Origin of the sequence: Lysinibacillus pakistanensis (assembly GCF_030123245.1) — a bacterium.
GTDB lineage: Bacteria > Bacillota > Bacilli > Bacillales_A > Planococcaceae > Lysinibacillus > Lysinibacillus pakistanensis.
Window position 1 is genome coordinate 5136252 of record NZ_CP126101.1, and the last position, 113443, is coordinate 5249694.

Below are 113443 nucleotides of genomic sequence, written 5' to 3' on the forward strand. Positions count from 1 at the left end.
ATGTAAATGCTGTCGCCATTTAATAACCTGTTGCTTCAAAACGTCTGTTCCAACCATAGTATATTCCCTTCTCTCTATCAATTTTTATTCAATTTGTTAAAACGGTCCATAGTTCATGACATGTGCAATAACTAATAAAACAATCGCCAAACCTGTCTGAATAAGGAAATATGGGAAAACCCATTTAACCCATTGGGAGAATGGGATACCTGAAATAGCCAATCCTGCTAATAAAATACCACTTGTTGGAATAATCATATTGGAGATACCATCACCAAACTGGAAAGCCAATACGGCTGTTTGCCTTGTCACACCAATTAAATCTGCTAAGGGCGTCATAATAGGCATCGTTAAAGCTGCTTGTCCGCTTCCAGATGGTACTAAGAAGTTCAAACAAAGTTGAAGCAAAAACATCCCAACTGCGTTAATAGAAGCAGGTAATACACTTACTGCATTCGCTACAAAATAAAGAATTGTATCAATTAGTCCTCCTGCAGTTGTAATGACTAAAATCGTTTGAGCAAAGCCTATGATTAAAGCTCCCTCAACCATATCGCGTGCACCAGAAATAAATCCTTCAGCCATTTTATTTGGACTAATCCTACAAATCACAGACATAATAATACTGCTTAATAGAAAAATCCCGCCAATTTCACTAATGTACCATTGAAATTTTATAACCCCAACAATTAAAGCAATAAAGTTTCCTAATAGAACGAGTAACGCTAGTAAATGACTAGTACTCATCTTAAAGTCTAAATCTATTTTAATACTATCTTCTCGTTTAAATTTCCCATAAATCCCTTTAGACGGATCATTTTTTACTTTCTTTGCATGCCTATATATATAAAGAACTGTCAAAATATAAAAAACACAGAAAACGATAATCCGATAGGACATTCCCGAATACATTGGTAATTCAGCTATCGTTTGAGCAACGCCAATATTAAACGGATTCGTAATTCCTGATGTAAAGCCAGTAGCTAAAGTTCCTAGTATCACTATCGCAAACCCTGTAATAGCATCCATTCCTAATGCCATTGTTAATGGAATAACGATCGCAATATAAACAAGTGTATCTTCAGCCGAACCTATTAAAGTTCCTAAACTAGCAAAAATTAAAACAAGAATTGGTATTAATACATACTCCTGCTTCCCAAATTTACAAGCCATTACTTTAATAAATGAATCAATGGCTCCTGTTTTTTGCATTATCCCTAGCGCTCCACCAAATAAAAAAACAAATAAAATAATAGATGCACCTTCAAGCATTCCTAAATGAACACTATTAAACATTTCAAGAAAACCAACAGGATTTGACTCGATATAGTGAAATGATTCCGGATCTACAACCATTCTCCCGTTACTCTCTATCCGATCATACTGACCTGCTGGCAAAACGTATGTTAGTATTGTCATCGTGATAATGATGATAAACATTAAAACAAACGCATTAATCCCCTTTATTCGTGACACTTCTACCTCTTTTTCTTGGTGCTGGTTCGCCATGCACTTCACCCCTAACGAAAAAATGTAGTATAGAAAGCTTTCCAATTGCGTTTGAGACATTTACAATATATACCCTAATTCAAACTATTTATTGTAGCTATCACCACCTGATTTTCCACCAAACGGAAAAGTATTCTGTTTAATGGAAACTTTATAAACAAGAATAAAAAACAAAAATTAAAATGTCAATATTTTTAGATAATTCTGTACAATAAAATTATTATTCTTCTACTAAGTTGGCTTCTCCCCATAGAAAAACCACTTCAAGGGTTATAGGGCAATAAAAATTTAAAAAAGTCGATTTGCATCACATTTTTTGTGGCAAATCGACTTTATCAGTACCTCCAAGTTTATAAGGAGACCTTTTAATAACACGTTAACATTTTATTAAGTGAGGATAACAGGAATCGAACCCGTAACCCCTTTTCTATAGGGATATGCAGCCCTTGCATTCTTCCTCATAATATATAATTTTTGATTGATTGATGTAGTATTACATTTTTCTCAGTCCCTTTTTACTAGTTTGAAATCACATTTCTCCTACATAAGGTTTTATTTTAAACGATTAGGAATGACTTCTTCTTGTAACCAATGCTCGCTTGTTTGAACATGATCCATTCTGACAAATTTCCCCAAATTGGATTGGAAATCATCGTAATGGAATGAACCAGCATTTCTAATGACATACCCCTCTTGTTCACCATCAAACAGTGATATACCCGTAAATGTACGTTTTATTTTTTCTTCATCGAAAATCCCTCGATATAAAACAGGTACCGTTTCAATACCTAACTCAGCGGCAAAGGCAATCGTCTCATCCCAGCTCAAACAAATATTATCTTCATTCCAAATACTAAACAAATAAAAGTAGCTTGTTAACGCTTGATAATAAATGGAATGCTTGGCGTAAACATTTTCTCCACATAATCGCCAATCATTTGGAATCCTATACGCAAAACTCGCGTGAAATGTTTTTACCCAATGTCTAGAGGGATGGTTGGCTGAATTGATACTTCTAGCATGCATATAGTCTCTGTATAGGGTTGTGCCTTCCCCATCTAATTTTTCAGTGACAACCACTTCTTTTCCTAAAAAGTGATTCACGTTTTTAGCAACTTTATCATCATGGGTATAGCCCCTGCTCCAAGGTAAATGAAAGCTTCTTGGGTATTTTTTTAATTTCGACATATCATCACTTCCTTTCCCTATTATTTATTTAGCAAATTGATCTGCCTCACGGAAAAAGTAAAGCCTCGTTAATAAATCACCATCTAATAGATGATAAATTTCACTGCCACCTCTATCGCCCCCATACTGTATTAACATATGGAATTGCACTAAATAAACGACCTTTAAAACAAAGTTCTCCTCAAAGCCCAACTCTAATAAAAAATGACAAACCAGTTGAGCAGATACATTTTCATGTCCAAAATAGCCATATCGTTGTTGCAATGGTTTATATTTTTTACAAAATGGCTTACCGACATCATGAAACAATGCAGCTATTTGTAATGCCAATTTGTCGCTTTCCATATAGTATTCATTGATATAGGCAAATACGAAATACGTATGCTGACATAGTAAAAATTGATGGAATGGGTTTTCTTGATCGAATTGATAAATTTCTTTAAAAAGTGGGATTGATCGAAGTGTTTGAAAAAGCTCTTCATAAGTGGGCTGGCTCTGAATGAGTGCAATAAATTGCTGTTGAGAAATTTCATAGGGACTTGAATCATGTACAATATGCACTACATCAAATCCTTCTCCTACTGTTGGGAATTCTAAATGCTTTCTCATTTTTTCCATCACCAATAATGGTACATGCCGCTTCCGTTGTTGGTTTCTAGCTACACAAATTGAATAAGGTGTATCAAAGTAATAGCATTCCTTCTTAATATTGCTTGGTAATTTACGAAGTGCAAACACCCTGCGGTCCCTTTCAATATTTGTGGCATCAACTATGACAGAAAAACCTTTTGCCACTAAATTATTTAAACGCTCATATAATGTACGAAAGACTACACGTGATTTTTGCTTCGTTGCATCGCCAAACAATTCCTGACGTATTGCATCACTCGAAAGAATGACTGCATTTTCGCTTATTGCTAGCTGTTTCACAAATGTACTTTTTCCACTCCCAGGCAACCCCACTGTAAAGATTACCTTCATCCTTTTCACCTCCCTTCAAGATTCTATATCGTGTATCGTGTCAAATTCTTTAGGTATGGATACTATTAATTTTAACAATAATTTATTGTAATCAGTCATATTGTGTCAGGATAGTACATATAAAAAAGACTGCTCCACCTTTTTGTAGAGCAGTCTATGTGTATTAATATTTTATTACCTTACACTGTTATTGTATCATAAATTTACAAAAATTACTAGACTATACTTCTTTGCGAAGTAGATGTATGATAAATTTCCTGATTCAATCACCCTACTATTCCCCTTGGGATAAAGGTGTTTGGACAACCATTTATAGAGAATCACAATTACCTTCATTTTCACCATCTTTATAGGTGAGGATTACTGCCGCAGGAAGAGAAAAATATGGAGAGGAATGTGAGTAAACGTTGGAAAATCAAAATGAATGGCTAGAAGAAAAGCATTACCTTGAGCATAGTTTAAATCTCATTGATTACAAAAAAAGCGAATTACTTCGTAAAGAAAAAGGCTTCAAAGAAAATGCTGTCGCCCTGAAGAAATCTTTTTGGAACGATGTCAGGGTTAATTTAGATACTGCTGAAGATGTTGACGAAACCTTTTTTGCGATTAAGCAACAGGTAGAGCTTCTATCTGACTCAGAGCTTGCACAGCAACGTGCAATTCGTAACGTAAAGGTATACGAACGTTTACAACAATCACCCTATTTTGCTCGTATTGACTTTTTACAAAATGGGCACCAAGATCCTTTAAAAATTTATATAGGTGTAGCCACATTATTGGACGAACAGGATGACAATATAGTTATTTATGATTGGCGTGCACCTATATCGAGTATGTACTATGATTACACACCTGGCGATGCAACCTACGAAACATTAGGTGAAGAAATTCATGGTGAAATGTTACTAAAACGACAATTTATAATTAAAAATGGGCAGCTACAATCCATGTTTAATACTGGTCTTACCATTGGTGATGACTTATTACTTGATATTCTTGCGCAAAATGCAAACGAACATATTCGTAGTATCGTTGCAACGATTCAAGCTGAACAAAATAAGATTATTCGACATGTTCACTCACGCTATCTCATCGTAGAGGGTGTTGCGGGTAGTGGTAAAACAGCTGTTGCTTTACAACGAGTAGCCTATCTATTGTATCGTTATCGCAATGAAATGACTGCAGATCAAATTTTACTGATTACACCTAATCAACTTTTTAATCAATATGTCCATACGGTCTTACCTGATTTAGGTGAGGACAACATGCAGCAATTAACGTTCATTGAGTATGCTGAGAAACGTTTAGGTCGACAGTTCCAATTAGAATATCCTTATGAGCAGCTTGAAGATCTTTTAACAGAAAAGAATGACACTCATTATCGAACAAAATTAAGCGCTATTTCTTTTAAAGCGAGTCTTCACTACAAACAATTAATGGATCAATATGTAAGCTATTTATCGAGCAAAGGTTTATTATTTAAAAATATTGTTTTTCGTGGAGAACGAATTATTCCAGCCCAAGCAATTACAGAATACTTCTATTCTTTCCCTTTCTCAATGTCAATACCTGATCGCCTACAATTAGTGAAAGAATGGTTATTGCAGCAATTAACGAAATTTGAAAGGGATGAACGTAGAAAGGAATGGGTAGAACAAGAGGCTGAACTATTAGACAAGGAGGACTACTCCCAGTCTTACAAGGAGCTTTTATATGAGGGACGCTATACAGAAAACTCTTTCGATGATTTTGATCAAGAACGCAAAAAATTAGCAAGACAAATTGTCAAAAAACACTTTAAACCATTACGCAGCTCCGTTAATCAGTTAAGGTTTGTCCATATATTAGGCATGTATCGACAACTCTTTGATCTGAATAGTCCCATTCATAAAGAATTACAGCACCTTATGCCAGACAATTGGGAGGATATTTGCCAGCAAACACTCCCTAATTTAGCAAAACGTCTGATTGCCTATGAGGATGTAGCACCATTTTTATATTTACAGGACAAAATCGAGGGGCAACAGACAAATACGATGATCCGTCATGTATTGATTGACGAAGCCCAAGATTATTCGCCATTTCAATTAACGGTTTTACAGCAGTTATTTCCAAAGGCACATATGACCATTTTAGGAGATGGACATCAAACGATTCATCCGCATACCTTTAGTAATCCTTCACTGCTTGACCCTCAATTATATGGGGAACAGGCAGAAAAAATGATTTTAACGAAAAGCTATCGTTCGACAAAGCAAATCATTCAACTCACTGCCAAGATTTTAAACGATGGTAGTGAAGTAGAGGCATTTAACCGAAATGGTCCAGAACCATCGATTACTATTGTGCCGAATGAATTGGCATTAACTGAGCAAATTATCCAAAGCATCAACGATCTATCTACCAAATTTGAAACCATTGCTGTTATTTGTAAAACTGCAGCTGAATGCTCTGCTGTTTATGAGCAATTAAGCACTCAAGTAGATATTCAACTGATTAACCACAATACCAAGCAATTTAAAAAGGGTATATTATTACTGCCAGCATATATGGCAAAAGGTATCGAATTTGATGCAGTTCTTATCTATAATGCATCTTCAGCTAATTACTCAAGAGAAAACGAACGTAACTATTTCTATACGGCCTGCACGAGAGCTATGCATGAGTTACACATTTATGCCATCAACAAATTAACGTATTTTCTACAATAATAGGACACAGGAGAATCTGTAAAGAACAGATTCTCCTCATAGTGTTGAAAAACTAAATGGTCAAGGGACTCTTTGTGAATATTTAGTCAAAATGAAGGTGTTTTCCATTCCAGGCTACTCGCTTTCCAGTGGGCGAGCGACGAGCCGCTTCCTGCGCTGACGCTCCGTGCAGGGTCTCGTCTGTCTCGCTATCCCACGGGAGTCGAGTAGCCTTCCACTCCAATCAGCAATAGTGTAGAACTTTAAATATTTTCTTCCCTTAAAAGTAAAGTAAAAGCATATTACTTACTATCATTAAATAGATAGAATAGTGGTACAATCCTATAGTTGTCAACCTACATTTTGTGCATAAAAATACTTTATAACTAAACATAAAGCCTCTTACTGCTGTCGTACTGCTTTCGCATAGAAAAATGTTATCAGCTTCATTTTTTACGAAAAATAGTGATGGTTAAGACTTAAATTTATCACTATACATTTATGTGAAATGTCAACGAAAATACTATGAGCAGTGGTTGATTGGAGTGTAGACTGAGTGATTCCTCGGGGATTCAGCGTCACAGATGAGACCCTGGAACGCGAGTGAAGCGGCTCATCGGACGCCCCCAGGAAGCTCTGCTCTGCGCGAAAGCGAAGCGTCAGCGGCAAATGTTTTCTGTAGCGAAAGCAAAGCGACAGCTACAAAGCACTCAGTCAGAACGGAAATCAACCCCTCGTCTTGAAAAAGGGTTATATTTTTAATTTGTCACCTTGATTTCATTGACATAATAGTATTTCAACAACATGAGGAGAATCTGTAAAGAACAGATTCTCCTATTATTTTTATATATAGAATGTGTAGTCTTCTGGAATAACACGTTTAAGGAATTTTTTGGTCCGCTCTTCTTTTGGATTCACAAATATATCATGTGGACTTCCTTCCTCTACAACGACTCCACCATCCATAAATATTACTCGATTGGCTACATCCTTTGCAAAGCCCATTTCATGTGTGACAACAAGCATCGTTGTACCCTCAGCTGCTATGTTTTTCATGACCTGTAGTACCTCACCGACTAACTCTGGATCGAGTGCAGAGGTTGGTTCATCAAATAAAATAATATCTGGATTTAACGCCACTGCTCGTGCGATCCCAACTCGTTGCTGTTGACCTCCAGACAACTGACTTGGATAGGCATCATACTTTTCCGAAAGCCCTACTTTATCAAGTGCCTTCTTACCAATCTCAATTGCCTGTGCTTTCGGTACCTTTCGACCAATGATAAGGCCCTCTGTCACGTTTTCTAAGGCCGTTTTATTAGTGAAGAGATTGTAGTTTTGAAAGACAAATGCTACACGCTGACGAATTGCATGTACGTCTTTTTTCTTTACATGTTGAAAATCGACTTGAATATCTCCAAATGTTGCATGTCCTTGATCAGCATTTTCTAAAAAGTTAATGCATCGTAATAAGGTTGTTTTCCCTGAACCACTGGGACCTAAAATAACAACAACATCACCTTTATCAATGGCTAAATCGACGCCCTTTAAAATTTCATTATTACCAAATGATTTATGGATATTTTTAATCTCTAACATGCTTCATCACCCCTCAGGCATTTGCTGCTTTAAATTTACTTAAATGCTTCTCATATCGTTTAAAGAGAAATTCAACGGTACTACATAAAATTAAGTAGACAATGAAAATATCAATATATGCTTCTACATAATTGTAACCAACATTGGCAGCTACCTTAGCCTTCAATGTGATTTCAGGTAAGGACATAGCATAGCCTAAAGATGTCGCTTTAATAAGATTAACAGTAGCTGTACAAATATTTGGCATAGCCACCACTAAGGCTTGTGGAATAATTATTCGGCGATAGGCCTGAAATGTCGTTAAGCCTGTTGCATGCGCTGCCTCCAACTGGCCTTTTTCAATCGTACTTAAAGCAGAACGAAATACCTCAATTAAAATAGCCGTTGTACTAAAGGCAAAGACAATAAATGCATACCAAATAGGATTGATTTTATAAATATCATAGCTTATATTGTATTTTTCAAAAATAATTTTTAGCATTAACGGAATGCTACTATACATAATAAAAATTTGAATAATTATGGGTGTTCCTCTGACAAAGGAAACATAAATCTTTGCTAAATGATGAATAACTGGAATTTTATTAATCCGTGTTAATGCCAGTAAAAAACCAAGTGGCAAAGCAACAAGCAACGCAACAACGGTTACAAGGAGTGCAATAGGAACACCTGATAATGCTACAAAAAAGGTTTCAAGTAAAAATTGATAATTCATGGCTTCCCCTCCCTATGTTGTTTCTAATGTCTTTTTCCCTTTGCCAAAAAACTTTTCCAGCATAGCAAAGAATTTTTCAATAATAATTGAAAGCACCCAATAAACAATGGCTAAAGCAATATATATCTCTAATGCATGTGCATTTATATTACTAGCGATAATTAAATTTGCCTTCCCAACAATGTCAATTAAGCCAATCGTATAAGCAAGTGCCCCCTCCTGTAATAACGCAATCATACCGTTCCCAAAGTTTGGTAAGGCAACAACAAGTGCTTGGGGGAAAATAATACGTCGATAGGCTTGAATTGGCGTTAATCCTACACTAACAGCTGCTTCAAATTGACCTTTAGGAATTGCTAAATATGCGGAACGTATCACTTCTGACATAATTGCAGCGAACTGCAACGTAAATGTCACAACAACAAAAATAGCCGTTTCAATCGAATGCAGATTTATGCCAACATTTTCTGCTAATGCTGGTACACCATAATAGACAAGAAATAATAGGACAATTGATGGTGTACAACGCATAATTGTTGTATATAGATTCGCTAATTTTTGTAATGATTTTACTGAGCTTAACTTTGCAGCCGCTAATAGTAAGCCTAATATTGTGCCTAATACAATGGAAGATCCTGCAACTAAAAATGTCACTTTTAAAAAGGGCAATAATACAGGGATTGAATTCCAAATGTATGATGCATCAAAATACTTCTCCATTTCCTCACCAACTTTTATAAATATCTAATTATAGCGTAGTAAATTTTTCTTTGTATGAATAAAGACTGCTGAGTATACTGACTCAACAGCCTTTTATTGATAGTAGCAGCTGCTAACACCTTCTCTTCCGAAGAGAATTCATTAATTACCGCCTATTAACGGTTCACTTTTTCTAACACTTCAAATAAATCTCGTCCGTAAAATTTTGTGCTTAATTCATTTGTTTTCTTCTGCTCTTTAATCTGTGCGATAGCTTTATCATATGCATCTGCAAATTCTTGTTCCTTTTTATTAAACAATGGCCATGTTTTGATAACAGCAAATTCATTGTAAACAACATCATCTTTTAAGTTATGGTAAGGACCATCCTCTGCTAAAACTTGTTGCTTAAACGGACCTTCAATCATAACACCGCCATCCACACGTTTTTCATTTACCCATTGCACAACATCAACCGTAAACGCATCTCCAGCCTGTAATTTTACTTTATTGTCAGGATGAGCTGTGTTGTACTCATCAATAATTGTATACTGGGCATTATTCGCAGCAATCGGTGCCAATGCATAGCCCTTTTTCGCGAAGTCTTCTAATGTTTTTATACCTTCATCTTCTTTTCGTAATACTAAACCAGCGCTACTTAATCCTAAAAATTCTTTCGGGAAAATAAACTTTTCTGTACGTTCCTGTGTAAAGAATGCATTTTTAACCCCTACTTGATATTTCCCTTGCTCAACACCAATCAATAAATCATCACTTGTTGTCCCTACATACTCAAACTTATATTCAGGTAATAATTCATCCACCAGCTTCATCACTTCAACATCATAGCCTGTCGGATTTCCTTTATCATCTATATAACTAATTGGCTTAGTAGCCTGATCAAAAGCAACCTTCACTGTACGTACTTTTACGCCATCAGCATCCGTTCCTTTATCTGATGAGGACTCTTCTGAATTACAGCCTACTAAAATGGCAAGTGAAGCCAATCCTATTGCAGCGAATTTGAAAATCTTGTTCTTTTGTTTAAACATATGTCATTTCTCCTTATTTTCAATGGTTTTTCCATTAATTTTCCTTCATTTTTTGCTGTTCAATTGCCGCCGTTGCAAGCTTAATAATAGTCATATCATCCATTGGCGGATTATGCAGACCAGCACGAACATTTCGATAATAGCGTTGCAATGGATTTGTTAACTGCAAGCTCTTTGCCCCCACCACTCGCATTGCTTTGTCTACAACGTCAATCGCTAAATTCGTTACGGTATGTTTAGCCACAGCCATTTCATTTGTTAAAAATTCGCGTCTTGCTGGATCATCATAAGCCTCTGCTACACCGTATAGTACAAAGCGTGCCTGATGTAGCTTTAATTCAATATCGCCTAGTAGCTGCTGGACATTGGGTAAAGTACTTATTGGAGCATTTAGGCTATTCGGTTGATGATGATTGGCAAAATGCAGTGCATAGTCACGGGCTGCCTGCGCAATACCTAAGTAAGTTGCAGGAATATGTAGAATCCACCCATTTATTTTGCCACCGCTAGGATGACTAGGTAATTCTACTAAGTAATTACTAGGAACAACTACATCAGTTAGTACTAAATCATGGCTACTTGTTCCTCGCATTGCAGACATCTCCCAGTTTTCTTCAATGGAGAGACCTTTCACATCTTTATGAATCAAGAAGAAGCCAATTTGATTTTTTTCCTCAATCCATGCTGATGTTAAGAAATAATCGAGCACTGGAGAGGCCGTTGTAAAAATTTTACGCCCGTTCAATAGCCATCCTTGTTTCGTTGAAATAGCATTTGTTCCAGGTCGCCCTCCACGTGTTGGACTCCCTGTTGCTGCTTCACTAACAGCTCGATTGATAATAGCACCATTTTTTATTTCTGGCGCAAGTAAATGCAGTGCATCTTCTGCCCATAATTTTGTCTCATATATTTCACCTACAACACCAAGTGTCCAACCTAATGAGAGGGAAGCATTCTCGTCATAGCTTGCTAATGTTTCTTGAATGAGTACCATATCATAAACTGATAAACCTTCACCGCCAAATTCCTTCGGTAAAGTTAGTCTCGGATAGCCGATTTGCAGAAGTAGTCTATGTGCTTCGAATGGAAAGCGAGATTGTTCATCTACCTCTTTAGCCTCTGTTCTAATCGGCTCTGCAATAGAAGCCAATTGATCGAGCCAATACTTTTGTTGCGCTGTTTTAATAAATAAATCCTTCAAGAAAATCTCCTTCTTCCCAAATTATATAAAACATATATATTTACTAAGAATTAACTTTTTAAAAAAATCTCTAACTACTTTTTTAGTAGTGAGATTTAAATTGGTACTGAATTTTCTGATTCGTTGACATTTATGATACTTTTCACAATAAAAAATGTCAATGGGTTAAATATAAGTTTTTTTGTAAGCTTTATTGGCTTTATCTAAATTTTATTCACCAAGCTGTTTTTATAACATATGCTAGATGGTAGAAAGAGGTGTATGTATGACGAATAATATGAATCCATCATTAGGTAATATCGCCATGGCACATCTAACTCCTGAGGTTATTCAAACAAAATTTGGCGATATAAATGGAGATGGCATTTTAGAGACAGTCCTTTTAATAGGAACTAAAACCCCAGATAGCCCCCTGTGGAAAAATCTAACTTTGGGGATTTTTTATGGGCAAACACAAAAATTTGAAAAAGTAATACTAAAGCAAAATATTGGTTATAATCCAACTATTTTTCTAGGTGATTTCACTGGCAATCATCAAGATGATATTTTAGCTATTTCTGACACTGGAGGTAGTGGAGGAATTATCAATGGTGAAATCTTTGCCTCGATAAACGGGCAAGTTCGTTCTATTTTTGATACAGAATCTTTCACTAATAAATATACAGTCAATTATCAAGATCAGTACAAAGTAGCTGTTCGTAGCGCGAATCCTAAAAAGCAATATATTATTGATTTACAGTACAAGGGACCTGAATATTTAGCAGAAATCTATAATCAAGATGGGACGCTAAAACAGCCTATAGAGGGATGGGTTGATCCAATTAGTGGGTTGTATCCTGTTGATTATGAACGGGATGGAATATACGAAATTTTGGCGTATCAGGCTATTGCGGGGAGATATCATGCTGATGGATTAGGTTATGTAGAGAACATACTAAAATGGAACGGTAACAAATTTATAGTGGACCGCCAAACGGTATCGATTTATGGAGAGGACCTAAAATGAATTTTCTACTATAACTTAAAACGAGAATTTGCTCAAAAAAATTCTCGTTTTAGAGGTAGTAGTCGAAACTGTTATTTATTTTTCAACCAATGCGAAATAATTATCTTCATGATCAGCAAAATTAAATACTCTCCCCATTGGCATCATTATTAAATCCCCTACTATAACACCCTTTTCCTGAAAATCCTGATACAGATCTTCTATATGATCAGCGTAAAACATAATCGACGGTGTCCCTAAATTCAATTCAGGCTGCATTTTTGCAATAATTTCTTTGTTGTGGAGAACAAAAGTCGTTTGAGCTTCTTTCGTTGGAGCAATTTCAATTGTTCGTATTCCTTCCTCTTCCCGTTCATCAACTACCACAAAGCCGATTTTTTCTGTCCAAAACTTAACGGCTGCATCCTGGTCGTTTACATATAACATGACTTGTCCAATTTGTTTAATCATGAACAATCCCCTCCTCTTTTGAACATTAGTATACAACAATTGTAAGCTTTCTATGTTCACTCATGAGTAATATTACTGCAAACATTCTGATAAAAAAGCATTTATGGAAAAACGCTTAACATTTAATTTATTTTTGATAAAATAAGCTAGTTAGTCTATTCTTTACCTATTGCGGAAAAGTATACAACTATAATATAAGAGTGAGGATAATTTAAGTGAAACAACTAAGTATAAGGAAAAAGCTCATTTTTTCATTTTTAGCAATGCTTCTCGTCCCAACACTATTAATTGGCATTATTTCTTACCAGAGTGCCGAGCAACAAATTTTAAAAGAACAACAAGCAAGCACAGCCGAGAGTATACGCATGCTTAATACGAATATTACAAACACCATTGATCCAAAAATAAAAGATATCCAATACTTCTCCAAAAAGCTGAATAAATCCTATACACAAGTAGATAAAGAACCAGAACTAAAGACGCTTTTCCGAGAATATATCAATATGCACCCCGAGGTAGAGCTCATCTATCTAGGAACGGCAGATGGTCGGTTATTAGATGAACCTACGCAAGTATATCCAGATGACTTTGATTTACTTACCAGACCATGGTACAAGCAAGCTCTAGAAAATAATGACCAGGTGTCCATCACTGCACCATACATTTCTCAAGCTACAGGCGACATTGTCATAACAATTACACAAGCTTTACCAGACAGCTCTGGCGTAATTGGATTAGATTTAAACATTTCCACCCTTAGTACCATCACAAATGATATACGCATTGGGAAAACTGGTTTTGCCTCCCTTTTAGATAGCTATCAGGTATATATTGCTGACCAGAAGAACGAAAGTGGCTCAGAGGCAACTGAAAGCTATATCAAAAAAATATATGAACAAGATAGTGGAACAGTAAGAGAATCAAATAAGCAACTACAATTTGTTACTAATAAGCTAACAGGATGGAAGATTGTTGGCACAATGTTTACTGCCGAGGCCTCTAAGGCTGCCGCCTCCACCTTTAATATGAACTTAATAATCACTGCTGTTTCAATAATTGTTGGTATTATCTTTATGCTTTATATGATTAAATCCATAGTTAATCCAATTAATCGACTGAAACAAAGTGCTGTAACAATTAGTGAAGGCGATTTAACAGAGTTTATTGATATTCATTCTAAGGATGAAATTGGTCAACTGGCTGAAGCCTTTGTCTCTATGAAAGTTAGTTTAAAATCTTTAATACGTAATGTTGATCAAAGCTCTCAGCATGTACAAGTTGCTGCACAAGGTTTATCCGCCAATGCAGAGCAAAATATTGCTGCTTCTGAGCAGGTGACAGAAGCGATGCAACAGGTGGCTATCAGTTCAGAGAAACAAACAACGGGAATTGACCAGAACGCAATATCAGTTGAGGAAATTGCTAAGGGAGTGGTTGAGGTCGCAGATAGCTCTATGCAAGTTTCAGATCTCACTAGCTATGCTATTCAATTGGCAGAGGAAGGTGGTCATTCTGTAGATCAAACGGTTCAGCAAATGCATTCCATTCACGAATCTGTAGCTCTATCAGATAGGATGATAAAATCACTCTATGACCAAACTAAAGAAATTGGCTCTATATTAGAAATTATTAGTGCAATTTCCGATCAAACAAATCTTCTTGCCTTAAATGCTGCTATCGAAGCTGCCCGAGCAGGAGAGCACGGAAAAGGCTTTGCCGTAGTTGCAGATGAAGTTCGAAAATTAGCAGAACAATCACAGCATTCAGCAAAACAAATTTCTGAGCTAATTACAGGTATTCAGCAAGAGACTGCCAAATCAGTACAAACAATGATAAAGGCTTCTACAGATGTGCAGGATGGCTTACAGCTCACAGAAGATACAAGTAAAAAGTTTGCGCATATTATGACAAGCTTACGGGAAATGGCTCCGAAGATGGAGGACATATCTGCCTCTGCACAGGAAATGTCTGCAGTTGTTGAAGAAGTCTCTGCAACAGCTATTGAGCTAACAGACCATGCTAAATTAAATGCTGCTGCATCTGAAGAAGTGGCTGCATCTACAGAGCAAACATTATCCTCCATGCAAGAAATGGCTAACGCTGCTAAAGTACTACTTGATATGGCTGATGAATTACAGGGCTATGTAGGCCGTTTTAAATATTGATGATTCATACGTCTGAGCTCAACATACGATTGAGCTCAGATTTTTATTTTTGTATAGCTTAAATTTATCTACACAGAAGTTTAAATTTTCTGATATTTTAGATAATTTAATTGATTTAAATTCATTTTACTTTTAGAATCAGATTAAAACATTTGAACTATCAGTGAAGCAGTTTATGAGTGGAAAAACATTAACAAATTCCAATATATTACATACAATTATACGTTTTTCTGATAAAATAAGACAAATAACATTTTGGTAGTTCAATTTATTCATATATAAAAATATTGTTATAAGGGGGAATTTATCTATGAAACGAATCAGCTTACGAAAAAAATTAATTTTTGCATTTTTAGCCATACTTCTCGTTCCAACTCTATTAATCGGATACACCTCCTTCAAAAGTACAAAAAGCCAAATTCTAAAGGAGCAACAAGCAAGTGCTACAGAAAGCGTACGCATGCTAAATACCAATATTACAAATACCATTTCTCCTAAAGTATTGGATATCGAATACTTTGCAAAAAAAGTAGATCAAACTTATCTATCGGGAGAAAAAAACAATGAACTAAAGGGTCTTTTCCAAGAATATATAAATACACACCCAGAGGTTGAATTACTTTATATAGGTACTGCGGATGGCAGAATAATAGATGAGCCTGTTCATGAGTATGAAAGTGATTATGATCCACGTGAACGATCTTGGTATAAAGAAGCAGTCGCTAACAAAGGACAAGTTACCATTACTTCTCCCTATATATCAAAATCAACAAATAACATGGTTATTTCAGTTATGCAGACTCTTCCGGATGGATCCGGGGTAATTGCCTTAGATTTTAATATCTCTGTGCTAGGTGCAATTACAGAGGACGCTCGTATTGGAGAAACAGGATTTGCTTCCCTAATAGATAAGGATAAGCTATATGTTTCTCAGCGAGATAAAGAGAGCGGTTCTGAAGCAACAGAGAGCTATATTTCGAAGGTTTATGAGCAGGAGAAAGGAACAATAGTTGAAAATGACCGCCACTTACAGTTTGTCACAAATAAACTAACGGGCTGGAAGGTTATTGGTACGATGTTTACGGCTGAGGCTACAAATGCCGCTACTTCAACTTTTAAAATTACTTTAACTATAACTTTCTTTTCAATTATTATAGGTTTAGTATTCATGCTTTACATGATCAAGTCTATTGTTAAACCGCTTAAACTCCTTCAAAATAGCGCATTAAAAATTAGTGATGGCAATTTAACAGAGTATATTGAAGTACACACGAAAGATGAGATTGGTCAATTAGGTGAAGCCTTCATATCCATGAAGGTGAACTTAAAAAAATTAATCCGCAATGTCAATCAGAGTGCCGAGCATGTTCAAAAGTCAGCACAAGATCTATCTGCTAATGCGGAACAAAATATTGCTGCTTCAGAGCAGGTGACGGAAGCGATGCAACAAGTGGCTATTAGTACAGAAAAACAAACATCGAGTATTGATCAAAATGCAATTTCTATCGAGGAGATAGCTAAAGGAGTGGTCGAGGTTGCCGATAGCTCTATGCAGGTTCTAGACCTATCTAGCCACGCTATCAATTTGGCTGAAGAAGGCGGTCAATCAGTACAGCAAACGGTTAACCAAATGGTTTCTATTCACGAATCTGTTGCACAATCAGATGCTATGATTAAAACACTTTATGATCGAACAAAGGAAATTGGCTCTATTATTGAAATTATTAGTGCAATTTCAGACCAAACCAACCTACTTGCATTGAACGCAGCTATAGAAGCAGCACGTGCAGGTGAACACGGAAAAGGCTTTGCGGTAGTTGCTGATGAGGTTCGAAAACTAGCAGAGCAATCCCATCAATCGGCAGAGCAAATTTCTACGCTAATTACTGGTATTCAACAGGACACAGCGAATTCTGTTCAAACCATGACAAAGGCATCCGTAGACGTTCAGGATGGTCTAAAACTTTCCGAAGACACAAGTACGAAATTCGAGAGTATTATCGCAAGCCTAAGAAGTATTGCACCAAAAATGGAGGATATCTCTGCATCAACACAGCAAATGTCTGCAGTGGTCGAAGAAGTTTCCGCTACTGCAATTGAGCTTTCTGATCATGCTAAGCTAAATGCAGCCGCGTCTGAGGAAGTCGCTGCATCTACCGAGCAAACATTATCCTCCATGCAGGATATCGCCTCTGCTGCAAAAACACTACTCGATATGGCCGATGAGCTCCAAGGCTTTGTAAACCAATTTAAATATTAAAAAATAGAGGCTGGGACATAACTAGCTGCTCATATCTAAGAAAAGAGAAATCGATGTCATCCGATTTCTCTTTTTTCTTGGTGATTCTATTTTTATAACATAAGGACACAGTTATTGTGTGGTGACTTTAATTTTATCAGAAGGTGTCCCTTCTTTTCATCTAAATTAAAGCACAGAAAATTTTACTGTATTGAGGTTTTGTCCCAGCCTCTATCCTAGCTTGATTAGTGAGGTATTCATGGTTTGTAATACTGATACATATTATTATTTGAATTTTAGACTACTGAAGAACTATCAACCTCTATACATTAATTCAGTTATTTTATGTAAATCCTAATTCCTCTAATGGTTGTAATTCAATCAATTTCGGCAGCATTTTCCACAAGGCTACTGCAACTAAAAACTAAAAATAATGCAAAAATAAACTAAGTAATTTGTTACTAGTTAACGATATCACGTTTGACAACTTACCCCATATTTATAAGTGCATACTCCAGCGTATAGTAAATTACATTATTTGTATATAATGGTTTTATTTATTGTATAATTGTTTGAAGTAACCAAGAAAGAAGGTGAATTAAAGTGGTGAAAAAGAGGTCCATTTTTTGGGTGTTAATTGGATTATTGTTTACGCAAACAGCTTGTAGCAACGGTGTAAGTATTCAACACGAAGAGAGAAACCCTGAAATTGTTATTTCAGAAAAAACGAAATTTGAAAATTTAAGAGTACTAGAACTGGATGTTAATCACGAAGATAATAAAAAGGTTCTTAACGTCTTTGGAGATGAGTTAAAAGAGGGTATTTATGCTTACGATAATAAGAATAAAACTTATATTCTGATAAATTCAAACACTAAGAATTACACTGATTACTCATTTAAATATGATATGAAAAAGAAAATCCTAACCCTTTCTTATACAACTACAGAAGGAAGTATTACCAATAAAAAAACGCTATTCCTTATAGAAAGTAAAAAAAAGAATCAATTTGAGGAATTAAAACTGGTTAATAACGGAAATGATGATGGTTTTGTAGGAGTGTTTACTAATTAAAAAGGCCAATTATTTCTGTAGAGTTTGACATAATTGTCCATTTTTATAGAAGTTTTAAGGGACAGTTATTATTTTTAGAAAATAGAGGTTGTGAACTGAATAACGTTCTGGAAATATTTCTATAATCAACTGGGACATAACAGGTCAAAATCTTAAAAAGCACGAGAAATCAATTTAAAAAACGTTGATTTCTCGCGTTTTTCTGGTTTGAAATATTGAAAGTTTACTTATGTCCCAGCCTCTAATACTTTTTTTACTATTTATTTTCCTCATGACTAAATTGCCATTCAATTCCGAATTTATCTGTAAGCGAGCCATAGCACTTACTCCAAAAAGTTTCTTGTAGCTCCATACTTACCTTGCCGCCATCCTTCAGATTTTCAAAGGCTTTACGCATCTTCTCTTCATCACTAGAAACAATAGCTAATGTAACATTGTTTCCACGTGTGAATGGCGATCCTGGGAATGTATCCGAGAACATTACTGTACTATCAAAAATCGAAAGTCGTGTATGCATGACAAGATCTTTGGCTTCCTCTGGTAATTGATAATTGGGATTTTGAGGTGAATCTCCAAAGGTCATAATTTCAGGCTTGTCCGTATTAAAAGCCTTCTCATAAAACGTTACAGCCTCCCGACAATTTCCATTAAAAATTAAATACACTTCTACTGCCATCTCCAACACTCCTTTGTCATTTTCTGAAACAATTCTATTGTACATGGATATCAAATAGTATGACAAATTTTAAATAAAATTGCTTATATAATAAACATCCATCCACCAATATTACTTAAGTTATAGTATCGCTTTTATCACTTATTCTGCTGTTTTTCTATTTATTATGATAAAAGCTTTGACATTTACTCAAAAATCATGTAAATTACCAAATGACGAACAATTTAAAACAATTATTTAAAAATATTCGTATTTTAGGAGTGTATAGAATGGATAACGTATTTGACTATGAGGATATTCAATTAATTCCCGCAAAATGTATTGTAGAAAGTCGCTCTGAATGTGATACATCAATTACTTTAGGTGGACATACATTCAAACTTCCTGTTGTTCCTGCAAACATGCAAACAATTATCGACGAAAGTCTTGCTGTGAAGCTTGCTGAAAACGGTTACTTTTATATCATGCATCGTTTCAACCCTGAAACTCGAGCGGATTTCATTAAAGATATGCAAGCACGTGGACTTATCGCGTCCATTAGTGTTGGAGTAAAAGATGAAGAGTATTCATTTATAGAGGAGTTAGCTGCTGTTAATCTAGTTCCCGATTTTATTACAATTGACATTGCTCACGGTCATTCTAATGCTGTCATTCGTATGATTCAACACATCAAAAAATACTTACCCAATAGTTTTGTCATTGCTGGTAATGTTGGTACACCTGAAGCTGTACGTGAATTAGAAAATGCTGGCGCAGATGCTACAAAAGTTGGTATAGGACCAGGTAAAGTATGTATTACTAAAATTAAAACAGGCTTTGGTACAGGTGGCTGGCAGTTAGCTGCATTACGCTGGTGCGCGAAGGCTGCTACAAAACCAATTATTGCGGATGGAGGAATCCGCACACATGGTGATATTGCAAAATCAGTTCGCTTCGGCGCATCCATGGTTATGATTGGATCTTTATTTGCTGGCCATGAAGAATCACCTGGTGAAACAATCGAAATTGACGGTAAAATTGTCAAAGAATACTTCGGTTCTGCCTCTGAATTCCAAAAAGGCGAACGCAAAAATGTGGAAGGCAAAAAAATGTACGTTGAACACAAGGGCAGCATCAAGGATACATTAATTGAAATGCAGCAAGACCTTCAATCCTCTATTTCCTATGCAGGTGGCAACAAGCTAGATGCCATTCGAAATGTAGACTATGTTATTGTGAAAAACTCTATTTTTAACGGCGATAAAGTATATTAATATTGCTAAAACCCAAACACTCTTGTTTGGGTTTTCGTCATTATAAAGCCTTTAGCCAGGCTGAATTTCCATTATTGCCTGAGCAATAATAGAGGCTACCAGAGCAGTTCCTTGAAGAACCTGAGCAGTTTTTTTGGGGAACCGAGCAAGTTTGGGGCCTACCTGAGCGCTTCTTTTGGGGAGCCGAGCAAATTTGGGTCCTACCTGAGCGCTTCTTCTGGGGAACCGAGCTGTTTTGGGCACTACCTGAGCGCTTCTTCTGGCGAGCCGAGCAAGTTTAAGCACTACCTGAGCGCTTCTTCTGGGGAGCCGAGCAAGTTTGAGCACTACCTGAGCGCTTCTTCTGGGGAACCGAGCTTTTTTCAGCCTTACCTGAGCGATTGATCTAGGGAGCCGAGCTTTTTTCAGCCTTACCAGAGTGCTTCTTCTAGGGGAACCAAGTAGTTTTTCGCCTCACACGAGTTGTTCTTCCTTAAACAGAGCAGTTTGTACCTCACCAATTATTTTTGACACTCAACTAAGCAATTTTCAGGGTCACCAATCCCCCAGTCATCATAAAAGAATATAACATTGCCCTTATTTTAAAATATTATCATTTAATTTTCGGAATTTTCTATTTTATTGAAATCCTTTGTATTATAATTAAATTAAGGAATTGTAAAACTTTGTATAAGTAGACAGGAACGGAGGTTGTGCCCATGATGAAGTCAGTCCGTAACAAACTTGTCACATTAGCCATTATCGTCATTTTGATTCCTACAACTTTAGTTGGTACGGTAAATTACTTTGTGGCAAAAAGCGAAATTGATGAGGTAGGTAGACAAAGTCTAAAGAATGGGACGTTGGGGATACTTGAAGTAATAGCTCAATTAGATGAGCAAGTTCAGCAAGGGAAGCTTACATTAACCGAGGCTCAGGAGCGTGCTAGGACACAAATAGTAGGCAAAAAAACAGAGGATAATAAAAGATCTATAGATAACCCCATTAAATACGGTGAAAATTTCTATTTTTATGCCTTTAAAGCTGATGGAACAGTTGAAACTCACCCATCCCTTGAAGGGCAAAATATCTCAGACCTACAGACAACGGATGGTCGCTATTTTGTACGTGAAATGATAGATGAGGCTAAAGCAGGTGGGGGGTATGTCCGTTATGACTGGGCATTGCCATCAAACCCAGATGTTGTTGCTCCTAAAATTACTTATGTAGCTACGGACAAGCATTGGGGATGGATTATCGCTGCTGGTACTTATGAAATGGATTTTAATGCAGGTACTAAAAATGTCCTTTACTACACAGTTGTTATGACTTTCCTTGCAACAATCATTGGCGTTGCCCTATATTGGTTCTTCTCTGGCAGAATGACTTCGTACATACGCCGAATTATGGTGATGACCTCTGATATTGCTAAAGGGAAATTAACAGGCGAGGATATTCCTATAACTACAAAAGATGAATTAGGAATACTGGCTAGCAATGTAAATAATATGAAACACAGCTTAAATGAAATGGTTGATAACACGAAAGACAGTGCAGGCAAAATGAGAATTTCATCAGAAATGCTTAGCGCTATTACTGAAGAAACAACCGCTTCTGCCGATGAAATCCATCAGGCTATTACTGAAATATCGAAAGGAGCTGTCATTCAGGCAGAAGAAGCCGAAATGGCCATAAGCAAGGTTGAAAAATTGTCTTCTCTTATTTCAAATGCAACTGAAAAATATGCTGAAATTACGGAGGATATGAATAACATTAATAACTCACAGGAAAATGGTAGACAAAAGGTCGAAATATTACAGCAAAATTCACATGAATTTACACAAGTCATTGAAGAACTGAGATCAAACTTCTCGAGCTTAACAGGACAAATGGAGGAAATTCATAATGTTGTACAAACGATCACCTCCATCTCTGAACAGACTAATCTTTTAGCCTTAAATGCAAGTATAGAAGCAGCACGAGCAGGTGAACATGGAAAAGGTTTTGCCGTTGTAGCAGAAGAAGTTCGCAATTTATCAGAGGATACGAATGAGGCAACTAATCGTGTAAGAAATTTATTAAAACGTATCGAAATAGATACTGCTAGTTCAGACTCTAAGATGATGCACACCCTTCAGCTTTCACAGGGACAAGCCACTTCCATAAGTGAGGTAAAAAATGCTTTTACATTGTTAGCTGATTCCATCCAGGGCATTACTGCACATCTTGTGTCCCTTGATCAGGGTATGAGTGAAATGGCCGAAAATCGTTTAATTGTCATTAATGCCATTAATGAAATAGCAAGTGTGGCTACTGAATCTGCAGCAGCTACCGAGCAAATCAATGCTTCCATTGATGAACAGAAATCAGCGGTCACTTCTATTATGCATTCCTCAGTCGAGCTTCACTCAGAAGCAGAACGTATGCACGAATTAGTAGATCGTTTTACATGATATTAAAATCCCCTACAGTCTAAGCTATAGGGGATTTTATAATTACATTTAAGCATAATTATATAAATCTTAGAGAATTACAGTTTATTAATTACACCGTGTAAAGTTTCCTTTAATTCTGCATCATGGTCAGAAAGTTCTACAAGGTTTCCTAAACGTTCACGTAGCACAGGGCGTTCAATTACTAGCTTTTCATCAAGTACTTGTACTAGTAACTCAATAATAAGACGATCGCGAACATTTAACGCTTCTTCTAAACGTTCTGGTGTAATTTTTGCATTTGAATTTGCAGCTTTTGCCATTTTAAAAACCCCTTTTATAATTTATATTCATGCACATCTATTTTAGCATACCGCTAAATTAATTTGAAAACATTCTTTCAATAAAATATACCAAAACTTTACAAAAATGTATAAAGACATTAACGATTAAATGTTATATTCAAATCATAATCGCCAGACGATCAACCATATAATTATGTTATATCGTCTCTTATAATGATTGGAGGAATTAGATGGATCAAAACAACTCAACCTATCAACAACTAATTAAGGCTGTGCCAAAGTCTTTACAATTGTTTCTTAATGTTTGTCTCATACTTCTTGCGCTTATATTATCCTTCCTACTTTTTAAAGAACTGATCGAATTCCTTAAAATTATCATTTTCTCTAAGGATAAAGGCGACTATAAGCTTTTCCTCGCAAATATTCTTCTATTCTTTTTATATTTTGAATTCATCACAATGATTGTTAAATATTTTAAGGAGGACTATCATTTCCCTCTCCGATACTTTATATATATTGGTATTACAGCCATGATTCGATTAATTATTGTTGAGCATGACCACCCCATCAATACCTTAATTTATTCACTTATTATTTTAATATTAATTATAAGCTATTTTATTATTAACATTACACCACTGGAACGACCAGTACGTTCTACCCTCTTTATGAAAAAAGAAAAATAGTACGCATGGGGATGCCCACCTATGGCTTCCCTAAAATGCTGTAATACACATCGGTTTATCATAAACATAGAAGAGTTGATGTAATTTCTGAATATATTGCTCATTACTAATCTTCACCTTACTGAGCATAAATAGCTCTTGTACTGTAACAACTCCCATAGCTAGAGAGGAAAGTTCTGCAATATCTATTATCATCTCCACGTCGCATTTATGATTGTCTACTATTGTCATATTGCCATCAACTGTTTTCATAACGATTTGCTGATTATTTTCTGGGAGTAAAGAATCCTCTACAGTAAGCTTAAATGTTAAAGTTTGATTATTGAAATTATGTGTTTTTAACTCCTCAAAAAAGCCTCTGGCATTGATAATACGATACATCAAGCCAACTCCTGACACAGTGCTTGCATGATAGACACTTGGGATTAAATGATTCGATCCATTTCTTACATCTCCTAAAAAGAAATGAATATTTTCTTCTTGGGTGTTCCATTCAATTCGAGCAACCTGATCGGCTTGGCTATTTAAAAATGTGCTAAGTTCTAATAATGCCTCTGGTGTTTCATAAATCAACTCTTTAATAACTAAATTGTTAAGCAGGAAATTCGTATCACTTTGTTTAGTAAAGGAAAATACTATATAACCTTGAATGGTATCTCCTTTTTCAACAGCAATCACATAATTTTGAGGATTTTTAAATATTGCTGCGAGCTCCGATTCGGTTTTTAAAAACATACCATGCCTTTTCATTGTAACTCTTTTATAGCAATCTGCTAATTTATGCTGATCCTGCACTGTTAAATACTTAAGATGCTTTTTGGTTGGACCTTTCGGAAAGCTGGAAGGCTCTACTAAGTATTGATGTACTTTAGGTCCATAGCCAAAGCCCATTTTTTTATAAAAATCAGGTCTAAAAGGATATAATGCTACAAAGTGTACTTGTTTTTCTAAAAATACTTTAAAAAAGTGTTCTATTAATTCCTTAGCAATCCTCTCTTTTTTGCGAAGTAAATCGACCGCAACTAAACCAACCCCTCCAACTGGAATTATTTTAGAAAGTAGATTCATTTCAAAATCATGAAGTCTCATACCACCAACCAGTTTATTTTCTTCCCATAATCCATAATAATGAATAGCTTCATCATTGTTTTGATTATGGATAAAAAGTGCCTTTAATTGTTCTTTTGTTGGCTGTGAGCAGTCCAGCATTCCCGGATAAGCACCAATTACAATGTCGACAAATTGCAAAAAATCTTCTTCATCCCATAATTTATCTACCACTCGCATATTCATCCCCCTTTTCATTTATTGCAATTTAAAAAATTGTTCATAATCATATTTTTCACATTAATTTTAACTTTCGATAATAACATATATTACCACGAGTTAAAATAATACTGTATGATGACAGTGAGATGATCTAAGCTGGGCATCCTGCCGGGATCATTTCTCCATTATTCACCTTCCTGAAAAAGTCAATGCGTCCGGATTTTGAATTGTGCCTGCACAATTCATTCCTTCTAAAATCTGTTGAATGAGATAAATAATTTATTGAAGGGAGACACTTAGAATGGATTTAATTGATGTCTATATTCATGAAGTTACAAAAAGGATAAGCAAAACGAAACGGGATGAAATTAGTTCTAAGCTAAAATCTACCATCGAGAAAATGTTACCTGAAGATTATACAGAATCAGATGTAAAGGAAGTTCTTATAAAGCTAGGAAATCCTATTGAGGTCGCAGCAAGTTACAGGGATTCACCAAACTTTTTAATTGGCCCACAAATATTTGACACGTATATTCGGACAATAAAATTAATCGTCCCTTGGGCCATACTTATTACTGTAATCGTTCATGTGGTAGAAAATATTGTACGCTACAGCGGAGAAGATGCCCTTTTATCTACTGTGATTAATGCTTTTTCTATCACTATGGTAAATGTTATCACAGTGATATTACACGTGCTGTTCTGGATTACAGTTTCTTTTATTATAATTGAACGCTCAGGTAGTGATGTTCCAATACCTTTTATAAAAAAACAAAAGCCTTGGACTCCAGATGATTTATTAAATAGTAAAGTTATCCCAAAAGATAAAACTATATCACTTCCTGATATTATTTTTAGCTTAATAGGTATTACCGTTTTTTCGTTTATCTATTTTAATGCAAATCACCTTTTAGGAATCTACTCTTCGCACGATAGAGGTGGATTGAAATTTGTTATGCCTATATTCAACCAAAATGTGTTACTGTCCTTTGCGCCGGTCGTTTTGATATGTATAGCTTTAAGCATAGCTTTAGCATTATTTAAATTAAAAGCGGGTCAATGGACTTTTCTAATTGCTGTCCTAAATGCTGTCCTTCAATGTTTAGGGACCATTGTCTTTATTCTTATGGTTAATCGACCTGATTTCATACACAGTGCAGCTTTACCCTATATAGCTGCAATTACAGATACAACCTCTGCTAAGGTTTTGTTTGCTATAGATCGCATATTACTAGTCACTGTTGCTATTACCATCATAGCCAATGTAGTTGATATTTATGGCGGCTTTAAAAAGGCACGAATTCAGCAGGATTAGACATATTGCTATTTGAAGTACATGAACTATACACCTATTTATTCACTAAAGGCGGCTTTTTTTAGTACGCTCCTTTCATTGTTTCTCTTACAATATTTTATGAATAACCAAGACTTAATACCTAGTAAAATACTCCTTCTAAAACACAAAAATACCATTATTCTCTATTGTTTTGTATAATAATGTAGTTGAGAGTTTTTAAATACACATATATTAATAATCTGCGCAACAGTACAGAATAAGGGGAAATAGTTATGACCATTCTTCTTGTAGATGATAATCAAGTAAATCTATTTGTAATTGAAAAAATTTTAAAAAATGCAGGTTATGATAACTGTGTTTCATTAGCATCTGCTTATGAGCTTTTTGACTATTTACAGCTTGATGTCCAAGATTCGACAGGAAATTCTGTAGATTTAATTTTATTAGATATTATGATGCCAGAGATAGATGGTATTGAAGCCTGTAAACGTATTAAGAAAAATGAAAGATTCAAGGACATTCAAATTATCTTTGTCACCGCTCTAGAAGATAAAAACAAACTTGCTGAGGCCCTGGATATCGGTGGGGTGGATTATATTACAAAGCCGATAAATAAAACGGAGCTTCTTGCTAGAATTCGTGTGGCCCTACGATTGAAGGCTGAATTAGATTGGCATACACAGCAGGAAAAGAAAATACAATACGAATTAGATTTAGCAACGCATGTCCAAAGAAGTCTACTGAGTCCACCATTAAATGAGAATAATATTCAAATAGCGGTATCCTACCTACCCTCCTCTAATTTGGCAGGGGATATGTATTATTGGCACAAAATAAATGATCACCGCTATGCTGTTATTTTACTTGATATGATGGGACATGGGATTTCGGCAGCACTTGTCTGTATGTTCATCTCTTCGGTTCTTAGAGAAGCTGTCAAACAATTGATAGAGCCTGAATTAGTCATAAAAGAATTGAACCGCTATATGACACTTTTAAGAAATGGGAAGGAAGACAATCTTTATTACTTTACGGCGATTTATTTAGTGATGGATACAGAACAAAAAACAATCGAATATGTAAATGCCGGCCATCCTTCTGGCTATGCCCTTATTGATGAAAAGACACTTGTTCCATTAAATCAAGGTAGCTGTGCAGTCGGCTTTTTTGATGAAATTGAAGTAAAAAAACAAAGAATACAATACGAGCATGATATACAAATAATTCTCTTTACAGATGGTGTATTAGAGGCGATGGGACCTTGTGAGATAGAGTCTGAGAAACATCTGCAAACGCTAACATCTGCAAAGTGGGATTATACACAATGTCTGATTGATAATTTATTACCTAAAGAGAAGCAAGACAATCAGCCTGATGATATGTGTGTATTAATTATTCAAGCACATGCTTAAAAAAATAATCCGCCTATCTTTCTGTGAATCTAGAAAGATAGGCGGATTTTCATTAATTGATCTTTTGATATATTCTTTCATTGCCTACAAATTCTTTATATTTTTCCATAATATCATCAAAGCGCAGTGTCTCCTTATCACCTAAGCATAAAAAACCCTTTTCACTAAGACTTTCATAAAATAACTGATGAACCTTGCTTTGTAGCGCCTGTGAAAAATAGATTAAAACATTTCTGCACAAAATAATATGGAATTCATTAAATGATTGATCCGTAACTAAATTATGCTGTGCAAAAATAATATTTTTTAATAGGGAAGGATGGAAATACGCAAACTGATAATCTGTTTTATAGTACTCAGAAAATGCATCATTACCACCTGCAAGCATATAATTTTTAGTATATGCTTGCATTTTGTGTATAGGGAAAGCACCTTTTTTTGCTTTTTCTAATACTTGTTCATTCATATCTGTTGCGTAAATAACCGCCTTATCAATGAGCTGCTCTTCCTTTAGCAAAATTGCCATAGAGTATACTTCCTCACCCGTTGCACATCCTGCATGCCATATGCGTATTTCAGGATAATTATGTAAATATGGAATAACCTCCTGACGAAATACTTTAAAAAAACTTGGATTACGGAACATCTCAGTGACATTGATGGAAAAATCATTTAATAGCTGCTCTAGAAACTGTTGGTCGTGTATCACCTTTTCAAGCACTCTAGAAACGGTTGGGATATTATTGATTCTCATTCTATTCAAGATTCTTCGTGTTATGGAAGAACGATTATAATCCCTGAAATCAAAGCCGGATAAACGATAAACTGCCTCCAATAATAAGTCAATTTCTAAATTTGTATGCTTATTTTGTAGTTTTTGCTCCAAGGGCTGAAATTGATCCATGCTTATGAACTCCCTTTAGAAACTAACCATACTCTTAAAACGGATAAGAGTTGATCTAAATTTAATGGCTTACTAATGTAATCTGAAGCTCCTGCCTCTAATGATTTATCACGATCATTTTTCATGGCCTTCGCCGTTAAAGCGATAATCGGTAAATCCTTCAGTTTCATTTGTTGTCTAATAATAGACATCGTTTCGTAGCCATCCATATTAGGCATCATAATATCCATAAGAATAAGATCTACTTCCTGATTAGCTTGCATAATATCTAAGCACTCTATCCCATCTTTGGCAACTAAGATATTCATGCCTCTTTTTTCAAGCGCTGTTTTTAGTGCATAGATATTACGATAATCATCATCTACTATTAATATAGTTTTCCCTTGAAATACCTCTACCTCTGTAACTTCAGGTAACTCTTCTTCTATTTCATGTATCTCTGTTGTAGCTCCAACCTCATGAATAGCCAATTCAAGACATTGCTCCTCCTGAATTCCATTAGGTAGGCTTGGAATTGTCAGTGTGAAGCTACTACCATGCCCTTCTTCACTCTGTAAAGAAACCCAACCTCCAAGTAGTTTGGCAAATTCTTTACAAATTGACAGGCCAAGACCTGTACCGCCATATTTCCGTACTGTTGCACCGTCTGCCTGTTGGAACGATTCAAATATTAGTTGATGCTTGTCCTTAGGAATACCTATGCCAGTATCTGAAACTGTAATCTCTAACCAATCAGCACTTATATTCTGCATATTGTTTGTCAACTGCTCTTCTTTTAATTGTTTAATAGCAAGTGTTACGGAACCTTGCTCTGTAAATTTGAAAGCATTTGATAATAAATTTTTTAGGATTTGCTGGAATCTCTTTTCATCCGTATAGAAAATATCCACTACATTTTCTGCTTTTGAAATATGGAACTGTAAATGCTTTTTCATTGCTACAGGTGCAAATGTCTGCTCGATTTGTAGAGGAATCTCACTCATATTTACTTCGTCAAACATTATGTCCAGCTTTCCTGCCTCTACCTTTGATAAATCTAAAATATCATTTATGAGTACAAGTAAATCCTCACCAGAGGAATGGATAACCTTCGCAAATTCAGCCTCCTCTTCCGTTAGATTACTTTGACTATTTTCTGCCAGCATTTCTGATAAAATTAAGATACTATTTAATGGTGTTCGTAACTCATGTGACATATTGGCTAAAAACTCGGATTTATAATTGGAATTGAGTAACAGTTGTTCAGCACTCTTCTCTAATTCCTTTTTTGCTTTTGCTAGCTCTCGCGATTTGGACTCTGCCTCTTTCGTTCTTTCCTCCAACTGTTCATTAATCATTGTTAGCTCTTCTGTTTGCATTTGTAATTCTTCTGATTGTGTCTGTAGCTCCTCCGATTGTACTTGTAATTCTTCTGTCATCGCTCTAGATTCATTAAGCAAGCGTACAATTTCCATACGTCCTACGACACTATTCACTGTTAAGCCAAACGTTTCGACTACTTGCTTGACTAATTCCAGCTGAAGCTTACTGAAGTCCGTCATAGTCGCCAATTCAACAACTGCTATTACGTCCTTCTCAAATATAACTGGGATAATAAGAATACTTTTAGGTGGTACTTCTCCTAAGCCTGTTCCTATTAAACGAAATTCATCTGGAATATCCTTATAAATTAAAATCTTTTTTTCCAAGGCACATTGTCCAATTAAGCCCTGTCCAAGTTTAAAGCTATCCTTTCCTACATCAGTACTTGTACCAGCAAATGCAGCTTTTTTCACATATTGAATATCATCTTCTGTTGTTTCACGAATATAAAAGGCACCAAGAGAGGATTGTGTCTTCTGTGCCATTTCAGAAAGGAAGGTTTCGGCTAATTTTGTAATGACCGAAATACCTTGATATTTAGTGACAATGTCCGCAATATTTGACTGTAGCCATTCTCTTTTTTCAATCGAATCTAAAAGCTCATTTGTAGCATCGGCAAGGGTATTTATTTCATCATTGGTTTTCACATAAATTCTGCCCTTTTGATTGCTTTTAGAAGCTGCAATTTCTTTAATTGTTTGAGTAACCTCTGTTATCGTTTTCACAATTGAGCGGGAAATTCCACTAGCGATTACAATAGAGATTACCGAAACAAGTACCAACAGCCCAAATAAAGCACTCGTTATATTGCTATTTCGCTTGTCTAATTGATTTGCCTTAGTTTGAGTAAATGCATTTTCAGCTAATCTAAATGCAGTAAATTGTTTCCGCATTGTTTCCACATCTTTGCGACCAACATCGACCTTAAAAAATTCCTTTAACGCAGCAGTGTTATTTTCCTTCTTCATTAAAAGTGTTGGATTACCAGACGTTGCAATCCAATGCTCTATCGTTACCTCTATTTCCTTGAGCTTCTCTTGTTGCTTAGGTTTATTATCTAAGAGCTGATAGAGATCATTAAAATCAATTTTCCAGTTTTCAGCAGCACTATTATAAGGCTCTAAATAGCTTTCATCCCCAGTAATGATAAATCCTCGTTGACTTGATTCCATATCCAAGATGTATTTTTCAATTCGGTTGGTTAACTCCTGAACTTGAGAATCATATTTTATAATAAAATTTCTTTCTTTTTGTAAAGCAGTAATTTGATTATTTAAGAAAACTACTGATGCAAGTAAACAAAGTATGATAACAATATAACCTAATGTAATTTTAGTTCGTATACCTAGCTTTAATATATTGAGCATTTGTTTTCCTACCTTTGCCTGTCATATTCATCTATTATTAGTATAATTGTATTATTAAATATAACCAAGAATCCCCTCTTTTTTGCTCCTTGTTCATATAATGTTATCATGATGTACAAAGGGGTATGTATATCAGGAAGACTCTTCATCACAAAAATGATGTGAATTTCGCTTTCTTCTATTAATAAATCGTGTCATTTTTCATATACATTTTATATTGAAGTATTTTGACTAAGGAGAGAATATTTGTGGACATTTTCGTAAGATCTGGTGATTCACTTTGGCGTTATAGCGAAGTATTTAAAATCCCCCTCCAATTAATTATAGATTCGAATCGAAATATGAACCCCCAGTTTTTAAGGGTTGGACAGCGTATTCGAATTCCAGGGTATATTACTAACGACTATCAATTAAGGCAGGGAGATTCATTTTGGCAAATTGCCCAAAATAGAAATATCCCATTAACAGCCCTTTTACTTGCTAATCCTGATCTTAACCCAAATGCCCTTCAAATAGGTCAAACCATTCGAATTCCTCAACAAATTACTTGGAGGATTATCAATGGACAGCAAAGGTACGACTATAGCATCATGATGAATGATCTAAACAAACTCCTTGATGCTTATCCTTTTCTACAAAGCTCAACAATCGGCCATTCTGTGCTAGGACATGAAATTCCAGAGATTCAAATTGGTAGCGGATTAAAACGAATTCATTATAACGGCTCCTTCCATGCAAATGAATGGATCACAACTCCCATTATTTTAACATTTTTAAATGACTACCTACTTTCACTCACCAATCAAAATACGATACGAGGTATCTCTACACTTCCACTTTATCAACAAACATCCCTTTCTATAGTTCCGATGGTCAATCCTGATGGTGTCAACTTAGTAATACAAGGGCCACCTGAAGACGAAGCATTAAGAAATCAACTAATCAATTGGAACAATGGGAGCAACAATTTCTCAGGTTGGAAAGCCAATATACATGGCATTGATTTAAATGATCAGTTCCCTGCGAAATGGGAGCTAGAAAGTGCACGTAATCCTAAAACACCTGGGCCAAGGGATTATGGTGGAGAACGACCTTTATCGGAGCCAGAGGCCATTGCTATGGCTGATTTAACAAAGAAGCGAGATTTTGCAAGAGTTCTTGCCTTTCATACACAGGGAAGAGTAATTTATTGGGGCTTTGAAAACTTGGAGCCTCCTGAGTCTAAAATTCTTGTTACTGAATTTAGTCGAGTTAGTGGCTATGAGCCCATCAATTCAGCTGGAAGCTATGCAGGCTATAAGGATTGGTTTATTCAGGAATGGCGCAGACCAGGCTTCACCGTCGAGTTGGGAAGTGGGATTAACCCTCTACCAATCAACCAATTTAACGACATCTATGAAGAAGCATTAGGAATCTTCCTTGCTGCGCTGTATATGTAAAGCTTTGAATTGACTAATGATTCCCTTTGCTTCAGGTACAGATAATAAGAGAACGTTGAAAAAATATAAAACAGCTTTTTCCAACTTGCCAGCTTTGAATTATGACAAATTCTCTATAATTTTGCCGTAATTCAAAGCGGTTTCTTCTACAATTATGGAATTCTAGTGAACATGCTAATTATAGAAAAGTCGATGGGCTAGGACCAAATTAAATGATTAATACTAGCCACCTTTAGTGAGGTTTATTCAAGTGGGTTCAGTAGTTGGAAGCGATCCACATAGACTATAGTGAATAAATTCAGTGCTTTCTCGGTATATACCTCTTAATTATGATTTTAGAGGAAAATATAGTAAGCAATCATTTTAAAAAAATCTCATGCCAAAAAAGGTTGTATGAGAACACAACATTATCTACCTCAAGACGAATTATAAGTTTAAAAAGATCGCTTCCTACACATTTTTCATATGTGAGAAACGATCTTATGTTATTTTTATCCAACATTCATCTGTATCTACCGTTTTTACCTTACAACAAGGGCTGTAGAAAGTCATTTAAAGCTTTTTAACATGGAGAAACTCTGGATTTTATTTTTTATAAAACATCCATTATTCTAGTTTCCTCTCATTAATTTAATGATGTACTTTTGGTTAAAATTCTGATGCTTTTGGATATGTGCTACGTTTACCTGTAATATACAGATACTGTTGATAAGCAACTTTGGCGACACTAGCATCTGACCAATCGTTGTAGAAAAAGGCAAATCCACCTGATTTATATTCTTCTCTAACAGTTTGATTGTTCGGACCCAAAATATTGACATATAAAGAATAAGATTTTGTTACTGTGGGGAATCCCTCGTGTTGAACATAAAAGCCCCTACCAATATCCACTTGTTCAGCCTTTACAAATATAGTTAAGTCAGACCCTAAATATCCTTGAACCAATGCAATACCAACGCCTCCTAGAGCAGCTAGAACAGATCCATATGTAAACCCTTTCCAAAAAGCAAGAACTGCTGCAGTTACCACTGCAAATGCAGTACCTTTAGTAAATTCCATTTTCTTTACAGTTTTTGTATCACTCCAAACTACCCCTCGCATTGTATCAATAGTTTTACCACTGACAATGTTAGTACTATTTTTATACCAAGTTCCATATACCCCTGTTGCTTGTTGAATGTCCCCATAGTAATTTCTCGATGAATTACTATTTAGAGGCATTATTGAATTTTCTTCTACACTATAATTAAGATTATTAAAATTAATTTCTTCTCCTTCAATTGGTTCTTCTTTAATGCTATATTTTTCAACACGCTTAGCGTCTTCTTCAGTTAATTCAGATATAAAATCTTCGGCATTGTAGATAGTTTTATTTCCGTCCTCGTCCAAAATAGTAAAGCTCTTATTTATATAATCAATTTCCGCAATGTCTGTCATTCCTTCTGCATTAATTTCCACTGAAAGAGAAGATTTAGTTTCTGATAAAAGCTTTACACTAACAGGTTCATTGTCTATAACTAGATTAATTGTATTTTGTGAACTTTCAAAATTTGTTGCTGCTTTAGCTGGCCCAATAGAACTTAGAATAGTAAAGCTTAACAACAGGCTAGATAAAAAAAGACTAGTTTTTTTCATCATTTTCTCCACCCCTTTTTTAAAATTAACTTCCAACAATAATCCAAACGTCTGCTTGTACTTTATTCAAATGTATTTCACCCCCTTTATTTACTTATTATAGGAGGTTTTATAAGTTTCATAACGAATTATTACATATCGAATATTTTATTATTATAGAGGGTTACTTTGATATGATGATAAATACAGGAAAATTGTTTAAGGCCATTAGGAAAAATCGAGCACTTACACAAGTAGAAGTGGCTAGAAATTTAATCTCCCAAAGTACTTATTCTAAATTTGAAAGTGGAAGTCAAGATATAAGTAGTGGAATTTTTTTAGAGTTACTAAATCGATTGAACCTTTCAGTTGATGAGTTCCAATATATTTCAAACAATTACAATTATGGAGTTAAAAATAACCTTATAAAAGAGTTTTTTACGCTAAATTACAATAATATTAGAAAAATAACAATATTAGAGAAGAAAATTAACAGTTTTTTGGAAAAACAATACGACGTAGAAATAGATGATATCAGACGCATTTGTAAAGCATTCATTCAAATGAATGATAATAATTTAGAAACTGCTCAACAAATTGTCGAACCTATATGGCAACGTATTTCACTGTACGAACAATGGTATGTAAATGACCTGAAAATTATTAATTCTATTCTTTTTTTGTTCCCCATAGATAGTGTAGCCGATTTTACCAAAAACGTATTATCAAGATTAAGTGAATATAATCATTATCCAGAAGCAAAAGAATTAGAATCTGCGTTTACAGTGAATCTTTCATTGTTACTAATAAAAGGAGGGAAGTTTTCAGAAGCATTAGAAATTATAGAACATAGTCTTCTAGTTGAGAAAAAAAGACTGCACTACACTATATTAGCACTCTATTATACTAGAAAAGCGATTTGTCAATACTCCTTAGAAGTGGATAAACCATTATTTTATTTGGAAAAAGCAGCTAACCTAGTATCAATTTATGATGATTTAGAATATTGGGATTGCATTTATAAAGAATACATGTACTACACGTCATAATCTTAATTATGATTAATAACCTATAGAGATAATCGATTTTTATGCTTTAAATTTTATAATCATCTTCATGCTATGGGAGGAATAAGGTAAAGAAACAAAAATTTATTATTTGAAATTGAGGGGGAGAAATTAATTTATGACGAAGCATTACCTATATTTAATGAGTGGAATACAAACCTTTTTAGGTATCTATTTATTTTTTTTAAGTATGAAGTATGCATTTGTTGAAAGTATAATGTCACAATGTTTCTTTGTTATTATCGTGGGTTTGTTTATGATTTTTTCTATCTCCCGACAAGGGAATGAGAGTAAACTATTAATAAAAAAAAGTAATCTTTTATTATTTGGTTATCCAATCATTCTAGTTATCAGCAGTATATTAATTTTTACGTCTATTCCTGCTTATACTTATCAAGAAGCAACTCAAATTATAGAGAATCAAACAGGTAATAAAACAAACAAACCCAAAGATTACAAAGCTTCAAATGGACTTTATTATATATATACGAATGAAGGGACATATATATTTAATCCTTGGGATGGCAATTTCGCACTTTTAGATTGAGATGTTACTCAAAAGTTTTGATATTCCAAAATCCCTTTAAAACTAATTCGGTGATAGATTATAATATATCCAACTTTGGAATTTACTACTATTTTAATGGGTATAAAAATTTGTTGAATTACTTTCTTCTATGATATATCCCCTATCTCCTACTTTAACTTTACTTCTGCCTTATCATCACATGGGTAGACAGGTTTTATCCATAAAATAATAATCGCCATTAATAGATTTTGATAGGCGATTTTAGTAACTTTTTTATAATACACAGAATCCTAGTATTAGTGACCCCCCTTCTGTTTTTTAACATTCGATAATTAAATCGAAGCTTGATACATGCCTAACTGGACCATATCTCAAATCCACTTTAGGTAATTTTTCGAATAAAGTTGCTTATACTCCTCAAAAATCCCCTGCATAAAAGGGGATTTTTTATGTTTAAAATTACTTTGACAGGTAGAGTAATATTTGCTAATATTACTCTAACAGATAGAGCAATATATTGAAGTAGGTGACGTATGGTTCGAAGTGATATCATCCGCGGACACTTGGATTCCATTATTTTAAGACTCATTTTAGAGAAAGATCGTTATGGCTATGAGATTTCTCAGGAAATAAGTCTCCGCACAAATAATCGTTTTCAAATTAAAGAGGCAACTTTATACGCCGTTTTTCAACGTCTTGAAAAAAAGGAAGTTATTGAAGCCTACTTTGGGGATGTCTCCCACGGTGGCAAACGAAAATATTACCGAATTACCCCATTAGGAAAAGCTTATTTAAATGAGCTAGTGAAAGAGTGGTCGGAAGTTAAGGAAATTATCGACTTATTTATGGAGGGCTTAGAATGAAAAAAATTAAAAATCATATTGATGAGCTTTTTAAGGACTTTCCTCGTAACCACGAAACGGAAATGATCAAACAGGAAATCATTCAAAATCTTGAAGAAAAAGTATTTTACTTAATGGATCAAGGCAAAGAGGAAGAGGATGCTATTAATAAAGCTATCGTGGAATTTGGGGATATTGGGGATTTAAAACAGGAATTAGGTGTAAAAGAGCCCGAGAAGAAAAACATGTCGAGATTAAATTTGGAATTTTCTCTATGGGGTAGCGGCTTAATTATTGCATTTTTTATCTTTATAAACATTTACTATACGCCCCATATAATTTGGGCGATTTATCCTATTTTCGCTATTTTATGGTGGCCACTCGCAATGTACTTTGTTTGGTCACGGAAGAAATGGAGTGAATAAAAAACATGAAAAATTTAATTAACTTTTCCATTGCAGGTAGTTTAATGACCATGATATTTTTAGGAATCGTCAATTATACAACATCACCACAAACAGCATGGTTTATTTATCCCTGTTTATTACTATTGCTATGGCCAATTACTTTATTTTTTATGATTAAAAAAATGTATAAACAATATTCACTTATTTGCAGTGCCATAATTATTGCATTTCTTATCATTGAAAATTATTTATATTCACCCGAGCATTTATGGTTTATCTATGTGATTTATCCAATCATCTGGTGGCCAATTCTTATGTACTTGGATGAAAAAGCAAAAACCTTAAAAATTGCGCTAATAGGCTTTGCAACTACTATTATTTATTATTCCATTTTAAATATTATTTTATCCCACCCATATCCTTGGGCGATTTATCCGGCATTTTTAGTCACATGGTGGCCCTTGGCTTTATATCATGCACAAAGAAAAACATTTGTAGCATTCTCTGTTACCGCTTCAATGCTTATTATTATCTTTTTTATTACAGTAAATATTGTCTCTACACCAGGAGTTATATGGGCAATCTACCCAATTTTTGTAGTCTTGTGGTGGCCCCTAAGCATGTATTTTTATGTTTATAAAAGAAAAATGTATAGTTCAACAAATTTTACTAAACGAATCTAAACAGTTTATAACAAATCGTAAAGGGAATCTATTCTATTATAAAGCAATAAAACGGATGGTTGGTACTTTAATAAATTCAATTTGAACGAGAGCATGTTTTGAATAATACCGAAGCACGCTCTTTAGATTTGTTCTTTTTTCAGTTATTAACATCATTCATAGCATCGACATTGCAAGCTTGCCACTAGAAATACTACCCCATAGATAATAAAAGTGCTTCCCCATCATTTACCTCCTCCCCGACAGTTTCTGCCAATTTTACTACCTTATTTAAAGTCGATTATTAACTAATATTAGCTCGTATTATATACTTACTATATAATTTAATTATTAAATAATTTAACAGGCTGTGATACTATGTCAAACAACGATCAATTACCTTATGTAGAAGTCATTATGAGAGAAATGCTGGAAATCCAGCAAAAATCGAAAATGTTTGTCAATCTTCTATCTGAAGGGGAATCCTTATCTCAAAATCAACTAATTCTTTTGCTCCAGCTAAAAATAAATTCCGGTATGAAAGCAACCGAAATTGCTGATTTCTTCAGTGTGACTCCTGGTGCCGTTACATCAATGTGTGATAAGCTGGAAAAATTAGAATTAATACATCGTGTTAGAGAAAGTGGAGACCGACGTGTTGTGAAAATTGTTTTAACGAATAATGGTGAAACTAAGGTTCAAAATTTATTTTTAAAGTTCTCTCAAGAAAAACTTACTGATATGGCTAAGGTTTTGAGTGATGTTAATCAGTTAATGAAAAAAATATTTTAGGATTTCATAAAGATGAAGTCCTTTTTTATTACCCAGAAAATATGTAAGATAATTCATGAAATTCACATTATCTCATTGGTTCATTATTCACTTGCACAACTGATTTATATCATATAAACTACTAAAAAATTATTATTATTTATACCTTTCTTAATATAAATACTATTAAAAATATTCTGATTTGATTGAAGATAAATATTATAATGGAATATAAGAGGTGAGTTCATGCGTTTAGAAGTGAATCAAAAATTAGATTTAAAATTAGCTATGACAAAACAACTGAGACAAGCAATAGAGCTATTACAAATGCCTTCAGATGAGCTTGAAACATTTCTTATAGAACAATCACTATCAAACCCCTTAATTGAAGTGAAAGATAGCTTTCACTTTAAGGAAGGTTATCATACAAGCAAATATATGAATCTACCTGAAAACAATGCGGAGTACAGGATATCAAATGTAGACCAACTTTTAAGTGAAATTCGTTTAACTTATCATTCATCTGAAGATTATCAGCTTCTTCAACAGCTTATTCTAAACTTAAATGAGTTTGGCTATTTACCAAATGCAACTCAGTTATTTTCACAGTCACAATACAATCACGCTTTACAGCTTCTGAAAAATTTAGATTATGTAGGTGTGGGGGCTACAAATTTAAAGCATTGCCTACTGTTACAACTAGAAGCTTTCTATCCGGATGAATTATTTGCAAAGGAAATTATTCAATATCACTTAGAAAAATTAGCTGATCGCAAATGGAATGATATAAAAAAATGTTTACAAATAGATGAAGAAGAATTGAAATATTCTATAAATATTATAAAATCATTAAACCCAAAGCCTTTTAAACCTGATTATTCTAGTATGTCTGAAGTTGTTCGTCCCGATATCATCATTGACATTAAAGATGATTTCATTACTTACGCTTTAAGTAATTGGTTCTCCCCTTCTATTACTATGACGAAAATAGAGTCGATGTACTTATCAGCAGAAGACCAGAAACAAATGAATAAATGGGAAAAGGATTACAACTGGTTATCTCAATCCCTTGAACAACGAAGAGAGACAATGATTGCTATAATGGAATACTTAATACAAGAGCAATTGGAAGCGCTTAAAAATGGACTACAATTTATAAAACCAATGACTCTTAAGGATATATCCGTAGCTATTAATCGTCATGAATCTACTGTTAGTAGAGCAACGATGAACAAATATATTCAGGCTCCCTGGGGAACTTTCTTAATGAAAAATTTATTTTCATCTAAGGTAACTACTCATTCTGGGGAAGATATCTCTAAGGAGAAAATAAAAATACAAATTCTTGAACTTGTGAAAAATGAAAACAAGAAAAAACCATTATCCGACAACAAAATACTGGAACTCATCTGCAGCCAGGAAGAGGTTGAGCTATCTAGAAGAACTATCGCTAAATACCGAGTTGAACTAAATATCCCCTCATCCTCTAAACGAAAGGAATTGTAGAATGCAAAGAAAGGTGAAGAGAACCGCTAAGCTCTTCTTCACCTTTTGATATCTTTAAAGGGGAATTTTTTTAATGATCGTCATTATTTTCTTGTTAAGTTTTCCATCTGCTTGTAATTTACATCTTTCTGAAACCACATTTTTATTGCCTTGTGATTTTGCATAACTAGCATGGTCATACCGTTTTGTATACGGGCTCCTAAATTTTTAGCTTGCTTAAGAAATGCTGTATATTGGGGATTATAAATGACATCCGAAACAATTGCATTTTCTTTTAGCTGTATGATATTTAGAGGCATGGCATCTGTATGGGGCCACATACCTATAGGGGTAGTTTGAATGATAATATCGTATTTAACTGTTTGCTGTTCAGCTTCTTCGTAGGATAGGACCCTGACATTCGGCATATCTATCGTATTTTTCACCTTATTTACGGTACGGTTTGTTATATCAATTTCAACATCTTCAAATTGCAGGAGCTCAAAGTAGATGGATTTAGCGACTCCTCCGAATCCAATCAAAAGAATTTTCAATCCATTCAAATTTGATAGGCTAAACTCTTGTAAAAGCCCTGCTAACCACGCTTGACCATCAAAATTATATCCAATAAGCTTACCGTTCACTGCTTGAATAATATTAACAACACCAGTATTTTTAGCAGTTAAATCTAATTCATCTATATATGGAAGCACCTTCTCCTTATAGGGAATTGTAACAATTAATCCTCCTTCACGGCTGGACTTTAATTGCATCATAAAATTTTTTAATCCATCATCCTCCACTTCAAATTTTTGAAACGAGGCTTGAATATTATTCTCTTTATAGGTTTCATTTTGCAGTAAAGGCGAAAGTGAGTGCTCTAAGGGATTTCCCAAAATACCATAGACTTGAATAAATATCACCCTCTCTATTGTTATTGATTCCAAATAACTAGCTTTAACTCTGTCATTTCCTCTATAGCATATTTTACACCCTCTCGGCAGTTACCACTTTCTTTCACACCTCCATACGGCATATGGTCTACTCTAAATGTTGGTATGTCATTGATAACTACTCCACCTACTTCTAAAAGATGCATGGCTTTTGAAGCGTTTTGAATATCATTTGTAAAAATGCCTGCTTGTAATCCAAATCGAGAATCATTTATTGCATCAATAGCTTCTTGAACAGCACTAATTTTATTTACTGTCACAATTGGCGCAAAGACCTCTTGACATGATACTTTTGAAGTCGAAGGTACTTCAGCTAAAATAGTAGGCTTTAAAATATTTGCCTCTATTTGACCTCCACTAATTAATTTTGCTCCGTCTGCTATTGCCTCATCAATCCAGCTTAGGGCACGATTATTGTCCTCTAAACTAATCAGCGTCGAAATATCTGTCGTTATATTCAACGGATCTCCCAATACCAATTTCTCAGCCTTTTCTTTAAACTTTTGTAAAAATTCTTCTGCTACACTTTCATGCACATAAATTCGTTGTAATGAAATGCAAATTTGTCCTTGATTTGAAAATGCCCCAACCACACATTTATCAGTTATCATATCAATATCCGTATGTTGATCGATGATTAATCCTGCATTCGATCCTAGTTCCAAGGAGACTTTCTTTAATCCAGCACGTTGTTTTATACCTAATCCAACACCTGGGCTTCCAGTAAACGTAACCATCTTTACTTTTTCACTTTCTACCAAAACATCTCCAACTGTTCTTCCACTTCCAGTTATCAAATTAAATGCGCCTTTAGGTAAATCTGTTTGACTTAATAATTCCGCTAAAAATATGGATGATAACGGTGTTTGGGATGCTGGTTTTAGAACAACTGTATTACCCGCCGCAATTGCTGGCCCTAATTTATGTGCGACTAAATTCATCGGGAAATTGAAAGGCGTAATAGCTGCCACCACTCCTAATGGTTCACGAATTGTTAATCCAATTTTATTTACACCATTTTTGGCAGCATCGATTGGTAGAACTTCACCGTAAATTCGTTTTGCCTCTTCTGCCGCAAATTTATAAGTTTCTATTGTTCGTTCTACTTCGCCTATTGCAAATTTCAAAGGCTTCGCAGATTCTAATGAAATAATCTCTGCAGCTTTTTCTTTATTAGCAATTAATAGATTTACCAACTGTTCTAATATATTTGAGCGCTCATACGCTGTTAGGTTTCTCATTACTTTAAATGCTTCCTGTGCTGCATCGATTGCCTCTTCCACCTGCTCAGTTGAAGCCTGGGCGATATTTGCAATCGTTTGTTGTGAATAAGGTGACTTTAAATCACTATATATTTCACTTTCTCTCCATTGTCCATCAATATATAAATTTTTTCTCATCGTGATAGAACACCTCCATCGACTGGGATTAAAATTCCTGTAACATAATCAGATGCTTTGGTAGCCAAAAACATTGCCGTCCCTACAATATCTTGAGGATCACCCCATTTTTTAGATGGAATCCGGTCCTCAAATTCTTTTTTACGTACTGGATCCTGTAAAATATCAGAATTCATATCTGTTAAAATATACCCTGGGGCAATGGCATTTACTTGAATTCCATATTGAGCCCATTCATTAGATAATGATTTTGTTAATTGTAGTACTGCTCCCTTACTCGCTGAATAAGGTGAAGAATTGTACGCCCCAACAATGGATACGATGGAGCTTAGATTAATAATTTTACCTTGTCCAAATTTCTTCATTTCGACTGCAGCTAATCGACTTAATTCAAATAAAGATAGGACATTTAAGTTAAATATTTTTTGCCATGTATCTAATGGTACATCCACCGCCGGACTACGTTTAATAATACCAGCGCAGTTAATAAGAACATCTAATTTTCCATCTAATAGCTCTAAAGCTTGTTTAAAGTATAGTTTTATATTCTCGACTTCCATTAAGTCGCATTTAATATAGCCAACATTCAAAGAGCTAAGTGACGCTACTTTATCAGAAATATCTAAAACAACAATTTCAGCTCCAGCCTGCTTAAAGGCCTTAACAAATTCGTGTCCAATTCCTTGAGCCCCACCAGTTACAATTATTTTTTTCCCTTTTAGATTAAAAAGTTCAGTGAAGTCTGTCATGTTAATGAACCCCTTTACCAATACTTAAATTAGCTACTTCCATAAATATTTCAGACAGAGAAGGGTGTGGTTGAATCATTTCAGCCATTTCATACACGGTACCTTCCAGACTCATATACGCCGATCCTTGTCCAATTAATTCTGTTACATACGGACCTACCATACACATACCATAAATTTCACCGTATTTAGAATCTGTAAATACTTTGACAAAGCCATCTTTTTTTCCTAAAGTCTGAGCTTTTCCATTTCCAAAAAGATTATATTTAGTAACTGTGTAATCAACACCCTTACTTTTCAAGTCATTTTCTGATTGGCCAATACTTGCAATTTGTAAATTTGTATAAATGCATCTAGGCACGATAGAATAATCCATTTTCTTTTGATTGCCTAAAATATTCTCAATAACAGTTAACCCTTCTGCACTTGCAACGTGAGCAAGCTGGTATCCACCTATTACATCTCCGACAGCATAAATAGTTGAAATATTTGTTTGTAAATAGTCATTAACTTTAATAAATGCTCCATTATATACTAGATCTATGTGCTTGGTCGCAGAATCGTTAGGTGTCCGCCCTACTGCGATAAGTAGCTCTTCTGAAGAAATGAAAACTTTCTCGCCCGATTTCTTCTCAACCACTAGCATCTTACATCCATTTTCTTCACTTACACTTGTCACAAGGTGGTCTGTTAAAATATTAATTCCTTTGTCGTGAAGCTTTTTGTGTAAAGCTTTTGAGGCTTCCTCATCCTCCATAGCAATAATTCTGTTGCTATATTCAATAATAGTCACTTTCGATCCTAAACTGCTAAATACATCTGCTAGCTCTACGCCTATTACCCCACCACCAACAATCGTCATAGATTTCGGTAATGTTTTAAGATCAAAAATTGTATCTGTTGTATGATATTGCACATTCTCTAAGCCATCTACTTTCGGAATAAGTGGACGGCTTCCTGTTGCAATAATAATATTTTTTGTTGAAAGAGTAGTCTTTTCATTATTTGAAATGACTTCAACCTCTTGAGAATTTTTTATTAATCCTAATCCATTAAATACTTCTATTTTTCTAGCTTTTAATAAAGATTGAATACCCATTCTTAAATTATTGAGAACGGAATTTTTGTAGGAAACCATACCCTCCATCGAAAATTCAACATCTTTTACTAAAATCCCACGTTGCTTTCCTTGCTCAATTTCCTCTAGTATTTCTGCATTTTTTAGATAGGTTTTTGATGGGATACAGCCTTGATTCAGGCAAGTTCCACCAAGCTGCTCGACCTCTATAAGCGCAACCCTTAGTCCTTCACTAGCTCCCCTCAACGCAGCAACATATCCGCCAGGGCCTCCGCCAATTATGATTACATCAAATGTTGTCATATCCTCACCTCAACTTAAACAAGCATTCTAAATGGATTTTCTAGATTTTCTTTCAGGTCAGTCATAAACTGAGCAGCCGGTGCTCCGTCAATTACTCGATGATCAAACGATAATGATAATTGCATCATTGAATTTATAACTACCTCGCCATTTTTTACAACTGGCTTTTCCACAATTCTTCCTACACCTAAAATCGCTGACTGTGGCTGATTAATAATCGGTGTAAATGAATCAACAGCATACATACCTAAATTACTAATCGTAAAAGTACCATTTTCAAAATACTCTGGACTTAATTTTCCATTCTTTATGTTTGCAACTATTTCCTTACTTCTTTTTACAATCTCCGCTAAGCCTATTTGATCTGTATTTTCAATTACTGGTACTACTAAACCTTCATCTAGGGAAACAGCAAATCCAATATTGACCTCTTCATAAAAATAAATTTCGTTATTCTGTAATGAAATATTTAATGCTTTGTTTTTAGATAATGTATGTGCAACTGCTTTAACAATTAAATCGTTATAGGATAATCGATATCCTGTTTCTTTCTCAATGACAGGTAGTAATTGTTTACGCAGAATTACACATTCCGTCATATTGATCTCTGTTGTCAATGTAACATGTGGTGCAGTGTAATAGCTTTCGCTCATTCGCTCTGCAATGACTTTTCTCATGCCTTTTAACGGTACTTTTTTCAGCTGTGAAGATTCTCTCTCTTGTGCTGATGTTGTCTTAGTAACAGCAGACAAGACATCCTTTTTCGTTATTTTACCGTGCTGTCCTGAGCCAATTAACTCTTTATCATCTATCTTTAGATCCTGAACCATCTTTTGTGCCAATGGTGTGATTTTAGAAGTATCTTGTTGTAAGTAATTTTCAACATCCTGTTTTTGTACGCGACTATTCGGACCTGTTCCAGATACAAGGGAAAGGTCAACCCCATTGTCTTTTGCAAGCTTGTTGGCAGCAGGTGTTTTTCGCACTTTTTCTTGCTCATTGATTTCTTCCAATTTATTATCTTTAGATTCTGAGAAGTTTTCAGTTTGCTCTATTGCCTCATTTTCTTCACCCATATAGGCAATAACTTCATGTACTTTTACTGTGCTACCTGCATCATATAATTTTTTTAATAGATGTCCTGAAGATTCTGCTTCTACTTCTAGAACAATTTTATCTGTTTGAATTTCAGCAATGGGATCGCCTTCCTCGATAAATTCACCATCATTTACTAGCCAACTAACAATGATGCCCTCCTCCATCGTTGCTCCTAATTTGGGCATTACCACTTCTCTTGCCATTTTAGTTCACCTCTATTTGTTCATTAATTCTAAACATTTTTGATAAATATCTGATACTTGAGGGATTGCAGCCTTTTCAAGTTTTGGGTTGTATGGTATTGGTGCCTCTACTCCACCTAATCGTAAAATCGGTGCATCTAAGTAATCAAAGGCATCACTCTCTGCGATTAAACTAACAATTTCTGTACCAAATCCGCCTCTTTTCACTGCCTCATAAACGACTAGTACTCTTCCAGTTTTCTTTACAGATTCCAAAATCGCTTTTTCATCTAACGGAACAAGTGTCCGTGGGTCAATTACCTCCACATCAATTCCCTCTTGCTCTAGCTTTTGTGCAGCTTCTACCGCATGATTTACCATCATACCTGTAGCAATAATAGTAATGTCCTTCCCCTCTCGTTTAATATCTGCGACTCCAAGAGGAATTTCATAAGATTCTTCAGGAACATCTCCTTTTAGGTTATAAAGCATTTTATGCTCATAGAATAGAACTGGATTGTCATCTTTTATTGCAGCTTTTAGTAACCCCTTAGCATCGTAAGCATTGGAAGGTTGTACAACTTTTAGGCCTGGTATATGTGTCATCCAGGCTTCTAAGCTCTGTGAATGTTGTGCTGCAAATCCTGCACCGGAGCCAGCTGGTAATCTAACCACCATAGGAACCTTTGCTTTCCCTCCAAACATATAGCGCATTTTCGCCGCTTGGTTTACGATATTATCCATAGCAATTACAACAAAATCCGAAAATTGAATTTCTAAAATTGGGCGCATTCCTGTCATTGCTGAACCTACCGCACAGCCACTAATTGCTGCTTCTGAAATAGGAGTAATGCGAACTCGTTCAGGACCAAATTCATCAATCATTCCACTTGTGACACCAAAAGCACCACCATATACTCCGATGTCCTCACCCATAATAAATACGTCATTATCTTCACGCATTACCTGAGTCATTGCTTCTTTAATAGCTTCTGAATAACTAATTTCTCTCATCTTGATTTCTCCTTTTCTCCTAGGCATAAATATCTGTCATTAAAGTATCTAAACTTGGATCATCACTTTTTTCAGCATATTCAACCGCTTCTTTCATCTGGTTTTGAGCTTTTTCGTTTAACTCTATGAATTCGTTTTCATTTATGACATTATTAGAAACTAGAATTTCCTTAAAAGCATCGATTGGATCCTTAGCTTTCTTCCATTCCTTCTCCTCTTCGCGCGTTCTATATTTTCGAGCATCACTTCTTGAATGTCCTTCCCATCGGTAAGTTTCCGCTTCTATTAAAGTAGGACCATTACCTTGCTTCGCACGTTCGACTGCATCTTGTGTCGCTTTAATAACCTCTAAAATGTTATTACCGTTAATCGTTTCGCTAGGAATTCCGTAGCTCGATCCTCTGACAGCAATGGACTCTATATTTGTCATTTCCTTAATAGAACCTGACATTCCATATAAATTATTTTCGCAGAAGAAAATTATAGGAAGCTTCCAAATTGAAGCAAGATTCAGGGATTCGTGGAACGCCCCTTCATTTGTTGCACCATCTCCGAAGAAGCACAGTACTACATAGCCTAATTCCTTCATTTTAGATGTTAAAGCAGCGCCGACACCAAGCGGGAGACCAGCTGCTACAATACCATTCGCACCAAGATTCCCAACTTTCATATCGGCGATATGCATTGAACCACCTTTACCCTTACAATGGCCTGTTACCTTTCCGAGTAGCTCTGCGACCATCTTATTAACATCTGTTCCTTTAGCAATACTATGTCCATGGCCACGATGTGTGCTTGTAATCTTATCTTCATTATTTAGTGGGAAACAAGCACCTACTGCTGTAGCTTCTTGACCAATACACAGATGCATAGTTCCATGAATTTTTCCTTGTTGATATAGTTGTTTCAATGTCTCTTCGAACTTTCTGATGAGAATCATGTCATACAACATTTTCTTTAAATCCTGATTGTCTAAGCCTAATTCCTGAAATAATAATTCATTTGACATATTTAGAACCTCCTAAAAATATTTACATTAATTATTAATGCAAAAAGCATGCCAACTTTTATTGATGCAAAAACCCAGTATTTTCTCATCGAACTGGAGAAAAAATGATGTATAATTGTGCCCAAGTGATGAATTATTACATCATGTCTACTTAAGGGGGAGTATGAATGTTTTATAATCAATTAAAATTACTTGGGGTTATAGAGTGGGATCAAAATAGAGATGTTCTAGTATGTAATGAAACTGCCAAGACTTATGAAAAATTTTTTGATGATATAAAAAAACAAGTTTCTAATGGTTATAAGTATTTTTGTATGTTGAATTCGAACTTGGAAATAAATGTTTTAAACAATGTTGAGGATTTTTCTAAGCTAACAATTTTTTTATTACCTCTAACAGAATCCGTTAGCTTAAATCAAGAAATTGATAAATTGGATAATTTAAAAAAAGAACTTGATGAAGTTATTAATTCATCGTTCGACGGCATTGTTATTTCTGATGCCAAAGGGAAGATTATGTATCAGAATCCTGCTTATGAAAGAATTACAGAGCTTTCAACTGAATTTTGTATAGGAAAAAACCTACAATCCTTAGTTGACAAAGGAATTATTGATGTTTCTGCATCATTGAAGGCTATCAAGGGGAATCGTGCTATTACAATAAGTCAGAAGATTAAAACAGGGAAAAGCGTTTTAGTTTCGGCCGTTCCAATCAGAAACAAGCAAGGCGAAATCATTAAAATTGTGAATAATGTTCGTGACCTAACCCAGCTAAATAATTTAGAGACAGAAATTCAACAATTAGAAATCAAAAATCAAAGAATCCATGAAGAATTACAACAATTAAAAGGGATTAGTGACCCGAAATATTCAATTATTGCACATTCTACACAAATGAAAGATGTTATTGACCGGGCTTTAAGAGTTGCACAAATTGATTCAGGTGTATTAATTCAAGGGCCGTCTGGTGTAGGTAAAGAAAAAATAGTAGATTTAATACACCGAAATAGCATTCGCAAGGACGGACCATTGATAAAAATTAATTGTGGTGCCATCCCTGAATCTCTTCTTGAATCGGAATTATTTGGATATGAATCAGGTTCTTTTACTGGTGCTACCAAAAAAGGCAAGGCTGGATTATTTGAAGCCGCTAATAATGGGACAATCTTTTTAGATGAAATTGGAGAAATGCCATTACAGCTTCAAGTAAAACTATTACGTATTCTTCAAGAGCGGGAAGTTGTGAGAATTGGCGGTACAACACCTATTCAAGTAGATGTCCGTGTAATTGCTGCAACAAACAGGAATTTATCGGATATGATTGAAGAGATGAAATTTAGAGAGGATTTATATTATCGACTTAATATTATTCCAATCAAAATTCCACCGCTTGAGCAAAGAGTAGAGGATATCATTCCCCTTATTTATCATTTTACGAATAATTTAAACATTAAATATGGATTAAACCGTTCTTTTTCATCTGAAGTGCTTGAAACGTTTGCAAACTATAAATGGCCGGGGAATGTCAGAGAGTTACAGAACATCGTAGAACGAGTTGTTTTAATGAGTCAACATTCAGAGATTACAATGGATGATCTACAAAGGGAATTAAACTTAAACAGCGATAGCAGCATTCAAGTATCAAATAGCAATGCTTTAATAACTCATCATTTACCGTTAAAGGATCAAATTGAATCGTTTGAGGAAAGTATTATTCGAGAAGCAATTAAAATTTATCCTAGTATAAGAAAAGCAGCAATTGCATTAAAAATTGATCAGTCCACACTTGTAAGAAAACTACAAAAATATAAAATAGAGAACCATTCTTAAACCTCCTGTTTTTTATTATAGTAGAAATCTGTCTTTTGTTAGATTTGAAGAGTTAAAAAAGTCGATTTGCATCACATTTTTTGTGGCAAATCGACTTTCTCATTTTTGGAGGTCAAGTATCATTATTTACTAGATAATAAGTGTGGTAAAAATAACGTTAATTGAGGCACAAATGTAATGATGCCTAGTAATATTAGTAACGCTACTAAAATAGGGGTTAAATGTTTAAAGGTTTCTTCAAAACGTATATTTGCTACTTTTGCCCCAATAAACAGATTTAATCCCAATGGTGGTGTTAATAGGCCTAACGTCAAGTTAAAGCATACGATCATCCCAAAATGTAATGGATCTACTCCTAAAGGTATAACGATTGGTAATAGTAATGGGACAAATATTAATAATGCTGCAACAGTTTCAATAAACATTCCTACAACTAATAAGAAAAGGTTAATTAACACTAAAATGATAATCGGATTTGTTGTAAAGCCTGAAATACCATTAGCTATATATTGTGGCACTTGCTCTAATGTTAAAATTTTACCGAAGAACGTTGCGGTACCAACGAAAATCATGACAGAGCCAGATGTAACGGCAGCTTTTAAAAATACATCCATTAAATCACTGAATCGTAATTCTTTATAAATGAATATACTTACGATTAAGCTATAAACAACAGCTACTACCGCTGCTTCCGTAGGCGTGACAATACCACCATAGATCCCGCCTAAAATAATAATAGGGGCTAATAATCCAAACTTTGCTTCATTTAATGATCGCCAAAAACCTATTTTTTCTTCCTCTGGTTGTTGGTCCACATAGCCTTCTTTTTTACATACAATATAGTTAATGATGATTAATATTACTGCAATTAATAAACCTGGGACAATACCAGCGATAAATAAATCACTAATTGATACCCCTGCCATGATCCCGTAGAAAATAAAGACAATACTTGGTGGTATGATAGGACCGAGGGCACCTGCACTTGCTGTTAATGCTGCAGCGTATGGTTTCTTATAACCACTGTTAATCATGTGTGGTATCATAATTCCGCCGATACTAGCAACCGTTGCTGCACCTGATCCAGAGATTGCTGCAAAAATTAAACTTGCAAGTATTGTAATTAAACCTAAGCTTCCTGTCCAGGAGCCCACCATTGATTTGAAGAAATCAATAAGTCTTCTAGAAATCCCCCCTGTACTCATTAATTCACCCGCTAAGATGAAAAATGGTACAGCTAATAATGAGAACGAATCATTCGATGTAAATGTCGCTTGAATAAGAAATGAAATAGGTATTGTTCCTTCAATTAAAACAACAGTTAACGCAGAAATAGCTAAAGCAATTGCAATTGGGATATTTATTAATAGACATAGAATAAATACAATTGTGAGAATTCCAATGGCCCCTAACATTATTTCTCACCCTCTTTTCTCTTTACAAAAACATCTAATATCTCCACTACAAAAATTCTTATAGCCATTAAAAAATACCCAATTGGAATCCCTAAATAGACTACCCCCATTGGTAAATTAAGTGCTGCTGAGGTTGCGTTTTGTTTATATAAATTAAATGCATATTGAAAGCCTAGATACGAAATATATAAACTGAACAGCATCCATACAAAACTACCTATCAAGTTCACATATGGACGAATTTTTTTGGGAATAATCATATTCAATGCTTCTACTCTAATATGTGCTTTCGTAATGACAGCATAGCTTGCACTAATAAAAACAAACCAAACAAACAAATATCTTGATAGTTCTTCTGCCCAAACAATTGAGGAGTTAAAAACATATCTTGAAACCACAGCTGCAAACATGACTAATGTCATAATTAATAGAATTGCAAAGCTAGCATAAGCTTCAATTGGTTTCTTCATAGGCTTCTCCATTGCTTGTCCCTCCCTTTGTACCCTTGTAATTCAAAATGTTTCATTACAAGGGCAATATGTTGAATTTTATTTCTCAGGAAATTATTTCAATTCCCCTAGTAATTTAATAGCTAAATCATAATTTTCCTGACCAATTGCATCCATGTTTTCTTTGGCAACATTTGATGTTGCTTCTTTAAATTTCTTTCTCTCTTCTTCAGATAATTCAACTACATCTACACCTTTATCTTTTAAGCCTTCGATGGCATCTTTTTCAGCTTTCGTTACAAGGTCTATTGCGTATTTTGTATATGAAGCTACAGATTCATCTAACGTTTTTTTCATATCTTCGCTTAAACCATCATAGAAATCCTTATTTACTAGCACACCATGTAATAATAAAATGTGATTTGTCGCTGTAAAATGGTTATTTACTTCATAAAAGCGATCTCCGTAAATTAAAGGCGTTGTTGTAGAAACACCATCGATCGTCCCTTGCTGTAACCCTGTAAACACTTCACTATAAGCCATTGGTGTTGGGTTTGCTTTCATTGACTTCAATGTACTTAAATGTAAATTCGCAGATGAGCTTCTAATCTTTAAACCTTTTAAATCTGATGGTGCCTTAACAGATGTTTTACCATTTAAAATGCTATAGTAGCCTAAATCAATGAATCCAAGCAGATACATATTTGATTTATCAGCAACTTCTTTCTTTAATAAGTCACCATATTCTCCCTCTAGGAAAGTGTAAAACTGTTCACGGCTATCAAATAAAAAAGGTACATCGAAAATATTAAAAGCATTTGCACCAATTGAATTCGCAATACCGTATGCTGATGTTGTTGACAATTGAATTGTACCGTTTTGTAATAATTCTGCTGTTGTTTCATCAGAAGTAGTTAAGGTACCACCATTATAAATTTCAACTTTTACATCACCATTGCCTTTCTCTTCAATGGTATCTTTAAAATTTTCATATCCTAAATTTAAAAAGTTATTGGCATCGACTTGGTTTGCCATTTTTATCGTAATTGCTTTACCATTCGATGCTGATTCTTTTCCACTGTTGCTTGAACACGCTGCTAAAAATATTAACGACAATGCCATTATTGAAAACATTAATTTCTTTAGTACTTTTTTATTTTTCATTGTATAAGCCTCCTACTTTTCACAAAATTAGTTCAATTGATTTGATAATTATTGTTCAATTCTACAGGTTTAAAAATTCATTTTAGATTGTCCACCATCTACATTGATGGTTGCACCAACAATCCAAGAAGCTTTTTCAGACGATAAATAAACGACTACATCTGCAATTTCTTCTGGTTTACCAAAGCGACCTGCTGGAATATCATTCTTTACAAACTCTTCAATCTTATTAGGATTCTCTCTAGTTAACCTTCCCCAAACGCCACTTTCATGATAAACGCTACCAGGCGCAATGCTATTAACCCTTATACCGTATTTAATGACTTCGTGTGCTAACGCTTTCGTGAAACTTATTAATGCTGCTTTTGCATTATTGTAGGTTGCCTTGCCTCCACTTTCCCTACCATAAATAGAAGAAATATTAATAATATTGCCACTTCCTCGTTTCTTCATATGTTTAAGGACCAATTTGCTAAGATGTACACTCGAAAAGTAATTTAATTCAAATGCTTCATAGAAATTCTCCATGGGTGTTTCTAATATACTAGAGCCATTACTTCCCCCTGCATTATTTATCAATATATCGATATGATCATGATCTAATATGTATTTTTCAATTAGACCTTCACGCTCATAATTATTCGTAATATCAGATTGATAGGTTGTTACATTTTTTAACTGCAGTTTGGCTTCATTCAAATGCTCTATAGAACGACCTACAATTGAAACGTTTGCATTTTCTTCTATAAACCTTTTTGCTATTTCCAGTCCAATACCTTTTGAACCACCAATAATCAATACATTTTTTCTAGCTAGATTCAACTCCATATTATTGCTCACTTTCTTGGGATTATCGTTTAACCACCGAACTTTTATCTTCCTAAAAACCCACCGTCTACCGGTAAGAGGATGCCATTGATATAGTTTGATTTATCTGAGCATAAAAATTGTAAAGCACCTGCTAATTCATTCGGCTCGCCAAAGCGTCCAGCAGGTATACGGCTAATTAGTGATTGATATCTTGACTCATCTTCAAGAATAAATTGATTTAATGCTGTATTATAATATCCAGGAGCAATTGCATTTACATTAATACCCTTTTTGGCCCATTCATTGGATAATGATTTTGTCAGTTGGGCAACCGCCCCTTTACTTGCAGAATAGGCAGATGCATTATAACCACCCTGTACAGCTAATACAGATGCAATATTGACTATTTTCCCAGCGCCCTTTTTCAACATTTCATGATATGCTAGTCTACTTAATTCGAATATTGCAGTAACATTAACATCAATGATTTTTTGGAAGTCCTCAATTGGTAAATCAATCGCAGGCATCGGTTTATGGATTCCGGCATTATTTACAAGAATATCTAACTCCCCACCTAATAGTTGGACTGCTACATGGAATACTTCAGGAATTTTCTCTAGGTTCGATAGATCAGCTCGTACCCCGTATACAGAAAATCCTTCGTTCTGCATATCTTTAGCAATCTTCTCTACATCATTGGAGTAATCAATAATGCAAACCTCAACACCATATTCACAAAGCCCCTTTACCATTGCTAACCCGAGACCTTGAACGCCACCTGTAAGTATTGCTTTTTTACCTTGTAAACTTTGCATAGATTCCACCCTCTACTGAATTCGCTTTCATTAATTTGTACTCTTTTCCATCAGCTCAATAATATATCCATCCGGATCATACATATAAATAGCTTTTGATCCCTTATTTGCACCTAATGTAATTTCTACAATTTTTTTAGATCTAAATTGAACTCCAGACAATTTTAGATACTCGTACATTTCTTCTATTCCTTCAACCTTTAGACAAATATGTCCCGATCCATAATCGCATGGACGAACATTGCCTGGATATCTTTCCATACCTACATACTCAAGTAACTCTATTTCATTCCCTCCTGGAATTCTAATAAATGCAATTTTGACCTCTTGTAAATTGACAAGTTCAACTATGTCTGAAATATATTCATTACTTGAAATTTGTCTCGAAATTAATTCTAAACCTAACTTATTTACATAAAAATCTAAAGAAATCTCTAAATCCTTTACTGTTATTCCACTATGGATAAAACCTGTGACTTTCCCCTTCACATTTATCCCCCCTTTCGCTTCACTTTTATATCATGCAAAAATCGTGCCAATTTTAAACCGCGATGAATAGTTAGTAAATTTAGATTAATAACACAGATGTCCCATAAAAATATTTGCAAAAAATCATCACTTGATGATTTTTAACATCATTTCATTTTAGGGCTTTCCAATTTGTATTTCCTAGAAATTTTTAAGGACTCATTTAGCGTAGATTTAGGTAAATGATTGGTTCTTGACAAAAGGGAGCTTCATATACTTTAATTAATATATATTTTAATAATTGAAATATATATTAATTAAATTAAAATGAGGTGAATATTTTTGATTCAAAAACTCCGCACTGTAACCCTTACTAATGGCAACATTAAAGACTTAGCTACAGACTGTGAGCAATTAAATATTCGGGGAGCTGTTGCTTTACATCAAGAAATACGACTGAAAAAAATCTCAGCACATGGACATAGTTCTTTTCATTCCCCTGTAACAGCACAGATTTTAAACAGTTCAGGATCATGCAGATTAAAGGATTATTGTGATATAAACGAAATTACGAGTGCTGGTAGCTTTAAGCTGAACAATGGAAAAGTAATAAAGCTAAATAGCTCTGGAAAGTTAACTATTGAACACAGTTTAGAGGCCGAATCTGTAGATGTAATTGGTATAGTGAAAGCAGCAAAAATAAATGCTAAAAGTTTCGCTTTAAAATTGTCTGGTGAAAGTGAGATTAAAGAACTACGTGCTGATGATATTCGGATAGGTAAGGATAATATTTCCATACTTCCGTTATTAAAGAAAAAGTTAAATTGTAATTGTCTAAAGGGGAAAATTGTACATCTGTCGTATACGCACGCAGAAATAGTGGATGGAGACGTTGTCAATGTAGGGAAGAATTGTAGAATCAAAATACTTTATTATACGGAAAGCTATTCAATTGCTCCAAATTCAAAAGTGCAAAAAATTATACGGAGGGAAAAAGAATGACATTTATAAAAATTATACAAAGCTTTTTTTGCTCATTAGCCCTCCTTGTATTAGTAATCCTTTACGCTGGCTTGATTTTAAGTGCATTATTATCAATAGTAGGTGGCCTCTTACGAACAATTGGTCTTGAACAAATCAGGATGAGCCTGTGGAGTGGCGTTGACCTTCCAGTCGCTTTCAGTATTCCTCTAGCCCTTGTCGTAGCTCTACTGCTTTTCTTTTGTTCAATGTATGTCAAACGCTCTATCCAATTCTGTTTATCGAAGCTTAAATTTTAAAATAAAGAAGCCCATCTTTTGTTTGATAATAAAAGATGGGCTTCTAAGAATTTATAAATCTACAGCTCTCCTTCAAGAAAATTGATCACGTATGTTCCAGGATTTACAAGAAATTCTTTAAAGCTACACAAATCAGCATATTCTTGATGCTCCACATCATAACAGCCAAGTTGCTTTTTCCTTGGATTCCATACGATTTGTAAATCGGAATAATTGTCTACATATGCAGACAAACGTAGTAGCGTTTGACGGCCAACCTTCATTTCAATGGTGTCTGTAAGTGTGAAAAAGTCGATATATCTGATGTCGTAATCATTGGTATCTAGCTCTAGTCGTAGCTCTTCTCCTGTAAGAAAGCTAATCAGTTCATCACTCAACTTATATTTCTTTACCTCATACTTTTTATTCTCTAAATCATGAAGCATGGCTGGCTCCAATGCTTTCAAATAGTCAGCCAAAATAGTATTTTTAAGGCCCACCGCAATCGTATATGGACGCTCGCCATCCTTTTCTGCTAAAGTAACGTTTGCGCCACGCTCAACCAAGTATTTCACCATTGTTAGATTCCCCATTCGTGTTGCCACAGTTAATGGGGTTGCTTGATAAGGATAAACCATATCTGGCTTATTATAATTAATGTCCACTCCTTGATCGAGTAAATATGTAACTGTCTTCATGTCATGATTCGACACAGCCTGACGTAATACTGGACCACCGTACTGTCTTATATCCAGACCTAGCTCATGAATGAGTGGAATATTTTTTTTATTACCATAGTAGGCCTGTGAATAGGCGCCGGACCCGACCTGATTAAGTATGTCAAGCTTCGCTCCATGCTTTACAATATAACGCACTACATCTTCTTTACAATAACGAACAGCTACCAAAAAGGCAGAATTATTTTTAACATTCAAATTGACACCATGCTCTACTAGCAGCCCTATCACATTCAGTCTCTGCAACCTTAGCGACAAATCTAATGGACTTAATGAGATATATTGACTTAATATAATGTCCTTTTCAATATCCCAGCCTCCTTCTATGGCAAGCAATAAAGCTGGAACATTTCCGTTGTATATATGCATTGCCATTTCTGGTAGTTCATGAAATTTACCGATATTTTTTAGATTAATCATCTATCCCATTCCTTTCTTTATGAAAAGTATAGATAACAACTTTAGCGAAAACAACAGTCCATAAGGTTTATAGATAAGCTCGCGAGTTCATGAAAGACTATAGAAATATTAGGTATTTTCCATCTATAATTAGCACCCTAAGTGTTGAATACTTCTCCGAAATAATGTTGCTCATTCAACTTTTGTATTAAATATTTGTAAATTTGTCATTATTTACAGTACATTCTAATATAATAGAAATAATTGATTATATTACAGCTTTTTTCTATAAAAAAATAGAATCCCCAATCCCTAATTAGATTGAAGATTCTATGCTATGGAAACGGTTGTCCTAATGTTGCTTAAATGCTAACATCTACCGTCTCCACATTTAGTATTTATTTTAAAGCAAGTGCTTTATTAGTTGTTTCATTAATCTCTTTCAGAAGCTCTGGATTTTGTGCTAATGACAAGCCATAAGATGGAATCATTTCTTTAATTTTTGGCTCCCATTCTTTGATATGTTGAGGGAAACATTTATTGATTACCTCAAGCATAACGTGAACAGCCGTAGAAGCACCTGGTGAAGCTCCAAGTAAAGCTGCAATTGATCCATCAGAAGCGCTTACAACTTCCGTACCAAATTGAAGCGTACCTTTTCCGCCAGCTTCTGTGTCTTTAATTACTTGTACACGTTGTCCAGCAACAATAATATCCCAATCATCGCTCTTCGCATTTGGAATGAATTCACGTAACTCATCCATGCGCTGCTCTTTTGAAAGCATAAGCTGTTGGATTAAATATTTTGTTAACCCCATCTCTTTAACGCCTGCTGCTAATAGAGTTGTGATATTATGCGGTTTTACAGAAGCAAATAAGTCCATATTTGAACCTGTTTTTAAGAACTTAGGTGAGAACCCTGCAAATGGACCAAATAATAATGATTTTTTGTTATCAATATAACGTGTATCAAGATGTGGCACTGACATTGGTGGAGCACCGACTTTTGCTTTTCCGTACACTTTTGCATGATGCTTTTCAGCTACTTCTGGATTATTACATTGTAAGAATAAACCACTAATTGGGAATCCACCAATATGTTTTCCTTCAGGAATACCTGATTTTTGTAGCAATTCTAGGCTTCCTCCACCGGCGCCAAGGAAGACAAATTTTGCTGAATGATATTCCATTTTACATCCATCTAAATCATGTACACGTACTTCCCATGTTCCATCGCTTGCTTGTTTTAAACTTTCAACACTGTGATTGTAGTTAATATCTACATCCATTGTTTTTAAGTGATCAAATAACATACGTGTTAAAGCACCAAAGTTAACGTCAGTACCAGTGTCAATTTTTGTTGCAGCAATAGCTTCGTCTGCAGTACGGTCTTGCATGATAAGAGGAATCCATTCCTTTAGTTTTTCTGGATCATCAGAAAATTCCATACCTTGGAATAAAGGATTTTTCGTCATTGTTTCATGACGTTTTTTTAGGAACTCAACATTGTCTTTTCCTTGTACTAAGCTCATATGTGGTAAAGGCATAATGAAGTCTTGTGGGTTATTGATTAGTTTATTGTTTACAAGATGAGACCAAAACTGTTTTGAAACATGGAACTGCTCATTAACGTTAATCGCTTTGCTGATATCGATTGATCCGTCTTTTTTCTCTGAAGTGTAGTTAAGCTCACATAGTGCAGCATGCCCAGTTCCCGCATTGTTTAATTCATGAGAACTTTCTTCGCCAGCTTTATCGAGCTTCTCAAACACTGTAATTTTCCAATCTGGTGCTAATTCTTTGAGCAGTGTCCCCAAAGTCGCACTCATGATTCCGGCACCAATTAAGATAACATCTGATTTAATTTGTCTGTTACTCATTTTTACCTTCCTTATATATTAAGATTTGCAGAAAGGATGTAAGCACTCCGCTTAGATGTCAAAGCAAGCCATGGAGCGACCTAGGAGCACACCTTTTCTGTATCAATTATTACCTTATTGCAGTTTATCACAATTACTTGAAGATTAAAATATCAACTATTTATATGAGATTTAACGGCATATTTCGAGCCATTTCCTTCATAATTCAAGCGAAAAATGGACAAACACATAATTAAAAGTAACCATTGAAATTCATGCTTTTTGGAATAATTGGCCTAAAAATGGTTAGCGCTTTCATATAAATGAATCAAGTTGATTATTATATCTATATAATAACATAAAAATAGGGAACCAGTCTTGTTTTTGTACTAGCTCCGCTCCACATCTAAATATAGCGAATTTTCTCAAAATTTACTAGTGTTTTTTTGTTTTATGTCTATCTTTACTTGTTAAAAAAATTAGATAAATATTGTTGTATTGATTCAGGTAATATACGGAATAATAACCCCTCGTATTTGAGATCGAGTAAACCAGCGATGACAATTATAATAATGCTACCTAATAAAATTGGTTTTTTATTATTTTTAGAAATCCGCTTCATAAGCTTTCCCCCTATTTTGATTAAAACATTCTTTTCCTATAATAAAGGACAAGCTTATATAGATAAATAGATTTTTTCGAATTGTCATCTATATAAAGATTGTTACATAAGCTAATACAATTGTTAATTCGAAAGGAATGGTTATGGTAAATTTTAAATCTTTCCGTGGAATTGTTACTCAAATAAATGATTTTCCTGTGGGACAAAATAAGGATACTGAGGGCTGCTATAAACTGTTGACTGTAGAAGATGGTGCTGGTGGCGTTGTAAATTTTGTCGTTTCTCCTTCCACTTACTTTGTTAACCAGGAAATAGTGAGACCTGGTGATTGGATTACAGGCTACTATGATGGGGACGCTCCTGTACCTATGATATACCCGCCACAATATCGAGCACTCATTATTGTAAAGGAAAGTAATTACCAAAATGTAAAAGTGGATTTTTTTGATAATCACTTATTGAGCAATGATGGCCAACTACAATTAAATCTCTCTCCATCTACGGTTATCTTGCTTAAAAATGGGCAACCTTTTTCAAGAAATCCAGCCAATCGAAACCTAATTGTCATTTATGGTGTGACAACAAGAAGTATTCCGGCTCAAACCACACCAAATGAGATAATTGTTTGGTGTTGAATGCCGAATAGGAAATGGCTTAAGTCTATTGTTCATAGAGCTTAAGCCATTTTTAATCTGTCCGCAGATGAAGGTTCAAATGCTCTACTGCTTTTTTACATTATCTTTCATGTCGTGTAACTGCTGTTTAATTTGCTCTAGGTACTCTTTATTTTGCTGGACAGTATCCAAATGCTCACCATATTGCTGTGCATTCATGTACGCATTTTCTGCATGGTCTAGTTGATCAAAAGCATGTTCAATCGCAATTTCCTCGGGGTGTGATTTTGCATGCTTTAACAAACGTTCTGCCTTTTGGACAGAGTTGCTAAATAAGGTACTTGGATGATCCTGTTTCCAGCTTGTATCTGAGTGCTTCGCCAATTTTTACCTCTCCCTTTCCTAACCATTCGATTAGTTACCTAGTCCTAGTATTTTTAAAAAGGTTAGAAAATATTCAGGAAGAAATAAAGTGAATTCTTACAATAAAATTTTTATTCTCCTTTCTTCCAAATTAAAACAGCATCTTTTAAAATATTATTCCAGGAATCCTTATTTGCTGCTATTTTTTCAACGTCATATTCCGCATAATACACAGCATCTATTTCTTCAGCTTCAGGAAATTCAAAAATAAAATCCTGCTCATTGCGTACTTTTCCATTATTAATTAGCTGTCGAGTAGGCGAATCTGCAAATGTTTTATTATAATAAATAAAGCTTATATTCTTTTTTTCGCCATCTACTTCAAGGAGCATAGGATGTGTGACGTTAACACTTGCATAGCTTTTACCATAGTAATGGGCAAATAATATTCTATCTTCGTTATTTTCAATTTTCACGATATCCTCTGAATATGGAATTACCGTCTCATAATGAACAACGTATTCAAATACACCTAATAAAATTAAAGTGGTGATGAAAGCTGAGATACATGAAATGATTATCTTTTTCTTGCGCCATTTTTTATTAATCGTTTTAAATAGAGATGCTTTATTCTCTTCAGGAATATAAATTTCATGCTTCATTTGTTGGTGCTCGTGCTGACACTTTTCACAATGCTTTAAATGCTCCTCAACCATTTCTTTTGTATCCTGACTAACTACCCCATCAATATAAAGAGGTAGAATATCTTGAATAATTGAACATTTAATCTCTTTCATGATTTATCGCCTCCATATATTCTAGTATTTGTTTTTTAGCCCTGTAAAAGGTCACCCTAGCCCATCCTGCACTTTTACCAAAAAGCCTCCCTATTTTATCAAAGGAAAGCTCCCCAAAGGTTCGTAGTGAAAAGACCTCTTTGTATGGCTCCTTCATTGAATGAAGAAATTGATGAACCGCAAATGCATCTTCTTCATTCATTAAATGCTTCACAATATGGACGCCTGTTTCTGATTCCTCACTTAAATCACAATCAATATGCCTTTTCCTCTTTTTGTAATAAGAGAAGTATGTATTTTTAGCTATGATAAAGAGCCAAGCTCGAATATCCCTGGAACCATCAAAGCTTTCAATGTTCTTTAATGCTTTAAAAAAAGTTTCCTGGGTAATTTCTTCAGCTATACTATCGTTATGACTCAATGATTTTAGATATAAATAAACGTCCTGAAAATATTTGTGATAGATTTCCTCAAACTCCATGTCTTTTCACCTCCTCACTTAAATAACTTCCGATATTTAATAATGTTACAAAAAATTTTAACTATAAAAGAAAAGGCCTGATTTGAGAATCCTGCCCCGTGCACATGAACTAATGAATAGAAAATATTTTTACAACCAAAATGTACCTACTCCGTCTAATATTTGAAAGGGTGTGGAGGATGCTTGAACAAGAAAGAAAGCCAGTAGAAATTGAAAGCAATTTAAGTAGAGAGGAGAAGCTTGAATGGTTAATGAAGGAATACGGAGATCAGGTTGCTCGTTTAGCTTTTACCTATTTGAAGCAGAAGCAATTATCAGAGGATATTGCCCAAGAGGTTTTTATAAAGTGCTACGAGAACTTAGACAGCTTTCGAAATGAATCTTCTTATAAAACATGGTTATATCGTATTACAGTGAACTTATGTAAAGATAAATTAAGAAGTTGGTCTTTTAGACATATTATACTAACAGAGTTTTTCACAAAAACAAAAGGTACTAATAAGTCGCCTGAGATGGAATTAGTTGGACTAGAGCATAAACAACTAATTGCTGAAAAGATTCTTTCCTTACCAGTGAAATATAGAGAGGTTATTATTTTATATTATTACGAAGAAATGTCATATAACCAAATATCGACTTTATTAGATTTAAGGTTACAAACGATTAAATCCAGACTGCATAGAGCTCGCCTTTTGTTAAAAAAGTCACTTGAAGGGGGCAAAATTAATGGATGACATATTTAAAAAAATTGTACAGACAATGAATGAAACTGTTTTAAAAGACATCAACTTTAATGAGAAGAATCAAGAAAACGTTCGTCAGACTTTACACAAAAGAAACAAGAAGTCGTTTCATGTAAAACGCAAACTAAATTATTTGTTACCTACCGTCATAACCCTTCTATTTTTCTTAGGAACAAGCTATTTCATTATAAACGAGTTGAAAATTCTATCAAGGGAAGAAAAAATCACAGGTTTAAATAAAAATAATGAGGCCATTCTCCAAGAGCCTAAAATCGATCCACACCTTTCAATATCACCTGAACAAAAAGAATCTTATGAAGAGATGACAAAGAAGGATGTTGTTGCAAAGCTTTTAAATACGGTGGATTATTTTCACACTGCAGCCGGGAAATTTGAGGAGTATTCACTATTTTACGATGACTCTGTTAGTACATCTATTATTGAGTATAAATTGAGTTTAAAAAATGAAATTGGTGGTTACGAGAAAGTAACAACTCTATTTGATGAAAAGGTGATGGGGTTTAAGGAAAGTATTCAAGAATATATTTATAATAATGAAAAGCTTTGGTCTAAAGAAAGTTTAAATAAAACATACCAAGTACAAGATTATCAATCGGAACCAACACGTAAAGTGGTTACTCCAGAGGAAGCGTTTAATATTAAGCTGAAAGATGTATATAAAGAAAACATCAAGTTTAGGGAACGACCACACATTACCGCTTCAGGTACATCTTTGTTCCCCTATGAAATAACCTCTATTTATTTAAGAAATATGGAGCATTGGGAGATTGAAAAACAAAATGAAGAATTGTTAGGCCATAATACTATTGTTTTATTCGGAAAAATGGATGGGCAAGTAGTAGAGAGAATGAAGATGAAAGGAACAACTGATACTTTTCGCTTTTGGGTGGACAAAGATACTGGAATCCTAATGAAATATGAAACGTATGATAAGGATGGTAAACTTACTAGTTATCTTCATCCTGAACGTTTGGATGTAAATATACCGATTGATCCGCAGACATTTGTGCCAAACTTAGATGGCTATCACCTACCTATAAATACGCGAAAAAAAGTAAATATTGACCCAAGAGAAGTAGATATAGAAGTTGTAGACTATGCAGACGCAATTAAGGAAGATACCGAGGATGTATTAGATTTACTTCGGAAGGACATACCATTCCTGTACGAATTCACGCATTCCAAGCTTTCATTATTCTCAGCTGGCTATGAAAAATATAAAGCTTATAAACAAGCATATCTTACTTATATTTTCGAAAATGAAAGTCAGGTTATCTATGTACGTGCCTATCATAAAGATTCCGTAATACGAACTTTAAGTGATTTTAATAGGGAAAAGGGAGAACAGCTTGAAAAATTTACTTTAAACGGCATTGAGTGGTCAGGTTATGAAATAACAGATCTTTTAGGCGCTCATTTTATAGGCATGAAAGGTGATTATAAATATGAGGTTGTTAGCCAGGACATTTCTCTACAAGATACTAAGGAATTATTAAAATCTTTTAAGCCTAGTAATGACCACAAAAAACAATAATAATTTTTTCCTCATCAATATGAAGAACTAAGGCCAAAACCTTAGTTCTCCATCTCAATGTTTTGAATAGTTGTCAAATGAAAATTAATGCCATGCCGTACGCTCACTTACTGGCTGTTTGATATCTGTTTTTCCTTGTGCTTCGGCAAAGTTGTTAACTTGTGCTGAAGCTGCATCGATTTCAAACTCGGAACCAAATTCCTCCTGCTGCTGACGATTTTGGTTTGCTTGTAATTTCTTCGCGTATTGCGTTGTATTGGTATGCTTTGTTTTCATATTTGACTACCATCCTTCATTGATTTTTTGAAAAGTCATGATCATTTGTTTGGCGACTTTTCATCTAAAGTTTGCACTAGCAAATGCATTTTTATTTATAAACAACGAAGTTTTAATCATCAATATATGAAAGCCTGAAATGCTTTTACATTTCAGGCTTAATAGTTCTTTATAAACATGTTACGTCCTTCTTGCTTTGGCACAATATAAAGCCCGTATCAGCTTTATGGAGAAGCTGATAAAGCGTTTCTTCTTCCTTAGTTAATGCTGCAGCTTAACGTAATTGTGATTTTTCCTTTATGGTTTCTAAAGCATATAGGAACGGATCTCATTAGCTATCACTTCCAAGAACTCCTTAATAAATCAAAATTCCCTTATCAAGAACAGACTTGTTTTGCACTTGATTTCCTAAAATGTATAGCCTTTTCAAATTAGGTAGGTTTACTAAAGACTCTATATTTGTAATAGCGTTATTTTCCAAATGAAGCATCTCAATTTGTTGCCAATTTTCCATAAAACTTATCGTTTGTAGTGAACTATCCTGCATTGTGAATGAACGAAGTGATGAAAAGCCAGCAAAATAAGGCATAATCTTATCAACTTCATGCAACCAGTCACCATTACCTATTCGGAAGGATCCATCATTCAATGTTAAATGTTCCAGTATGTTGTTGTTAAAAGGGTTATTACTATTAAATTGAAACTTACACTCATTACAATTTAACGTTTTTACATGCTGTAAATTAAATAACTCCCTCGTTTCATCGAAAAAATATGTCTCATTAAAATTTAACGTTTGTAGATTTGGTAGACGATTTAATGCACTAATACCTGTAAAATCTCCACTCTCCATCGCGGTAAGCTGTTCTAGCTGTGGGTATTTTAATAATTCTGCTCCATTAAAATACGACTCCGATCCTCTAATATAAACCGTCAAGTTTTTTAAAGCAGGGGCCTCTAACTTAGGTATGAAAGAACTTGTTAATTCTGCTTTTTTTAAATGAGGGGCTACAATCGATGATACATCGCCACTATAACCAATTATCGATAAATCGGTCAGTGAAGTCAGGCTGTTCACAATATCAAGTAATTCTAATTTATAAAGAGAAGATAAACGTAGTTTAGTCAATGACGATTTATCTCTAAGGCGTTCTAAATTCGTAATATCCATATTTTCAAGATCAAGGGATTGAAGGTTGGGCATGTTTTGTATAAAATCAAGCGTTTTTAAATTTCTTACCGATGTAAGCTTCAATTCTTGTAGTTGATTCAGTGAATAGAACGAGCTAAAATCTGTCGCCTCACTCATATCTATTGCTAACGACTCCAAACCTGTTAATGAAGCCAACCACTTTAAATCATTGGTAGAACTTAAAGACAATGATTTTAATGATAGTTGATTCAGCAGATGGAAGTCTGTAACCGTCTCATTCAAATAAGAAATCCCAAGTGATCTAAGATTGGGAAAGTTTAATAATAATGCAAGTTCATCATTACTTCGAATTTGGACAGAGAGCTCTACAACGCTAGACTTATCACTAAAATAGTCGGCAATTTTACTAAATGATTCATTAAAGCTACCTGTATAGCTTTTTAAGTTTTTCAGATGTCGGAAGCTTACTTTTTCACTCTGCGATATCTCATAATTATTCATGAACTTCAATACAGTCAGTCCTGTAAAGGCTTCAAAGTCTTTCTGTTCGATTTTTTGCGTATTTAATATCTTATCCATAATGATATAGGTAGAAATTTCAGCCTGCTTATTCGTAAAAGGATCATCAAAGCTGTAATCAAAATGCCACTGATAATCAGTATAGTAGGTAGTTAAATAGCGGATACGAGCCAATTCTTCTTTAGTCGGCATCGCTTCACCTTTATTAAAAATATCTTTTAAAAAGAACAAAAGAACTTCGCTTTCTGGCATTGATCGAACAGGTATTTTATCATGGTTACCATATTCTGTTTGATTATTATTCAAAAGAAAATACCCTAAGAATGCACAAATAATTACGATTGGTACAATTAGAAGCGCTTTTAAATTGGGACGTGTGTTTGATTTTGGAGGAGGTGTTCCATAATAATTATTGATCGTCTGGTCAACATAATAGACATTATTCTCCTTCAACATTAATTCAGTTTCACAAAAAGGACATTTGAATGGCTGCCCTTCTTTATATTCAATTTTCCCATTACAATTTGGACAATTTAATTTAATAAGTCCCATTGGCTCCCCCCTAGTCAACCTTTTTTGTATAGCCAATAAAATGTCCTCAGCCTAATATATTTATGCTCAATTTTCATTCCACAAATATGTTTTGGTCAAACTATAGTCTAGCCTTGCTAATTACTCAATTTCCTCCGCTTCAATGTAAAATTCCCTTTTCCCTTGCTTCCTTCAGCCATATTGGGAACTCATTTAGGAGACGGTTATATAATTCTTCATCTGATATTTTATCTAAATCATCTAAAGCAAAAAAATCAGCATTATCAATAAATCGTCCCGGTAAATTATCTAATTTTTCAAGAACTCCATAATTCGCATTTCCTAGCCCAACAAATTGCCAGAAAAGATTTTGTTTAGAGGCATCCACTAATATTTTTGCAATCTCTTTATCTTTATAAATTCCACCATCACTGAAAAATATTATATATGCTGGTATGTCTTTTCTAGGTTCATTTTTAACGTAGTGATGGATAATATCCTTCATAACAGGTGGCTCATTATTTCCTATACCTAGACCACCGAACGTTTTGGGTATAGGATACGTTTGTTGAATATAATCCTCAAAATCTCTTTCTGTTACACTTCTCGTTTTCATAAATTTAGACCCAAAGAACCAAACATCTAATTCGCCATTATCGTCCATGCAAGCAGCAACAGCCAGCACACGTTCAAAAGCACGTTGAATGGTACCATTTCGATAGAGCTGTGTCATAGAGCCTGATGCATCAAAAACAACTGCTACACGCGATTTCTCAAGTGCAATTTTCTTTTTTTTCAATGAAATTGAAACTTTTCTTTTCAGTAAATCAATTTTTGTTAAATTAACTTCTTGAACAGGTTCACTGTGAGGAACAGATGAAGCTTCAGTTACTTCAGGTACGTCAGGCTCTTCAACCTCCACACCGTACGACTCAGCTAATGGCTTTAACCCGCCATTAAATCCTCTGCCAATCGCTCGAAATTTAAATTTTGATTGGTGTCGATATACTTCTGCAAGAACTAATGCTTTTTCTTCAGTAGCATCATCGATTTGATAACAAACTTCCCCATGCGTTCCCTTTACTGTGATACTTAACCCTTGAACTGAATCAAATGTTGAGTTTCCTTCTAATGTCGCTGTAAAAAAACAATGCTGTATAGTCGTTGAAAGCTTCTCTAGCTGAATAGTAAAAACCACCTTATTCTTATCATTCGCTTTCAACCAAACACTTCGCTCTGGATCTGTTTCTTGGTTATAAAAAATCATGTAATCATCTGATGGAACTTTACCATTAGCAGCTACCAAAAAAGAACTAACATCTAATACAGATGTAGAGTTCCATTGCACTTCCACTGTGATAATACCACTCTCTGAAAGAACCGTATTACCACCTTTTTGTAAAGAAACAATGTTAGTCATATCAAAACCCCTTTATACAATTAGATAGAACAGAAAATACATAGAATTTTTATTTTTTCCTGTATTTTTCCGTATAGTTAATGACTTTAGAATAGATGAATTTAGCACAGAAATATATTTATATTCAAGAAAATTATAACATTTAAAATAGAAAATGTTCGAGTGCTAATTCACCTACATAAATCTGCCCCAAACGAACAAAAGCCATCTACCCGAAAAATGGATAGATGACCGTTCTCTTGTACAAAAGAGCACTTTTTTAATGTTAGATTCACCGCAATATATCTAAGTGAATTACATCTAAAAAACTACAATACTTCCTTATTCAAATTTTCCAACAAGGGTGTTATACATACACCGTAAGACGAGCCATTATTACATGAATCATTTTAGTAACAAACACTAATCCAAGTAGATTTTATTCAGACTCAGTACCGCTAGTGTTTACTGCGCCTTTAGGCTCCACCAACATGATATGACATTCCTTTTCAGCGAAAGGCTTTTGATCGACTCCTCCTGGAACAATAAACATCTCCCCCTTGGAAATTTTCACCTGACCATCACGAAAAGCCATGAACATTTCTCCTTCGATTACAATGAATACCTTATCCGCTCCCTCATGGTTATGCCAGATAAAATCCCCATCAATCTTAATCAACTTAAATAGAAAATCATTTATTTCACCAACGATTTTCGGTGACCAAAGCTCGGTGATTTGAGATAGCTCCTCATTCAGATTAATAGCTTGATATTGCATATTCATCTCTCCTTATTTTTTGATCTTTATGATGCCTTTTCGACTTTTAGAATTTATGTAAGGCATTTGTTATATTTTGTAAAGCGTATTCGATAGCTAATGGACCACCAGTAATAGCAGAACTATCCATTAAATAGATATTACCTTTCTTTACGGCATTCAGATTATTCCATACATTACTTTGGTTTAAGTCATTCATTAATTCTTCCTTCTTCGTAATGTCACCTATAAGGAAAATATGATCTGCTTGAACAGTTGAAATTCCTTCAAACGAAGTAAATTCATTATTAGTACCTTTAAATGTTTCATCTGGTGTAAGCCCCAGTCCCATTTCTTTATCAAAAGCAAGTGTATAAACAGGGTTTTCTTCACCTAGAACATTAAAAGTTTTTCCATCCCAAGACAATATAAGTGCTATGGACTCCCCTTGAATCGACTTTAATGCTTCACGCTCAGTTGTAATTTCTTTCATCATTTTAGCAATTACATTTTCTGCTTCGTCTTCTTTTCCAATAATCTCGGCTACTGTACGAAGTCCATATTGCCAATTTTCATAGATGTCCTTGAAATTTAATGTAATGACTGGTGCCACTTTTTCTAGTGAATCATACAATTTTTCATGATGTTCTGTTGCTAAAATATAATCAGGCTTAGTAGATAATATTTTTTCAATACTAGGAGACAATTTATCGCCTAATTCTTCTACTGAATCCAATTTTCCCTGTAAATAAGCTAAAGAAGATAAATACTCTTTTTCAGTAGTGGCAGCAGGTGGCTCACCTAATGCAACTAATATTTCAGGGTAAAAATACCATAGTGAAACTATTTTTTCTGGTTTTTCCTCAATAACAATTTCTTTACCTAAGGCATCCTTAAATGTTCTAGGCCAATCCGTTGCATCTACATTAACTGCTTCTGTAGTTGAATCTTTATTTTTAGCAGGCGTTTCATTACAACCAGCTAGTATGCCTGCGAATAGTAGCATGGAGATTAGCAGACCTTTAATCTTTAGCATATGAAATTCCTCCACCATTTTATTTTCTTTGGTATGCCATTAGTATAGTAAAGGTATTTTTTGAATAGAATAGATGCTTGTTGAAATTAACATGGATTATTGATGAACTTCTCTCGATGTTCACTGGGGGAAATACCTAATTGTTTCTTGAACACTCTACTAAAATAAAAGGGGTCAGCAATTCCAACCGTTTGGGCAATTTCTTGCACAGGCGCATCACTTGTAAGTAGCATTTCTTGCGCCATGTTTATACGATATTTTAATAAGTATTCTGCAGGTCCCATCCCTGCATATCTTCTAAATACATAAGAAAGTCGATTTCGATTAACATTATTTTGTTCTGCAAGCGAAGCTATTGTCAGGCTTTGATAATAATTTTCATGAATATAATTAGATACCCGTTCGAATAGAGTATGTGATTCACAGCTATTTTGCCTATTAGCAACACATAATAAGGCTTCATTCAATACATCACGAAAAAGCATTTCGGTCTGAAACATTGAAATGCCTCCGCGCTGATTATAGACGCGCCAAAGACGCATAATTAATTCGATAAGACGAGGAGATTGTCCTGTTAATAATTCAAAATGCTGATGAGAAAAGCTTGACTCTTCTAATTCTGACTTACATATCCTATATTGAACAAGAATATATTCCCAATTGATACTACCGAAATTTTCTTGATCTAGTTTCATATTTGCACCCCCATGCACAACTTTTCCTGGTGAAAAGATATAAGGCGTTCCATTAAATTGAAATTGTATCTTTCCTGCGATTGGAAACACAAATCCAGGAAAAGAATCTGTATAGTCAGCATAGGGTACACCCGAATTTCTAGAATATCGGTATACTCCTTCTACTTGAAAAGGAGTGTGTGCTAAATGCTCTGCTAGCTGTTGAACGTCGATTTTCACATTGCATACCTCATTTCAATAATAATGATTCAATCAAAAATCTGCCGCTAGAATGCGAGTGATAAGGCATAAGAACTCTTGTCTATTTTCACCTTATCGATAATGATTATCATTGTCAATATTACTGGTATAGGAAGGGTGCTCAAAGCTATTTATGTATTACAAAAACAAAGAAGAATTTAGGCAAAATTAAAAAGCATGGATCCGAAACAATATCGAACCCATGCCCAAATAACTGCCTAATGGTATAACTAGGTCTAACAATTGAGGGTAATTTCACTTATAGTATGGTTTTCCGTAACTAATGTAAGTGCGGTTTAAATATGTTGTAATGCGTGCATTGTAAATTATAAAGATTATCGACTAAAGTGTCTCTATTTCCGCTGACCTAATGCGTGTCGATGAATCGTTTAAACTGATTTTAGAGTGTTCGGGAATTCCTTTCGAAAATCACTTAACCTCGATTAAGTGATAATCAAGAGATCAAACTATCAAAAAAGTGAAAGAGCCTATGCTATTCCTAGACAAGCAAATGAGAAAAAACCAGAAGTCTGAAGATAGCGTACACTCTTATCTATGTACGTAAGCCTGATTGTTTCAAATAATGACACAAAGCAAAAACTTCTAACGTGATTTGTCTCAACAACAATTACGATACATGCGTTTTCGCTTTTCTATTAGTCCAAATTGGAAATATTCAAAATTACTGTGCTGCTTTATCAACCTCGTATTGATAATTCATTCCCTTATTATTCGTTTTCGCATATTCAATGATATTTTCTAATTTTTCAGCTACTACTTTTTCTTTGCTCACACTTAGGTAGTTTGCTGCACTTGGTAAATCTGTAAAGTGGAACAATTTCCAGCCCATGATTCCTTTGGTTGTTTCATCATTATTAAATTTTACAGTTACTGCATTTTCAACTGCAATCCAGTTATTTAAGCGTGGCGCTGTGGCACTATAATCACGAACATATTTATTAGTAAATGCTATACCATTTGCATGTTCTTGATGATACATACATCCAATTCTACAAAAATAATGAGTATTTCCTTCTTGATCAATCGCTTTGGCAGAATACACTTTATTTGGGTCAGTGTTATGAAGATCCATACGACATACTTCACAGTGTACACCCGTTTGTGTTACTTCTGTAAATTCTGAGATTCCGTCGATAGTAATTGTTTTTACGGATTTATTCCCCGCTTTGTCCTCAGCATAAATTGTATACACACCATTTTTTAGTGCGATAATTTTATCTTTTTGATTCGCATTTTGTAATGGCGCTTTTCTTGAACCTTTATCAACGAAGTATTCTACACCTTTATCTCTATAAGCCCATTTTAAATCTTGAATCCCAGTATCATCAGTAGTTGAAACTTGTATTTTTTTACTTACTGCTGTTGTATCACTTTCAGGTATTGAAAGTGTTATTGCTGGTGCCGTTTTATCAATATTTGATATTGTAATTGATTTTGTTCTTTTATTACCATTATTGTCTAAAGCATAAACTGTGTATGTTCCATTTTTACTTACTGTAAATGAGTTATCTGTTAAGGTTGTCCCTGCAATTGAAAATTTAATTGCTGACTTTGTACCAATTGCCCATTTTTTCAAGGTCACTTTCTTATTATCTGTAATATCTACATTCACTGTGACATTTGTATTTGTTGGCTCGGTTGTGCTCGCATTTAATACAATACTTGGTGCTTCTTTTTTATATTTTTCCTGGGCACTAGTCTCAATTGTATTTAAATTAACCTTTTTTAAGGTTATGTCGTTTTTTGTTTTATAAGCTTTAATATATTTATCTGCATCTGTTTCTTTTGAAAAATAAATATTTTTTGAAGCATTAGTTTTAACAATCGTTACTGAATCTAACGCAACCCATTTTTTTGTACTATAATCCTGTACTTTTTTTGTAAATGTAACCCCTTCATTTAATTCATCATATAACAATGAAAATACATTCTTATAATAAACTACTTCTCCATTTTTAATAGCTTGGACATCTGTAGTGGCTGCAAATACAATTGAATTTTGATTACTAATCAAAAATGCTACTAAAATTACAAATATAAGCAATCCAAACTGTATATATTTTTTCATTTTTTATATTTTCCTTTCTGAATTTATTGTGTTTTTAACTATATCTATTGATATTTCTGAACACTCTCTTTTTGAACAGTTTTAAATGGGACAATTTCTGTACCTGAATGTTTAGCAATATAATCCTTCGCATCAGCTGCTTTAGCAAAATATATATATCCATCGTCCATTGGTGAAACTAGCGATGTTTTAACATACGTCGCCTTTTCAGCTTGAACCCACTTTAATGTTTTGTAATCACGAACATACTTTTTATTGGTTGTTTTATTTTTCACCTCATCGTATAAAAGGCAACCGATGTCATCGTAATAAACCACCTTACCTTTCTTTTTAATTGCTTGGGCAGAAAAAACACCCATCTTATCTTTTTTTTGGTACACCACCATATTACAAAATGCACAATTTGTATTATCAGGTACATCTTTTTCTAAACTTGATTGAGCTGCCTCGGCATTCATTTTGTGCTTATTACCTATAAGATCTACAGAAATAATACTTAACAATATAAATCCTAATACGAATAGTTTTTTCAATGTTTACAATCTCCTTTCAATTTCCAATAATACGACACAGATGTGAAATAAGTTGAAAGTAACTGTGAAATAATTGAAAAATTTATAAAAAACAGGAATCGATAAGATGAATTATAAAAATGGCTCATCATCATAAGTTGAGATTGACCTTATAGCAATTAAAGATTTTTACAATTTACTATAGTTTAAAAGCAAAAACTCCCGAATCGTATTTGTTGTCGATACAAATTACGTTAGGAGTTTTCGCTTTGTGTTATCAGTCTATTAAATTTATTTTACAATTTTTCATAAAAAGGAACCTAATGTATTTCAAGTAAAGGTCATAGGAAAATATGAGCTTCCTTACACAATAGTGAACGTTGGTTTACGCATTTGCAACGGAACAACTTGTAAAAGAAAATGCATAAGCTATTAGTGTGTCACTTATGGTAAGGTTCTTCGTGATGGATATTAGTGAGGTTTGCAAAGATTAAATTTAGCTTTATTAAATACCACTAAAATTACTATATAACCATTTTAAAATTTTTATATTTCTTGAAAGTCGATATCAATATTCAGCAGTTCCATTCTGAAGTTCATCGAAGGTTTTATTTAACCATAAAGTAAACTTTTCTTTCTCTTCGAACTGTGGATAATGAGCTGACTCTTCAAAAATAACAAACTCTTTCACAGGGGCTTCCATACTACCATAATAATTTTTTGCTGCATTTACAGACGTCATATAATCGAATTTCCCCATTACAAAAAAAATAGGCAAATCCACTTGATTTACAATCTCTGTAATAGTATGCTTTGCTCCTTCGTTCAACAACACTTCTTGTGTAACATGAATCCCTCTTAGATAACGAATTACATCTAGCCCATTATATTCAGGGTTAAAAAGAAATCCTGTTAGATAATCTGTATTATCATCAATAAGTCTTGCTGCACCCCCATATTTACGTACGAGATTTCTCGGTGTCTGAACTTCTCCATTTTCAATCAACGGTTGAAGTAACATTAGTTTCTCTATATCATCTGAATTTCCTTCTTGTTTTGCCTGTTCCAGTGTAAATTCTAAACTGTCCAACTCACTTTGAACTACATCTGCTACTTGCCCAATACCTATATACCCATAATATTTCTCAGGTGATTTATCGATAGCTTTCATTCCAATATAAGTGCCAAACGAATGTCCAACTAATAAAACCTTTTCTTGGTTAAACCTCTCCAAAATGTAATCAGTTAATGACAATAAATCTTCAACCAGCAAGTCAGTAGTTAAGTTTGAATAGTCTTCGAAAAAATGATAGGATTTTCCACTGCCACGCTGATCATAATGTACAATAGTAAATTGCTTTTCAAGGTCTTTTTGGTATTTTCTTGCGTATGGAATTTCGGAGCACGCTGGGCCACCATGAACAAAAATGAGAATCGGATTACTTGAATCTATTCCTCGAATCATAATTTCATGTCCTGTTCCGTTAATTTCAACCTGCTCCAGCGTACTTATGCTTTGCTCCCCTTTAATATGAGGTGTCCATGTAGGAAAAAATAGACCGAGTAAAACAATTAACAATGTAATTATTAAACTAAACCTGAATATTTTAGTTAACCTCTTTCACATTCTATTTCTCTCCTAACGGCATAGCCATATAATTACTCATTACTATCCCCCAAACTTCAGAATAGTAAAAGGTATTTAAGCTATAATTGATTTATTACATGAGTTGTTTCTAAAAACCGCACTTACTCGCTGCTTATTTATATTATTATAACCTAGTACAAACCTGATAGAAGTCAAAGACAAGTAAAAGTCACCCATGAGTATAAAGGGCGACCCTTATTGTGATTATTATTGCTTTACAAACAAGTTTAACCGGAATTTCCTATCTCTACAAAGGTGAAATTTTGTTTTTGTTGTTGATCAAGAAATTTTTAATCGATAATGAAGTTATTCCATTAAAGGGCCATTATGCGGAATAAGGATTGATAGTGTTAGACCTGTTTGTAATAATTTATTTATAAACAATAACAGTGAAATGTTTGAAAGGATAGTATTATGTATACAATAGGAAAATTATCTAAGATATGTGATTTACCTGTAAAAACATTGCGGTATTATGATGATATTGGTTTACTAAAACCTTCATACATAGACTCTGAAACTAATTATCGCTATTATGACTATGACAAAATTGAAGCTATTAAAATAATACTACTTTTAAAAAGTTTGCATATTCCATTAGCCAATATTAAGCAAATTATTGAGAGTGCGGATCATGTACAGTGGAATAGCATAATCGAACAAAAAATTTCTGAACTTGCAAAGCAAAAACAACAAATCACCAAAAAAATAGAGGAAATGGAACAATTGAAAATAAAAATAGCAGCCGGAGTTCCAATGATTCAAGGTCCAATTTTGTCAGATTGTTATTTTGAAAATCGGGAGAATACATTGGTATATACTCTTCGTAAAAAAGTACAGTTAAAATTTATAGATATACTTGTGAAAAATTTATTCGACCAAGTTTATGCTTATAATCTTAAGGTTAATGGAAAACTCATGGCTATTTTCCATGATAGAGATTTGAAGGATAATGAGGTGGATGTTGAAGTGCTTATACCAGTAAAAAATTCGAATGATCTAGATGGTTGCAAAATATTATCCAATGGAAAATATGCCTGTATTACAGTTAAAGGACCTTACACAGACTTGGCCGCAGGATATGAAGTGCTGAAAATGTGGATCGATCAAAAGAATCTGACTCAGAATGGAGATATGATGGAGGTATATGAAAAGGGACTTATTCCTGCCAATTTGGATTTGAGGAATTTACGGCCAAATTTAAGTAGACATCCATCAGACTTTCTTACCAAAATATGTGTACCTGTTATCTAGAATTGTTTTTAAAAATTTTTAATAAAATCCGGGTAAACTCTCCATCTGCTGGAGGGTTTATTATTTTTATATAGAGAGATTATGTTAACAAAGGAGGAAATGAATATGTATCATCCGAGATTAAAAGGGGACCCATACGAAGCAGGGAAGCATTATGCAGAAATTATTTATAAAAATGGCTTTCGTTTCCCACAAGTTACAGAAGAAGAAATGAATTACGGTAAATTATGTATACCATTTTTGGATGAGTTTGATTCGAATATTAAAAAGGAAATACAAGGTTTTGCTGACGGATGTCATGCCTCATTTGAAGAAGTAAGTTCCTTTCTGTTAAGTATAGGAGTTTTTGAACCAGCAGGCCAATGTAGCATTTTTGCCGCGTTTAATGGGAGTGAAGTCATTATTGGACGCAATTATGATATGCTCTTTAGTTTGAAGAAAATTACAGAGTCATCATTGGTTTGTTTTGATGGAAAAAATAAATATCTAGGTCACTCAGATTGTTTTATTGGAAAAGTAGATGGCATTAACGAACATGGTTTGTTTGTAGGTATTACAGCAGTCCCTCATGAAGGAATTAAACCGGGTTTAAATTTTTATTTTGCATGTAAACATATTTTGGAAAATTGTGGTAATGTCGAAGAAGGAATTAAGGTGTTAAAAAGTTTTTCAAGTTCGGTAGCGAATAACTATTTACTGGCTGATCCATCAGGTACTATGGCGGTTGTAGAAGTTACTCCAAACGGATGTCAAGTTCGTCTACCGAAAAATAATTATATTCATTGCACGAACCATCATGTAGGTGTATCTGTTTCAGAAAGTTGGAATTGGAGCAAATCAAAAGATCGTTTTGAAACATTAGACAGAGTTCTTGCTGAAAATATCAATGGTATGAAACTTTCTATTGCCCAATCAATTATGTCAGATACCAAGGGACATGTCTGTTTAAATTTAACAGAGTATAAATTTGGAACACTTTTCTCGGTAGCTGCGAACTTAAATACACTGGAAATAACTAGGGCTGAAGGACAGCCAAACAAAGCAAAGTATTTAGTAGATAAGAGATTGACGGATGCTGTTTTAAAAGAAAAGAAGCAAGATACTATTCAATAAATTGAAAAAAATTTTTTCCTTTTTCAATGAACTGCAGCTTTTTTATAAACCTTACATTTAAATATTCAAGATAAGAATCCATTTAGAAAAAAGATTGATCAAAATGGATTCTTTTTATTTGTTGCCAAATAAGGAATGAATAGAATTTTTTAATCACCTTTATCCTAAACCACCCCTTATCATCTTCTTTTTATATTATTAGTTCAAACTTTCGCTTTACTACTACTTATGATACGGTTCCCCCTTCATAATCCTAAAACTCCGATAAATCTGCTCCACCAAGACTAGCTTCATTAGCTGGTGGGGTAATGTCATTTGGCCGAAGGATTGCTGCTCGTCAGCTCGCTTCAATACTTCATTGTGTAGGCCGAGGGAGCCACCGATGACGAAGGCGATTTTGCTTTTGCCGTAGGTCATGAGGGATTCAAGATCTGCTGCCATTTGTTCAGAGGTTTTCATTTTGCCGTTAATCGCTAGGGCGATAACGTATGTATCTGGACTAATTTTGGAGAGGATACGTTCACCCTCTTTTTTCTTGACGATTTCCATTTCGGCATCGCTTAGCTGCTCGGGGGCTTTTTCATCTGGTACCTCAATGATATCCATCTTTGCATAACCGCCGAGACGTTTCACATATTCATCGATGCCCATTTTTAAGTACTTTTCTTTTAGTTTGCCGACTGATACAATCGTTATATTCACACGTTATCCACCTTTACAATTCATTTACAAACAAATTATCCACAGAAGTTATCAACATATCCACATAGCATTCCTATATATTGTGTAAAGTTATTTACTTGATACAATATATTCTGCTGGTTGTTCACAGTAACTACATTTTGTGGATAACTTTTTTTCCTCTTCGACTTTATCCATAATTGGGAATACTTTTTGCTCCGCTACAAACATGTCTAAAGCGTGATCTATATGGTTTTCGCAGCTGTATTTTTCCATTTCTCTATGTCTCCTTGTTTTCCGAAATTTCCACAAACTTATTCACATTTCAGTCTATGTTATCCACAATCTATTGTAACAAAGGACTGACAAGTATGAAAGAAAAGGCTTTCTCTTGCTGTTTTGATGTGTAGAGATATTATTCACAATTTTCTAGTTATCCACAATATTTGCTCTATCCTTCTGTATAAGGCTAGTCAATTTTTTTCTATCCACAAAAAAATCAGTGAGGATTATTAACCCCTCACTGATTTATATTTACAATGAATTGCTATTTGTTAAAGTTAGTGATAGCTCCACTAATTTACCTTGGCGGTATACTTTCATTGTTAATTTATCACCAATTTTTTTATCATTATATAAATGTTTGCGTAAATCAATTGCTGTTTCGATTTTTTTGCCATCCATTTCTACAATGACATCATATTGTTGGACGCCTGCTTTTGATGCTGGTGAATTATTCACAACGTCTGTAATTACAACACCTGTCGTAATATCTTTCGGTAATTTTAATGTTTGCTGCTGGTAGAATGATGGTACATCCGTTAAATCAGCTAATTGAATACCCATTGTTGGACGTTTCATTTCACCGTTTTTCTCTAATTCCTCAATAATTGGAATAGCTGAGTTTATTGGAATTGAGAAGCCTAATCCTTCTACAGATGATTCAGAGATTTTCATGGAGTTAATGCCGACTAATTCACCTGCAAGGTTTACTAGAGCACCTCCACTATTACCAGGGTTGATAGCGGCGTCTGTTTGTAAAACCTCTTGCTGCCAATCAATTGTTCCATCACCATTTAAATCAACCGGCACAGAACGATCCTTACCAGAAACAACACCTGTCGTAACTGATCCGTAAAATTCTAAGCCAAGTGGGTTACCAATTGCTATTACTGTTTCACCCTGTTTTAGGACATCTGAGCTCCCAAATTTCGCAACTGTTTTAACATCCTTAGAGCTGATTGAAATAACCGCTAAGTCTGTCCATTCGTCTCTACCAACTAACTGCGCTTCTTCCTTCGTTCCATCTGGCATTGTTACCTCTAGCTGTTTAGCGCCTTGAATAACATGGTTATTTGTCACGATAAAGGCCTTGTCACCCTGAACCTTATAAATAACACCTGAACCACTTCCAGCAGGCTGTGTTGATGTTGTTGGCGGATTCCAGAATCCACCGCTAGTCACCTCTTGTATATTAGTTATACCTACAACAGCACCAGAAGCCGTATCCACTGCTTTTATAACATCAGTTTTTACTTCTGTTGCTACTTGATTGATGGTCGTTTCATTTTTACCTGTATTGCTTGTCGTTGTACCAGGCATCTGGTTAACAAGCCCAGGTAGCATGAGCCACACGAGTAAAGCACCTATGATGACCCCAATAAGACCGCTGAAGAAGTAGCCGCCCTTACCTCCGCCACCACCTTTCTTTTTTTGACGCTTCTCTTGTATTTCTCTCTCCTCTTTTTCAAGTCGCTCTTGAAGAGGTGATTTCTGTATTTCATCATTATTTAGGAAATCACGATTTTTATCATCATCTTGAAAATAGCTCATCTTCCTCATCCTTTCATGTATTACTATTTGTTAGTTGTTACCCTAATATTACGATTCAAACATTAAAATTAGATGAAAAATAAATAAAATGGACATAAAAATGGCTGCCTCATCGTATTTTTTAAAAATTACGATGAAACAGCCTCTCAAACAGTTTCAATAATATTAAACTGTTACCAATTGTGTTGGTTCCTCTGCATCCGTATCAAATAGCTTTACATACTCTCCTACAATAATACCGCAGGATTGTAATGTTTGTGTGACGCTCATGCGTGCAAGCTCTTTCATATTATTATCCTTACTTAAATGCGATAAATAAATATTTGTTGGTTTTTCAAATACGACCTCACTCATAGCTACTGCCGCATCTTCATTTGAAACATGCCCTACATCACTTAAAATACGGCGTTTTATCGACCATGGATAACGACCCATTTGTAGCATATTCACATCATGGTTACTTTCAAAAACAAAGGAATCTGCACCTCGAATAATACCCTTCATACGGTCGCTAACATAGCCTGTATCCGTAATAACAACAAGCTTGCGCCCATTTTCATGAAAAGTATAGAACATTGGATCCGCTGCATCATGTGACACAGCAAAGGATTCAATAGCTATTGAGCCAAAGTGCTTTACTGTATCCATTTCAAACTCAAAACGTTGCTCTAGGGGAATATCACCAACAAGCCCGTCCATTGCCTGCCATGTCTTGGCATTTGCATAAACAGGTACATTATACTTTCGTGCCAATACACCAATTCCCTTAATATGGTCACTATGTTCATGTGTCACGAAGATGCCACTCAGCTGTTTCATATTACGGTCGATTTTCGCAAATAGTTGCTCCATCCTTTTTCCACTTAGCCCTGCATCGACAATAAATGCATGTTCATCATTCTCTACATATATCGAATTGCCTGTACTGCCACTTGCTAAAACACTAAATCGCATTATTCAACTCCCCAGTCTTCCTCTTCTCCCTCTTGCTTGTCCTCTTGAATATCAATAATTTTTCCTTCCATCGCATCAACAAAGTACTCTTCTGACTCACCGTCTGCTAATTTTACTTGTACTTCCCATGTTGGTATCAACACTTGTGTTTGTGTTTGTGTTAAATTACTAAAGGTTGAATAGCCCAGTTTTATATGAGTAATACGAGATTCTGCCTTTAATAGTCCTTTTGCATACAATGTTTGGATAATTTGAAGTGGTGGGATAACTGTTTCTTGTTGTTCTATTTCTTCAATATTATCAATCATGGTCTGCTCATACATAATAACTTCGTCGTCCATATTCCATTTTATTTTTAATGAGGCACTCTCATTGTAATAGAACATTTGATTATTTTTCTTCTGAAAGAAGATTGCGACTCGCTCCTCACGATCTACCTTCCATAATGCATAGGAATCTCCCTCTTTAACATTGGTATGAAGAAACTCAGTAAAGCTTGTATTATCATTAATATTTCGTAACTTCACAGGATTTATAAAGACAACATGAGCAAGTGTTCCATTAATATTAGCTTGCTGATTTTTATCGGGGAAATCACTACCCGTAAACTTATGCACTTTGCCCGTAATATAAGTTGCTGATTCATTGCTAGGCAATGCACCATACGTAATTTTATCATCCTTTAAACGGGTTTCTATTGTTCTTTCACCAGGTATTTCTACGCTCTGCGCTTCATTATAACGTTTTAAATATAACGAATACAAGAAGATATCCAGTATTAAAAAAACGATGATGAAAATAGATTTTGTTCTATTCCAATCCATTTACGACACCTCCTAATAATTCAGGCGTCAGTTTTGTCGCTATACCGTTATGAACTACAAACCAGCATGGCTCTAATGTCATTATGCTAGTTGAATCTTGTTTTAAATAATAACCCACCACGATATCATCTATATCTGACAGCACAAAATTATTAAGTTGCTGAATCTTTTCCACAATCTCCACACCTGAAGGCAGCTCTTTTATCTCCTTCTCGGTTGGAATATCGAAAACTAAGGAATAATAAGGGCGTTTGTAGCGAAATATAAGATTATCCCCCCACGCAGTCGTAATTTTGCTGATAACTTGATCACTATAAACTGGTAACCCCTGTAAATATTGCTGATACTCTAACTGATTTTTATTAGTATTTTTCGATACATAGCGATAATCAGCTGTAAATCCACCATGCTCGTTGATAAATTCAAAGCTATCCTTCAAGAGCTTAGATGGCTCTATGATGGCACTACTTTCTACAGCTGGATATACATAGGTTAAAGATTTTAAATTTGAATCAACAGTCATTCGTGATTTGCCATCTTGATATTTTTCAGTGATTGCACTTTCAATACTACGCTGAACAATATTTGGATTTGGAAATAACACGTTTTTAAAAGATTCAAGTGGCTCCTCTATAAACGTATACATATATTTGGTAGATTCAATTTTATCATTAGGCATATAAAGTGAGGTAAAGCCATCACGCTCAATTTCTTTAAAAGCACTATATGTTTTCGCCGGCTCAATAACATCCCTTATAAATGGATTGGTATTTTGCAGGCTTACATGAGAGCGCATTAAAGTCTTATTATTACTACTAATGAAAAAGATCTGTAAATCTTTGTTGCCATAATTCGTCCAATCAATAATCATACGATTAAAGGTTGTTTCAGGTATTTCCTTATCAGCAAACTGGAAAATAGAACTAAAGGCAGAGTAAGGTATTTCACCTGTAAAAAAGATGGTCATACGATTATTCGTACGAATCATTTCATTTACATAATTCGCAGTAAGATTATTATTGATTGGCACTAAATCAAGAACATTCCAGCCCTGAAAAGCTTTCATAATATCCTTCATCGCGCCATTGGATGCCGTTCCTGTGAACTCCTCATCAAAACGATAAATTGCCTTATAGGGACGAATGATATCCTCCATCCTTTTCTGAGATCCAATTAGGATTTCTTTTCCCTCAGTTTGTTCAATAATTTTATAATCTGGTGTATATGTCCAAATGATAAAGGTTAAAATGACACTCAACATGACGAGTAGAAATAATACAACTGATTTAACTGGCTCTATGTATTTCATGCCCACTCACCTGCCTCGTCAAAATCATCTAAATCATATGGTAATGTGAAGAATATGGTTGTACCTTGACCTTCCTCACTTTCAGCCCATATTTTCCCTCCATGCGCTTCAATCATTTCCCTGGCAATAGCTAGTCCTAGACCTGTACCGCCCATAGAACGAGCACGTGCGCGGTCCACACGATAAAAACGGTCGAAAATGCGGCCTACATTTTCCTTAGGAATGCCCATACCATCATCAGAAATCATAACCTTCAACATCTCACCTTGCACAGTAAAACCAAATCGGACATTTCCACCATCTGGAGAATACTTTATTGCATTAGAAATAATATTATCAATTACCTGTGTCACTTTATCTGTATCAATTTCCACATAATAAGATGCCTCTGGGAATAAACGTTGGAACGTTACCTTGTCAGACTTTGACATTTCAAAGCGATCAATAATACGATTAAAGAATGAATTGAAAAGAACAATATCCTTATTCAATTCATAATCCGCACTATCCATGCGGGATAACTGCAACAAGTCATTAACTAAGCGAATCATTCGTTCTGTTTCTGTTTGTGTAACATTCAAAAAAGTTGGAGCTATATTCTCATCTTTCCAGGCACCATCCGCCAATGCCTCTAAATAGCTGCGCATCGTTGTTAATGGAGTGCGTAACTCATGTGATACATTGGATACAAATTCCCGGCGATCCATTTCAATTTTTTCCTGCTCTGTAATATCGTGCAGTACAGTAATTAAACCATTGATAAAACCTGTTTCTTTTTGAATGACCGAGAAATTCGCACGCAAAATATAGGGTGCGTCAGTTATACTAAAATTTAAATTCAATGCATCATTCATGTGTATTAAATCCTCAAAGCTATACTCTTGATCAATTCCTAAGACAGACGCAATTGGGCGGCCTAATGTAATATCCCTAGAAATATGTAAGAGCTCTAGTGCAGGATCATTAATAAGGATGATGCGTCCTTTTCGATCTGTCGCAATAACACCATCTGTCATGTTACTAAGGACCGAATCAAGCTTTCGTCTCTCTGCATCTGTAGTAGATTGGGCTTCCTGCAAGCGATTTGTCAAATGATTAAATGTTATAGCAAGCTGTCCTATTTCATCTGTTCCATAAACACGTACTTTTCGTGAATAATTTCCTTTTGCCATCGCCTGTGCCTGTTTACGCATATCTGCAATGGGCTGTGTTATTGTTCGTGCTACTAAAATTCCTAAAAAGATAGTAATCACCAAGGACACAGCAGTTCCACCAAGGAAAATACGGTTAATGTCATTCACTTGTCCAAAGACGGATTCAATATTAGCTTCAATATAAAGAACCCCTATAACTTCATCATCCGTACCTGCACCATTTCGAATGGGTGTCGCTAACACCCAAATTCGATTTCTCGTTTTATTATCAAGTTTGATATTTTCAAATAATGTCTCTGCTGACAATGCACGGCGGACAAGATCTGTATTTGAGCGCTGTCCAATCAGATTTTGATTTTCTAACTCAGATGTTGCACGTATCCGCTGTCGATTGTCAATAACACGAATCTCTAATATATCTCCATAAGAAACATCCTTCAGCCCTGTAGAAAACTCCATCACAATGGTTTTCAGACTTTCTTCAAGTGTTGGCATACTTTCATCGCGTTCCTTTAAAATTTCCTCACGAATGCTGTATTGCATTAAATCAACACGTTGGAAAATGGACTCTCGAAAATTGGTTTTTAAATTTTCCTCCAATTCACGTGCAAAATATATACCTATTATTTGCAAAGCAAGCAATATTAACAAAATGTAAATAAGCACTAGCTTGACATGAATCGATTTAAAGAAGCTAACTTTTTGCATACCATTTACTCCTGCTCAGGATTTCGCAAATAATAACCTACTCCACGACGTGTTACAATCCAAGCTGGGTGACTAGGATTATCCTCTATTTTTTCACGTAAACGACGAATCGTTACATCAACTGTTCGAACATCACCAAAATAATCATAGCCCCATACAGTTTGCAATAAATGCTCACGTGTCATGACTTGACCAATATGTTTCCCCAAATAATGTAATAGCTCAAATTCACGATGTGTAAGCTCAATGGCTTCATCCCGTTTTAATACTAAATAAGCATCAGGTTGAATGACAAGCGAGCCTACAACAATCTCATTCGACTCTTCTGTAACCTCCTCAGCAGCAGGAGCAACCACCTGTAAACGACGCATATTGGCTTTGACACGTGCAATCAATTCGCGCGTACTAAAAGGCTTTGTTACATAATCATCAGCACCCATTTCTAAGCCTAATACTTTATCAATCTCAGAGCCTTTTGCTGTTAGCATAATAATCGGAAAATCATATTTTTTTCGGACTTCCCTACAAACCTCCATACCATCACGCTTTGGTAGCATTATATCTAAAAGCATTAAATCTGGTTGTTCTTCCTCAACCTTCGCTAGAGCTTCATCACCATCATAAGCACAAATAACCTTATAGCCTTCCTTTATTAAATTAAACTGTAAAATATCCGCGATTGGTTTTTCATCATCAACAACTAAAATTGTTTTATCCATACATTTTCTCCCTTTCGCTATTTATATATTCTTAAAACAAATGTGTATTTTAATTTTTTATCTGAAATTTGTGTCACTCATCAGAAGCTGTAGTTAGTCAATTCTAGATTTTCACTTCTTATTCTATTTTTTCAGTAGATGTTTAGACACCCACTACTATCTATTAGATTTCTATGTTCGATGCTTGACATTCGTCACAAAAAAACTGAAGGAAGTTAAATTCACTACTCTTAACTCTATCATGCTTTTAGCTTCAATGCATTAATCTAAATTCAATGACAATTATTAACTATTAAAATCAATTTCGTCTTGTCGTAATTGTAGCTGCCGCTTTTGCTTTTGATACAAAAAACATTTACAAAATGAAGATAAACAAATTTCGACAAATATTTCTCGGGAAATAATAGAGAAGAAATATACAAAAAGACAGTCCATTTATTTGGACTGCCTATTTATTCGAAAAAATTAACGTCCTACATATGATAAAGGATTGACTAATGAACCATCCTTTTCAACTTCAAAATGCAGATGTGTACCTGTAGAATTTCCAGTAGATCCCATAATGCCGATCACAGAACCTTTTTCCACTACTTGTCCAACTTCAACATTGATTGAAGATAAATGTCCATATAGTGTTGTATAACCATTATTATGATTGATAACAATTCGATTACCATAACTTCCTGAGTTACCTGCTGCAACTACAACGCCATTATCAGAAGCTAAGATATTATAATTACTTGGTCGGGCAATATCAATACCACGATGGACAGTTCCCCATCGTTGACCCATCTGACTTGAAATATAGCCTCCTACAGTAGGCCAAGTAAATTCACCTGTCCCACGAGAAGAAATGACCTTCGTACCAACAACCTCAATCTCATCTACTGGTTGCTGTATAATCTGCTCTTCTAACGCTACTTTGGATGTTCGCGTTCCATTCTCAGAAGTTAATAGATAAGATATTTCTTTTTTACCATCAGCACCCTGCTGCTTCACTACCTTTTCACCTTTATACATGTTTGGGTCTTTTTCAACTATTTTCTTAAAAGGTATTGTATCTATAACTTTTTTCTCTTGTTTGACTTCAAGAGTAACAAATGGTTTAGCAACAGTTACATTCAATGCCTGTCCAATTTGTAGAACAGTATCTACAGTAATACCCGGATTTAAGGCTAGTAACTCAGCTGTCGTTAGGTTATGCCTTTGAGCAACTGAGCCTAGAACATCACCTGATTGAATTTTATAGGTTTCCTGCTTTAAAGAGCCTGTCATTAAATATTCTACAGCTTTCTCAGGAGTTACAATAGTACTTGGAGAAACATTTTGTGTAACACCTGAAACTCCTTGTTTAAAGGAAACATCTAGCAGACGAGTTTCGCCAGATTTTAATGGCGATAATTGATTCGTTGATTGCTGTTTAGTATGTAAACTGTTTATCTCTTGCTGTGAAACATACTGTAATTTTAGTAAACGTATAGTATCTTCATAAGCTTTTGCATCTTTTAAGGATACTAGGGGCTTATTATCTACAAATAATGTAAAGGCTTGAGACTTAGCTACCAAGAATTGCTCTAATTTAGCTAATATTTCAGCGTCTTTAGTTTCATTACTAAACACCTGCTCTGGGATAATTTTAACAGACGCACTAGCATCAATGGACAATTCTTTATACTGTTGACCAACTTCTCTTTCTTTCGATTTGATAATTTCCTGAACAGCCTTCTCATTAGATACTGCCCCAATATATTGATTACCTATATAAATATGAAAAATTTTATTTAAATCTTCTTTATGATTTTCTTTTGCAAAACCAGTATTAACGGTTAAACTTGTCATTAAAATAGCTATAATAGACATTTTTTTGAATGAAGATAGATTGTAAGTGAATCTATTGTTTTCTTCTTTTTTATACCAAGACGAACTCATCAATAAAGCCCCTTCCAACTTTATGCTATCGTAGGATTAATTACCCACAAAATAATTTTGCACCACTATACTGTACCATAAAGGGTAAAGGGATTGAATATTTTCATACTTTTGTAATATAAATGTATTATTTTTCGACTAATTGTTACATAACTCTTATCTATTATATCTCTTATAATTGTAATTTTATGTATTTTTTGGTTGATATTCTTACAATACTAGTCATATATTTTTTATGAGAGTAAAACTTATTTCTTTTTACTTTTTTAATATTCCGATAAAATAGAGAAGAAGGATATACTACTTGATTGGAGCGATTGCATTGAGTGATTCACAGACCTCTGAAATAACGCCTAGATTGGCCAAGTCACAAAAAAATAGAGCTCGTAGAATTGTCATAAGGAGCATTATGGTGGCAATAGGTGCAATAATAATGGCACTAGGATTAGAGTTATTTTTAGTACCAAACCACATTATGGATGGTGGAATCGTAGGTGTTTCTATCATCACTTCACATTTATTAAAGTTACCTCTTGGTATATTTATCTTCATTTTAAACTTACCCTTTATCTTTTTAGGCTATAAGCAAATTGGTAAAACCTTTGCACTTTCTACAGGCCTAGGTATTACCGTACTATCAGTAACAACAATCTTATTACATAATCTACAACCATTTACACAGGATACTTTATTAGCGACCGTTTTTGGTGGCATGATTTTGGGAATTGGCGTCGGCATTGTTATAAGGTATGGTGGATCGTTAGATGGTACCGAAATTTTAGCCATTTTATTTAATCGAAAAACACCCTTTTCTGTGGGTGAAATTATTATGTTCTTCAATATCCTTATCTTTACGGTAGCAGGCTTTGTCTTCACCTGGGAACAAGCTATGTACTCTATCCTAGCCTATTATATTGCCTATAAAATGATTGACATTGTTATTCAAGGGATGGAGGAATCAAAATCAGTATACATTATTAGTGATGAAATAGATGAAATCGGTCAAACCATAATGGATCGGCTCGGTCGAGGTGTAACCTTCCTTCATGGTGAGGGAGCTTATACAGGTAACGATAAAAAGGTTATTTTTACTGTTATTACACGATTAGAGGAGTCGAAGCTAAAATCGATTGTTGCTGAAATTGATGATAATGCATTCCTTGCAATTGGTAATATAGCAGAGGTTAAAGGTGGACGCTTTAAGAAAAAGGATATTCACTAAATCAATTTCGCCTTGGCGTAATTGTAGCTGCCGCTTTGCTTTCGCTACAGAAAACATTTGTTGCTGTCGCTTCGCTTTCGCACAGATAAACAATGCGTCCGGATTTTGAATTGTGCCTGTACAATTCATTCCTTTGAAAATCCGTGACATCCGCCGGAGGCTTTATCTTCATTCAGTAGGTGTTTGGACACCCACTGAAAAGAAACCAAATTCGCATTTATCTCATCACCTATAGAGGTGGGAGTCTGCTGTATCTGCCGCTGCTGCAACGCTTTCGATATAAAAAACATTTGCTGAATGAAGATAAAAATGGGCGTTCCATATATGGACGCCCATTTAGTATATTTCATATATTATGCTTCCCAAATATCCACTAAAACATTAGTTTGTTCACGTGCAGGGCCAACGGAGAATGTGGCAATTTGAATTCCTGTTAACTCGCTTACACGCTCTACATAGCGGCGCGCATTTTCAGGTAGCTCCTCTAAAGTTCTACAGCCTGTTATATCCTCTGGCCAGCCTGGTAGCTCCTCATAGACTGGTTCACATTGTTCAATAATATGAAGATTTGCAGGATATTCAGTAATAGTTTCACCTTGATAATTATACGCAGTACAAATTTTTACAGTGTCTAAGCCAGATAGAACATCGATTGAATTAAGTGCAAGATGTGTAATTCCACTTACTCTACGTGAATGACGGACAACTACCGTATCAAACCAGCCCACACGACGTGGACGACCCGTTGTTGTACCATATTCACGACCGACTTCACGGATTTGCTGACCCACTTCATCGAATAATTCAGTTGGGAATGGACCATCACCAACACGAGATGTATAAGCTTTACATACACCAATTACACTAGAAACTCTTGATGGACCGACCCCAGCACCAATTGCCACTCCACCAGCAACAGGATTTGAAGATGTTACAAATGGATATGTGCCTTGATCGACATCAAGTAAGATACCTTGAGCACCTTCAAATAACACTTTACCGCCTTCATCCAAAACATCATTTAAAATTTTTGATGTATCTGTTACATATTTTGCGATTTCTTGCCCATATGCATAGTACTCTTCAAAAATTTCTTCAAACGTTACACCTTCAACTTCGTAAAACTTCTCAAATAATTTATTTTTAATTGCTAAATTATGACGTAGTTTTTCTTCAAATATTTCTTTGTCCAGTAAATCGGCCATACGGATACCAATGCGGGCTACTTTATCTTGATAGCAAGGGCCAATACCTTTACAAGTCGTGCCAATTTTATTGTCACCACGGCTCTCCTCATCAGCAATATCTTGTTTGATATGATATGGCAAAATAACATGGGCACGATTAGAAATACGTAGGTTGTCTGTATTAATGCCACGCTCCTGTAAACCTCTAAGCTCAGTTACTAATGACTTTGGATTAACAACTAATCCATTGCCGATTACTGACGTCTTATCTTTATAGAAAATACCTGATGGAATTAAATGTAGCTTATATGTTTCACCATTAAATTTAATAGTGTGTCCTGCATTATCACCACCTGCAAAACGAGCGATTGCATCGGCCTTTTGCGATAGGAAATCTGTAATTTTACCTTTCCCTTCGTCTCCCCATTGTGTTCCTACAACTACTACTGATGTCATAATCAGCACCTCCGTTAGATACGCTTTGTATCTCAATTTTTAAGCCGTTAATTATTGTAACAATGATAGAAACAACAAGTCAACAAAAAATAGTTAAAAACACGAACATAAAATCAAAAAATATGATTCAACGTTCGTGTTTAATGACAGAATGGTATGAATATTATCTAACATTTAGATTAAAAGCTTCAAGCGCCTTCTATCGTTAGCTATTCTTAATCACGTGGAGGCGGTGGTGGCATTTGTGACCAGTCCACGTTAATAAATTTATTGAATTCTTTTTTAAATGCAAGTGTAACTGTACCTGTTGGACCATTACGCTGTTTTGCAATAATGATTTCAATCATATTTTTATTTTCCGATTCTTTATCATAATAATCATCACGATATAAGAAGGCCACAATATCAGCATCTTGCTCAATACTTCCTGATTCACGTAGGTCACTCATCATTGGTCGCTTATCTTGACGCTGCTCAACACCACGTGATAGCTGTGATAAGGCAATGACCGGAACCTTTAATTCACGTGCTAATCCCTTTAATGAACGTGAAATTTCAGATACCTCTTGCTGACGGTTCTCTCCAGGTTTACCACTACCTTGAATGAGCTGTAAATAATCAATTAAAATCATTCCAAGTCCATGCTCCTGTGCTAAACGACGACATTTTGCTCGGATTTCATTAATACGTACACCTGGCGTGTCATCAATAAAGATTCCAGAATTCGATAAACTTCCCATTGCCATAGTTAGTTTACCCCAATCTTCCGTAGTTAAAGCACCTGTACGTAAAACTTGTGCATCTATATTTCCCTCTGCGCAAAGCATACGCATAACAAGTTGCTCTGCACCCATTTCCAGTGAGAAGATTGCCACATTCTCACGGGCTTGGACAGCAACACTTTGCGCAACATTTAAAGCAAAGGCTGTTTTCCCCACAGATGGACGTGCCGCTACAATAATTAAATCGTTGCGCTGGAATCCAGCAGTAATATTATCTAAATCACGGAAGCCCGTAGGAATACCTGTAACATCTCCCTTACGAGATTGGAGCTGTTCAATGTTATCAAAGGTTTCCACCAAAACGTCTTTAACATGCTTAAAATCACCAGCATTTTTACGATTGGCTACCTCCATCATTTTCTTCTCTGCTTCACCTAGCAATGCTTCTACTTCATCTTCACGTGTATAGCCATCTTCTACAATTTTAGTAGCGACGCGAATTAAACGTCTTAAGAGTGCCTTTTCTTCAACGATTTTTGCATAGTGTGCGACATTAGCAGCCGTAGGGACAGCATTGGCGAGCTCTAGTAAATACGATAGCCCGCCAACGTCCTCAATCTCTTTTTTTGCAGATAATTCTTCAGTAACTGTAACAACATCTATCGCTTTTCCTTGGTCACTTAAGCGTAGCATCGTTTCGAAAATTTTCTTATGTGCATTATGATAAAAATCATCCGCTAATAAAATTTCCGACGCCGTAATTAATGCTTGTGGATCAAGAAAAATGGCACCGATAACCGATTGCTCCGCTTCCCGGTTATGCGGTGGAACGCGGTCCATCATCGGTTCGCTCATGAATTGTCGCCCCTTATTCTTCCGTTACATGTACTTTTAATGTTGCAGTTACTTCATGGTGTAGTTTTACAGGTACATTTGTAAATCCTAGTGCACGAATACCCTCATTTAAAGTCATTTTACGTTTATCAATTTTAATGCCATGTACTTTTTGTAGTGCATCAGCAATTTGTTTAGTAGAAATAGAACCGAATAAGCGACCACCTTCACCTGATTTCGCCTTCAGCTCTACAGTTAAAGCTTCTAACTTTTCTTTTAACGCTTTTGCTTCAGCTAATTCTGCTGCTGCATTTTTTGCTTGTAATTTCTTTTGTCCTTCTAATTGACTTAATGCTTGTGCATTGGCTTCAGCAGCATAGCCATTTTTAATTAAGAAATTTTGTGCATAGCCATCAGCTACGTTTTTAATTTCTCCTTTTTTACCTTTTCCTTTAACATCTTTTAAAAAAACTACTTTCATGATTCAAAACTCCCTTCAAGTACCTCATTTATGGCCTCTTCTAAATATTTTTTCACGTCCTCTATGGAATTCCCCTCCATTTGGCAGGCTGCATTTGTTAAATGACCGCCACCACCGAGCTTTTCCATAATAAGCTGGACATTTACTTCGCCGAGCGACCTTGCACTTATACCGATTTTTCCATCTGCTCGATGTGCTATAACAAAGGAAGCGCCGACATCCTTCATTGTTAATAAAATATCTGCTGTTTGCGCAATTAATACGGAATCATAAATTTTCGATTCCTCACCGACAGCAATGGCAATACCAGGTTTTACAAATTTTACGGTTTGTACAATTTTAGAACGCTCTATATACGTATCTACATCTTCTTTTAAAAGGCGCTGGACAAGCACCGTATCAGCACCATTTGTCCGTAAATAAGAAGCTGCTTCAAATGTGCGAGCGCCAGTACGCAAGGTAAAACTCTTCGTATCAACAATAATTCCCGCTAGTAGGGCTGTTGCCTCTAGCATATTTATCTTCGCCCGCTTTGGTTGATATTCTAATAACTCTGTAATAAGCTCAGCAGTCGACGAGGCATACGGTTCCATATAAACAAGTGTTGGATTCTCTATAAAATCCTCACTTCGACGATGGTGATCAATCACAACAACCTTTTCAGCCAATCTTAAAAGATGAGAATCGATGACTAAATCCGGTTTATGTGTATCAACTATAACGAGCAACGACTTTTCGGTCATTTTTGCCGCAGCTTCCTCTGGCGTTAGGAAATTTTCATAGAAATCCGATTTACTCTCAATTTCATTCATTAAACGTGTGACACTTCCGTTTAATTCATCAAAATTTATGATAACATAGCCCTTTACATCATTCATTTGCGCCATTTTTCGTACACCGACAGACGCACCAATTGAATCCATATCAGGATTTTTATGTCCCATCACAAATACTTGATCACTTTCCTGAATTAAATCTCGTAAAGCATGGGAAATAACCCTTGCTCTTACACGTGTACGTTTTTCCACGGGATTGGTTTTTCCACCATAGAACTTTAGCTTTCCTGTTGGCTGCTTAATAGCCACCTGATCACCACCACGTCCTAAAACAAGATCAAGACTGGATTGTGCTAGCTCACCGAGCTCCACTAATGATGATGATCCTGCACCAACACCAATACTCAATGTTAATGAGAGATTTTTTTGTGCTGTTTTTTCTCGAATGGTATCTAAAATAGCAAATTTTTTCTTTTCGAGCTCGATTAAGATAGATTCATTTAATACTGCTAAAAAACGGTCAGATGAAATTCTTTTTACAAATATTCCGTGCTCTGCAGCCCATTCATTGACAATGGATGTAACCATTGTATTGGTTAAACTACGTAGCTGGTCATCCATCGCCTGCGTAATTTCATCATAATTATCAACAAATAAAATGGCAATGACTGTACGATCTGCAAAGTATTGCTTTTCAATCGCAATCTGTTCTGTAATATCAAAGAAATAGAGCAGACGTTCTTCTTTTTTATAAAAAACACGATATTTTCGTTCACGTAGCGTAATTGTTGCTTCATTTGACTCTTCTGTCTTCATCAGTACATAGATGTCATCGGAAATATTGACTATTCCTTCACCTACTAATGTTTCCCTATTTAAAACTCCCTGCATATATGGATTGGACCACTCTATTTCATATTGATCATTGACAAGTAAAATTCCAATTGGCATTTCAAGCAATGCCTCTTCTCCTACCTTTTTCATACGAAAAGAAATGGATTCAATATGCTTTTCTGTTTCATCAAAGGCTACCTGTTCTACCTTCCACGTATAGGCCATTAACAGTGCAAAGCCTACTCCATAACCAATACCTATCCCGATATTCCAAAAACATAGAAGCATGAACGTCACAATGCCAAAAATGGAAAGAACAAAAAGCGGATAGCGAATTGGTCGTTTTCTAAAAGTCCCCATTACATCAGCTCCTTATTCTTGAGTTTTCCCTTTCACAAGTGAACGAACATCGAAACCTAAGTCTATGATACCAAGTAATATCATAAAGGATGATAATGGTATCGCGAGCAAAGTAGCAATCCATTTTACACCTACTGGCATACCCTTTTTGGAAATAAAATAATGGATAAAGGAAATTCCCTGTAATATTAATAAAACCCATAAAATATATGAAACATTAATAACAATAACATCTAATGTAGATCCTAAATCTGGGCGTATAAATAAATTGATACACAAAACAATCATGTAATACCATAATATTGAACGTGGTAAACGCATATGTTGAAATGGTGAAAATTTAGGTACATTTAATCCTAGACGTTTTAAAACAGGTAAATTAATTGATATCAGTATAAATGCTACAAAAAATGCTCCTAATGTTACTGTTGATGGAATCGTTAATTCCATCATCTTCGAAACAGCTTCTATCTGGTCAGGAGTAATAGTGGATTGCCCAGTTATATTTTGTGACATTGTTGCTGTTTGTTCATAATTTTTTTTCGCCATTTCTACACCAATCTCAACCATATTAATGCCTGCGAGACGTAAATATGCTAGAAATACAATTGCAGTCGATAAAAGAACTGCAATACCTGATGACATAAATAAATACAATTTACTTTTTTGTTGGCGAATAGTAGAACCCATAATTATACCTAGTACCGCAAAAATAAATGCGAATGGCAGTATGGCTAAACCGCTAGTTATAAATGTTAGAATACATCCGACAATTGCTACTAAAATTGATGTGGAGCGCTTATATTTTGCGCTATACCATGCAAAGGGTAATGGTGCAAATAAAAATACTAGCATGAAAGCAAGAGGAATATACGCAGATATTATCATCATCAACGTAAAAACTGCCACCATTGCAGCACCCTGTACAAGCGCCTTTGTTTGATTATTCGGCATTGAAAACCTTCCTTTTTTCAGTCAAAACTAACTAAACTTTATTGTACCATTTTTTCACGTTATTGAACAAAAAACGCTAAGAACAACTGGATAGATTGTTATATATTTTGTAGAACTCTTGACTATTAGAGCTAAATACATGTCTATATAGAGGATTTTTTACCGAATCTCCTAAATCCTTTCATTAAAAAACATTTTGCAACAAAAAACCAGCATAAACCGATACGAATATCGAAATATGCTGGTCTTAAAAATTGATGCAAGGTCAATACCTTGGCGACATCAATCTTATTTGTCCTCTGCTACGAATGGAAGTAATCCCATGATACGAGATACTTTGATAGCTGAAGTTAATTTACGTTGGTACTTAGCGCTAGTGCCAGTTACGCGACGTGGTAAGATTTTACCGCGTTCAGAGATGAATTTTTTTAATAAATCCACATCTTTATAGTCGATATGCGTAATGTTATTAGCAGTGAAGTAGCAAACTTTACGGCGTTTGCGGCCTCCGCGACGTGGTGCCATAGTATGTCTCCTCCTTATTAATTTTTTTGTTAGAAGTATTTAGAATGGAAGATCATCCTCAGATACTTCAATTGGTCCTTTGCTATTCGCAAATGGATCCTCATCTACACGTGTATAGTTCGGCTGATTCATAGGTGGTTGATTTTGTTGATAAGCAGCATCGTTGCCAAATGAACCCTGCCCAGGCATCGAGCCACCAAATGATTGCTGTGGTTGACCACCACCATACGACGGCTGGTTATTACCGTAAGTCTGTCCACTGTATTGTGGAGCAGGAGCACCGCTAGCACTAGCATTACGAGACTCTAAAAACTGTACGCTATCTGCCACTACATCTGTTGTGTATACTCGCTTACCATCTTGTCCTTCATAGCTACCAGTTTGGATACGGCCTTCCACTCCAATTAAACTTCCTTTTCGCATGAAGTTCGCTAGGTTTTCAGCCTGTTTGCGCCACGCAACGCAACTAATGAAATCAGCTTCGCGTTCACCTTGTTGGTTTGAGAATGTTCGATTCACAGCAACTGTAAATCTTGTAGACGCAATACCATTCGGTGTATAGCGTAGCTCAGGATCTTTTGTTAGTCTTCCAACTAAAACGACACGGTTTATCATCAGAATACAACCTCCTTTTCAGCATTTTGTTAAAAATTATTTTTCTTCTTCGCGAACTGCAATGTGACGAATGATATCTTCGCTAATGTTAGCAAGACGTGTATATTCGTTAATTGCTTCTGAAGGAGCGTTTACTTTCACGATTTGGTAGTAACCTTCACGGAAGTCTTGAATTTCGTAAGCTAGGCGACGTTTGCCCCACTCTTTTGATTCGATGACTTCTGCACCGTTAGAAGTTAAGATTTCGTTGAAACGTTCAACTAAAGCTTTCTTCGCTTCGTCTTCAATGTTCGGACGTACGATGTACATTAATTCGTATTTTCTCATCTGTTTACACCTCCTTATGGACTTAGGCTCTCCTATACAAGGGAGCAAGGAGCAAGTAATAATTATTACTCACATCAATGAATTGTAACATACAGAGACATGTCTTTCAAGTCGCAAACTAATAATTCTTCCTATATAATGAATATAATAGCTTCATGGAAGGAGAGCTTTCATGCTACCAGAGAAAGAGCCGATTGTGATTGAACTCGATATAAAAAAGCTAATGATGGACAATGTTGTTGTCACAAGTGGACTTGTTATATTATTTGTGGCTATACAGTATATTTGCTTTAAAGATTTCCATTTCTCATTTTGGGAAATGATTATTGGGTCCATTCTCTTTGTTGTCCTGTATATTGTATTTATTGTATTACATGAGGCCTCTCATTTAATTGGATTTATGTTATTTGGGGCTGTGCCTTTTAAGTCATTAAAATATGGACTTAATTTAGAGCTTGGTATAGCTTATGCTACAACAGACCAACCACTACCTAATCATGCAATGAAAAAGGCCTTGCTACTCCCTTTTTGGACGACAGGCGTTTTACCTACTATTGTAGGTTTTTACCTTAATAGCACTGTTATAGTCCTAGTGGGGGCTTTTTTAATAGCTGGAGCAGTGGGTGATTTTGCAATGTATAAAGAGTTACGTAAATATCCAAAAAATGCACTTATTAAAGATGATCCTCAGTTACCTAAGCTGTATGTATACACTACCTTAGAAAAGGAATAGAAGTGGTTGGGAGACTCTAAAAATCCCTAAATGCCAAAACGCTATTTAATCCGCGCTTTGGCATTTTCTGATCTATCCTTCAAAAAATTTATGGGGTTAAAAAACCATGCTGTGCAGCCGTATATAAATTTCTCCAAATACGGTTAATCGAAGATGTCTCAGTAATTGCCTCCATTCCAAGATTACGAATGAAGCTGTTGGCAATATCGATACAGGTTGCTGCACTATCCTTACTCATTTGTGAAAATTGTAGTAGCTCTTCATCCGTTAAATTTTGCCCAGCGTTATGTCTTTCCCAGTATTGCGTCAATATTGCATAAAATTGTTCTTCAAGCTGATTAAAGTTTTGTTGCTGCTGCATTAATAAAGAGTGTAATGAATCGATACGTTCTGCACGGCTTGGATCATCACTTTTCTGCTTGATTATAATAGATATCTCTTGTAAGAAATTTTCTGTTATGCCGAGGCAAACACTTAGGAAGGAAGCTTCTGCAAATGTGCCGAACGGAAAGCTATGTACAAAGCTTCCGTAATTATTACGAATAGCACCTAACTGAAATGTTGCTTCTTGTGGCACCCATGCATTTTGTACACTAATCGTATGACTGGCTGTTGCTTTTAAACCCATTGCACACCAATCTTGAAGAATCTCAACGTGATCACGCTCAACCGAACAACTAATGATTTGATCCGTTTTTATACCTTCGCACTCAACAAAGCAATTCATTGTAAAAGTAGTAGCATAATCTGCACCACTACAATACTTCCATTGCCCTGTTACACGATAGCCACCCTCCACTTGCACCGCTATGCCTGTTGGATAGCCACTACCTGCGATAACAGCATTTCTTGGTGAAAATATTTTTTTACAGATATCTTGATTGAATGTTGGGATAAATGCATTGCCACCTGTACCAATTGTGACCAGCCAACCAAAATTTCCATCAAGTGCAGACATTTCCTGAAATACTTTCATACCCTCCATTAAGTTTAAATCTTTACCGCCTAGTTCTTTAGGTGTAAATAGCTTAAACAATTTTTGCTCGTAAATAACTTCTAAGATATCTTTCGGTACATGTCCTAGCTGCTCAATTTCCAGTCCTCGCTCTTTTATGTGTAATAAATTCATCTCTGTACCCACCTTTCAAAATGAAACAGATTATCCTAAATAAAAGAGGCAATCTGATTAAGATTGCCCCTGTTTATGTTTTATACATTGAAACGGAATAACATAATATCTCCGTCTTGTACAATATACTCTTTACCTTCAAGACGTACTTTACCAGCTTCTTTAGCAGCAGCTTGAGATCCAGCCTCTACTAAATCATCGAAGGCTACTGTTTCTGCACGAATAAAACCACGTTCAAAGTCAGTATGAATGATCCCAGCACATTGTGGTGCCTTCATCCCTTTTCGGAAAGTCCACGCACGCACCTCCTGTACCCCTGCAGTAAAGTAAGTTGCTAGTCCGAGTAAATCATAAGAAGTACGGATTAATTGATCTAGACCTGATTCTTTAATGCCTAGTTCTTCTAGGAACATGGCTTTTTCTTCATCATCAAGCTCGGAAATTTCTTCTTCGATCTTTGCACAAATTGTAATAACTTGAGCACCTTCAGCAGACGCATACTCACGCACTTTTTTCACATACTCGTTATTATCAGCATCCGCCACTTCATCTTCTGAAACGTTAGCCACATAAAGCATTGGTTTAATTGTTAAAAGATGAAGGCCCTTAATAACCTTTAATTCATCCTCAGAAAGCTCAGCAGCACGTGCAGGTCGACCATTTTCTAATTGTTCTTTAATTTTTAGTAGTACAGGCTCTTCAATCATTGCTTCCTTTTCTTTTTGCTTGGCCATTTTACTAACACGCTGTAAACGCTTGTCTACAGATTCTAAATCAGCAAGTGCAAGCTCTAAATTAATGACCTCAATATCATCAATTGGATCAACTGCTCCTGATACGTGCGTAATGTTTTCATCTACAAAGCAACGTACAACTTGGCAGATGGCATCTACTTCTCGAATATGCGCCAGGAATTTATTTCCTAATCCTTCACCCTTGGAAGCACCTTTTACAATTCCTGCGATATCAGTGAATTCAAACGCTGTTGGTACTGTTTTTTTCGGTATTACTAATTCTGTTAATTTATCTAAACGTGCATCTGGTACTTCAACAATACCAACGTTTGGATCGATTGTTGCGAATGGATAGTTTGCAGCCAATGCGCCCGCTTTTGTAATTGCGTTAAATAATGTTGATTTCCCAACGTTAGGTAAACCAACGATTCCAGCTGTTAATGCCATGAATGGACACAACCTTTCTATGATCTGTTCATTTTTCTCTCATATAACCTTATCTATTATATTGATTCACTCTTAAAAAGTCTAATACGCCTGAAGCTATGCCTCACTAGCCGAAATTAAAACCTTCTTCATTTTTTTTTCAAATTCACGGCGTGGAATCATAACACTATGCTGACAGCCTTCACATTTAATTCGTACATCTGCACCCATACGAATGATCTTCCACTTGTTTGTGCCACATGGATGCTGCTTCTTCATTTCAACAATATCATTTAGACCAAATTTCTTCGGTTCCATTATTCATTTCTCCCTTCATCTTTAACACCATATAACATCATTTTTGGATGAGACATTGGTATATTATTTTCTTCAAAAAGCTTTGTCACATCTCTACGAATAGTACGTGCCACTCCATATTGTTGCTGTGGTAAAGTCTCAGCCACGATACGAATCGTTACTTCAGTGCCCTTGACATTTTGTACCCCTAAAAAGGCAGGTACTGTTACTAGCTCTTTATGAACATCTGGTAATGATTCTAAATATTTCTTTATAATAGATTCTGCCCTTTCAAAGTCGGCATCACTTGTCATCTGTAAATCTATAAAAATTTTAGAGTTATTAACAGAATAGTTCACAACTTCCCCAATTGAACCATTGGGAATAATAAATTGCTCACCAGTACCTCCGTTAATCTTTGTTGTTCGTAAGCCTATTTCTACAACAGTTCCTTCTGCACCATTAATTTTTATATAATCACCAACACCAAATTGATCTTCAAAAATGATAAAAAATCCAGTAATAACATCCTTTACTAAACTTTGTGCACCAAAACCAATGGCTAAACCAACTATTCCTGCACCAGCCAATAATCCCGCTATTTTAATATCTAGTCTAGATAAAATGGCAATAATGGCAGAAAAATAAACAGCATAGGAAATAATACTTTGTAATAATCTTGAAATTGTTCGCTGTCGACGCTCTGAATGGTTTAATGGTGAACGAATGCGTATTAAGAACACTTTTTTAATAAATTTTTTCCCTAATCGTACTGCGATCCATGAAATAATAAGGATAAGCATAATATCAATGGTTGCATCTACAGCCTGCTCCCAAAACTCTTCCGATGTTAGTTTATTCCAATAATTCTCCATCAATCTCTTGTTGAATTCCAATATTTCCACCTCTTGTATAGCCTGCTAAAAATTTGTGTATACTGCATAAAAATTGAGCACTTCTTCCAAATAAAAAAGAAAGTGAGTTTTTTTATGAATACTATACCAAATTTATTACTTCCTTATTCTCTTCATCATGAAAGTAAAAATGCTGTTTGGCAACTAAGTACATTGTTTTTAGAACATATACCATTTCATCATGAACGACTTATTTTCTGCTGTATTGGAAGTGACCGTTGTACAGGTGATACCCTGGGGCCATTAACAGGTAGTTTTCTAAAAAAATCTGTTAGTTTTCCATATGATGTTGTAGGTTCTTTAGAGGAACCTTTACATGCTCTTAATTTAGACGCTACAATCCAACAGCTACACAATCATACTACAAAACCTTTTATTATTGCGATTGATGCCTGTCTTGGTAGTGAACAAAATGTTGGGCATATTTCTGTACAGAGTGGACCTATTTTCCCTGGTAAGGCTGTTAAAAAGCAATTACCTCCAATTGGTGACATTTCGGTTAAAGGAATCGTCAATATTGGAGGCTTTATGGAGATGCTTGTTTTACAAAATACAAGACTTCATATTTCTTATGCGATGGCTGAAAAACTTTCCAGAGCGCTATTACTCGCTGCACATCGTTTCTCACTGAAAAGTATAGAAGATAGCGACCATAATGCCGACAACGACGATACCTGGCAACAAGTTAGCAGCCTTGATCTTGGTTAAGCCTGCAATATTTAAACCAATGGCTAAAATCATGACACCACCTACAGCAGTCATCTCGGTTATAAACATTTGTAACGCTTCATCTGGTATAAAGGAGCTAATAACACCTGCGAAAAGTGCAATTATTCCTTGATATAGAAAAACAGGCACTGCAGATAAAAGTACACCTATGCCTAATGTGGATGCTAAGATAATCGAAGTAAATCCATCGATTAAACCTTTCGTAATGAGTACATTATGATCATTGCGCAGGCCACTATCTAGGGCACCTATAACAGCCATAGAACCAACTACAAAAATCAATGATGCCGTTACAAAGCCCTCTGCAATACTAATTTGATTATTATCGGTACGTTTTTTGCTAAATAAAGATTCAACCCATTGCCCTAGTCGATTCATTTGCTTATCTAAATCTAACCATTCACCAATAACAGTACCTACTACTAAACTTACCACCATTATAATAAAGTTATCACTTTCAAAGCCCATTTTAATCCCTAAAAGTGCAACTGCTAAGCCAATGATTGATAATACGGTAGACTTCATTGATTCAGGGATATTTTTAAAAATTCTTCCCACGATTGAGCCTGCTATTATTAATAGTGCATTTATTAGAGCTCCAAATAAAACCACATTTCAGCCTTCCTTCTCTCTAGAAAAATAGAGAGCGCCTTATAGCTCGGCGCTCTGATTTAGTTATAGAAATTTAGCATTACTCATCTTGTAAATTTAATATTTCTAAAATACGTTCTAAATCATCCTCAGAGTAAAATTCAATTTCTATTTTCCCTTTATTATTAGCCTTCTTAATTTGGACATTTGTTCCAAAATAATCTCGTAGTTGTGTTTCCTTAGCTACAACAAATATATCCTTTTTCTTTGGCTGAATTGTTTCACGTGAAACTTCTTCATTTATTGTTTGTACTAGCATTTCTACCTGACGTACATTTAAGCCTTGTTTAATGACCTTATTTGCAACCTCAGGAATCCTTCTTTTATTTTTCAATCCTAGTAATGCTCGTCCCTGCCCCATTGATAGAGTACCATCGTTCATTAACGTGCGAACGTCCTCTGGTAGTGCTAGTAAACGAACATGGTTGGCTATATGTGGTCTGCTCTTCCCTAATCGCTTGGATAACTCCTCCTGTGTTAAATGTAAGTTTTCCATTAAACTTTGGTAAGCTTCAGCCTCTTCAATAACTGTTAAATCTTCACGTTGTAAATTTTCTAAAATAGCTAGCTCCATCATTTGTACATCTGTAAATTCTTTTATAATAGCCGGAATAACCTCTAAATCTGCTAATTGAGCGGCACGATAACGACGTTCCCCAGCAACAATTTCATATTTACGCCCTTTTTTACGTACTGCAATAGGCTGTAGAATGCCATGTTCCTGTATAGAGTCTGCTAATTCTTGTAACGTTTCTTCATCAAAAATTTTACGAGGCTGAAATGGATTTGCAACGATTAACTCTAATTGAATTTCTTCTACTTGCCCACTTTGTTCTAAAGACTCTCCAGGAAATAATGCACCAATGCCTTTTCCTAAACCTTTAGCCATTTTTAATCACTTCCCTCGCCATCTCTAGATAAACTTCTGCACCTCTTGATTTTGCGTCATAAATAATAATTGGCTGCCCATGACTTGGAGCCTCACTTAATCGCACATTTCGAGGAATAATTGTTCTATATACTTTATCTTGGAAATATTTTTTTACTTCATCAATTACTTGTAAGCCTAAGTTTGTTCGTGCATCAAGCATCGTTAACAGTACACCATCAATGTAAAGTTGTTGATTTAAATGCTTCTGCACTAAACGAACCGTAGACAATAGCTGACTAAGCCCTTCTAATGCATAATATTCACATTGAACTGGAATAATTAATGCATCGGATGCCGTTAAAGCATTAATAGTTAAAAGCCCTAAAGACGGTGGACAATCAATAATGATATAATCATAGGCTTCTTTCACATTTTGAAGTGCGTGCTTTAAACGTACTTCTCTTGATATAGTTGAAACTAATTCGATCTCCGCTCCAGCCAGTGAAATCGTTGCTGGAACTATAGATAAGTTTTCTACATTTGTTTCTTGAATGACATTTTCAACATTTTCATCATCAATTAAGACATCATAAATACAGCCTTGAAGTTCTCCTTTATTGACACCTAATCCACTCGTTGTATTGCCCTGTGGATCAGCATCAATTAATAGCACTTTCTTTCCTAAATATGCTAGACAAGCGCTCAAATTGACCGATGTCGTTGTTTTACCTACGCCACCCTTTTGATTGGCGATTGCTATAATTCTACCCATTTAAAAGCACCTGCTTTCATCTATCAAAGCTCACTTTGACAAATCATTTGTAAAATCACTACTCCATACCGCTATCTAATTCTCATTCTATCAAAAAAACAGAAAAGAGTTGTATAAAATATTAAGAATATATACAAAAAAGGAGGCATCTCAGATAAATTTCTGAAATGCCTCCTCTAAACAGAGGGATAAAAGTTAATTTGCTTCATTCAACTGAACACTCCCACCTCTACAGGTAGTGAGATGAAAGTGGTGTTGGTTCCTTTTCAGTGGATGTCCAAACACCTACTGAAATAGCGGAACTTAGTCTAAGAACGCGACATCCTGTGGCAATTTATCTGTGCGAAAGCGAAGCGACAGCAACACACGACTGAGTGACCAACATCATGTTGCTGCCGCTCCGTTAGCACTCCGCTTTCGCACAAAAAACATCTGTTGGCCTAAAGCCTCCGGTGGATGTCACGGATTTTCAAAGGAATGAATTGTGCGGGCACAATTCAAAATCCAGACGCAATTACGCCAAGGCGAAATTGATTATTTTTCTAAAATAATATTAACTCTAAGATTTTTTCTTTTTAGGTATTTTCACTGTAATTTGATAATATTCCTCTGTGTCTTCTTCCTCGGTCTTAACCGTTATCCCACTTTTGGTTACCATTGATAGCGATTGTTTAATCGTATTCAATGCAATACGGACATCTTTACTAATTGCCTTACGTTTTGGTCTCGCCTTCTTTGGTGCATCTTCTTCTTGATCTGCTGTCTCTGGGTGCAATAATAGATGGATGTGCTCTTCTAGCTGACGAACATTCCAATCATTTTCAATTATCTGTTGTAAAATCTCTAGTTGTAATGGTTGATCTTTAATTGCAATTAATGCACGTGCATGTCGTTCAGATATTTTACGCTTCAAAATTGCTTGCTGCACTTCATCAGGCAGCTTTAATAAACGTAATTTATTAGCTACAGTGGATTGTCCTTTTCCAAGTCGCTGGGCCAGAGCTTCCTGTGTTAGCTCATGAAGCTCTAATAATTTTTGATAGGCTACAGCTTCTTCAATCGCCGTTAACTCCTCACGCTGTAAGTTCTCTATTAATGCAATAGATGCTGTTTCCTTATCAGTTAAATTACGTACAATAGCAGGGACTTCTGTCCATTGTAGCTTTTTCATCGCTCGATAACGACGTTCTCCAGCAATGATTTCATATTGATTTTCTGATGTTTTACGTACAACAATTGGCTGAATCACACCATGTGTATGAATGGTTCTTGATAATTCTTCAATTTTTTCATCATCAAAAATAGTACGTGGCTGAAAACGGTTAGGTACAATTTGATCAATCGGCAATTTTATGACTTCTTCTGCTGCATGAACCGCCTCTGCTTGTTCTACTTCATTTTTCACACTAGGCTCTGTTTTACTTCCGCCTCCAAAAAAACGTGAAAAAGGACTTTTCATCCAAGTGGCACCACCTTTAAGTAACTATCTTGCTCTGTGTCATTCTATTATTATTTATTATATTTCCTAAAATGTATATAGTTCATAGATGTCATTTGCGTGAACCATCCATAACTAGTATGTATGCTCAAAATAGAAAAAATATTTTCTACTTTGAGAAGTTTCACATGAAACACTAATTATTGAATTGGTGTTTTATTTGGTACACCTGGTTTACGCGGATATTTTTTCGGTGTTCCTTTTATTTTATCAAAGATATATAAAATACGGTCACTTTCTTCAACTGGTAAATGGAAAGAAAATTCTTCTTTTAATGAAACGCCTAATGTAGTCAATGCTTTTTTAGCATCTTTTAATTCTTCTGCACCTGCTGCTGCTTTTAAGGCAACAAAATATCCACCTTGTTTTGCTAATGGTACACATAGCTCTGATAATACCGCTAATCGGGCTACTGCACGAGCTGTTACAATATCAAATTGCTCACGATATTTTGGATTTTGACCAAACTCTTCTGCTCGAGCATGTACAAAATGCATATTCTCTAATTGCAACTCATCACTAAGATGATTTAAAAATGTAATTCTTTTATTTAAAGAATCTACAATAGTGATGTGTAAATGTGGGTAGCAGATCTTAATTGGGATACTTGGGAAACCAGCCCCTGCTCCTACATCACAAACTGTTGTCACGGTTGAAAAATCAAAATAGAAGGATGCACTAATGGAATCATAAAAATGCTTTAAATAAACACCCTCTAAATCAGTAATAGCCGTTAGGTTCATTTTTTCATTCCACTCAACAAGGAGTTGAAAGTACTTTTTAAATTGAGTGATTTGATGATCGGAGAGCTCTATCCCCTTTTTCTTTAAAGCCTCAATAAATTGTTGTTCGTTCATGTAAAGTCTCCTTTAGATATGGCCAGTAAGCGTATCTAAGCTATGCTAAATAGCCTGAAAAATAGGAAGCGGGCACAAACGTATGCCCGCCCCTTATTCACTTTACTGTTCTTGATGATTAGCTACTTACTTTCGCGATTTTACCTTGTTCAATATAAACAAGTAGAATGGAAATATCAGCTGGATTCACACCAGAAATACGAGAGGCCTGTGCAATAGAAAGTGGTGTAACTTGTTTTAATTTTTGACGCGCCTCTGTTGCTAAACCTGAAATAGCATCATAATCAATATTATCCGGGATTTTTTTAGTTTCCATTTTATGAAGCTTTTCCACTTGTTGCAATGCTTTTTCGATATAACCTTCATATTTAAGCTGAATCTCGATTTGTTCCTTTACTTCTTCCGAAAACTCAACATCTGCAGGAATAAGTGAAGAAATTAATTGATAATGCATCTCTGGGCGTTTTAATAAATCCGCTCCACGAATACCATCTTTCAGTTCACTACCGCCTACTGAACGAATAACAGCCTGTGTAGCTTCATTTGGTTTAATAATAATTTCACGAAGACGTGCTATTTCTTTTTCAATCAGCTCTTTTTTCTCATTGAATTGTGCATATCTCTCTTCTGCAACCATACCCATTTTATACCCTAGCTCTACTAAACGTAAATCAGCATTATCGTGGCGAAGTAGTAAACGGTATTCAGCACGAGATGTTAGTAAGCGATACGGTTCATTTGTACCTTTTGTTACAAGGTCATCGATTAATACACCAATATAAGCATCTGAGCGACTTAAAATGAGCTCTTCTTTTCCAAGTGAGTTTGCCGCAGCATTCATCCCTGCCATTAAGCCTTGTGCAGCCGCTTCCTCATAACCAGATGTTCCGTTAATTTGACCAGCTGTATATAGCCCTTTAATGCGTTTTGTTTCTAATGTTGGCCATAACTGTGTAGGCACAATCGCATCATATTCAATGGCATAGCCAGCACGCATCATTTCTGCCTTTTCTAAACCAGGAATTGATTTTAGTAAGCGGGATTGTACATGCTCAGGTAAACTTGTTGATAAACCTTGAACATAGACTTCACGTGTGTTGCGACCTTCTGGCTCTAGGAAAATCTGATGGCGTGGCTTGTCATTAAAGCGAACAACCTTGTCTTCAATAGATGGGCAATATCGTGGTCCCGTTCCTTTAATCATCCCAGAGTACATCGGGGATAGATGTAAGTTCGCCTCAATAATTTCGTGCGTTTCAGGACTTGTATATGTTAACCAGCAAGGAAGCTGATCCATGATAAATTCAGTCGTTTCAAAGCTGAATGCACGTGGAACATCATCTCCTGGTTGAATTTCCGTTTTGTCGTAATCAATTGTACGGCTGTTCACACGTGGTGGAGTTCCCGTTTTAAAGCGAACAAGATCAAAACCAAGCTCTTTTAAATTATCGGCTAATCGTATAGAAGGCTGTTGGTTATTAGGACCACTTGAATATTTAACATCTCCAATAATGATCTCACCACGAAGGAATGTTCCTGTTGTAACAACAACTGTATTAGCACGATAAACGGCGCCTATTTGTGTAATGACACCTTTTACTTCCCCATCCTCAATAATTAGTTCATCCACCATTCCTTGATGGATAGTTAAATTTGCAGTTTCCTCCAACACACGTTTCATTTCTTGTTGGTATAAAACTTTGTCTGCCTGTGCTCGTAAAGCCCATACTGCAGGGCCTTTCCCTGTATTTAACATACGCATTTGAATATGGGTTTTATCAATGACTTTTCCCATAGCTCCGCCTAAAGCGTCAATTTCTCGTACTACAATACCTTTTGCAGGACCACCTATTGATGGATTACATGGCATAAACGCAATCATATCTAAATTGATCGTCAGCATCAGTGTGTTAGCACCCATTTTGGCAGCAGCGTGAGCAGCTTCTGAGCCTGCATGACCTGCGCCAATGACGATAACATCAAACGTGCCTGCCTCATATTTTGTTGGCATAGCTCGTATCTTCCTTTCTTTCGTAAATTTATTTTCCTAAGCAGAACTGTGAAAATAGCTGATTTATAAGGCTTTCCTGTACAGTGTCACCTATAATTTCACCAAGTATTTCCCACGTTCTTGTTACATCTATTTGCACCATATCCACAGGTACACCTGCCTGGGCTGCAGCTAATGCATCCTCAACCGTTGCTTGTGCTTGATGCAATAATGCAATGTGTCTTGCATTTGAAACATATGTTAAATCGCCCGCTTCGATTTGTCCTTCAAAGAATAGCGCTGCAATTGCTTCCTCTAATTCAGTGATACCTTCCTCCTGTAAAAGAGACGTTGTCACAATACGATGACTGCCTGCTAACTCTTTTACGCGAGCTATATCAATTTTCTGTGGTAAATCTGTTTTATTGATAATAACGATATAATCCATTGCCTCAATTGTTTCGAATAGGCGTTCATCCTCGGCAGTCAGTTCATCAGCATAATTTAATACAAACAATATTAAATCTGCTCCACGTAAAGCTTCACGAGAGCGTTCTACTCCAATTCGTTCTACAATATCCTCTGTTTCTCGAATTCCAGCTGTATCCACTAAACGAAGTGGTACTCCACGTACATTGACGTACTCTTCTATAATATCACGAGTTGTCCCTGCAATATCTGTCACAATAGCCTTATTCTCTTGGACTAAACTATTTAAAAGAGAAGACTTACCGACATTTGGGCGACCTAAAATAACAGTAGATAAACCTTCACGTAATATTTTCCCTTGAGAGGATGTTTGCAGAAGTTTCATAATTTCATTACGTACCCACGTACATTTTTCAACCAATACAGGTACTGTCATCTCTTCTACATCATCATACTCAGGATAATCTATATTAACTTCTACTTGTGCTAATGTCTCTAGTAATGCTTGACGTAAATCACCTATTAAACGCGACAATTTTCCATCCATTTGACCTAAAGCCACATTCATCGCTCTGTCTGTCTTGGCTCTTATTAAATCCATTACCGCTTCAGCTTGTGATAAATCTATACGTCCATTTAAAAATGCTCGTTTTGTAAATTCACCTGGCTCTGCTAGTCTTGCTCCATTTGTTAACACTAATTTCAATACTCTATTTACAGATACTAGCCCACCATGACAATTGATTTCTACTACATCCTCACGCGTGAATGTTTTTGGTCCACGCATTAATGACAGCATTACTTCCTCTACTACCTCATTTGTTTTAGGATCGACTAAATGCCCATAATGAATCGTATGTGAAGCCTTCGTTTTTAAGCTTTTTCCACCAGGCGATCTGAATATTTTATCTGCAATTGCCACTGCTTCATCTCCACTTAAACGGACGATGGCTATGGCTCCCTCACCCATTGGTGTGGATATCGCAGCAATTGTATCAAACTCCATTTAATGACCTCCTCAACGTTATCCACATGTGGATAATTAAAACCGACCAAAACTTACTAACACCTTAGACTAACATATTTTCAACAAAATCTAAAGTAAGGATATTTTCCAATTGTGGATAAATCAATAGTGATTAAAAAAAGCCATTTTATCGTTAAGATAAAATGGCTCATGTTTTGTCTGTATGTTTTTTACGAAGTTTAACCGTTCTTTACAGGTTCAATTACTAAATAACGGTTTGGCTCCGTTCCTTCTGAGTATGTTTCAATATCAAGGCGATTTGCCAATTGATTATGAATAATTTTTCTTTCGTATGACTGCATCGGCTCAAATGCTACACGTTGATTTAGGCGAAGCGCTTTATCTGCCATACGGTCTGCTAGTAACTCTAACGCCTCTTGACGACGTTCACGATAGTTTTCAACATCTAATTTCACCATTAAGAATTGCTTAGCACTTTTATTTAATACAAGTTGTGTCAATTGCTGTAGAGAATTTAATGTTTGTCCACGCTTCCCTATAAGCAGTGCAGCTTTCTCACATTTTAGCTGAAATAATACATATTTTCCTTCCCGTGTCGTTTCAATGTCAAGATCATGGATATCCAATTGCCTAGCAATATTTACTAAGTAGGCTTTTGCCTCATCAATAGGATTAACTGAGGCTTCTTCCTCTTCAGGGTCTTCTTTGACTTGTTGAACTGCTTCGATTTCACTTGGTTGTTCAGAAACTTGTGAACTTATTGTTTCAACATCATCTATTATCTGTTCGTTCAATTGAGTCAGATTTTGCTGTTCAGCCTTTTCTGTCTCAACTATTGGAATCTGTACTTCCTTTACTGTCACACGTACCTGTGCAGAACGTGCCCCAAAACCTAAAAATCCTTTTTTACCTTCTTGTAAAACTTCAACATCTACTTGTTCACGGGTTTTGCCAAGTTTCTGTAACGCTAATGAGATCGCTTCTTGTGTTGTTGCGCCTATTTGCGTAAGTTGTTTCACTTTTTAGCCCCTCCATTTTGAGCAGGTTGTGTTTTATCTTTATTCCAAGGTTTATAAATAAACAGGTTTTGAATAATCGAGATAATATTACCGATTATCCAGTATAGCGGTAATGCTGCTGGTAATGCCATACCGAAAGCAATAATCATAAATGGCATAATATACATCATCATTTTCATTTGAGGGTTGTCCATCGCTGGACCCGTACGTAATACAATAAATTGCATTAAACCTGCAGTAATTGCTAAAGCTGGTGCAGGATCTGCTAATGGGAAGATAAAGAAATTCCCTAAATCAAAAGTTGATGTAGCATTCATACGGCTAATCGCATGATAGAAACCAATTAAAATTGGCATTTGAATGATTGCTGGTAAACATCCGGCAATTGGATTTACACCTGACTCACTCATTAGCTTCATCATTTCTTGCTGATATTGCTGCTGTGTTTGTGCATCCTTAGAAGCATACTTCTTTTGCAGTTCCTTCAATTTTGGCTGAATTTCTTGCATCTTTTTAGAGCTCTTCGTTTGTTTAATCATCAATGGTAGAATCGCTAAACGAATGATAATCGTTACAGCAATAATTCCCAATGCATACGTACCGAGCAGATCAGCAAAGTATTTTATCGCTGATACCAACGGCCAAACAATGAATTCATTCCAGAAGCCAGTGCTATCTTTGGAAATTGGTTCATTGAATTCTGTACAACCAGAAAGCAGTAATGCTACTGTTACTAGCGACAAAATTACCCAAAGTTGTTTCTTCAACCTTCTTCCCCCTACAAATACTATTCACTTTTTCTAAATCTATATTCGTGCTACTCTATTCATTTTTTTGTTTTTTGCTGAATAAAGTTATCAGTTATTTTATCATGTCTATCACGTTTCACTCTACTAAATATTCTAACAATATACGCTTATTTACTTAAGTACTGTTACTAATTCTTCATATATTGCTGTGAAACCTTATTATCAAATACCCCTATGCGTATTCTCCCGCTTTATTTTACAAAAGAAATACTTCAAAAAATAAGGCGCTTTTTCCACTTTGGTTACCATCTGTATTACGTTTTCTTCAATACCTTTGCGATTCGTAGTACATGCTGCAAACTTTGTTTCACATCATGAAAATCCATAGTGGCCGCCGGTTGTCTGGCGATAATAACATAGTCTATATTCGGCTTAAGCTCGTCCTTTAACTCATGAATACTTTGTCGAATATAGCGTTTAATCTGGTTGCGGGTAACTGCATTCCCAAGCTTCTTGCTTACTGATAAACCTATACGAAATTCAGTTTGTCCCTCTTTCATCAGAAAATAAACGACAAACTGACGATTAGCGAAAGATTTACCATTTTTAAACACCTTTTGAAAATCCTCATTCTTCTTTACTCGTTGGCGTTTTTTCATTACTTTCACCTGCTAATAAATAATATCTTTTGATCCTCATTTCTAGCTTTACTAAAAATAAAGAAAAAAAAGACCACTGATGTGGCTCAGTGGACTTATTTTATGCTGATAAAACTTTTCTTCCTTTACGACGACGAGCAGCAAGAACTTTACGACCGTTTTTCGTGCTCATACGCGCGCGGAAACCGTGAACTTTACTGTGCTTACGTTTTTTTGGTTGGTAAGTACGTTTCATTTATATAGACACCTCCTGAATGAAAGTTGAATTTTTCAACATACAGACCTGAATATTATATAAAGCATCTAGTTGTTTTGTCAATGAATTTCACAAATTTCTTTCGTCAAACGAGTTTACATCTCGCATCTACTATTTTTACGCCAGTTTATTTGCTGCTTTTTGTTCAATGAGACTTTCTCAATATGTTAGCTTTGCTATTTTAGTCTTCATACCCTATATCTGCCTCTTACATAAAAATAATTATCCACAGGGGGCTTGTTTTTTTTACACAGAGTTGTGTATAGTATTTTTTGCATGTTTTTTTATCCACAACATTTATCTACAGCTTTTTCACATAAACAGAGGCTGTGGACAACTCATAAGTGCATAAATGAATGGTATGTGGATAAGTTTCGTAAACTATTGAAATAGCTTTGTTTTTCTGATACGATTACTGTGCTTCACTTTGTTGAAAACTAAAATTGACTTTTATTTTATCCACAACTGTTGATATGCTGTGGATAATTTTTATCACAGCCTTTGGTTAACTTTTATCCACAGCTTGTTAGTTTGTGGATGAAGTGTAAAATGAACGTATTTTCCCTTTTATAAATGCACTATTTTTTTGTTGTAAATGTATTGAACTGTAAAGGAGATTAGCAGC

Annotated in this window: 105 protein-coding genes and 1 tRNA gene (1 of these 106 running past the window's edge); 29 read left to right on the top strand and 77 right to left on the bottom strand. The window is 35.2% G+C overall.

Annotated elements, in window-relative coordinates:
- The 5 genes from QNH24_RS25650 to QNH24_RS25670 all read right to left on the bottom strand — a co-directional run.
- Nucleotides 1–57, bottom strand: partial view of a M20 metallopeptidase family protein gene (locus QNH24_RS25650; RefSeq protein ID WP_283870118.1) — the 5' portion only. 1113 nt of this gene lie to the left of the window's left edge; only the first 57 of its 1170 coding nucleotides appear in the window; its start codon is at nt 55–57; its stop codon lies off the left edge, out of view.
- A 39-nt stretch (nt 58–96) separates the two neighbouring features.
- Nucleotides 97–1509 carry a YfcC family protein gene (locus QNH24_RS25655; protein WP_283870119.1) on the bottom strand — a complete coding sequence of 471 codons (1413 nt, stop codon included), beginning with the start codon at nt 1507–1509 and terminating at the stop codon, nt 97–99.
- A 392-nt stretch (nt 1510–1901) separates the two neighbouring features.
- Nucleotides 1902–1969, bottom strand: a tRNA-Ser gene (locus tag QNH24_RS25660).
- A gap of 92 nt (nt 1970–2061) precedes the next feature.
- Nucleotides 2062–2697, bottom strand: coding sequence for an RNA ligase family protein (locus QNH24_RS25665; RefSeq protein WP_283870120.1), 636 nt, complete (start codon nt 2695–2697; stop codon nt 2062–2064).
- 24 nt (nt 2698–2721) lie between these two features.
- Nucleotides 2722–3678, bottom strand: coding sequence for an AAA family ATPase (locus tag QNH24_RS25670; protein WP_283870121.1), 957 nt, complete (start codon nt 3676–3678; stop codon nt 2722–2724).
- A 407-nt stretch (nt 3679–4085) separates the two neighbouring features.
- Here QNH24_RS25670 and helD point away from each other — a divergent pair, with 407 nt between their 5' ends.
- Nucleotides 4086–6389 (top strand): RNA polymerase recycling motor HelD, encoded by a 2304-nt coding sequence (gene helD, locus QNH24_RS25675; protein ID WP_283870122.1) that lies wholly within the window; start codon nt 4086–4088, stop codon nt 6387–6389.
- Nucleotides 6390–7211: 822 nt separating this feature from the next.
- Here helD and QNH24_RS25680 read toward each other — a convergent pair.
- From QNH24_RS25680 to QNH24_RS25700, 5 genes are all read right to left on the bottom strand, one after another.
- The gene (locus QNH24_RS25680; protein ID WP_283870123.1) at nt 7212–7967 is read right to left on the bottom strand and encodes an amino acid ABC transporter ATP-binding protein; all 756 of its coding nucleotides are present in this window, start codon (nt 7965–7967) and stop codon (nt 7212–7214) included.
- Nucleotides 7968–7980: 13 nt separating this feature from the next.
- A complete protein-coding gene (locus QNH24_RS25685; RefSeq protein ID WP_283870124.1) occupies nt 7981–8682 on the bottom strand; it encodes an amino acid ABC transporter permease in 702 nt (233 codons plus the stop codon).
- A 12-nt stretch (nt 8683–8694) separates the two neighbouring features.
- Nucleotides 8695–9402 (bottom strand): amino acid ABC transporter permease, encoded by a 708-nt coding sequence (locus QNH24_RS25690; protein WP_054772438.1) that lies wholly within the window; start codon nt 9400–9402, stop codon nt 8695–8697.
- 155 nt (nt 9403–9557) lie between these two features.
- Nucleotides 9558–10433 (bottom strand): transporter substrate-binding domain-containing protein, encoded by an 876-nt coding sequence (locus tag QNH24_RS25695; protein ID WP_283870125.1) that lies wholly within the window; start codon nt 10431–10433, stop codon nt 9558–9560.
- Between the two features lie 34 nt (nt 10434–10467).
- Nucleotides 10468–11634 carry an acyl-CoA dehydrogenase family protein gene (locus QNH24_RS25700; protein WP_283870126.1) on the bottom strand — a complete coding sequence of 389 codons (1167 nt, stop codon included), beginning with the start codon at nt 11632–11634 and terminating at the stop codon, nt 10468–10470.
- A gap of 265 nt (nt 11635–11899) precedes the next feature.
- Here QNH24_RS25700 and QNH24_RS25705 point away from each other — a divergent pair, with 265 nt between their 5' ends.
- On the top strand, nt 11900–12640 hold the full coding sequence (locus tag QNH24_RS25705; RefSeq protein WP_283870127.1) for a YybI family spore inner coat protein: 741 nt from the start codon (nt 11900–11902) through the stop codon (nt 12638–12640).
- Nucleotides 12641–12715: 75 nt separating this feature from the next.
- Here QNH24_RS25705 and QNH24_RS25710 read toward each other — a convergent pair whose 3' ends face one another.
- Entirely contained in the window at nt 12716–13090 is a 375-nt protein-coding gene (locus tag QNH24_RS25710; protein ID WP_283870128.1) for a VOC family protein, read from the bottom strand.
- 215 nt (nt 13091–13305) lie between these two features.
- Here QNH24_RS25710 and QNH24_RS25715 point away from each other — a divergent pair, with 215 nt between their 5' ends.
- The 3 genes from QNH24_RS25715 (at nt 13306) to QNH24_RS25725 (ending at nt 18568) form a co-directional block, all read left to right on the top strand.
- On the top strand, nt 13306–15255 hold the full coding sequence (locus QNH24_RS25715; protein ID WP_283870129.1) for a methyl-accepting chemotaxis protein: 1950 nt from the start codon (nt 13306–13308) through the stop codon (nt 15253–15255).
- A gap of 310 nt (nt 15256–15565) precedes the next feature.
- The gene (locus tag QNH24_RS25720) at nt 15566–17515 is read left to right on the top strand and encodes a methyl-accepting chemotaxis protein (RefSeq protein WP_283870130.1); all 1950 of its coding nucleotides are present in this window, start codon (nt 15566–15568) and stop codon (nt 17513–17515) included.
- Nucleotides 17516–18124: 609 nt separating this feature from the next.
- Nucleotides 18125–18568: a hypothetical protein gene (locus QNH24_RS25725; RefSeq protein WP_283870131.1), complete on the top strand. Its 444-nt coding sequence runs from the start codon at nt 18125–18127 to the stop codon at nt 18566–18568.
- 256 nt (nt 18569–18824) lie between these two features.
- Here the strand turns inward: QNH24_RS25725 and QNH24_RS25730 are convergent, their stop codons facing one another.
- Nucleotides 18825–19244 (bottom strand): VOC family protein, encoded by a 420-nt coding sequence (locus tag QNH24_RS25730; RefSeq protein ID WP_054772434.1) that lies wholly within the window; start codon nt 19242–19244, stop codon nt 18825–18827.
- 269 nt (nt 19245–19513) lie between these two features.
- On the opposite strand from QNH24_RS25730, the gene guaC reads away from it, so the two are divergent.
- Nucleotides 19514–20497, top strand: a complete 984-nt coding sequence (guaC, locus tag QNH24_RS25735; RefSeq protein WP_283870132.1) for a GMP reductase — start codon at nt 19514–19516, stop codon at nt 20495–20497.
- A gap of 698 nt (nt 20498–21195) precedes the next feature.
- Nucleotides 21196–22929, top strand: coding sequence for a methyl-accepting chemotaxis protein (locus QNH24_RS25740; RefSeq protein ID WP_283870133.1), 1734 nt, complete (start codon nt 21196–21198; stop codon nt 22927–22929).
- A 77-nt stretch (nt 22930–23006) separates the two neighbouring features.
- Here the strand turns inward: QNH24_RS25740 and QNH24_RS25745 are convergent, their stop codons facing one another.
- Nucleotides 23007–23231, bottom strand: coding sequence for a hypothetical protein (locus tag QNH24_RS25745; RefSeq protein WP_054771635.1), 225 nt, complete (start codon nt 23229–23231; stop codon nt 23007–23009).
- Between the two features lie 212 nt (nt 23232–23443).
- Here QNH24_RS25745 and psiE point away from each other — a divergent pair, with 212 nt between their 5' ends.
- On the top strand, nt 23444–23899 hold the full coding sequence (gene psiE / locus QNH24_RS25750; RefSeq protein WP_283870134.1) for a phosphate-starvation-inducible protein PsiE: 456 nt from the start codon (nt 23444–23446) through the stop codon (nt 23897–23899).
- Nucleotides 23900–23929: 30 nt separating this feature from the next.
- Here psiE and QNH24_RS25755 read toward each other — a convergent pair whose 3' ends face one another.
- Entirely contained in the window at nt 23930–25186 is a 1257-nt protein-coding gene (locus QNH24_RS25755; RefSeq protein WP_283870135.1) for a GNAT family N-acetyltransferase, read from the bottom strand.
- Nucleotides 25187–25469: 283 nt separating this feature from the next.
- Here QNH24_RS25755 and QNH24_RS25760 point away from each other — a divergent pair, with 283 nt between their 5' ends.
- Both QNH24_RS25760 and QNH24_RS25765 read left to right on the top strand, forming a co-directional pair.
- Complete coding sequence (locus tag QNH24_RS25760) at nt 25470–26483, top strand: hypothetical protein (RefSeq protein ID WP_283870136.1); 1014 nt, start codon at nt 25470–25472, stop codon at nt 26481–26483.
- A gap of 254 nt (nt 26484–26737) precedes the next feature.
- Nucleotides 26738–27877 (top strand): PP2C family protein-serine/threonine phosphatase, encoded by a 1140-nt coding sequence (locus QNH24_RS25765; RefSeq protein WP_283870137.1) that lies wholly within the window; start codon nt 26738–26740, stop codon nt 27875–27877.
- A 52-nt stretch (nt 27878–27929) separates the two neighbouring features.
- Here QNH24_RS25765 and QNH24_RS25770 read toward each other — a convergent pair whose 3' ends face one another.
- Both QNH24_RS25770 and QNH24_RS25775 read right to left on the bottom strand, forming a co-directional pair.
- Nucleotides 27930–28781 carry a CheR family methyltransferase gene (locus tag QNH24_RS25770; RefSeq protein WP_283870138.1) on the bottom strand — a complete coding sequence of 284 codons (852 nt, stop codon included), beginning with the start codon at nt 28779–28781 and terminating at the stop codon, nt 27930–27932.
- Between the two features lie 2 nt (nt 28782–28783).
- On the bottom strand, nt 28784–31510 hold the full coding sequence (locus tag QNH24_RS25775) for an ATP-binding protein (RefSeq protein ID WP_283870139.1): 2727 nt from the start codon (nt 31508–31510) through the stop codon (nt 28784–28786).
- Nucleotides 31511–31758: 248 nt separating this feature from the next.
- Between QNH24_RS25775 and QNH24_RS25780 the strand changes: the two genes are divergently transcribed.
- Nucleotides 31759–32949, top strand: a complete 1191-nt coding sequence (locus tag QNH24_RS25780) for a M14 family metallopeptidase (RefSeq protein WP_283870140.1) — start codon at nt 31759–31761, stop codon at nt 32947–32949.
- Nucleotides 32950–33597: 648 nt separating this feature from the next.
- On the opposite strand, the gene QNH24_RS25785 is transcribed toward QNH24_RS25780, so the two are convergent.
- The gene (locus tag QNH24_RS25785; RefSeq protein ID WP_283870141.1) at nt 33598–34587 is read right to left on the bottom strand and encodes a hypothetical protein; all 990 of its coding nucleotides are present in this window, start codon (nt 34585–34587) and stop codon (nt 33598–33600) included.
- A 170-nt stretch (nt 34588–34757) separates the two neighbouring features.
- On the opposite strand from QNH24_RS25785, the gene QNH24_RS25790 reads away from it, so the two are divergent.
- From QNH24_RS25790 to rpoN, 7 genes are all read left to right on the top strand, one after another.
- Nucleotides 34758–35612, top strand: coding sequence for a helix-turn-helix domain-containing protein (locus tag QNH24_RS25790; protein WP_283870142.1), 855 nt, complete (start codon nt 34758–34760; stop codon nt 35610–35612).
- A gap of 136 nt (nt 35613–35748) precedes the next feature.
- Nucleotides 35749–36177: a hypothetical protein gene (locus tag QNH24_RS25795; protein ID WP_283870143.1), complete on the top strand. Its 429-nt coding sequence runs from the start codon at nt 35749–35751 to the stop codon at nt 36175–36177.
- Nucleotides 36178–36692: 515 nt separating this feature from the next.
- Nucleotides 36693–37022, top strand: a complete 330-nt coding sequence (locus QNH24_RS25800) for a PadR family transcriptional regulator (protein ID WP_054771633.1) — start codon at nt 36693–36695, stop codon at nt 37020–37022.
- Complete coding sequence (locus tag QNH24_RS25805) at nt 37019–37426, top strand: permease prefix domain 1-containing protein (RefSeq protein ID WP_283870144.1); 408 nt, start codon at nt 37019–37021, stop codon at nt 37424–37426. Before QNH24_RS25800 ends, QNH24_RS25805 begins: the two co-directional genes overlap by 4 nt.
- A 5-nt stretch (nt 37427–37431) precedes the next feature.
- A complete protein-coding gene (locus tag QNH24_RS25810) occupies nt 37432–38091 on the top strand; it encodes a hypothetical protein (RefSeq protein WP_283870145.1) in 660 nt (219 codons plus the stop codon).
- A 357-nt stretch (nt 38092–38448) separates the two neighbouring features.
- Complete coding sequence (locus QNH24_RS25815; RefSeq protein WP_054771632.1) at nt 38449–38862, top strand: MarR family winged helix-turn-helix transcriptional regulator; 414 nt, start codon at nt 38449–38451, stop codon at nt 38860–38862.
- 225 nt (nt 38863–39087) lie between these two features.
- Nucleotides 39088–40347, top strand: a complete 1260-nt coding sequence (rpoN, locus tag QNH24_RS25820) for an RNA polymerase factor sigma-54 (RefSeq protein WP_283870146.1) — start codon at nt 39088–39090, stop codon at nt 40345–40347.
- Nucleotides 40348–40430: 83 nt separating this feature from the next.
- Here the strand turns inward: rpoN and aroE are convergent, their stop codons facing one another.
- The 7 genes from aroE to QNH24_RS25855 are packed head-to-tail and all read right to left on the bottom strand — an operon-like array spanning nt 40431 to nt 48112.
- Nucleotides 40431–41249 (bottom strand): shikimate dehydrogenase, encoded by an 819-nt coding sequence (aroE, locus tag QNH24_RS25825; protein ID WP_283870147.1) that lies wholly within the window; start codon nt 41247–41249, stop codon nt 40431–40433.
- A gap of 11 nt (nt 41250–41260) precedes the next feature.
- A complete protein-coding gene (locus QNH24_RS25830; RefSeq protein WP_283870148.1) occupies nt 41261–42679 on the bottom strand; it encodes an aldehyde dehydrogenase family protein in 1419 nt (472 codons plus the stop codon).
- Nucleotides 42676–43428 (bottom strand): SDR family NAD(P)-dependent oxidoreductase, encoded by a 753-nt coding sequence (locus tag QNH24_RS25835; RefSeq protein ID WP_283870149.1) that lies wholly within the window; start codon nt 43426–43428, stop codon nt 42676–42678. The genes QNH24_RS25830 and QNH24_RS25835 overlap by 4 nt, the downstream gene beginning before the upstream one ends.
- Before the next feature lies 1 nt (nt 43429).
- Entirely contained in the window at nt 43430–44809 is a 1380-nt protein-coding gene (gene lpdA, locus QNH24_RS25840) for a dihydrolipoyl dehydrogenase (protein WP_283870150.1), read from the bottom strand.
- 14 nt (nt 44810–44823) lie between these two features.
- On the bottom strand, nt 44824–46110 hold the full coding sequence (locus QNH24_RS25845; protein WP_283870151.1) for a dihydrolipoamide acetyltransferase family protein: 1287 nt from the start codon (nt 46108–46110) through the stop codon (nt 44824–44826).
- 12 nt (nt 46111–46122) lie between these two features.
- Nucleotides 46123–47103, bottom strand: a complete 981-nt coding sequence (locus QNH24_RS25850; RefSeq protein ID WP_283870152.1) for an alpha-ketoacid dehydrogenase subunit beta — start codon at nt 47101–47103, stop codon at nt 46123–46125.
- 19 nt (nt 47104–47122) lie between these two features.
- Nucleotides 47123–48112, bottom strand: coding sequence for a thiamine pyrophosphate-dependent dehydrogenase E1 component subunit alpha (locus QNH24_RS25855; RefSeq protein WP_430674605.1), 990 nt, complete (start codon nt 48110–48112; stop codon nt 47123–47125).
- Between the two features lie 167 nt (nt 48113–48279).
- Between QNH24_RS25855 and QNH24_RS25860 the strand changes: the two genes are divergently transcribed.
- Nucleotides 48280–49941, top strand: a complete 1662-nt coding sequence (locus QNH24_RS25860) for a sigma-54 interaction domain-containing protein (protein ID WP_283870153.1) — start codon at nt 48280–48282, stop codon at nt 49939–49941.
- A 122-nt stretch (nt 49942–50063) separates the two neighbouring features.
- Here QNH24_RS25860 and QNH24_RS25865 read toward each other — a convergent pair whose 3' ends face one another.
- The 6 genes from QNH24_RS25865 to QNH24_RS25890 form a co-directional block, all read right to left on the bottom strand.
- Nucleotides 50064–51356 (bottom strand): TRAP transporter large permease, encoded by a 1293-nt coding sequence (locus QNH24_RS25865; protein WP_283870154.1) that lies wholly within the window; start codon nt 51354–51356, stop codon nt 50064–50066.
- Nucleotides 51356–51838, bottom strand: a complete 483-nt coding sequence (locus QNH24_RS25870; RefSeq protein WP_283870155.1) for a TRAP transporter small permease — start codon at nt 51836–51838, stop codon at nt 51356–51358. Before QNH24_RS25870 ends, QNH24_RS25865 begins: the two co-directional genes overlap by 1 nt.
- Nucleotides 51839–51919: 81 nt before the next feature.
- Nucleotides 51920–52969 (bottom strand): TRAP transporter substrate-binding protein, encoded by a 1050-nt coding sequence (locus QNH24_RS25875; protein ID WP_283870156.1) that lies wholly within the window; start codon nt 52967–52969, stop codon nt 51920–51922.
- A gap of 69 nt (nt 52970–53038) precedes the next feature.
- The gene (locus QNH24_RS25880; RefSeq protein WP_283870157.1) at nt 53039–53797 is read right to left on the bottom strand and encodes an SDR family NAD(P)-dependent oxidoreductase; all 759 of its coding nucleotides are present in this window, start codon (nt 53795–53797) and stop codon (nt 53039–53041) included.
- Between the two features lie 44 nt (nt 53798–53841).
- A complete protein-coding gene (locus tag QNH24_RS25885) occupies nt 53842–54594 on the bottom strand; it encodes an SDR family NAD(P)-dependent oxidoreductase (protein ID WP_283870158.1) in 753 nt (250 codons plus the stop codon).
- A 30-nt stretch (nt 54595–54624) separates the two neighbouring features.
- The gene (locus QNH24_RS25890) at nt 54625–55083 is read right to left on the bottom strand and encodes a VOC family protein (RefSeq protein WP_283870159.1); all 459 of its coding nucleotides are present in this window, start codon (nt 55081–55083) and stop codon (nt 54625–54627) included.
- A gap of 321 nt (nt 55084–55404) precedes the next feature.
- Between QNH24_RS25890 and QNH24_RS25895 the strand changes: the two genes are divergently transcribed.
- Nucleotides 55405–56064: a hypothetical protein gene (locus tag QNH24_RS25895; RefSeq protein ID WP_283870160.1), complete on the top strand. Its 660-nt coding sequence runs from the start codon at nt 55405–55407 to the stop codon at nt 56062–56064.
- Entirely contained in the window at nt 56061–56342 is a 282-nt protein-coding gene (locus tag QNH24_RS25900) for a hypothetical protein (RefSeq protein ID WP_283870161.1), read from the top strand. The genes QNH24_RS25895 and QNH24_RS25900 overlap by 4 nt, the downstream gene beginning before the upstream one ends.
- 59 nt (nt 56343–56401) lie before the next feature.
- On the opposite strand, the gene QNH24_RS25905 is transcribed toward QNH24_RS25900, so the two are convergent.
- Both QNH24_RS25905 and QNH24_RS25910 read right to left on the bottom strand, forming a co-directional pair.
- Entirely contained in the window at nt 56402–57478 is a 1077-nt protein-coding gene (locus QNH24_RS25905) for an ankyrin repeat domain-containing protein (RefSeq protein WP_283870162.1), read from the bottom strand.
- Between the two features lie 377 nt (nt 57479–57855).
- Nucleotides 57856–59337 carry a malate:quinone oxidoreductase gene (locus QNH24_RS25910; protein ID WP_283870163.1) on the bottom strand — a complete coding sequence of 494 codons (1482 nt, stop codon included), beginning with the start codon at nt 59335–59337 and terminating at the stop codon, nt 57856–57858.
- A 744-nt stretch (nt 59338–60081) separates the two neighbouring features.
- On the opposite strand from QNH24_RS25910, the gene QNH24_RS25915 reads away from it, so the two are divergent.
- Entirely contained in the window at nt 60082–60573 is a 492-nt protein-coding gene (locus QNH24_RS25915; protein WP_283870164.1) for a hypothetical protein, read from the top strand.
- 84 nt (nt 60574–60657) lie between these two features.
- Here the strand turns inward: QNH24_RS25915 and QNH24_RS25920 are convergent, their stop codons facing one another.
- The 3 genes from QNH24_RS25920 to QNH24_RS25930 form a co-directional block, all read right to left on the bottom strand.
- Entirely contained in the window at nt 60658–60936 is a 279-nt protein-coding gene (locus QNH24_RS25920; RefSeq protein WP_283870165.1) for a hypothetical protein, read from the bottom strand.
- Nucleotides 60937–61046: 110 nt separating this feature from the next.
- Nucleotides 61047–61712, bottom strand: a complete 666-nt coding sequence (locus QNH24_RS25925) for a zf-HC2 domain-containing protein (RefSeq protein WP_283870166.1) — start codon at nt 61710–61712, stop codon at nt 61047–61049.
- A complete protein-coding gene (locus QNH24_RS25930; protein ID WP_283870167.1) occupies nt 61699–62193 on the bottom strand; it encodes an RNA polymerase sigma factor in 495 nt (164 codons plus the stop codon). Before QNH24_RS25930 ends, QNH24_RS25925 begins: the two co-directional genes overlap by 14 nt.
- A 179-nt stretch (nt 62194–62372) precedes the next feature.
- On the opposite strand from QNH24_RS25930, the gene QNH24_RS25935 reads away from it, so the two are divergent.
- Both QNH24_RS25935 and QNH24_RS25940 read left to right on the top strand, forming a co-directional pair.
- Nucleotides 62373–62927 carry a sigma-70 family RNA polymerase sigma factor gene (locus QNH24_RS25935; RefSeq protein ID WP_283870168.1) on the top strand — a complete coding sequence of 185 codons (555 nt, stop codon included), beginning with the start codon at nt 62373–62375 and terminating at the stop codon, nt 62925–62927.
- Nucleotides 62920–64491, top strand: coding sequence for a hypothetical protein (locus tag QNH24_RS25940; RefSeq protein WP_283870169.1), 1572 nt, complete (start codon nt 62920–62922; stop codon nt 64489–64491). Before QNH24_RS25935 ends, QNH24_RS25940 begins: the two co-directional genes overlap by 8 nt.
- Nucleotides 64492–64575: 84 nt before the next feature.
- Here QNH24_RS25940 and QNH24_RS25945 read toward each other — a convergent pair whose 3' ends face one another.
- From QNH24_RS25945 to QNH24_RS25985, 9 genes are all read right to left on the bottom strand, one after another.
- Nucleotides 64576–64767 carry a hypothetical protein gene (locus QNH24_RS25945; protein ID WP_054771610.1) on the bottom strand — a complete coding sequence of 64 codons (192 nt, stop codon included), beginning with the start codon at nt 64765–64767 and terminating at the stop codon, nt 64576–64578.
- A 355-nt stretch (nt 64768–65122) separates the two neighbouring features.
- Complete coding sequence (locus QNH24_RS25950; protein WP_283870170.1) at nt 65123–66991, bottom strand: leucine-rich repeat domain-containing protein; 1869 nt, start codon at nt 66989–66991, stop codon at nt 65123–65125.
- Nucleotides 66992–67130: 139 nt separating this feature from the next.
- A complete protein-coding gene (locus QNH24_RS25955; RefSeq protein WP_283870171.1) occupies nt 67131–68390 on the bottom strand; it encodes a vWA domain-containing protein in 1260 nt (419 codons plus the stop codon).
- A gap of 418 nt (nt 68391–68808) precedes the next feature.
- Nucleotides 68809–69147: a cupin domain-containing protein gene (locus QNH24_RS25960; RefSeq protein ID WP_283870172.1), complete on the bottom strand. Its 339-nt coding sequence runs from the start codon at nt 69145–69147 to the stop codon at nt 68809–68811.
- A gap of 46 nt (nt 69148–69193) precedes the next feature.
- The gene (locus QNH24_RS25965; protein ID WP_283870173.1) at nt 69194–70162 is read right to left on the bottom strand and encodes an iron-siderophore ABC transporter substrate-binding protein; all 969 of its coding nucleotides are present in this window, start codon (nt 70160–70162) and stop codon (nt 69194–69196) included.
- 86 nt (nt 70163–70248) lie between these two features.
- Complete coding sequence (locus QNH24_RS25970) at nt 70249–71076, bottom strand: AraC family transcriptional regulator (RefSeq protein ID WP_283870174.1); 828 nt, start codon at nt 71074–71076, stop codon at nt 70249–70251.
- A 703-nt stretch (nt 71077–71779) separates the two neighbouring features.
- The gene (locus tag QNH24_RS25975) at nt 71780–73186 is read right to left on the bottom strand and encodes a nitrous oxide reductase accessory protein NosL (protein ID WP_283870175.1); all 1407 of its coding nucleotides are present in this window, start codon (nt 73184–73186) and stop codon (nt 71780–71782) included.
- Nucleotides 73187–73230: 44 nt separating this feature from the next.
- Nucleotides 73231–73719 carry a nitrous oxide reductase accessory protein NosL gene (locus QNH24_RS25980; protein WP_283870176.1) on the bottom strand — a complete coding sequence of 163 codons (489 nt, stop codon included), beginning with the start codon at nt 73717–73719 and terminating at the stop codon, nt 73231–73233.
- 547 nt (nt 73720–74266) lie between these two features.
- Entirely contained in the window at nt 74267–75286 is a 1020-nt protein-coding gene (locus QNH24_RS25985) for an alpha/beta fold hydrolase (protein ID WP_283872953.1), read from the bottom strand.
- A 474-nt stretch (nt 75287–75760) separates the two neighbouring features.
- Between QNH24_RS25985 and QNH24_RS25990 the strand changes: the two genes are divergently transcribed.
- Together QNH24_RS25990 and QNH24_RS25995 are read left to right on the top strand one after the other, a co-directional pair.
- Nucleotides 75761–76600, top strand: a complete 840-nt coding sequence (locus tag QNH24_RS25990) for a MerR family transcriptional regulator (protein WP_283870177.1) — start codon at nt 75761–75763, stop codon at nt 76598–76600.
- Nucleotides 76601–76705: 105 nt separating this feature from the next.
- Nucleotides 76706–77713 (top strand): C45 family autoproteolytic acyltransferase/hydrolase, encoded by a 1008-nt coding sequence (locus QNH24_RS25995; protein WP_283870178.1) that lies wholly within the window; start codon nt 76706–76708, stop codon nt 77711–77713.
- A 222-nt stretch (nt 77714–77935) separates the two neighbouring features.
- On the opposite strand, the gene rlmH is transcribed toward QNH24_RS25995, so the two are convergent.
- The 9 genes from rlmH to QNH24_RS26040 form a co-directional block, all read right to left on the bottom strand.
- A complete protein-coding gene (gene rlmH, locus QNH24_RS26000) occupies nt 77936–78415 on the bottom strand; it encodes a 23S rRNA (pseudouridine(1915)-N(3))-methyltransferase RlmH (RefSeq protein ID WP_283870179.1) in 480 nt (159 codons plus the stop codon).
- A 90-nt stretch (nt 78416–78505) separates the two neighbouring features.
- Nucleotides 78506–78670 carry a CxxH/CxxC protein gene (locus tag QNH24_RS26005; RefSeq protein ID WP_283870180.1) on the bottom strand — a complete coding sequence of 55 codons (165 nt, stop codon included), beginning with the start codon at nt 78668–78670 and terminating at the stop codon, nt 78506–78508.
- Between the two features lie 258 nt (nt 78671–78928).
- Nucleotides 78929–80227, bottom strand: a complete 1299-nt coding sequence (locus tag QNH24_RS26010) for a S1C family serine protease (protein ID WP_283870181.1) — start codon at nt 80225–80227, stop codon at nt 78929–78931.
- A gap of 165 nt (nt 80228–80392) precedes the next feature.
- Nucleotides 80393–81181, bottom strand: a complete 789-nt coding sequence (locus tag QNH24_RS26015; RefSeq protein WP_283870182.1) for an MBL fold metallo-hydrolase — start codon at nt 81179–81181, stop codon at nt 80393–80395.
- Nucleotides 81181–82005, bottom strand: coding sequence for a two-component system regulatory protein YycI (locus tag QNH24_RS26020; RefSeq protein ID WP_283870183.1), 825 nt, complete (start codon nt 82003–82005; stop codon nt 81181–81183). Before QNH24_RS26020 ends, QNH24_RS26015 begins: the two co-directional genes overlap by 1 nt.
- The gene (locus tag QNH24_RS26025) at nt 81992–83314 is read right to left on the bottom strand and encodes a YycH family regulatory protein (protein ID WP_283870184.1); all 1323 of its coding nucleotides are present in this window, start codon (nt 83312–83314) and stop codon (nt 81992–81994) included. Before QNH24_RS26025 ends, QNH24_RS26020 begins: the two co-directional genes overlap by 14 nt.
- Entirely contained in the window at nt 83311–85176 is a 1866-nt protein-coding gene (gene walK, locus QNH24_RS26030) for a cell wall metabolism sensor histidine kinase WalK (protein ID WP_283870185.1), read from the bottom strand. The genes QNH24_RS26025 and walK overlap by 4 nt, the downstream gene beginning before the upstream one ends.
- Nucleotides 85177–85181: 5 nt before the next feature.
- Nucleotides 85182–85895, bottom strand: a complete 714-nt coding sequence (gene yycF, locus QNH24_RS26035) for a response regulator YycF (RefSeq protein ID WP_283870186.1) — start codon at nt 85893–85895, stop codon at nt 85182–85184.
- 465 nt (nt 85896–86360) lie between these two features.
- Nucleotides 86361–87824, bottom strand: a complete 1464-nt coding sequence (locus QNH24_RS26040) for a M23 family metallopeptidase (protein WP_283870187.1) — start codon at nt 87822–87824, stop codon at nt 86361–86363.
- Between the two features lie 409 nt (nt 87825–88233).
- Between QNH24_RS26040 and QNH24_RS26045 the strand changes: the two genes are divergently transcribed.
- Nucleotides 88234–89046, top strand: a complete 813-nt coding sequence (locus QNH24_RS26045) for a YitT family protein (RefSeq protein ID WP_054771602.1) — start codon at nt 88234–88236, stop codon at nt 89044–89046.
- A 125-nt stretch (nt 89047–89171) separates the two neighbouring features.
- Here QNH24_RS26045 and QNH24_RS26050 read toward each other — a convergent pair whose 3' ends face one another.
- From QNH24_RS26050 to rpsF, 9 genes are all read right to left on the bottom strand, one after another.
- Nucleotides 89172–89396, bottom strand: coding sequence for a hypothetical protein (locus tag QNH24_RS26050; protein WP_283870188.1), 225 nt, complete (start codon nt 89394–89396; stop codon nt 89172–89174).
- Between the two features lie 3 nt (nt 89397–89399).
- On the bottom strand, nt 89400–90689 hold the full coding sequence (locus QNH24_RS26055) for an adenylosuccinate synthase (RefSeq protein ID WP_283870189.1): 1290 nt from the start codon (nt 90687–90689) through the stop codon (nt 89400–89402).
- 215 nt (nt 90690–90904) lie between these two features.
- Nucleotides 90905–92266: a replicative DNA helicase gene (gene dnaB / locus QNH24_RS26060; RefSeq protein ID WP_283870190.1), complete on the bottom strand. Its 1362-nt coding sequence runs from the start codon at nt 92264–92266 to the stop codon at nt 90905–90907.
- A gap of 13 nt (nt 92267–92279) precedes the next feature.
- The gene (gene rplI / locus QNH24_RS26065; protein ID WP_283870191.1) at nt 92280–92726 is read right to left on the bottom strand and encodes a 50S ribosomal protein L9; all 447 of its coding nucleotides are present in this window, start codon (nt 92724–92726) and stop codon (nt 92280–92282) included.
- Nucleotides 92723–94696, bottom strand: coding sequence for a DHH family phosphoesterase (locus QNH24_RS26070; protein WP_283870192.1), 1974 nt, complete (start codon nt 94694–94696; stop codon nt 92723–92725). Before QNH24_RS26070 ends, rplI begins: the two co-directional genes overlap by 4 nt.
- A 12-nt stretch (nt 94697–94708) precedes the next feature.
- Nucleotides 94709–95650, bottom strand: coding sequence for a YybS family protein (locus QNH24_RS26075; protein ID WP_283870193.1), 942 nt, complete (start codon nt 95648–95650; stop codon nt 94709–94711).
- A 288-nt stretch (nt 95651–95938) separates the two neighbouring features.
- Nucleotides 95939–96175 (bottom strand): 30S ribosomal protein S18, encoded by a 237-nt coding sequence (rpsR, locus tag QNH24_RS26080; protein ID WP_012296211.1) that lies wholly within the window; start codon nt 96173–96175, stop codon nt 95939–95941.
- Between the two features lie 39 nt (nt 96176–96214).
- Nucleotides 96215–96790 carry a single-stranded DNA-binding protein gene (gene ssb / locus QNH24_RS26085; RefSeq protein WP_283870194.1) on the bottom strand — a complete coding sequence of 192 codons (576 nt, stop codon included), beginning with the start codon at nt 96788–96790 and terminating at the stop codon, nt 96215–96217.
- A gap of 36 nt (nt 96791–96826) precedes the next feature.
- A complete protein-coding gene (gene rpsF / locus QNH24_RS26090) occupies nt 96827–97117 on the bottom strand; it encodes a 30S ribosomal protein S6 (RefSeq protein ID WP_054771600.1) in 291 nt (96 codons plus the stop codon).
- Nucleotides 97118–97289: 172 nt separating this feature from the next.
- On the opposite strand from rpsF, the gene QNH24_RS26095 reads away from it, so the two are divergent.
- A complete protein-coding gene (locus tag QNH24_RS26095) occupies nt 97290–97850 on the top strand; it encodes a DUF3267 domain-containing protein (protein WP_283870195.1) in 561 nt (186 codons plus the stop codon).
- An 88-nt stretch (nt 97851–97938) separates the two neighbouring features.
- Here the strand turns inward: QNH24_RS26095 and QNH24_RS26100 are convergent, their stop codons facing one another.
- From QNH24_RS26100 to QNH24_RS26115, 4 genes are all read right to left on the bottom strand, one after another.
- A complete protein-coding gene (locus QNH24_RS26100; RefSeq protein ID WP_283870196.1) occupies nt 97939–98979 on the bottom strand; it encodes an acyl-CoA dehydrogenase family protein in 1041 nt (346 codons plus the stop codon).
- Nucleotides 98980–99059: 80 nt separating this feature from the next.
- Nucleotides 99060–100160: a redox-regulated ATPase YchF gene (gene ychF / locus QNH24_RS26105; protein ID WP_283870197.1), complete on the bottom strand. Its 1101-nt coding sequence runs from the start codon at nt 100158–100160 to the stop codon at nt 99060–99062.
- A 96-nt stretch (nt 100161–100256) separates the two neighbouring features.
- Entirely contained in the window at nt 100257–100457 is a 201-nt protein-coding gene (locus QNH24_RS26110) for a DUF951 domain-containing protein (protein ID WP_054771598.1), read from the bottom strand.
- Nucleotides 100457–101332: a mechanosensitive ion channel family protein gene (locus QNH24_RS26115; protein WP_283870198.1), complete on the bottom strand. Its 876-nt coding sequence runs from the start codon at nt 101330–101332 to the stop codon at nt 100457–100459. The genes QNH24_RS26110 and QNH24_RS26115 overlap by 1 nt, the downstream gene beginning before the upstream one ends.
- Before the next feature lie 93 nt (nt 101333–101425).
- Here QNH24_RS26115 and yyaC point away from each other — a divergent pair, with 93 nt between their 5' ends.
- A complete protein-coding gene (gene yyaC, locus QNH24_RS26120) occupies nt 101426–102058 on the top strand; it encodes a spore protease YyaC (protein WP_283870199.1) in 633 nt (210 codons plus the stop codon).
- On the opposite strand, the gene QNH24_RS26125 is transcribed toward yyaC, so the two are convergent.
- From QNH24_RS26125 to rpmH, 11 genes are all read right to left on the bottom strand, one after another.
- Nucleotides 101975–102691 (bottom strand): DUF554 domain-containing protein, encoded by a 717-nt coding sequence (locus tag QNH24_RS26125; protein WP_283870200.1) that lies wholly within the window; start codon nt 102689–102691, stop codon nt 101975–101977. The genes yyaC and QNH24_RS26125 overlap by 84 nt on opposite strands.
- 79 nt (nt 102692–102770) lie before the next feature.
- On the bottom strand, nt 102771–103619 hold the full coding sequence (locus QNH24_RS26130; protein ID WP_283870201.1) for a ParB/RepB/Spo0J family partition protein: 849 nt from the start codon (nt 103617–103619) through the stop codon (nt 102771–102773).
- Entirely contained in the window at nt 103612–104373 is a 762-nt protein-coding gene (locus QNH24_RS26135) for a ParA family protein (RefSeq protein ID WP_283870202.1), read from the bottom strand. Before QNH24_RS26135 ends, QNH24_RS26130 begins: the two co-directional genes overlap by 8 nt.
- A 559-nt stretch (nt 104374–104932) precedes the next feature.
- Nucleotides 104933–105832 carry a nucleoid occlusion protein gene (gene noc / locus QNH24_RS26140; RefSeq protein WP_283870203.1) on the bottom strand — a complete coding sequence of 300 codons (900 nt, stop codon included), beginning with the start codon at nt 105830–105832 and terminating at the stop codon, nt 104933–104935.
- Nucleotides 105833–106011: 179 nt separating this feature from the next.
- On the bottom strand, nt 106012–106728 hold the full coding sequence (rsmG, locus tag QNH24_RS26145) for a 16S rRNA (guanine(527)-N(7))-methyltransferase RsmG (RefSeq protein WP_283870204.1): 717 nt from the start codon (nt 106726–106728) through the stop codon (nt 106012–106014).
- Between the two features lie 118 nt (nt 106729–106846).
- Nucleotides 106847–108739, bottom strand: coding sequence for a tRNA uridine-5-carboxymethylaminomethyl(34) synthesis enzyme MnmG (gene mnmG, locus QNH24_RS26150; RefSeq protein ID WP_283870205.1), 1893 nt, complete (start codon nt 108737–108739; stop codon nt 106847–106849).
- Between the two features lie 28 nt (nt 108740–108767).
- Nucleotides 108768–110153 carry a tRNA uridine-5-carboxymethylaminomethyl(34) synthesis GTPase MnmE gene (gene mnmE, locus QNH24_RS26155; RefSeq protein ID WP_283870206.1) on the bottom strand — a complete coding sequence of 462 codons (1386 nt, stop codon included), beginning with the start codon at nt 110151–110153 and terminating at the stop codon, nt 108768–108770.
- A 200-nt stretch (nt 110154–110353) separates the two neighbouring features.
- Nucleotides 110354–111154, bottom strand: coding sequence for an RNA-binding cell elongation regulator Jag/EloR (gene jag / locus QNH24_RS26160; protein WP_283870207.1), 801 nt, complete (start codon nt 111152–111154; stop codon nt 110354–110356).
- Nucleotides 111151–111921 (bottom strand): membrane protein insertase YidC, encoded by a 771-nt coding sequence (gene yidC, locus QNH24_RS26165; RefSeq protein ID WP_283870208.1) that lies wholly within the window; start codon nt 111919–111921, stop codon nt 111151–111153. The genes jag and yidC overlap by 4 nt, the downstream gene beginning before the upstream one ends.
- Nucleotides 111922–112217: 296 nt before the next feature.
- Nucleotides 112218–112562, bottom strand: a complete 345-nt coding sequence (rnpA, locus tag QNH24_RS26170; RefSeq protein WP_283870209.1) for a ribonuclease P protein component — start codon at nt 112560–112562, stop codon at nt 112218–112220.
- A 100-nt stretch (nt 112563–112662) separates the two neighbouring features.
- Nucleotides 112663–112797, bottom strand: coding sequence for a 50S ribosomal protein L34 (gene rpmH / locus QNH24_RS26175; protein ID WP_004233310.1), 135 nt, complete (start codon nt 112795–112797; stop codon nt 112663–112665).
- Between the last annotated feature and the right edge of the window lie 646 nt (nt 112798–113443).

Coding starts and splice junctions, on each gene's coding strand:
- QNH24_RS25865 (WP_283870154.1), bottom strand. CDS start 51,356: ATGTTAGGGGCCATTGGAATTCTCACAATTGTATTTATTCTATGTCTA.
- QNH24_RS25685 (WP_283870124.1), bottom strand. CDS start 8,682: ATGAATTATCAATTTTTACTTGAAACCTTTTTTGTAGCATTATCAGGT.
- QNH24_RS26095 (WP_283870195.1), top strand. CDS start 97,290: ATGCTACCAGAGAAAGAGCCGATTGTGATTGAACTCGATATAAAAAAG.
- QNH24_RS25795 (WP_283870143.1), top strand. CDS start 35,749: ATGACGAAGCATTACCTATATTTAATGAGTGGAATACAAACCTTTTTA.
- QNH24_RS25935 (WP_283870168.1), top strand. CDS start 62,373: ATGCTTGAACAAGAAAGAAAGCCAGTAGAAATTGAAAGCAATTTAAGT.
- QNH24_RS25860 (WP_283870153.1), top strand. CDS start 48,280: ATGTTTTATAATCAATTAAAATTACTTGGGGTTATAGAGTGGGATCAA.
- QNH24_RS26050 (WP_283870188.1), bottom strand. CDS start 89,396: ATGAAATATACTAAATGGGCGTCCATATATGGAACGCCCATTTTTATC.
- QNH24_RS25990 (WP_283870177.1), top strand. CDS start 75,761: ATGTATACAATAGGAAAATTATCTAAGATATGTGATTTACCTGTAAAA.
- QNH24_RS25775 (WP_283870139.1), bottom strand. CDS start 31,510: ATGCTCAATATATTAAAGCTAGGTATACGAACTAAAATTACATTAGGT.
- QNH24_RS25765 (WP_283870137.1), top strand. CDS start 26,738: ATGACCATTCTTCTTGTAGATGATAATCAAGTAAATCTATTTGTAATT.
- QNH24_RS25940 (WP_283870169.1), top strand. CDS start 62,920: ATGGATGACATATTTAAAAAAATTGTACAGACAATGAATGAAACTGTT.
- rpsF (WP_054771600.1), bottom strand. CDS start 97,117: ATGAGAAAATACGAATTAATGTACATCGTACGTCCGAACATTGAAGAC.
- rpoN (WP_283870146.1), top strand. CDS start 39,088: ATGCGTTTAGAAGTGAATCAAAAATTAGATTTAAAATTAGCTATGACA.
- QNH24_RS25785 (WP_283870141.1), bottom strand. CDS start 34,587: ATGATGAAAAAAACTAGTCTTTTTTTATCTAGCCTGTTGTTAAGCTTT.
- QNH24_RS25810 (WP_283870145.1), top strand. CDS start 37,432: ATGAAAAATTTAATTAACTTTTCCATTGCAGGTAGTTTAATGACCATG.
- psiE (WP_283870134.1), top strand. CDS start 23,444: ATGGATCAAAACAACTCAACCTATCAACAACTAATTAAGGCTGTGCCA.
- QNH24_RS25850 (WP_283870152.1), bottom strand. CDS start 47,103: ATGAGAGAAATTAGTTATTCAGAAGCTATTAAAGAAGCAATGACTCAG.
- QNH24_RS25770 (WP_283870138.1), bottom strand. CDS start 28,781: ATGGATCAATTTCAGCCCTTGGAGCAAAAACTACAAAATAAGCATACA.
- QNH24_RS25965 (WP_283870173.1), bottom strand. CDS start 70,162: ATGCTAAAGATTAAAGGTCTGCTAATCTCCATGCTACTATTCGCAGGC.
- QNH24_RS26110 (WP_054771598.1), bottom strand. CDS start 100,457: ATGGAACCGAAGAAATTTGGTCTAAATGATATTGTTGAAATGAAGAAG.
- QNH24_RS26015 (WP_283870182.1), bottom strand. CDS start 81,181: ATGCGATTTAGTGTTTTAGCAAGTGGCAGTACAGGCAATTCGATATAT.
- QNH24_RS25690 (WP_054772438.1), bottom strand. CDS start 9,402: ATGGAGAAGTATTTTGATGCATCATACATTTGGAATTCAATCCCTGTA.
- QNH24_RS25945 (WP_054771610.1), bottom strand. CDS start 64,767: ATGAAAACAAAGCATACCAATACAACGCAATACGCGAAGAAATTACAA.
- mnmE (WP_283870206.1), bottom strand. CDS start 110,153: ATGGAGTTTGATACAATTGCTGCGATATCCACACCAATGGGTGAGGGA.
- QNH24_RS25710 (WP_283870128.1), bottom strand. CDS start 13,090: ATGATTAAACAAATTGGACAAGTCATGTTATATGTAAACGACCAGGAT.
- rplI (WP_283870191.1), bottom strand. CDS start 92,726: ATGAAAGTAGTTTTTTTAAAAGATGTTAAAGGAAAAGGTAAAAAAGGA.
- rsmG (WP_283870204.1), bottom strand. CDS start 106,728: ATGAACGAACAACAATTTATTGAGGCTTTAAAGAAAAAGGGGATAGAG.
- QNH24_RS25745 (WP_054771635.1), bottom strand. CDS start 23,231: ATGGCAAAAGCTGCAAATTCAAATGCAAAAATTACACCAGAACGTTTA.
- QNH24_RS26130 (WP_283870201.1), bottom strand. CDS start 103,619: ATGGCTAAAGGTTTAGGAAAAGGCATTGGTGCATTATTTCCTGGAGAG.
- QNH24_RS25740 (WP_283870133.1), top strand. CDS start 21,196: ATGATGAAGTCAGTCCGTAACAAACTTGTCACATTAGCCATTATCGTC.
- QNH24_RS25875 (WP_283870156.1), bottom strand. CDS start 52,969: ATGAAAAATAAAAAAGTACTAAAGAAATTAATGTTTTCAATAATGGCA.
- mnmG (WP_283870205.1), bottom strand. CDS start 108,739: ATGCCAACAAAATATGAGGCAGGCACGTTTGATGTTATCGTCATTGGC.
- QNH24_RS25665 (WP_283870120.1), bottom strand. CDS start 2,697: ATGTCGAAATTAAAAAAATACCCAAGAAGCTTTCATTTACCTTGGAGC.
- QNH24_RS25900 (WP_283870161.1), top strand. CDS start 56,061: ATGACATTTATAAAAATTATACAAAGCTTTTTTTGCTCATTAGCCCTC.
- QNH24_RS25655 (WP_283870119.1), bottom strand. CDS start 1,509: ATGGCGAACCAGCACCAAGAAAAAGAGGTAGAAGTGTCACGAATAAAG.
- yyaC (WP_283870199.1), top strand. CDS start 101,426: ATGAATACTATACCAAATTTATTACTTCCTTATTCTCTTCATCATGAA.
- dnaB (WP_283870190.1), bottom strand. CDS start 92,266: ATGAGCGAACCGATGATGGACCGCGTTCCACCGCATAACCGGGAAGCG.
- QNH24_RS25960 (WP_283870172.1), bottom strand. CDS start 69,147: ATGCAATATCAAGCTATTAATCTGAATGAGGAGCTATCTCAAATCACC.
- QNH24_RS26100 (WP_283870196.1), bottom strand. CDS start 98,979: ATGAATTTATTACACATAAAAGAGCGAGGACTGGAAATTGAGCAGCTA.
- QNH24_RS26135 (WP_283870202.1), bottom strand. CDS start 104,373: ATGGGTAGAATTATAGCAATCGCCAATCAAAAGGGTGGCGTAGGTAAA.
- QNH24_RS25950 (WP_283870170.1), bottom strand. CDS start 66,991: ATGGGACTTATTAAATTAAATTGTCCAAATTGTAATGGGAAAATTGAA.
- QNH24_RS26025 (WP_283870184.1), bottom strand. CDS start 83,314: ATGAAATACATAGAGCCAGTTAAATCAGTTGTATTATTTCTACTCGTC.
- QNH24_RS25930 (WP_283870167.1), bottom strand. CDS start 62,193: ATGGAGTTTGAGGAAATCTATCACAAATATTTTCAGGACGTTTATTTA.
- QNH24_RS25835 (WP_283870149.1), bottom strand. CDS start 43,428: ATGACAGACTTCACTGAACTTTTTAATCTAAAAGGGAAAAAAATAATT.
- rnpA (WP_283870209.1), bottom strand. CDS start 112,562: ATGAAAAAACGCCAACGAGTAAAGAAGAATGAGGATTTTCAAAAGGTG.
- QNH24_RS25680 (WP_283870123.1), bottom strand. CDS start 7,967: ATGTTAGAGATTAAAAATATCCATAAATCATTTGGTAATAATGAAATT.
- QNH24_RS25805 (WP_283870144.1), top strand. CDS start 37,019: ATGAAAAAAATTAAAAATCATATTGATGAGCTTTTTAAGGACTTTCCT.
- yycF (WP_283870186.1), bottom strand. CDS start 85,895: ATGGATAAAACAATTTTAGTTGTTGATGATGAAAAACCAATCGCGGAT.
- rpmH (WP_004233310.1), bottom strand. CDS start 112,797: ATGAAACGTACTTACCAACCAAAAAAACGTAAGCACAGTAAAGTTCAC.
- QNH24_RS25870 (WP_283870155.1), bottom strand. CDS start 51,838: ATGGAGAAGCCTATGAAGAAACCAATTGAAGCTTATGCTAGCTTTGCA.
- QNH24_RS25845 (WP_283870151.1), bottom strand. CDS start 46,110: ATGGCAAGAGAAGTGGTAATGCCCAAATTAGGAGCAACGATGGAGGAG.
- QNH24_RS25955 (WP_283870171.1), bottom strand. CDS start 68,390: ATGACTAACATTGTTTCTTTACAAAAAGGTGGTAATACGGTTCTTTCA.
- QNH24_RS26005 (WP_283870180.1), bottom strand. CDS start 78,670: ATGGAAAAATACAGCTGCGAAAACCATATAGATCACGCTTTAGACATG.
- QNH24_RS25905 (WP_283870162.1), bottom strand. CDS start 57,478: ATGATTAATCTAAAAAATATCGGTAAATTTCATGAACTACCAGAAATG.
- QNH24_RS26040 (WP_283870187.1), bottom strand. CDS start 87,824: ATGAGTTCGTCTTGGTATAAAAAAGAAGAAAACAATAGATTCACTTAC.
- QNH24_RS25995 (WP_283870178.1), top strand. CDS start 76,706: ATGTATCATCCGAGATTAAAAGGGGACCCATACGAAGCAGGGAAGCAT.
- walK (WP_283870185.1), bottom strand. CDS start 85,176: ATGCAAAAAGTTAGCTTCTTTAAATCGATTCATGTCAAGCTAGTGCTT.
- QNH24_RS25720 (WP_283870130.1), top strand. CDS start 15,566: ATGAAACGAATCAGCTTACGAAAAAAATTAATTTTTGCATTTTTAGCC.
- QNH24_RS26020 (WP_283870183.1), bottom strand. CDS start 82,005: ATGGATTGGAATAGAACAAAATCTATTTTCATCATCGTTTTTTTAATA.
- QNH24_RS25855 (WP_430674605.1), bottom strand. CDS start 48,112: ATGTCAAATGAATTATTATTTCAGGAATTAGGCTTAGACAATCAGGAT.
- QNH24_RS25670 (WP_283870121.1), bottom strand. CDS start 3,678: ATGAAGGTAATCTTTACAGTGGGGTTGCCTGGGAGTGGAAAAAGTACA.
- QNH24_RS25695 (WP_283870125.1), bottom strand. CDS start 10,433: ATGTTTAAACAAAAGAACAAGATTTTCAAATTCGCTGCAATAGGATTG.
- QNH24_RS26070 (WP_283870192.1), bottom strand. CDS start 94,696: ATGGGGACTTTTAGAAAACGACCAATTCGCTATCCGCTTTTTGTTCTT.
- QNH24_RS25910 (WP_283870163.1), bottom strand. CDS start 59,337: ATGAGTAACAGACAAATTAAATCAGATGTTATCTTAATTGGTGCCGGA.
- QNH24_RS25800 (WP_054771633.1), top strand. CDS start 36,693: ATGGTTCGAAGTGATATCATCCGCGGACACTTGGATTCCATTATTTTA.
- QNH24_RS26055 (WP_283870189.1), bottom strand. CDS start 90,689: ATGACATCAGTAGTAGTTGTAGGAACACAATGGGGAGACGAAGGGAAA.
- QNH24_RS26010 (WP_283870181.1), bottom strand. CDS start 80,227: ATGAGCTATTTTCAAGATGATGATAAAAATCGTGATTTCCTAAATAAT.
- QNH24_RS25975 (WP_283870175.1), bottom strand. CDS start 73,186: ATGAAAAAATATATACAGTTTGGATTGCTTATATTTGTAATTTTAGTA.
- QNH24_RS25790 (WP_283870142.1), top strand. CDS start 34,758: ATGATGATAAATACAGGAAAATTGTTTAAGGCCATTAGGAAAAATCGA.
- QNH24_RS25755 (WP_283870135.1), bottom strand. CDS start 25,186: ATGCGAGTGGTAGATAAATTATGGGATGAAGAAGATTTTTTGCAATTT.
- QNH24_RS25915 (WP_283870164.1), top strand. CDS start 60,082: ATGGTAAATTTTAAATCTTTCCGTGGAATTGTTACTCAAATAAATGAT.
- noc (WP_283870203.1), bottom strand. CDS start 105,832: ATGAAAAGTCCTTTTTCACGTTTTTTTGGAGGCGGAAGTAAAACAGAG.
- QNH24_RS26045 (WP_054771602.1), top strand. CDS start 88,234: ATGGTGGCAATAGGTGCAATAATAATGGCACTAGGATTAGAGTTATTT.
- QNH24_RS25705 (WP_283870127.1), top strand. CDS start 11,900: ATGACGAATAATATGAATCCATCATTAGGTAATATCGCCATGGCACAT.
- ychF (WP_283870197.1), bottom strand. CDS start 100,160: ATGGCATTAACAGCTGGAATCGTTGGTTTACCTAACGTTGGGAAATCA.
- ssb (WP_283870194.1), bottom strand. CDS start 96,790: ATGATAAACCGTGTCGTTTTAGTTGGAAGACTAACAAAAGATCCTGAG.
- QNH24_RS25925 (WP_283870166.1), bottom strand. CDS start 61,712: ATGAAAGAGATTAAATGTTCAATTATTCAAGATATTCTACCTCTTTAT.
- rpsR (WP_012296211.1), bottom strand. CDS start 96,175: ATGGCACCACGTCGCGGAGGCCGCAAACGCCGTAAAGTTTGCTACTTC.
- QNH24_RS25760 (WP_283870136.1), top strand. CDS start 25,470: ATGGATTTAATTGATGTCTATATTCATGAAGTTACAAAAAGGATAAGC.
- QNH24_RS25815 (WP_054771632.1), top strand. CDS start 38,449: ATGTCAAACAACGATCAATTACCTTATGTAGAAGTCATTATGAGAGAA.
- guaC (WP_283870132.1), top strand. CDS start 19,514: ATGGATAACGTATTTGACTATGAGGATATTCAATTAATTCCCGCAAAA.
- QNH24_RS25730 (WP_054772434.1), bottom strand. CDS start 19,244: ATGGCAGTAGAAGTGTATTTAATTTTTAATGGAAATTGTCGGGAGGCT.
- lpdA (WP_283870150.1), bottom strand. CDS start 44,809: ATGACAACATTTGATGTAATCATAATTGGCGGAGGCCCTGGCGGATAT.
- QNH24_RS26075 (WP_283870193.1), bottom strand. CDS start 95,650: ATGCCGAATAATCAAACAAAGGCGCTTGTACAGGGTGCTGCAATGGTG.
- QNH24_RS25830 (WP_283870148.1), bottom strand. CDS start 42,679: ATGAGAAAAAATTTATATATTGATGGACAATGGAGAGAAAGTGAAATA.
- QNH24_RS25885 (WP_283870158.1), bottom strand. CDS start 54,594: ATGCAAAGTTTACAAGGTAAAAAAGCAATACTTACAGGTGGCGTTCAA.
- QNH24_RS25880 (WP_283870157.1), bottom strand. CDS start 53,797: ATGGAGTTGAATCTAGCTAGAAAAAATGTATTGATTATTGGTGGTTCA.